104 protein-coding genes (1 of these 104 only partly in view) are annotated in these 115,343 nt (G+C 69.2%); 58 read left to right on the top strand and 46 right to left on the bottom strand.

Going from position 1 to position 115,343, the window contains the following annotated elements:
* Positions 1 to 116: 116 nt before the first annotated feature.
* The 7 genes from gltB (at position 117) to G4H71_RS09595 (ending at position 9,886) form a co-directional block, all read left to right on the top strand.
* Positions 117 to 4,715 (top strand): glutamate synthase large subunit, encoded by a 4,599-nt coding sequence (gene gltB, locus G4H71_RS09625; protein WP_072737524.1) that lies wholly within the window; start codon positions 117 to 119, stop codon positions 4,713 to 4,715.
* Positions 4,708 to 6,174: a glutamate synthase subunit beta gene (locus G4H71_RS09620; RefSeq protein WP_072737523.1), complete on the top strand. Its 1,467-nt coding sequence runs from the start codon at positions 4,708 to 4,710 to the stop codon at positions 6,172 to 6,174. Before gltB ends, G4H71_RS09620 begins: the two co-directional genes overlap by 8 nt.
* Before the next feature lie 219 nt (positions 6,175 to 6,393).
* Positions 6,394 to 7,038, top strand: coding sequence for a hypothetical protein (locus tag G4H71_RS09615; protein ID WP_139183224.1), 645 nt, complete (start codon positions 6,394 to 6,396; stop codon positions 7,036 to 7,038).
* A gap of 3 nt (positions 7,039 to 7,041) precedes the next feature.
* Positions 7,042 to 7,392: a hypothetical protein gene (locus tag G4H71_RS09610; RefSeq protein ID WP_072737522.1), complete on the top strand. Its 351-nt coding sequence runs from the start codon at positions 7,042 to 7,044 to the stop codon at positions 7,390 to 7,392.
* Positions 7,393 to 7,413: 21 nt separating this feature from the next.
* Entirely contained in the window at positions 7,414 to 8,199 is a 786-nt protein-coding gene (locus G4H71_RS09605; protein WP_139183225.1) for a phage tail family protein, read from the top strand.
* Positions 8,196 to 8,720, top strand: coding sequence for a hypothetical protein (locus G4H71_RS09600; protein WP_139183226.1), 525 nt, complete (start codon positions 8,196 to 8,198; stop codon positions 8,718 to 8,720). The genes G4H71_RS09605 and G4H71_RS09600 overlap by 4 nt, the downstream gene beginning before the upstream one ends.
* Positions 8,721 to 8,983: 263 nt before the next feature.
* Positions 8,984 to 9,886 (top strand): cutinase family protein, encoded by a 903-nt coding sequence (locus G4H71_RS09595; RefSeq protein WP_072737519.1) that lies wholly within the window; start codon positions 8,984 to 8,986, stop codon positions 9,884 to 9,886.
* Between the two features lie 13 nt (positions 9,887 to 9,899).
* Here the strand turns inward: G4H71_RS09595 and G4H71_RS09590 are convergent, their stop codons facing one another.
* On the bottom strand, positions 9,900 to 11,438 hold the full coding sequence (locus tag G4H71_RS09590; RefSeq protein ID WP_083343059.1) for a molybdopterin-dependent oxidoreductase: 1,539 nt from the start codon (positions 11,436 to 11,438) through the stop codon (positions 9,900 to 9,902).
* 211 nt (positions 11,439 to 11,649) lie between these two features.
* On the opposite strand from G4H71_RS09590, the gene G4H71_RS09585 reads away from it, so the two are divergent.
* Complete coding sequence (locus G4H71_RS09585; protein WP_072737517.1) at positions 11,650 to 12,066, top strand: acyl-CoA thioesterase; 417 nt, start codon at positions 11,650 to 11,652, stop codon at positions 12,064 to 12,066.
* Between the two features lie 2 nt (positions 12,067 to 12,068).
* On the opposite strand, the gene G4H71_RS09580 is transcribed toward G4H71_RS09585, so the two are convergent.
* Both G4H71_RS09580 and G4H71_RS09575 read right to left on the bottom strand, forming a co-directional pair.
* A complete protein-coding gene (locus G4H71_RS09580) occupies positions 12,069 to 12,974 on the bottom strand; it encodes an SDR family NAD(P)-dependent oxidoreductase (RefSeq protein WP_072737516.1) in 906 nt (301 codons plus the stop codon).
* 56 nt (positions 12,975 to 13,030) lie between these two features.
* Complete coding sequence (locus G4H71_RS09575; RefSeq protein WP_139183227.1) at positions 13,031 to 14,641, bottom strand: protein kinase family protein; 1,611 nt, start codon at positions 14,639 to 14,641, stop codon at positions 13,031 to 13,033.
* A 161-nt stretch (positions 14,642 to 14,802) separates the two neighbouring features.
* On the opposite strand from G4H71_RS09575, the gene G4H71_RS09570 reads away from it, so the two are divergent.
* Both G4H71_RS09570 and G4H71_RS09565 read left to right on the top strand, forming a co-directional pair.
* Entirely contained in the window at positions 14,803 to 15,333 is a 531-nt protein-coding gene (locus tag G4H71_RS09570; RefSeq protein ID WP_072737515.1) for a hypothetical protein, read from the top strand.
* A gap of 9 nt (positions 15,334 to 15,342) precedes the next feature.
* A complete protein-coding gene (locus tag G4H71_RS09565) occupies positions 15,343 to 16,776 on the top strand; it encodes an amidase (protein WP_072737514.1) in 1,434 nt (477 codons plus the stop codon).
* A 34-nt stretch (positions 16,777 to 16,810) separates the two neighbouring features.
* Here the strand turns inward: G4H71_RS09565 and G4H71_RS09560 are convergent, their stop codons facing one another.
* From G4H71_RS09560 to lysX, 4 genes are read right to left on the bottom strand one after another with little or no spacing between them, the layout of a single operon-like run.
* On the bottom strand, positions 16,811 to 17,410 hold the full coding sequence (locus tag G4H71_RS09560; protein WP_072737590.1) for a histidine phosphatase family protein: 600 nt from the start codon (positions 17,408 to 17,410) through the stop codon (positions 16,811 to 16,813).
* Between the two features lie 5 nt (positions 17,411 to 17,415).
* Positions 17,416 to 18,255 carry an alpha/beta fold hydrolase gene (locus G4H71_RS09555; RefSeq protein ID WP_246442322.1) on the bottom strand — a complete coding sequence of 280 codons (840 nt, stop codon included), beginning with the start codon at positions 18,253 to 18,255 and terminating at the stop codon, positions 17,416 to 17,418.
* Positions 18,252 to 18,905: a DUF998 domain-containing protein gene (locus tag G4H71_RS09550; protein ID WP_072737513.1), complete on the bottom strand. Its 654-nt coding sequence runs from the start codon at positions 18,903 to 18,905 to the stop codon at positions 18,252 to 18,254. The genes G4H71_RS09555 and G4H71_RS09550 overlap by 4 nt, the downstream gene beginning before the upstream one ends.
* Positions 18,902 to 22,303, bottom strand: coding sequence for a bifunctional lysylphosphatidylglycerol synthetase/lysine--tRNA ligase LysX (gene lysX / locus G4H71_RS09545; protein WP_072737512.1), 3,402 nt, complete (start codon positions 22,301 to 22,303; stop codon positions 18,902 to 18,904). The genes G4H71_RS09550 and lysX overlap by 4 nt, the downstream gene beginning before the upstream one ends.
* A gap of 99 nt (positions 22,304 to 22,402) precedes the next feature.
* Here lysX and G4H71_RS09540 point away from each other — a divergent pair, with 99 nt between their 5' ends.
* Positions 22,403 to 22,618 carry an RNA-binding S4 domain-containing protein gene (locus G4H71_RS09540; RefSeq protein WP_072737511.1) on the top strand — a complete coding sequence of 72 codons (216 nt, stop codon included), beginning with the start codon at positions 22,403 to 22,405 and terminating at the stop codon, positions 22,616 to 22,618.
* 17 nt (positions 22,619 to 22,635) lie between these two features.
* Here G4H71_RS09540 and G4H71_RS09535 read toward each other — a convergent pair whose 3' ends face one another.
* Both G4H71_RS09535 and G4H71_RS09530 read right to left on the bottom strand, forming a co-directional pair.
* The gene (locus tag G4H71_RS09535; protein WP_072737510.1) at positions 22,636 to 24,018 is read right to left on the bottom strand and encodes an alanine--tRNA ligase-related protein; all 1,383 of its coding nucleotides are present in this window, start codon (positions 24,016 to 24,018) and stop codon (positions 22,636 to 22,638) included.
* Between the two features lie 158 nt (positions 24,019 to 24,176).
* Entirely contained in the window at positions 24,177 to 25,097 is a 921-nt protein-coding gene (locus G4H71_RS09530; protein ID WP_072737509.1) for an NADP-dependent oxidoreductase, read from the bottom strand.
* Between the two features lie 124 nt (positions 25,098 to 25,221).
* On the opposite strand from G4H71_RS09530, the gene G4H71_RS09525 reads away from it, so the two are divergent.
* Positions 25,222 to 25,623 (top strand): winged helix-turn-helix transcriptional regulator, encoded by a 402-nt coding sequence (locus G4H71_RS09525; protein ID WP_072737508.1) that lies wholly within the window; start codon positions 25,222 to 25,224, stop codon positions 25,621 to 25,623.
* Positions 25,624 to 25,770: 147 nt separating this feature from the next.
* On the opposite strand, the gene G4H71_RS09520 is transcribed toward G4H71_RS09525, so the two are convergent.
* Together G4H71_RS09520 and rraA are read right to left on the bottom strand one after the other, a co-directional pair.
* Positions 25,771 to 26,925 (bottom strand): epoxide hydrolase family protein, encoded by a 1,155-nt coding sequence (locus tag G4H71_RS09520; protein WP_072737507.1) that lies wholly within the window; start codon positions 26,923 to 26,925, stop codon positions 25,771 to 25,773.
* Positions 26,926 to 27,021: 96 nt separating this feature from the next.
* Positions 27,022 to 27,492 carry a ribonuclease E activity regulator RraA gene (gene rraA, locus G4H71_RS09515; protein WP_072737506.1) on the bottom strand — a complete coding sequence of 157 codons (471 nt, stop codon included), beginning with the start codon at positions 27,490 to 27,492 and terminating at the stop codon, positions 27,022 to 27,024.
* 41 nt (positions 27,493 to 27,533) lie between these two features.
* Between rraA and G4H71_RS09510 the strand changes: the two genes are divergently transcribed.
* Positions 27,534 to 28,403 carry an NAD(P)H-binding protein gene (locus tag G4H71_RS09510; protein ID WP_072737505.1) on the top strand — a complete coding sequence of 290 codons (870 nt, stop codon included), beginning with the start codon at positions 27,534 to 27,536 and terminating at the stop codon, positions 28,401 to 28,403.
* Here G4H71_RS09510 and G4H71_RS09505 read toward each other — a convergent pair.
* The 5 genes from G4H71_RS09505 to G4H71_RS09485 form a co-directional block, all read right to left on the bottom strand.
* On the bottom strand, positions 28,358 to 29,395 hold the full coding sequence (locus G4H71_RS09505; RefSeq protein WP_083343024.1) for an NAD(P)H-dependent flavin oxidoreductase: 1,038 nt from the start codon (positions 29,393 to 29,395) through the stop codon (positions 28,358 to 28,360). The two genes, G4H71_RS09510 and G4H71_RS09505, sit on opposite strands and share 46 nt — an antisense overlap.
* Complete coding sequence (locus G4H71_RS09500; protein ID WP_072737504.1) at positions 29,392 to 30,246, bottom strand: enoyl-CoA hydratase/isomerase family protein; 855 nt, start codon at positions 30,244 to 30,246, stop codon at positions 29,392 to 29,394. The genes G4H71_RS09505 and G4H71_RS09500 overlap by 4 nt, the downstream gene beginning before the upstream one ends.
* Positions 30,247 to 30,400: 154 nt before the next feature.
* Positions 30,401 to 30,784 (bottom strand): DUF5313 family protein, encoded by a 384-nt coding sequence (locus G4H71_RS09495; protein WP_072737503.1) that lies wholly within the window; start codon positions 30,782 to 30,784, stop codon positions 30,401 to 30,403.
* Between the two features lie 23 nt (positions 30,785 to 30,807).
* Positions 30,808 to 32,040, bottom strand: coding sequence for a lipase family protein (locus G4H71_RS09490; protein WP_139183229.1), 1,233 nt, complete (start codon positions 32,038 to 32,040; stop codon positions 30,808 to 30,810).
* A 24-nt stretch (positions 32,041 to 32,064) separates the two neighbouring features.
* A complete protein-coding gene (locus G4H71_RS09485; RefSeq protein ID WP_072737502.1) occupies positions 32,065 to 33,612 on the bottom strand; it encodes an acyl-CoA carboxylase subunit beta in 1,548 nt (515 codons plus the stop codon).
* Positions 33,613 to 33,932: 320 nt separating this feature from the next.
* On the opposite strand from G4H71_RS09485, the gene G4H71_RS09480 reads away from it, so the two are divergent.
* A complete protein-coding gene (locus G4H71_RS09480) occupies positions 33,933 to 35,486 on the top strand; it encodes a succinic semialdehyde dehydrogenase (protein ID WP_072737501.1) in 1,554 nt (517 codons plus the stop codon).
* Positions 35,487 to 35,561: 75 nt separating this feature from the next.
* On the opposite strand, the gene G4H71_RS09475 is transcribed toward G4H71_RS09480, so the two are convergent.
* Complete coding sequence (locus G4H71_RS09475) at positions 35,562 to 36,179, bottom strand: response regulator (protein ID WP_072737500.1); 618 nt, start codon at positions 36,177 to 36,179, stop codon at positions 35,562 to 35,564.
* Positions 36,176 to 37,357, bottom strand: a complete 1,182-nt coding sequence (locus G4H71_RS09470) for a sensor histidine kinase (RefSeq protein ID WP_246442324.1) — start codon at positions 37,355 to 37,357, stop codon at positions 36,176 to 36,178. Before G4H71_RS09470 ends, G4H71_RS09475 begins: the two co-directional genes overlap by 4 nt.
* A gap of 191 nt (positions 37,358 to 37,548) precedes the next feature.
* Here G4H71_RS09470 and G4H71_RS09465 point away from each other — a divergent pair, with 191 nt between their 5' ends.
* Positions 37,549 to 38,595, top strand: coding sequence for an ABC transporter permease (locus G4H71_RS09465; RefSeq protein WP_072737498.1), 1,047 nt, complete (start codon positions 37,549 to 37,551; stop codon positions 38,593 to 38,595).
* Positions 38,592 to 39,326 carry an ABC transporter ATP-binding protein gene (locus G4H71_RS09460; protein WP_072737497.1) on the top strand — a complete coding sequence of 245 codons (735 nt, stop codon included), beginning with the start codon at positions 38,592 to 38,594 and terminating at the stop codon, positions 39,324 to 39,326. Before G4H71_RS09465 ends, G4H71_RS09460 begins: the two co-directional genes overlap by 4 nt.
* Here the strand turns inward: G4H71_RS09460 and G4H71_RS09455 are convergent, their stop codons facing one another.
* The 5 genes from G4H71_RS09455 to G4H71_RS09435 all read right to left on the bottom strand — a co-directional run bounded on the left by G4H71_RS09455 (position 39,327) and on the right by G4H71_RS09435 (position 42,745).
* Positions 39,327 to 40,265 (bottom strand): CopD family protein, encoded by a 939-nt coding sequence (locus tag G4H71_RS09455; RefSeq protein WP_072737496.1) that lies wholly within the window; start codon positions 40,263 to 40,265, stop codon positions 39,327 to 39,329.
* 2 nt (positions 40,266 to 40,267) lie between these two features.
* On the bottom strand, positions 40,268 to 40,753 hold the full coding sequence (locus G4H71_RS09450) for a copper resistance CopC family protein (protein ID WP_072737587.1): 486 nt from the start codon (positions 40,751 to 40,753) through the stop codon (positions 40,268 to 40,270).
* Between the two features lie 92 nt (positions 40,754 to 40,845).
* A complete protein-coding gene (locus G4H71_RS09445; protein WP_072737495.1) occupies positions 40,846 to 41,520 on the bottom strand; it encodes a YcnI family copper-binding membrane protein in 675 nt (224 codons plus the stop codon).
* Between the two features lie 45 nt (positions 41,521 to 41,565).
* Positions 41,566 to 42,081, bottom strand: coding sequence for a hypothetical protein (locus tag G4H71_RS09440; protein WP_072737494.1), 516 nt, complete (start codon positions 42,079 to 42,081; stop codon positions 41,566 to 41,568).
* Between the two features lie 10 nt (positions 42,082 to 42,091).
* Complete coding sequence (locus G4H71_RS09435; protein WP_072737493.1) at positions 42,092 to 42,745, bottom strand: DUF6474 family protein; 654 nt, start codon at positions 42,743 to 42,745, stop codon at positions 42,092 to 42,094.
* A gap of 88 nt (positions 42,746 to 42,833) precedes the next feature.
* Here G4H71_RS09435 and G4H71_RS09430 point away from each other — a divergent pair, with 88 nt between their 5' ends.
* Positions 42,834 to 44,450: a TM0106 family RecB-like putative nuclease gene (locus tag G4H71_RS09430; protein ID WP_072737492.1), complete on the top strand. Its 1,617-nt coding sequence runs from the start codon at positions 42,834 to 42,836 to the stop codon at positions 44,448 to 44,450.
* Between the two features lie 92 nt (positions 44,451 to 44,542).
* The gene (locus G4H71_RS09425; protein ID WP_072737586.1) at positions 44,543 to 44,980 is read left to right on the top strand and encodes a hypothetical protein; all 438 of its coding nucleotides are present in this window, start codon (positions 44,543 to 44,545) and stop codon (positions 44,978 to 44,980) included.
* A 27-nt stretch (positions 44,981 to 45,007) separates the two neighbouring features.
* Here the strand turns inward: G4H71_RS09425 and G4H71_RS09420 are convergent, their stop codons facing one another.
* Positions 45,008 to 45,727: a M24 family metallopeptidase gene (locus G4H71_RS09420; protein WP_072737585.1), complete on the bottom strand. Its 720-nt coding sequence runs from the start codon at positions 45,725 to 45,727 to the stop codon at positions 45,008 to 45,010.
* Between the two features lie 156 nt (positions 45,728 to 45,883).
* Entirely contained in the window at positions 45,884 to 46,651 is a 768-nt protein-coding gene (locus G4H71_RS09415; protein WP_072737584.1) for an SDR family NAD(P)-dependent oxidoreductase, read from the bottom strand.
* A gap of 156 nt (positions 46,652 to 46,807) precedes the next feature.
* On the opposite strand from G4H71_RS09415, the gene G4H71_RS09410 reads away from it, so the two are divergent.
* Complete coding sequence (locus G4H71_RS09410) at positions 46,808 to 49,081, top strand: serine/threonine-protein kinase (RefSeq protein WP_072737491.1); 2,274 nt, start codon at positions 46,808 to 46,810, stop codon at positions 49,079 to 49,081.
* 15 nt (positions 49,082 to 49,096) lie between these two features.
* On the opposite strand, the gene G4H71_RS09405 is transcribed toward G4H71_RS09410, so the two are convergent.
* Positions 49,097 to 49,363 carry a helix-turn-helix domain-containing protein gene (locus G4H71_RS09405; protein WP_072737490.1) on the bottom strand — a complete coding sequence of 89 codons (267 nt, stop codon included), beginning with the start codon at positions 49,361 to 49,363 and terminating at the stop codon, positions 49,097 to 49,099.
* A gap of 92 nt (positions 49,364 to 49,455) precedes the next feature.
* Here G4H71_RS09405 and map point away from each other — a divergent pair, with 92 nt between their 5' ends.
* A complete protein-coding gene (gene map / locus G4H71_RS09400; protein ID WP_072737583.1) occupies positions 49,456 to 50,256 on the top strand; it encodes a type I methionyl aminopeptidase in 801 nt (266 codons plus the stop codon).
* Positions 50,257 to 50,614: 358 nt separating this feature from the next.
* On the top strand, positions 50,615 to 52,054 hold the full coding sequence (locus G4H71_RS09395) for an HNH endonuclease signature motif containing protein (RefSeq protein ID WP_072737489.1): 1,440 nt from the start codon (positions 50,615 to 50,617) through the stop codon (positions 52,052 to 52,054).
* Positions 52,055 to 52,218: 164 nt separating this feature from the next.
* Here the strand turns inward: G4H71_RS09395 and G4H71_RS09390 are convergent, their stop codons facing one another.
* Together G4H71_RS09390 and G4H71_RS09385 are read right to left on the bottom strand one after the other, a co-directional pair.
* On the bottom strand, positions 52,219 to 53,148 hold the full coding sequence (locus G4H71_RS09390; RefSeq protein WP_246442331.1) for a diacylglycerol kinase: 930 nt from the start codon (positions 53,146 to 53,148) through the stop codon (positions 52,219 to 52,221).
* Entirely contained in the window at positions 53,145 to 54,725 is a 1,581-nt protein-coding gene (locus G4H71_RS09385) for an FAD-binding oxidoreductase (RefSeq protein WP_083343026.1), read from the bottom strand. The genes G4H71_RS09390 and G4H71_RS09385 overlap by 4 nt, the downstream gene beginning before the upstream one ends.
* A gap of 62 nt (positions 54,726 to 54,787) precedes the next feature.
* Here G4H71_RS09385 and G4H71_RS09380 point away from each other — a divergent pair, with 62 nt between their 5' ends.
* Entirely contained in the window at positions 54,788 to 55,369 is a 582-nt protein-coding gene (locus G4H71_RS09380; RefSeq protein ID WP_072737487.1) for a TetR/AcrR family transcriptional regulator, read from the top strand.
* Positions 55,366 to 56,913 carry a glycerol-3-phosphate dehydrogenase/oxidase gene (locus G4H71_RS09375; protein ID WP_072737486.1) on the top strand — a complete coding sequence of 516 codons (1,548 nt, stop codon included), beginning with the start codon at positions 55,366 to 55,368 and terminating at the stop codon, positions 56,911 to 56,913. Before G4H71_RS09380 ends, G4H71_RS09375 begins: the two co-directional genes overlap by 4 nt.
* 30 nt (positions 56,914 to 56,943) lie before the next feature.
* On the opposite strand, the gene G4H71_RS09370 is transcribed toward G4H71_RS09375, so the two are convergent.
* Together G4H71_RS09370 and G4H71_RS09365 are read right to left on the bottom strand one after the other, a co-directional pair.
* Positions 56,944 to 57,651 carry a TMEM165/GDT1 family protein gene (locus tag G4H71_RS09370; protein ID WP_072737581.1) on the bottom strand — a complete coding sequence of 236 codons (708 nt, stop codon included), beginning with the start codon at positions 57,649 to 57,651 and terminating at the stop codon, positions 56,944 to 56,946.
* A gap of 262 nt (positions 57,652 to 57,913) precedes the next feature.
* Positions 57,914 to 58,450: a peptidase gene (locus tag G4H71_RS09365; RefSeq protein ID WP_072737485.1), complete on the bottom strand. Its 537-nt coding sequence runs from the start codon at positions 58,448 to 58,450 to the stop codon at positions 57,914 to 57,916.
* Between the two features lie 238 nt (positions 58,451 to 58,688).
* Here G4H71_RS09365 and G4H71_RS09360 point away from each other — a divergent pair, with 238 nt between their 5' ends.
* Entirely contained in the window at positions 58,689 to 60,011 is a 1,323-nt protein-coding gene (locus G4H71_RS09360; RefSeq protein ID WP_072737484.1) for a YhgE/Pip domain-containing protein, read from the top strand.
* 31 nt (positions 60,012 to 60,042) lie between these two features.
* Here the strand turns inward: G4H71_RS09360 and G4H71_RS09355 are convergent, their stop codons facing one another.
* The gene (locus G4H71_RS09355; RefSeq protein WP_072737483.1) at positions 60,043 to 60,666 is read right to left on the bottom strand and encodes a superoxide dismutase; all 624 of its coding nucleotides are present in this window, start codon (positions 60,664 to 60,666) and stop codon (positions 60,043 to 60,045) included.
* 245 nt (positions 60,667 to 60,911) lie between these two features.
* On the opposite strand from G4H71_RS09355, the gene G4H71_RS09350 reads away from it, so the two are divergent.
* The 3 genes from G4H71_RS09350 to G4H71_RS09340 all read left to right on the top strand — a co-directional run bounded on the left by G4H71_RS09350 (position 60,912) and on the right by G4H71_RS09340 (position 63,596).
* Positions 60,912 to 62,126 (top strand): acyltransferase family protein, encoded by a 1,215-nt coding sequence (locus G4H71_RS09350; RefSeq protein ID WP_083343027.1) that lies wholly within the window; start codon positions 60,912 to 60,914, stop codon positions 62,124 to 62,126.
* Positions 62,123 to 62,833 (top strand): peptide-methionine (S)-S-oxide reductase MsrA, encoded by a 711-nt coding sequence (msrA, locus tag G4H71_RS09345; RefSeq protein WP_072737482.1) that lies wholly within the window; start codon positions 62,123 to 62,125, stop codon positions 62,831 to 62,833. Before G4H71_RS09350 ends, msrA begins: the two co-directional genes overlap by 4 nt.
* 202 nt (positions 62,834 to 63,035) lie before the next feature.
* On the top strand, positions 63,036 to 63,596 hold the full coding sequence (locus G4H71_RS09340; RefSeq protein WP_072737481.1) for an Rv1733c family protein: 561 nt from the start codon (positions 63,036 to 63,038) through the stop codon (positions 63,594 to 63,596).
* A gap of 27 nt (positions 63,597 to 63,623) precedes the next feature.
* Here the strand turns inward: G4H71_RS09340 and G4H71_RS09335 are convergent, their stop codons facing one another.
* Positions 63,624 to 64,553 (bottom strand): LLM class F420-dependent oxidoreductase, encoded by a 930-nt coding sequence (locus G4H71_RS09335; RefSeq protein WP_072737480.1) that lies wholly within the window; start codon positions 64,551 to 64,553, stop codon positions 63,624 to 63,626.
* 42 nt (positions 64,554 to 64,595) lie between these two features.
* Here G4H71_RS09335 and G4H71_RS09330 point away from each other — a divergent pair, with 42 nt between their 5' ends.
* The gene (locus tag G4H71_RS09330; protein ID WP_083343028.1) at positions 64,596 to 65,462 is read left to right on the top strand and encodes a S49 family peptidase; all 867 of its coding nucleotides are present in this window, start codon (positions 64,596 to 64,598) and stop codon (positions 65,460 to 65,462) included.
* Between the two features lie 110 nt (positions 65,463 to 65,572).
* Here the strand turns inward: G4H71_RS09330 and G4H71_RS09325 are convergent, their stop codons facing one another.
* On the bottom strand, positions 65,573 to 67,411 hold the full coding sequence (locus G4H71_RS09325) for a phosphatidylglycerol lysyltransferase domain-containing protein (RefSeq protein ID WP_072737479.1): 1,839 nt from the start codon (positions 67,409 to 67,411) through the stop codon (positions 65,573 to 65,575).
* Positions 67,412 to 68,039: 628 nt separating this feature from the next.
* Between G4H71_RS09325 and G4H71_RS09320 the strand changes: the two genes are divergently transcribed.
* Genes G4H71_RS09320 through G4H71_RS09310 form a run of 3 tightly spaced genes read left to right on the top strand, consistent with a single transcriptional unit; the run spans position 68,040 to position 70,807 of the window.
* Positions 68,040 to 69,107, top strand: coding sequence for a DUF4328 domain-containing protein (locus G4H71_RS09320; RefSeq protein ID WP_072737478.1), 1,068 nt, complete (start codon positions 68,040 to 68,042; stop codon positions 69,105 to 69,107).
* Positions 69,104 to 69,856, top strand: a complete 753-nt coding sequence (locus G4H71_RS09315; protein WP_072737477.1) for a glycerophosphodiester phosphodiesterase — start codon at positions 69,104 to 69,106, stop codon at positions 69,854 to 69,856. The genes G4H71_RS09320 and G4H71_RS09315 overlap by 4 nt, the downstream gene beginning before the upstream one ends.
* Before the next feature lie 33 nt (positions 69,857 to 69,889).
* On the top strand, positions 69,890 to 70,807 hold the full coding sequence (locus G4H71_RS09310; protein ID WP_072737476.1) for a DUF5926 family protein: 918 nt from the start codon (positions 69,890 to 69,892) through the stop codon (positions 70,805 to 70,807).
* Between the two features lie 47 nt (positions 70,808 to 70,854).
* Here G4H71_RS09310 and G4H71_RS09305 read toward each other — a convergent pair whose 3' ends face one another.
* The 4 genes from G4H71_RS09305 to G4H71_RS09290 form a co-directional block, all read right to left on the bottom strand.
* Positions 70,855 to 71,454, bottom strand: coding sequence for a ferritin (locus G4H71_RS09305; RefSeq protein WP_083343029.1), 600 nt, complete (start codon positions 71,452 to 71,454; stop codon positions 70,855 to 70,857).
* Positions 71,455 to 71,589: 135 nt separating this feature from the next.
* A complete protein-coding gene (locus G4H71_RS09300) occupies positions 71,590 to 72,960 on the bottom strand; it encodes an LCP family protein (protein ID WP_246442332.1) in 1,371 nt (456 codons plus the stop codon).
* Between the two features lie 98 nt (positions 72,961 to 73,058).
* Entirely contained in the window at positions 73,059 to 73,889 is an 831-nt protein-coding gene (locus G4H71_RS09295) for a CPBP family intramembrane glutamic endopeptidase (protein WP_072737475.1), read from the bottom strand.
* 36 nt (positions 73,890 to 73,925) lie between these two features.
* The gene (locus G4H71_RS09290) at positions 73,926 to 74,696 is read right to left on the bottom strand and encodes a DUF2470 domain-containing protein (protein ID WP_072737474.1); all 771 of its coding nucleotides are present in this window, start codon (positions 74,694 to 74,696) and stop codon (positions 73,926 to 73,928) included.
* Between the two features lie 98 nt (positions 74,697 to 74,794).
* On the opposite strand from G4H71_RS09290, the gene G4H71_RS09285 reads away from it, so the two are divergent.
* From G4H71_RS09285 to G4H71_RS09265, 5 genes are all read left to right on the top strand, one after another.
* Positions 74,795 to 75,535, top strand: a complete 741-nt coding sequence (locus tag G4H71_RS09285) for a hypothetical protein (protein WP_072737473.1) — start codon at positions 74,795 to 74,797, stop codon at positions 75,533 to 75,535.
* A 58-nt stretch (positions 75,536 to 75,593) separates the two neighbouring features.
* Positions 75,594 to 76,535 carry a prephenate dehydratase gene (gene pheA, locus G4H71_RS09280; protein WP_072737472.1) on the top strand — a complete coding sequence of 314 codons (942 nt, stop codon included), beginning with the start codon at positions 75,594 to 75,596 and terminating at the stop codon, positions 76,533 to 76,535.
* A gap of 61 nt (positions 76,536 to 76,596) precedes the next feature.
* Positions 76,597 to 77,268 carry a histidine phosphatase family protein gene (locus G4H71_RS09275; RefSeq protein WP_072737577.1) on the top strand — a complete coding sequence of 224 codons (672 nt, stop codon included), beginning with the start codon at positions 76,597 to 76,599 and terminating at the stop codon, positions 77,266 to 77,268.
* A 64-nt stretch (positions 77,269 to 77,332) separates the two neighbouring features.
* Positions 77,333 to 77,479, top strand: a complete 147-nt coding sequence (locus G4H71_RS09270) for a lipase maturation factor family protein (RefSeq protein ID WP_139183230.1) — start codon at positions 77,333 to 77,335, stop codon at positions 77,477 to 77,479.
* A gap of 93 nt (positions 77,480 to 77,572) precedes the next feature.
* Positions 77,573 to 80,635, top strand: a complete 3,063-nt coding sequence (locus G4H71_RS09265; RefSeq protein WP_083343031.1) for a UPF0182 family protein — start codon at positions 77,573 to 77,575, stop codon at positions 80,633 to 80,635.
* 8 nt (positions 80,636 to 80,643) lie between these two features.
* Here the strand turns inward: G4H71_RS09265 and G4H71_RS09260 are convergent, their stop codons facing one another.
* From G4H71_RS09260 to G4H71_RS09240, 5 genes are all read right to left on the bottom strand, one after another.
* Positions 80,644 to 81,642, bottom strand: coding sequence for an ESX secretion-associated protein EspG (locus tag G4H71_RS09260; protein ID WP_246442334.1), 999 nt, complete (start codon positions 81,640 to 81,642; stop codon positions 80,644 to 80,646).
* Complete coding sequence (locus G4H71_RS09255) at positions 81,639 to 82,805, bottom strand: PPE family protein (protein ID WP_072737471.1); 1,167 nt, start codon at positions 82,803 to 82,805, stop codon at positions 81,639 to 81,641. Before G4H71_RS09255 ends, G4H71_RS09260 begins: the two co-directional genes overlap by 4 nt.
* Before the next feature lie 34 nt (positions 82,806 to 82,839).
* Complete coding sequence (locus G4H71_RS09250) at positions 82,840 to 83,145, bottom strand: PE family protein (RefSeq protein ID WP_072737574.1); 306 nt, start codon at positions 83,143 to 83,145, stop codon at positions 82,840 to 82,842.
* 171 nt (positions 83,146 to 83,316) lie between these two features.
* Positions 83,317 to 83,667, bottom strand: coding sequence for a metallopeptidase family protein (locus tag G4H71_RS09245; RefSeq protein WP_072737470.1), 351 nt, complete (start codon positions 83,665 to 83,667; stop codon positions 83,317 to 83,319).
* A 1-nt stretch (position 83,668) separates the two neighbouring features.
* The gene (locus G4H71_RS09240; protein ID WP_169847140.1) at positions 83,669 to 84,757 is read right to left on the bottom strand and encodes a septum formation family protein; all 1,089 of its coding nucleotides are present in this window, start codon (positions 84,755 to 84,757) and stop codon (positions 83,669 to 83,671) included.
* A gap of 93 nt (positions 84,758 to 84,850) precedes the next feature.
* Between G4H71_RS09240 and G4H71_RS09235 the strand changes: the two genes are divergently transcribed.
* The 5 genes from G4H71_RS09235 to G4H71_RS09215 all read left to right on the top strand — a co-directional run bounded on the left by G4H71_RS09235 (position 84,851) and on the right by G4H71_RS09215 (position 88,928).
* On the top strand, positions 84,851 to 85,273 hold the full coding sequence (locus G4H71_RS09235) for an ankyrin repeat domain-containing protein (RefSeq protein ID WP_072737469.1): 423 nt from the start codon (positions 84,851 to 84,853) through the stop codon (positions 85,271 to 85,273).
* Between the two features lie 33 nt (positions 85,274 to 85,306).
* Complete coding sequence (serS, locus tag G4H71_RS09230) at positions 85,307 to 86,569, top strand: serine--tRNA ligase (RefSeq protein ID WP_072737468.1); 1,263 nt, start codon at positions 85,307 to 85,309, stop codon at positions 86,567 to 86,569.
* Between the two features lie 202 nt (positions 86,570 to 86,771).
* Positions 86,772 to 86,954, top strand: coding sequence for a (2Fe-2S)-binding protein (locus G4H71_RS09225; RefSeq protein WP_072737467.1), 183 nt, complete (start codon positions 86,772 to 86,774; stop codon positions 86,952 to 86,954).
* Positions 86,955 to 87,100: 146 nt separating this feature from the next.
* Entirely contained in the window at positions 87,101 to 87,586 is a 486-nt protein-coding gene (gene bfr / locus G4H71_RS09220; protein WP_072737466.1) for a bacterioferritin, read from the top strand.
* Between the two features lie 229 nt (positions 87,587 to 87,815).
* On the top strand, positions 87,816 to 88,928 hold the full coding sequence (locus G4H71_RS09215; RefSeq protein ID WP_246442341.1) for an MFS transporter: 1,113 nt from the start codon (positions 87,816 to 87,818) through the stop codon (positions 88,926 to 88,928).
* 89 nt (positions 88,929 to 89,017) lie between these two features.
* Here the strand turns inward: G4H71_RS09215 and G4H71_RS09210 are convergent, their stop codons facing one another.
* Together G4H71_RS09210 and G4H71_RS09205 are read right to left on the bottom strand one after the other, a co-directional pair.
* The gene (locus G4H71_RS09210) at positions 89,018 to 90,598 is read right to left on the bottom strand and encodes an MBL fold metallo-hydrolase (protein WP_072737464.1); all 1,581 of its coding nucleotides are present in this window, start codon (positions 90,596 to 90,598) and stop codon (positions 89,018 to 89,020) included.
* Between the two features lie 78 nt (positions 90,599 to 90,676).
* Positions 90,677 to 91,492 (bottom strand): hypothetical protein, encoded by an 816-nt coding sequence (locus G4H71_RS09205; protein ID WP_371842171.1) that lies wholly within the window; start codon positions 91,490 to 91,492, stop codon positions 90,677 to 90,679.
* A 199-nt stretch (positions 91,493 to 91,691) separates the two neighbouring features.
* Here G4H71_RS09205 and G4H71_RS09200 point away from each other — a divergent pair, with 199 nt between their 5' ends.
* The 3 genes from G4H71_RS09200 to G4H71_RS09190 are packed head-to-tail and all read left to right on the top strand — an operon-like array spanning position 91,692 to position 94,077.
* Complete coding sequence (locus G4H71_RS09200; RefSeq protein WP_072737462.1) at positions 91,692 to 92,441, top strand: lysophospholipid acyltransferase family protein; 750 nt, start codon at positions 91,692 to 91,694, stop codon at positions 92,439 to 92,441.
* A 1-nt stretch (position 92,442) separates the two neighbouring features.
* Complete coding sequence (locus G4H71_RS09195; RefSeq protein ID WP_072737461.1) at positions 92,443 to 93,207, top strand: lysophospholipid acyltransferase family protein; 765 nt, start codon at positions 92,443 to 92,445, stop codon at positions 93,205 to 93,207.
* Positions 93,208 to 93,255: 48 nt separating this feature from the next.
* On the top strand, positions 93,256 to 94,077 hold the full coding sequence (locus tag G4H71_RS09190; RefSeq protein ID WP_072737460.1) for a Cof-type HAD-IIB family hydrolase: 822 nt from the start codon (positions 93,256 to 93,258) through the stop codon (positions 94,075 to 94,077).
* Positions 94,078 to 94,108: 31 nt separating this feature from the next.
* Here G4H71_RS09190 and G4H71_RS09185 read toward each other — a convergent pair whose 3' ends face one another.
* Positions 94,109 to 96,238: an N-acetylmuramoyl-L-alanine amidase gene (locus tag G4H71_RS09185; protein WP_072737459.1), complete on the bottom strand. Its 2,130-nt coding sequence runs from the start codon at positions 96,236 to 96,238 to the stop codon at positions 94,109 to 94,111.
* A gap of 227 nt (positions 96,239 to 96,465) precedes the next feature.
* Here G4H71_RS09185 and G4H71_RS09180 point away from each other — a divergent pair, with 227 nt between their 5' ends.
* A complete protein-coding gene (locus G4H71_RS09180) occupies positions 96,466 to 98,028 on the top strand; it encodes a SpoIID/LytB domain-containing protein (protein WP_072737458.1) in 1,563 nt (520 codons plus the stop codon).
* 9 nt (positions 98,029 to 98,037) lie between these two features.
* On the opposite strand, the gene G4H71_RS09175 is transcribed toward G4H71_RS09180, so the two are convergent.
* On the bottom strand, positions 98,038 to 99,141 hold the full coding sequence (locus G4H71_RS09175; RefSeq protein ID WP_072737457.1) for a glycosyltransferase: 1,104 nt from the start codon (positions 99,139 to 99,141) through the stop codon (positions 98,038 to 98,040).
* A gap of 162 nt (positions 99,142 to 99,303) precedes the next feature.
* On the opposite strand from G4H71_RS09175, the gene G4H71_RS09170 reads away from it, so the two are divergent.
* From G4H71_RS09170 to fadD32, 13 genes are all read left to right on the top strand, one after another.
* On the top strand, positions 99,304 to 100,074 hold the full coding sequence (locus G4H71_RS09170) for a MerR family transcriptional regulator (protein ID WP_072737456.1): 771 nt from the start codon (positions 99,304 to 99,306) through the stop codon (positions 100,072 to 100,074).
* Between the two features lie 105 nt (positions 100,075 to 100,179).
* Positions 100,180 to 101,400, top strand: a complete 1,221-nt coding sequence (gene glf, locus G4H71_RS09165) for a UDP-galactopyranose mutase (protein ID WP_072737455.1) — start codon at positions 100,180 to 100,182, stop codon at positions 101,398 to 101,400.
* Positions 101,397 to 103,325, top strand: a complete 1,929-nt coding sequence (locus G4H71_RS09160) for a glycosyltransferase (protein WP_083343033.1) — start codon at positions 101,397 to 101,399, stop codon at positions 103,323 to 103,325. Before glf ends, G4H71_RS09160 begins: the two co-directional genes overlap by 4 nt.
* Before the next feature lie 31 nt (positions 103,326 to 103,356).
* Complete coding sequence (locus tag G4H71_RS09155) at positions 103,357 to 103,896, top strand: phosphatase PAP2 family protein (protein ID WP_072737454.1); 540 nt, start codon at positions 103,357 to 103,359, stop codon at positions 103,894 to 103,896.
* Positions 103,893 to 104,798 (top strand): decaprenyl-phosphate phosphoribosyltransferase, encoded by a 906-nt coding sequence (locus G4H71_RS09150; RefSeq protein WP_072737453.1) that lies wholly within the window; start codon positions 103,893 to 103,895, stop codon positions 104,796 to 104,798. The genes G4H71_RS09155 and G4H71_RS09150 overlap by 4 nt, the downstream gene beginning before the upstream one ends.
* Complete coding sequence (locus G4H71_RS09145; RefSeq protein ID WP_072737452.1) at positions 104,776 to 106,710, top strand: arabinofuranosyltransferase AftB family protein; 1,935 nt, start codon at positions 104,776 to 104,778, stop codon at positions 106,708 to 106,710. The genes G4H71_RS09150 and G4H71_RS09145 overlap by 23 nt, the downstream gene beginning before the upstream one ends.
* 305 nt (positions 106,711 to 107,015) lie before the next feature.
* A complete protein-coding gene (locus G4H71_RS09140; protein ID WP_072737451.1) occupies positions 107,016 to 108,011 on the top strand; it encodes an alpha/beta hydrolase in 996 nt (331 codons plus the stop codon).
* Positions 108,012 to 108,230: 219 nt separating this feature from the next.
* Positions 108,231 to 109,226, top strand: a complete 996-nt coding sequence (locus tag G4H71_RS09135) for an alpha/beta hydrolase (RefSeq protein ID WP_083343034.1) — start codon at positions 108,231 to 108,233, stop codon at positions 109,224 to 109,226.
* 195 nt (positions 109,227 to 109,421) lie between these two features.
* Complete coding sequence (locus tag G4H71_RS09130) at positions 109,422 to 111,254, top strand: alpha/beta hydrolase-fold protein (protein ID WP_246442354.1); 1,833 nt, start codon at positions 109,422 to 109,424, stop codon at positions 111,252 to 111,254.
* Positions 111,255 to 111,390: 136 nt separating this feature from the next.
* Entirely contained in the window at positions 111,391 to 111,939 is a 549-nt protein-coding gene (locus tag G4H71_RS09125; protein ID WP_072737450.1) for a DUF732 domain-containing protein, read from the top strand.
* A gap of 3 nt (positions 111,940 to 111,942) precedes the next feature.
* A complete protein-coding gene (locus G4H71_RS09120; RefSeq protein ID WP_072737449.1) occupies positions 111,943 to 112,929 on the top strand; it encodes a cutinase family protein in 987 nt (328 codons plus the stop codon).
* A 215-nt stretch (positions 112,930 to 113,144) separates the two neighbouring features.
* Positions 113,145 to 114,137 carry an LLM class F420-dependent oxidoreductase gene (locus tag G4H71_RS09115; protein WP_072737448.1) on the top strand — a complete coding sequence of 331 codons (993 nt, stop codon included), beginning with the start codon at positions 113,145 to 113,147 and terminating at the stop codon, positions 114,135 to 114,137.
* Between the two features lie 189 nt (positions 114,138 to 114,326).
* Positions 114,327 to 115,343: the 5' portion of a long-chain-fatty-acid--AMP ligase FadD32 gene (gene fadD32, locus G4H71_RS09110; RefSeq protein WP_072737447.1), read on the top strand. The gene runs 879 nt beyond the window's last position; the window shows 1,017 of its 1,896 coding nt (coding positions 1-1,017); its start codon is at positions 114,327 to 114,329; its stop codon lies beyond the right edge, outside the window.

Here is a 115,343-nt window from a genome sequence, read left to right as displayed (position 1 = left end):
GAGCGGGGGTAGATCGGAGGTGCCGAGCACACTGTCGTGCGGCACCCGTCATTGCAAGGTGATGACCATCAGCGCTGCTGGTCGTCGGTGCGTTCTTCGGCATACGAAGGCTAGGTATGAAGCAACTTCCAGGCCCTCAGGGGCTGTATCACCCCTCGAACGAGCACGATTCCTGTGGTGTCGCGTTCGTGGTGGACATGAAGGGCCGGCCCAGCCGGGACATCGTCGAGAAGGCGATCACCGCCCTGGTCAACCTCGAGCACCGCGGTGCCGCGGGTTCCGAGCCGAACACCGGTGACGGTGCCGGCATCCTCATCCAGGTCCCGGACAAGTTCTTCCGCGCGGTCGTCGACTTCCCGTTGCCCCCGGCAGGTGCCTACGCCACGGGTATCGCCTTCCTGCCCCAGGCCGTTACCGACGCCGACGCCGCAGCCGAGGGTTTCGACAAGATCGCCGAGGCCGAGGGCCTGAAGGTGCTCGGCTGGCGTGAGGTCGCCGTCGACGACTCGTCGCTGGGCACCCTCGCCCGCGACGCGATGCCCACCTTCCGTCAGGTCTTCGTCGGCACCGAGGACGGTTCCCTCACCGGTCTGGAACTCGAGCGCCGCGCCTACGTGGTCCGCAAGCGGGCCGAGCACGAGCTGGGCACCGCCGGCGCGGGCGAGGACGGCCCCGGCCACGAGAGCGTCTACTTCGCCAGTCTGTCGAGCCGCACCTTCGTCTACAAGGGCATGCTCACCACGCCGCAGCTCAAGGGGTTCTACCTCGACCTGCAGGACGAGCGCGTCGAGTCCGCGCTGGGCCTGGTGCACTCGCGCTTCTCCACCAACACGTTCCCGTCGTGGCCGCTGGCGCACCCGTTCCGCCGCGTCGCCCACAACGGCGAGATCAACACCGTCAACGGCAACGAGAACTGGATGCGGGCCCGCGAGGCGCTCATCGACTCGGACGTCTTCGGTGGGCGCGAGAACCTGCAGAAGATCTTCCCCGTCGTCACCAAGGGAGCCAGCGACACCGCGCGTTTCGACGAGGTGCTCGAGCTGCTGCACCTCGGTGGCCGCAGCCTGCCGCACGCCGTGCTCATGATGATCCCGGAGGCGTGGGAGCGGCACGAGACCATGAAGCCCGCGCACCGGGCGTTCTACCAGTACCACTCCTCGCTCATGGAGCCGTGGGACGGCCCCGCCTCGGTGTGCTTCACCGACGGCAGCGTCATCGGTGCCGTGCTCGACCGCAACGGGCTGCGTCCGTCGCGGCTGTGGATCACCGAGGACGGGCTCGTCGTCATGGCCTCGGAGGTCGGCGTGCTGCCGATCGACCCGGCCACCGTCGTGCGCAAGGTGCGTCTGCAGCCGGGCCGGATGTTCCTGGTGGACACCGAGCAGGGCCGCATCATCGACGACGTCGAGATCAAGGACGAGCTCGCCGCCGAGCACCCGTACCAGGAGTGGCTGGACGCCGGGCTCACCCACATGGACGATCTCCCGGACCGTCCGTACACGTACATGTCGCACGAGCGAGTGGTGTTGCGGCAGCAGATGTTCGGCTTCACGAACGAGGAAGTGAACCTGCTCGTCAAGCCGATGGCGGCCAGCGGTGCCGAGGCTCTCGGCTCGATGGGCACCGACACCCCGATCGCGGTCCTCTCGGCCCGGTCGCGGATGCTGTACGACTACTTCTCGCAGATGTTCGCCCAGGTGACGAACCCGCCGCTGGACGCCATCCGTGAAGAGGTCGTCACCAGCCTGGGCGGCACCATCGGCCCCGAGCACGACCTGCTGCACCCCACCGCCGAATCGTGCGAGCAGATCTTCCTGCCGCAGCCGATCCTGCACAACGACGACCTGTCGAAGCTCATCCACGTCAACGACGACGGGGACTTCCCGAACTTCCGCAGTGTCATCATCCGCGGTCTCTACCCGGTCGCCCAGGGCGGCGAGGGTCTGCGCAAGGCGCTCGAGGACGTGCGCTACCAGGTCTCCGAGGCCATCGCGGGCGGCGCGCGTCTGATCGTGCTGTCGGACCGCGAGTCCAACGAGGTCTACGCGCCGATCCCGTCGCTGTTGCTGACCTCCGCCGTGCACCACCACCTGGTGCGCGAGAAGACCCGTACCAAGGTCGGTCTCATCGTCGAGGCCGGCGACGCCCGCGAGGTGCACCACATGGCGCTCCTCGTCGGTTTCGGTGCGGCAGCGGTCAACCCGTACATGGCGTTCGAGACCGTGGACGAACTGGTCAACACCGGACAGCTCCCGGGCCTGACGCTGGACCAGGCGATCGCCAACTACATCAAGGCCGCGGGCAAGGGTGTGCTCAAGGTGATGTCCAAGATGGGCATCTCCACGCTCGCCTCGTACACCGGCGCGCAGCTGTTCCAGGTGATCGGCCTGTCGCAGGAACTGGTCGACGAGTACTTCTCCGGCCTCGTCTCGCACCTCGGCGGCATCGGCCTGGACGAGATCGCGGCCGAGGTCGCGGTCCGGCACCGGCTGGCCTACCTGGACAACCCCGGCGAGCGCGCGCACCGCGAGCTCGAGGTCGGCGGCGAGTACCAGTGGCGCCGCGAGGGCGAGTACCACCTGTTCAACCCGGACACCGTCTTCAAGCTCCAGCACTCCACCCGCACCGGGCAGTACAAGGTGTTCAAGGAGTACACGAAGCTCGTCGACGACCAGTCCGAGCGGCTGGCGGCTCTGCGTGGGCTGTTCGACTTCCGCAAGGGTGTGCGCCCGCCGGTGCCGCTCGAAGAGGTCGAGCCCGCCAGCGAGATCGTCAAGCGGTTCTCCACCGGCGCGATGAGCTACGGCTCCATCTCGGCGGAGGCACACGAGACGCTGGCGATCGCGATGAACCGGCTCGGTGGACGCTCGAACTCCGGTGAGGGCGGCGAGAACCCGGCGCGTTTCACGCCGGACGAGAACGGCGACTCGCGGCGGTCCGCGATCAAGCAGGTCGCGTCGGGCCGCTTCGGCGTCACCTCGCACTACCTGAGCAACTGCACCGACATCCAGATCAAGATGGCGCAGGGTGCCAAGCCCGGCGAGGGCGGCCAGCTGCCCGCACACAAGGTGTACCCGTGGGTCGCCGAGGTGCGGCACTCGACGCCCGGTGTCGGCCTCATCTCGCCGCCGCCGCACCACGACATCTATTCGATCGAGGATCTCGCCCAGCTGATCCACGACCTGAAGAACGCCAACCCGCAGGCCCGCGTCCACGTGAAGCTGGTCTCCGAGGTCGGCGTCGGCACGGTCGCCGCGGGTGTGTCCAAGGCGCACGCGGACGTCGTGCTCATCTCCGGGCACGACGGCGGCACCGGTGCGACCCCGCTGACGTCCGTCAAGCACGCGGGCGCACCGTGGGAGCTCGGACTCGCCGAGACCCAGCAGACGTTGCTGCTCAACGGACTTCGTGACCGCATCGTCGTGCAGGTGGACGGACAGCTCAAGACCGGCCGCGACGTCATGGTCGCCGCGCTGCTCGGTGGCGAGGAGTTCGGTTTCGCGACCGCTCCGCTCGTCGTCTCCGGCTGCATCATGATGCGCGTCTGCCACCTGGACACCTGCCCGGTGGGCGTCGCGACGCAGAACCCGGTGCTGCGCCAGCGATTCAGCGGCAAGCCCGAGTTCGTGGAGAACTTCTTCCTGTTCATCGCCGAGGAGGTGCGTGAGCTCATGGCCGAGCTCGGCTTCCGCACCCTGGACGAGGCAGTGGGCCGCGTCGACGCGCTCGACACGTCGAAGGCGCTCGAGCACTGGAAGGGCAGCAAGGCAGGCAATCTGGACCTGTCGCCGATCCTCACCGAGACCGAGTCCGTCTTCACCGACCAGGATCCGTACTGCACGAAGACGCAGGATCACGGCCTGGAGAAGGCGCTCGACCAGCAGCTCATCGCTCAGGCGCAGCCGGCGCTGGAGCAGGGCACGAAGGTCACCATCGACACGCACATCACCAACGTCAACCGCACGGTGGGCACCATGCTCGGCCACGAGTTGACCAAGGTGTACGGCGGCGAGGGACTGCCGGACGGCACCATCGACATCACGTTCACCGGCTCCGCCGGAAACAGCTTCGGCGCGTTCGTCCCTCGCGGCATGACGCTGCGGTTGCTCGGTGATGCCAACGACTTCGTCGGCAAGGGCCTGTCCGGTGGGCGCATCGTGGTGCGTCCGCCGCTCCAGACCGCCGAGGGATTCGTCGCCGAGGACAACATCATCGCCGGCAACGTCATCCTGTTCGGCGCCACCAGCGGTGAGGTACTGCTGCGCGGCGTCGCGGGAGAGCGCTTCGCCGTACGCAACTCGGGTGCCACCGCGGTGGTCGAGGGCGTCGGTGACCACGGGTGCGAGTACATGACCGGCGGCAAGGTGGTCATCCTCGGCAAGACCGGACGCAACTTCGGTGCCGGCATGTCCGGTGGCGTCGCGTTCGTCTACAACCCCGACCGCGACTTCGAGGCCAACCTCAACACCGAACTGGTCGACCTCGAGGATCTCGAGGGCGACGACTACACGTGGCTCAAGGGCGCCATCGAACGGCACCGCGACGAGACCGGCTCGGAGGTTGCCGCGCGCATCCTCGCCGACTGGTCGCAGCAGGTGGCGCACTTCGCGAAGGTGATGCCACGCGATTACAAGAAGGTACTGATGGCAATCAAGGACGCCGAGATTCGTGGCGCCAACGTCGACGAGGCGATCATGGAGGCAGCTCGTGGGTGATCCAAGCGGCTTCCTCAAGCACGGTTCGCGGGAGTTGCCGGTTCGCCGGCCCGTCCCGCTGCGTCTGCTCGACTGGAAAGAGGTCTACGAGGACTTCCCTCAGGACACTCTCCGTACCCAGGCGAGCCGGTGCATGGACTGTGGTATCCCGTTCTGCCACCAGGGATGTCCCCTCGGGAACCTGATTCCCGAGTGGAACGACCTGATCTACAAGGATCGGTGGCGCGACGCCATCGACCGGCTGCACGCGACGAACAACTTCCCGGAGTTCACCGGTCGGCTGTGCCCCGCACCCTGTGAGGCGTCGTGTGTTCTGGGGATCAACCAGGATCCGGTCACCATCAAGCAGGTCGAGGTCGAGATCATCGACCACGCCTTCGACGAGGGCTGGGTCACCCCGGTGCATGCCACCCACCCGACCGGCAAGAAGGTCGCCGTCGTCGGTTCCGGGCCGGCGGGTCTCGCTGCGGCACAGCAGCTCACGCGGGCCGGGCACTCGGTGACGGTGTTCGAACGTGCGGACCGCATCGGCGGCCTGCTGCGCTACGGCATTCCCGAGTTCAAGATGGAGAAGCGCCACATCGACCGTCGTCTGGCGCAGATGGAAGCGGAGGGCACCACCTTCCGGACCGGCGTGGACGTCGGCGTCGACATCACCGCCGCCGAACTGCGCGAGCAGTTCGACGCCGTGCTGCTGTCCGGCGGAGCGACGGTGGCCCGCGATCTGCCGATCCCGGGCCGCGAGCTCGACGGCATCCATCAGGCGATGGAGTTCCTGCCGCTGGCGAACCGGGTTCAGCTCGGCGACGACATCGTGGACGCCGACGGCCTGCCCCCGATCAATGCCAAGGGCAAGAAGGTCGTCATCATCGGTGGCGGCGATACCGGCGCGGACTGCCTGGGCACCTCGCACCGTCAGGGTGCGGAGATCGTGCACCAGTTCGAGATCATGCCCCGTCCGCCGGAGACTCGTGCCGAGCAGACCCCGTGGCCGACGTACCCGCTCATGTACCGCGTGTCCTCCGCCCACGAGGAGGGCGGCGAGCGCGTGTTCTCGGTCAACACCGAGGAGTTTGTCGGTGCGGACGGCAAGGTCACCGGTCTGAAGGCGCACGAGGTCGAGATGGTGAACGGGCGGTTCGAGAAGGTGGAGGGCTCGGACTTCGAGCTCGAGGCCGACCTCGTCCTCCTCGCTATGGGCTTCACCGGCGCGCAGAAGGAGGGCCTGCTCTCCGAGCTGGGCGTCGACTTCACCGACCGGGGCAATGTGGCCCGGACCGAGGACTGGGCGACCAACGTCGACGGCGTGTACGTGGCCGGCGACATGGGCCGCGGCCAGTCGCTCATCGTGTGGGCCATCGCCGAGGGCCGCGCCGCCGCGTCCGCGATCGACGAGTATCTCGAGGGCGCGTCCGCGCTGCCGCGTCCGGTGGTGCCCACCAGCGCGCCTCAGCGGTAGTTCGCGGAAGTCGCACCCCGTCCACTCACCACCCCCTTGCTGGCACAATGTCACATAGTTTCGATCTGACGAAACCGGTGTGACATTGTGCCGCAAGGGGGTTTTGGTGTTCCCGAGGCCGGGTGCGCGCGAAGGGTAGCGGTGGCCGGGTCGTACGACCAGCGAACGGCGACGGTGATATCTTTCCTGAATCGCTCACGAGCAAGGGGGAGGACTTCAGTGACCGAGTTCAACTTCGGACCGACTGATCCTGATGACGAATTCGGTGACTACGCCCGCGACGACACGGTGCGGGTGGCTCCGCCGGTGCCGTCGACCGGCGGGATCATGATGGACCTGGCAGCGGATCGGCTGCCCCAGGACATCTCGCTACTTCCACACTGGATCGAAAGTGTCGATCCGACGAAGGTGGGTGGGCTACTGCTGGGGTCCTACCACCAGGCTTTGGGTGAGCTCGGTCAACGGTACATCGATGCGGGTATGGCACCGCCGTCGGCAGTTCCACCGAGGCGGCATGTCATTCCCCATCTGTTGCGGACGGACAGCCTGGGGGAATATCGGGAAACTTCGAGTCGATTGTTGGGGTCGGCCACAACGGTCGGCTGCTCATCGGTGTTGGGTCGAGCGGACACCCCAGTCATTTCGGTTACCGCGGACAGGACGGGGATATCCGCGATCGCTGTCGACAGCGAATGGGTGTCAGGGACGCAGGAGATTTCTCTGCGATCCGAGTTCCTGTACGCGGTCGATGCCATCCGTCGACAGCGACCGGAACTGGTCGAGGAAGGCCGGTATGCCGAGACGAGTGACCAGGAGCTGGAAGATCTCAATGTCGAACATCTACGCCGACTGAACGGAGTCTGAGCCATGTCGAAATCCTTGGAAGTCTCGATCGAGCGCCTCTACGGTGCCGGCAACGGGTGGAACGCAGTGGGGACGGAGCTGTCCGTCGCCAGGGGAAAAGTGGAATCGGCGAAATACTCGCGGTTGCAATTCGGGCTCTTCCAGATCCCGTGGGACAAGTACACCGGCACTGCCCAGTACATCAACGATCGCCTCGGTGAAGGCGTGGTCGTCGCCGGCGAGATTGAGGGAACGTTGAAGAAGGCAGCCGACGACTACGCGACCGAAGAGGGAGTCTTCGTGGACAACCTGGAGAAGGTCGATCCTGAGAACACCGATCTGAAGAAGATGGAAACCGAAGTTCCGGGTCCGTAAATCAATTCTGGGGGTAAAACGGTGGCATCCAAAGATCAGTTGGACAAAGCTACTTCAGACTTCGAAGAAGCGCAGAAGGACTGGGAAGGCGTTCCCGATCGTCTGAACAGTGCGGTAAACAATCTCAAATGGGTAAGCCCCACGACCTGGGCTGCAGTGACTGGAACGCGCGACGACGCCCAAGCGAAATTGGCCGAACTGTTCGATAAGCTGAAAGAGGCTGCGGAGGGGATAGCCGCGCCGTTCACGTTCGTGGAACGCAAGGCGGAATGGAATTCCATCGCGGCCACTGTACGGTCCGCCCGCAATCATCAATCTCGGCCCGAGGTGAACCTGAACGGGTATTGGGAGGGTGTCGCGAAAGATCGATACAGCGCCGTCCAGGGATATCAGGATCAGGCCCTCGACACCCTCGAAACCATGTGCTCGAAGGTGAGTGACAGCTTCGAGAAGCTGTCGGATTCGGCTTTCGAATTCTATTCCAATGTCGTCACCGGTATTGTCGACTACTATTCGACCGTCGCGGCTGCAATCGCTAAAATCCCCACGATCGTCGGGGCGCCCTTCGCGGTCTCGGACATCGTGGATGCAGTGGGGGCGGCAGTCTCGCTGATGGTGAGACTCATCGCGGACCTGCTCAAGGTGGTCAAGGATCAGATGACTGTGGCAAACGACCTGAAGAACATCTCGGACAAGCCCTTCGGTTTCCCTGACGATCAATGGCCGAAGTCACTGTCCCACACGTACTCGGACGCTTCGTTGCAGGATGACACCCCTCACAAGCGGGATTGGGCGGCCGCCGGATGAGGACTGATGCCCGGTCGCTCGTCGCGCTGGTCCTCGTCCTCGGTGGAGCCGTCGGTGTAGCTGCGTGTTCGGGGGGATCCGGGGGTTCGTCATTGTCGGACGCGGAGTTCTGTGAGCGGTCCGGTGAGTTCCTCGAGGACGGATGGAATGTCGGCAATCCGGACGCGAAGGTCGAGGAGGGAACCGCTTCGGACGACGGTCGGGTAGGGACGTCCGTGCTGTGCGCTTTCACCGGTGACGACGACTTCGGTGGCACCCTGCTGGTGTCGAAGTCATCGCAACCGCTGACGATCGCGGGAGCTTCCGAGAGGGTATCGGTGGGAGCCGACGTCGTCGCCGTCGAGGATCGTGAGTCGTATCAGCCGCAGTTCGTCGTCAGAATCGACGACTGGAACGGCAAGATGACTCTCTCGTCCACCGAACCGAGTAGAACGCAACCGAGGGCCGATCCGCCCACCGATGCGCAGGTCCGCGCCGCGGCGCAGGCGTTGGTGGATGCCGTGCATGCGGTAGCGGGCTGACCCCTGCCCCGTCGTCCCCTGCGGTAACACCCGTCACATTGCACCCACCCCCTCGCGGCACGATGTCACATAGTTTCGATCTGACGAAACCGGTGTGACATTGTGCCGGAGGGGGTTTGGGGTATCTCGGGGTGGTGGGGGCAGACGACGGAGCGGGGTGGGGGAGCGCGTCGAGCGCACGGCGAGGGAGATCATTCCCTGGTAACTTCCGTGTGCCTGTTACGCAATATCCCGGACACGTATCGCTGAAAGCATCCACACACATGAAGAGAGTCGCCGCGCTGCTGTCCGCAGCGGTCGCCGCCACCGTGCTCCCCCTCGTCGCGGCTCCGGCCGTCCAGGCGGACCCGAGTTGTCCGAGCCTGCACGTCGTCGCGGTGCCGGGCACCTGGGAGACGTCGACGAAGCCGGACGCGCGGCCCGTTCCCGGCATGCTCTCGGCGGTGACCGGTGGCCTGCCGAAATCCGTGCGCGCCGACTACGTCACGTACGCAGCCACCGCCTTCCCCTGGGAGGGCGAGGTGTACGGCAGATCGAAGAAGCAGGCCGTCGACCACGCGCGCGGCATGATCGGCGACATGGCCGCGGCGTGCCCCGGTACCGACATGGCGCTCATCGGATACAGCCAGGGCGCCGACGCGGCAGGGGATCTGGCCGCGGAGATCGGCACCGGTCTCGGGGTGGTCCCGCCGGAGAAGCTCGTCGGGGTCGGGTTGATCTCGGATCCGCGGCGGGCCGAGAGCGACACCCTGATCGGACCGCACGTGCCCGGCAACGGCGCGTCCGGCCCGCGGATCGGCGGGTTCGGGTGGGTCGGCCACAACACTGTGACCTTCTGTGCCGCCGGCGACCTCTACTGCTCCACCGAAAAGGACGACTTCGTCACCCGGCTGGCCGGATTCATGGCACAGACGTCGGGCAGTCCCGCGGCCGCCGTCGGCGCATTCCGCGGCGATGCGCTGGCCCTGTGGGGAGACCTCGCGGCGGCCGGTGGTCTTCCTGCACTGATGATCCAGCTCGACGAGAACGCCAATCGCGAGCGAGTCGAACAGCTCCGTTCGTTCTACGGGTCTCAGGTGCACCAGGACTACTCGACGTACGTCGTCGATTCGTCCGGGAACACGGCACTCACGTGGTTGCGAGGGTGGTTGCGCGACAAGGCGTGACGGATCGGTGTGGTCAGCGGACCGTGACGGAGCTCGAATGCCAGCCCGTGGCCCCGTCCGGGATCGGCGGTACCCGATCCTCGGGCTGGGTGTCCCCGGTCCCGTCGGTGGCGCGCACCTCCAGCCGGTGCAGGCCCGGTGTCGCGTCCCACTCCCACGTCCACTGACGCCAGGTGTCGATCGAGTACTCCGGGGCCAGTGTCGCCTGTTGCCACGGTCCGCCGTCGACCCGCACCTCCACCGCCTCGACGCCACGCTGCTGCGCCCACGCGGTCCCGGCGACCGTCACCGGGCCGGCCGTCACGGGCGCGAACGCCGCGGGGACGTCGATCCGGGAGGCCGTCTTGATCGGCGCCCGCACGCCCCAGCCGCGCTTGGTCCAGTAGGCCTCGGCGCGGTCGAATCGGGTGAGCTCCCAGTCGACGACCCACTTCGTCGCCGACACGTATCCGTACAGGCCGGGTACCACCTGCCGCACCGGGTACCCGTGTTCGAGGGGCAGAGGTTCGCCGTTCATGGCCACCGCGAGGATCGCGTCCCGGCCGTCCCGTAGCGCTGCCACGGGGGTGCCGATGGTGAATCCGTCGACGCTCTTCGACAGCAGCATGTCGGCGTCGGCATGCACCCCGACCTCGTCGAGCAGGTCCTGGATGGGGTAGCCGATCCAGCGGGCGTTTCCCGCGAGTGGTCCACCGATCTCGTTGGACACACAGGTGAGGGTGATGATCCGTTCGACCGGCGTGCGGGCGGTGAGATCGTCCCAGTCGAGGGTGATCGGCCGGTCCACCAGGCCGTGGATCCGCAGCTGCCATTCGTCGGTGGTGAGTTGCGGGACCTGGAGCGCCGTGTCGATCCGGTAGAACTCGGCGTTGGGGGTCACGAACGGGGTGGCTCCGACCGGCGCCAGATCGGTGCCGACCGGGATCGGCGGTGCCGGAGCCGCCACCCGCGGGATGAGGAACAGCCGCCGGTTCTCCGCGACCGAGGCGATCCGTCGTCCGAGTTCACGACCCGCGACTCCCGCCGCCGCGGCCACCGTCGCGCCGGCGCCGAGCAACAGGATGAACTGCCGGCGCGGCAACCGGCGCACCTTCCCTCCCGGTGCGGGCCGCGAATGTTCCTCGCTGGTGGGTTCGGCGTCGAGGGTGTGTATCAGCAGTCGCAGGAGGACGATTCCCGCAACGACGCCCACGATCGTCGGGACGGCGTAGGTCCAGGTGGCGGTGGGGCGACTCAGGGCCGCGTAGACGCCCACCGCGCCGAGACCCGCGAGGACGAGACTGCCCACGGGGCGTCGGCGGCGCTCGAGCAGACCGGCCGCGATCGAGGCGACCACGATGAGCAGCGTCATCCCGATGAACAGGGCCGGCTTGTCGTTGGTCCCGAACGTGTCGATCGCGAACTCGCGTGCCCAGGCGGGACTGCGATCGACGGTGGTCGATCCGACCGCGTAGAACGGCGAGGCCGCCGGAGCCACGGCGACCGCGACCAGTTCCCCGACACCCAGGACGGTGGCAGCCGCGACCACTCCGCTCAGCGCACGGGCCACCAGCCGTCGACGAGGTCGGCCCGGCGTGGTTCCGGTGTCGTCGTCAGTGGCGGAGTCGACATCCACGGTGCAGTCCTCCCCGCGTCACGGACCTCGGCCCGGTGTGCCGGGGTCTCACTGACGATTCGGTGCCGACCGTTGCCCGGATGGGTACGCGCCCGCACGATGCGGCGACGATGTTGCACCTCGGGACCGCACCGGTCAGGATCGTCCGGTGATCGGATACGAAGCGACGGTGTCGGTGCGCTGGTCGGACATGGACGCGTTCCACCACATCAACCACGCACGCATGGTGACCCTCCTCGAGGAAGCCCGGATCGAGTGGCTGCTCGAGGCGGGTGGCGAGGAGAACGCCTCGTTGATCAAGAGCGCATTCATCGCGGACATCCATGTGAGGTACCGCGGGCAGTTGCGGCACGCGGACAGCCCGCTGCGAGTGACGATGTGGATTGCCAAGCACCGCGCCGTCGACTTCACCATCGCCTACGAGGTGCGCTCCGGCAAGGCCGCGCCGACCGATCCGCCCGCGGTCACCGCGACCACGCAGATGGCCGTCGCCGACGTCGAGGCCCAGCGCCTGCGCCGGCTCACCGCGGAGGAGAAGGCGTACCTGGAGACCTGGACGCGGTAGGGCTACTCCAGTCCGAACCTCGCGGCCACGCGGCTACCGCCCGGGGCGATCCGGTTCCACACGTACCCGAACCGCGCTTCCGGAGTGACCGGCAGGACCGACTTGCCGGACTTGACCGCCTTGACGATCTGCGCCGCCACCCGGTCGGGGGTGTAGTTGCGCTTGTCGTAGAAGCGATCGGTCTTCTTCTGCAGCTCCGCCTCCTTCTCGGCGGACACCCCGGCGAACCCGGTGGTCTTGACGATGTTGGTGTGCACGATGCCCGGACAGATCGTGGAGACGCCGATCCCGTGTGGAACGAGTTCTCCCCGAAGGCAATCCGAGAACATGTACACGGCTGCCTTGCTGGTCGCGTACGCGGTGAGCATCTTCTGCGGCGTGAAGGCGGCGGCCGACGACAGGTTGACGATCTGCCCCCCGGTGCCGCGTTCGATCATCATGGGCGCGAATGCGCGGCAGCCGTAGACGACACCCCAGAAGTTGACGTCCATGACCTTCTCGAAGGCGTCCTGCGGTGTCGCGGTGAAGGTTCCGGAATAGCCGATCCCCGCATTGTTGACCACGACATCGGGCACGCCGTGCTCGGCGCGGACCACCGACGCCAGCCGCTGCACCCGGTCCTCGTCCGCCACGTCGACCGCGTAGGCGTACGCGCCGCCACCGAACACGGCCGTCGCTCCCCGGTTCGCGGCGTGCTCGTCGACGAGAGCGACGGTCTGCTGGGCGGTCTCGAGGTCCCGGTCGGCCGCGACGACGATCGCGCCCTCGGCCGCGAACGCGAGCGCCGTCTCGCGCCCGATACCGCTCCCCGCGCCGGTGACGACCACGAGCGCCCCCTCGAGGTCCCGCAGGCGCCTCCTCTTCTTCGCGCCCGACCGCCAACTCCTGATCTCGCTCCACCGGCTCATGCGTACATCTTGGTGGAGTCGCGGCGTCGAGTCGAGAACTCGGCCGGCCGGCCTGCTCAGGGCCTCCCGGACAATCCGATCTCCGAGAATCCGGAACGGAAACCGCCCTCGGTGGGTGCCAGCGCGGTCACCCAGACGAGCAGGCGTGAATGAATCGCCGAATCGCCGCCGTCCAGCGGGACGTGGGTGATACCCGGCTGCGTGACCGCAGCACCCAGGACCTGGGTGGTGTCCAGCGCGCCGCCGTCCCGAGGCGCGGTGCGGATCTCGACGGACGTCCCCGGCGTGGGGGAATCGATCCAGACGTTCCTCACGTCCGCCGGGTCGGCGAACTCCACGACGAGCCCGACCCCCGGCTTGAACGCTGGGAACTGCTGGAAGTACCGGTCCGACGACCACGAGGTGGCCGGGTCCGCGTCCACCGCCAGGAAGGCGTCGTGCGCGTTGTCCGGGAACTGCACCGGCGAGTACACCACGGCACCGGACGGGAGCACCGCCACCTCCGACGGAGGTGGCGGCGGTGCGAGCACGGGGGCGGCGTCGGCGGATGCCACCGGCGCTCCCGGCGATGTCAGGCGAGCGCCGACCACCCACCCGAGGGCGCCCAGCCCCACGACCAGTGCGACGGCGGCGGTGAGAGCCCGCGCGGGCCGGGACGCGAAGCGTTCCAAGTGACCGGGTGCGGCCGGAACGGCGGTGGTCGTCGGCGTCGTCGGAGCCGCAGGGGTCGCGGCCGGACCGGGTTCCGGCGGGACGAGTGCGGCGAGGACACGATCGAGAGTGGTGACGACGTCCCGCGCGGTGCACCCGTCGGCCCCGGCCCGCAGCGCGGACATCGTGATATCCGACAATTCCCTGGGGAGTTCGGGCCGGAGCCGAACGGGCGCGAGGGTTCGGCCGTGGGAGTCGCGGGCTGCGGCGGGCAGCCCGGCGATCGTGCGGGACCGGCTCACCGAACCTTCGGCAGCAGAGAGCGGCCACGTGCCGACCAGCAGTGCGTAGAGCAGTGCACCGAGCCCGGCGACGTCGTCGGATTTCTCCGCGCTCGCCGGGGTGGACGGGAAGGCGAGGACGAGGAGGTGCTCCCGCGAGACCCGCAGCCGGGCCGGATCGGTGAGCGGAACGAACGCGCTGCGGTGGTGCGCGCGGGCAACTGCCGCGGCCAGCCTCCGGACAGTGCGGACTGTATCCACGATCTCGGGTGACGTACGCACCACGTCCCGAAACGTCCAGCCGGGGATCCATTCGGCGACGGTGACGACCCACCCGTCCGTCTCCGTCACGTCGTACACGCGCGAGACGTGCGGTTCTGCGGCGAACGCGGTGCCCGAGGTGCGACGCGCGTAGGAACGGAGCGGGTCCGGGCCCTTCTCGTCCGCCCGGAATCCCTCGTCCGCCCGGAACCTTTCGGGGGTGACGAGGCCGAGCGCCACCTCCCGGCACAGCGAGATGTCGTAGGCGTGCCACAGGGAGGAGCCGGGGGAGCCCGACAGATCCTCGTGCGGTGGAAGCCGCCGGATCAGCCGATAGCGTGAGCCCAGCATCGCTCCCGGAACCGGTGTGGGCCGAGCCGGGGCGGTAGGCGGCCGCGGCGACCGGACGACGATCTTCGACTTGGCCCGGCGTGCGGCACGCCTCAGCTTCTTCTGACGGCTCGCCCTCGTCATCACCCACCCCTGTGCAGTGCTCGCGGAAGTACGGCGGAGCAGACCCGGACCGGGTACGCGATCATCGAGCACCGCCTTTCGTGATTATCTCCAAATCCGACCCTCCGATTTTCCGAAATCGGAGAATTGCCGCATTTGCCGACGGGCGTACGGTCGACACCGTGGTGGTCTGGTACGTCAGCTACGGGTCGAACATGGCGTCGGCCCGATTGCGCTGCTATCTCGAGGGCGGACGTCCGCCGGGCGGCTCCCTCGCGCACCCCGGCGCGCGGGACGGGACACCGCCACGGGCATCCGTGCCGCTTCTGCTCCCGGGTGCGGTGTTCTTCGCGGGAGAGTCACGGGTGTGGACGGGCGGCCGTGCGTTCTACGACGCCGGCGCCGACGGCGAGGTCGCGGCCCGCGCATATCTGGTCACCGAGGACCAGTTCGCCGACATCCACGCGCAGGAGCCCGCCTGCTACGACCGGATCCTGGACGTCGGTGTGCGCGAGGGTGTCCCGATGCGGACGTTCACCACGCGGGCGCGGGCGGACGCGATCCGCCGCAGTGCCCCGGCGCCGGCCTACCTGGTGGCGATGGCGCAAGGGCTGCGAGAGTCCCACGGCTGGGACGAGGCGCGGATCGCGCGGTACCTGGGCGGGTGGCGTCCGGACGTGACGGACCTTTCCCGCGCGACGCACGTCACATAGTCTCCGAGGATGGATCAGACGACCGGCGCCGCACCCGTCCACACCTTCCGCGACGACGCGTTGGGGGAGTACGACGCCACCGGCACCGCCGAGGCGATCGCCGCGGGCAAGGTGTCCTCCCACGAGGTGGTGGAGGCCGCGATCGCCAGGGCCGAATCCGTGCGCGCCGTCCTGGACCCGATCGCCTACGAGGGGTTCGATCGAGCGCTCCGCGAATCGCACGCACCGCACAGCGGCGTGTTCGCCGGGGTCCCGACGATCCTCAAGGACAACGTCGATGCCGCCGGTCAGCCGACCGGGCAGGGCAGCGTCGCGTTCACGCCGCACCCCGCGGCCCGCGACAGCGCATTCGTCACCCAGTTCCGTAGTACCGGCGCGATCTCGCTGGGCAAGAGCCGGCTGCCGGAGTTCGGTTTCAACGCCACCACCGAGTACATGGTCGATCCTCCGGTCCGGAACCCGTGGAACACCGAACATTCGCCCGGCGCCTCCTCCGGCGGCTCGGCCGCGCTCGTCGCCGCAGGTGTCGTTCCCTTCGCCCACGCGAACGACGGTGGCGGCTCGATCCGTATCCCCGCGGCCGCGTGTGGGCTCGTCGGCCTCAAGCCCACCCGCGGCCGGCTGGTGGCCGACCAGATGGATCGGACCATGCCGATCCGCATCGTCGCGCAGGGCGTGGTCACCCGCAGCGTGCGGGACACGGCACGGTTCTTCGCCGAGGCCGAGAAGGCGTACCGCAACCCGAAGCTGCCTCCGGTCCGGCTGGTGTCGGGCCCGGCGAGCACCCGGCTGAGGGTCGGTGTCGTCACCGATTCGGTGACTGGCCTGCCGACCGACGACGAGACCCGCGCCGCGGTGGCCGCCACCGCCGACCTGCTCGACGGGCTCGGGCACCACGTCGAGGATGCGGCACTGCCGGTCGGCAAGGAGTTCGAGCACGACTTCTCGCTCTACTGGGCACTGTTGGCGTTCGCGATCACCAAGAGCGGTAGGAAGCTCGGTGCGGACTTCGATCCCGCCCGCACCGACACCCTCACCCGGGGCCTCGACGCGATGTACCGCAAGAACTACACGAAGACTCCCCAGGTGCTCTATCGCCTGGCCCGCACCCGGCAGCGGTACGCGGACATGTTCGCCCGCTACGACGTCGTGCTGTCCCCGGTCGTCGCCAACACGACGCCGCGGCTGGGGCACCTCTCGCCCGCGCAGGACTTCGAGCAGCTGTTCTCCCGCCTCGTCGCCCACGTGTCCTTCACGCCGTTGAACAACGCTGCCGGTGGGCCGGGCATCTCGCTGCCCCTGCACCAGGATTCGCGAGGACTTCCGCTCGCGGCGCACTTCTCGGCGGCGCACGGGGACGAGCGGACGCTGCTCGAGTTGGCGTTCGAACTCGAGCAGGCGGTGGGATGGCGACGCATCCAGGACGCCGCCGTCGCGAGGTGACCGGGCGATCGCCCGGGACTGGACTCCGGACTGTTCAGCGGCGCAACATGTCCCGGATGTGTCCGGTTTCGTTCACCGACGCCACCCGGCGTTGCCCGGTGCGCGAGACCAGGACCCGGGTGACCGAGACGTAGTCGAGCGGGAACACCAGCGGTCGGTCCAGCCCGAGCAGTTCCTGGAGATACACGTTGACGACACCGCCGTGCGCGAACACCGCGACCGTGTCCTGGTGCTCCGACTCGTCGACCACCTGGCCCAGCGCGTCGAGGACCCGCGCGCGGAACGCTTCGCCGTCGACGGACTTCGGGAACTCGCCCGCCCGGATCCGGGCGAACGCGTCCGGCGCCAGCTGCTGCGCCTCGTGGAACGGGATGTAGTGCGGCAGGTCGTAATCGTATTCGGCGAGACCGAGGTGTTCGGTGACGAGCAGGTCGCGCTCGGCGGCCACCGGGGCCGCGGTTTCCTTCGCTCGTCGCTGCGGGCTGGAGTAGATCCGCGCGATGCGGTACGGGGACAGGGCCTGCGGCAACCGGGCCGCCTGTTCCCGGCCCTCGGAGGTCAGCGCCGGATCGGCCCGGCCGCTCGCGTCGGTGACCTTCTCGGGAAGCGCGTGGCGGATCAGGAGCAGCTGCACGCAGGTCACGATGCCAGACCGGCGATCAGCGCGGCGACTCGGTCGGGCCGATCGATCATCGCGTGGTGCCGGGCCGGGGTCACGACGGTGAAGGCGGCGCCGAGGAAGCGGGCGAAACGGCGTTGCCGCCACATCCACACCGCAGCCCACGGTGTTCGATGACCCGTGTGGGCGGCGGCGACGACGGTGGACGTGGTCAGTGGACGGGCCGGGCGGAGGTCGGCCAGATCGCGCGCGAGCGCCGGGTACGCGGCGTTCTCCACCAGCGAGGTCTCGAGGTAGGTCGCGTCGCGGTAGACGGTGCGGATCCACGCGGACGTCTCGGCGGGGAGCCCGCCGGGTGGTGTGGACGGGTTGAGGAGGCGCCGCGCGGCCGGTGCGAGACTCCGCTGCACGGCGCTGCCGCCGAGCCCGCGACCGACCCGGTGCGCCGCCGCCACGTACGGCCGGGTCGGCAGGATCCGGTGCGGGTGGGTGGTGTCGGTGGCGTCGAGCAGCGGCACACCCCGCGTGCGGTCCGGGTGGATCCGGGCGAACCCCTCGACGTACACCGCGCCGAGGGAGTGCCCGACGACCACCGCAGGCGCGGTGATCTCGAGAGCGTCGAGGACGCGAGACATCCGGTCCACCTCGGTGGCCAGGTCCGGGTCGTGGCCGGGAGGTGGGCTCAGACCGTACCCGGGACGCTCGATGCGGACGACCCGCAGCCCGCGCCGGAGCAGCGCGGCGGCGGCGACGTTCCAATCGAACCAGTTGCCGCCGAGCCCGCCGCACAGCACGACCGGGGTGCCGGAGCCCTCGTCGATCACGTAGGCACCGGCGACCAGCTCGCCCGGACGTTTCACGTGGAACCGCGCACCCGCTGCCGGGCGCCCGGACCGACGACGCTGAGGCCGAGTGCGGTCAGCCACGCGCTCATCGCGAGCAACTGGGTGCGTTGGCCGACGCCGAGCCAGACGTCGTGCGTGTCCTGCAGTGCGGTGGCGACCAGCGTCCACGCCGTACCCGCGAGCAGGATCGTCACGGCCGCGATGCAAAATCCGCGCAGCCACCCGGGCCACCGCCGGCGCACCGCGAGCACCAGCAGCGCCACCATCGACACGACCCCACCCGTCGCGGCGAAGAAACTGCTCACGGCGTGCAGGTCCTGCGCGTCGCTCGCCGGGCACACTGCCCCGGCCGAGCAGTCGAGGGGCATCCGGGAATCGGCGACGGTGGCGAGGCCGAAGAGGATCGCCCCGACCCAGGCCACGGCGGAGATCCAGCCACGGGAGAGGCGCCACAGACCCACCGTTCCCGCGACGGCGACGAGAATGCCGGTGGCCAGATCGGCGGTGCGGAACACGACGCCGTGCGGCTGATCGAGGGCCGCCAGTTCACTGGCGAACCCTCGCAGCGTGTCGACGCCCGGGCTCAGCGCCGGTCCGAGGACCCACGACGAGTAGGCCACGGCACCGACGAACAGCAGCCCGGCGACGACGCGCCGGGTGGTCATTCCTCGCGCGGCTTCGCGAACGGGAAGGCCAGGGCCTGCCGGATGCTGCCGCCGGTGATGAGCATGACCAGCCGGTCCACGCCCATGCCGAGCCCACCGGTGGGGGGCATCGCGTACTCGAGCGCCTCGAGGAAGTCCTCGTCCAGTTCCATCGCCTCCTCGTCGCCGCCCGCCGCCAGCAGCGACTGTTCGGTGAGTCGTTTCCGCTGGTCGACCGGGTCGGTGAGCTCGCTGTAGGCGGTGCCGAGTTCGACCCCCCAGGCCACCAGGTCCCACTTGGCGGCGACTCCGGGGATCGTCGGGTGCGGCCGGGTCAGCGGCGACATCGAGGTGGGGAAGTTCGTGTAGAACGTGGGGAACTCGGTCTGGTCCTCGACCAGGGCCTCGTACATTTCCTGCGCGACGGCCCCCGCGTCCCCCTTGGCCGGGTACTCGATCTCGTGCTCGTCGCACAGTTGCCGCAGGTCCTCCAGCGGTGTCTCCGGGGTGATCTCCACCCCGATCTTCTCCGACACCGCCTCGTGCATCGTCTTCACCGGCCATTCGCCGGAGATGTCGATCTCGACCAGCTCGCCGTCCGGTCCCGGGCGGAGGATCACCTCGCGTCCGTGCGCGGCGCTCGCGGCGTTCTGGATCAGCTCCCGGCACAGCACCATCATCTTCTCGTAGTCGCTGTGGGCCTCGTAGGCCTCGAGGATCGTGAACTCCGGGTTGTGCTTGAAGTCGACGCCCTCGTTGCGGAAGACGCGGCCGATCTCGAACACCTTCTCCATCCCGGCCACACACAGCCGCTTGAGGAACAGTTCGGGCGCGATCCGCAGATACAGGTCGAGGTTGTAGGCGTTGATGTGGGTGGTGAACGGTGCCGCGTTGGCGCCGCCGTGGATGCGTTGCAGGATCGGCGTCTCGACCTCGAGGAACTGACGTCCCCCGAGGAAGTCCCGCAGCGACTTCACCACCGCGCTGCGGGCCTCGAGCAGTCGCCGTGAGTCCTCGTTGACGGCGAGGTCGACGTACCGCTGCCGCACCCGGGCCTCGGGATCGGACAGCCCCTTCCACTTGTCCGGCAGCGGATGCAGGCACTTGCCGATCAGACGCCAGTCGGTGACCAGCAACGACTGCTCGCCCCGGCGGCTGCGTCCCATCACACCACTGACCTCGATCAGGTCGCCGAGGTCGAACTCGGCCGCGAACGCGGCGGTGCGGTCCGCCCCGACCCGCTCGGCGTCGACGAGGATCTGCAGGTCCGCGGACCAGTCCCGGACGAGGCCGAAGACGACGCCGCCGTAATCGCGAATCCGCAACAGCCGACCGGCGATCCGGACGCGGGTGCCGTCCGGGAGCGAGGATGCGGAGCCCACCGTGTGCGTCGGCGGGTACGCCACCGGGTAGGGGTCGATGCCCTGCTCCTCGAGCATCGGCAGCTTGGCCATCCGCACCCGGACCTGCTCGGGCCTGCGGCGGACGGGAGCCTCGGGGACGAGGTCCACCTCCGGCGGGCTGCCGTCCGCGTTCAGCCCCTCGGCCGTGATCACCCGGGACGGCAGAACCTCGTGGGTTCCGGTGTGGGCAACCGCCTCTCGCGCGTGTCGGCGCCCGAACCGGGGCAGGGTCACGAAGCCCTCGGCCACGGCGGACGCGAATCCGACGCGCAACAGCTCCCGGTTGTCGTCGAAGCACAGGTACCGCGGTACCCAGTCCGGGTGGTACTTGACGTTGGACCGGTACAGCGCCTCGAGCTGCCACCATCGGGAGAAGAACAGCAGCGTCGACCGCCAGATCCGCAGGACCGGGCCCGCGCCGATCCGCGAACCCTCCTCGAACACGGACCGGAACACCGCGAAGTTCAACGACACCCGGGTGATCCCGAAATCCTCCGAGCGCGTGGCCAACTCGGTGACCATCAGTTCGACGACGCCGTTCGGGGCATGTGGATCCCGGCGCATCAGGTCGAGGGAGACTCCGTTCGCACCCCACGGAACCAGGGAGAGCAGCGCGACGACCCGGCCGTCTTCGCCCGCCTCGTCGGGTGTCACCGCCTCCACCAGCAGGCAGTCGCCGTCGAGCCGGTCACCGAGCCGTCCGAGCGCCATGGAGAAGCCGCGTTCGGTCTCGGTGTCGCGCCAGGCGTCGGCGAGCCGGACCGCCTCCGCCATCTCGGTTTCGGGTACCTCGTGGTGCCGGCGGATCCGCACCGTGACGCCCTGGCGCCGGACCCGGCTCACCGCCTGCCGGACCTGCCTCATGTCCCGGCCGCCGAGGCTGAAGTCGCGGGTCTGCAGTACCGCCTCGTCGCCGAGGTGCAGCACGGTCATTCCCGCCGCGTGGAAGGCGGCGGCGCCCTGCTCGCTCGCACCCATCACCGCAGTGGCCCACCCGTAGCCGGTCGCCAGCGTCTGCCACGCCTCGATCGCCTGAGGCCAGGATTCCGGATCGCCGATCGGATCGCCGCTGGCGAGGCACACCCCGATCTCGACGCGGTAGGTGACGGCGGCCTTGCCGTCCGGCGAGAACACCACCGCCTTGTCCCGGCGGGTGGCGAAGTAGCCCAGCGAATCGTCGGCGCCGAACTGACGCAACAGTCCTCGCAGCGCGGACTCGTCGTATCCGGTGAGTGCGTTCGAGGCACGCTGGGAGCGGAAGAGGGTGATGACGGCGGCGAGCAGTGCCATCGCGCCGAACAACCCGAGCAGCGTGTTGACGAAGCCGTGGGGGCGGCCGCCGAAGTCCTCGTTGTCGATGTAGACGAGTGCGGTGACCCGGTTCAGCGACCACAGGAACCGTTCCCCCGACGGCAGGGTGCCGGGGAACAACTCGACCAGCCCCCACCCGACCAGCGTGCCGATGGCGAGGCCCGCGAGGAGTACCCCGAGGGCACGCCAGACGGCGGCGCGGCGCACCCGCGTGTAGAACTCGTTGTACGAGGCGACCAGGACCCCGATCGCGCACACCTGGACGACCAGGCCGATGCCGGCGCTCACGTCGCGGTCGGCGACCATGACGACGGCGTTGAGGATCGCGAAGGCCGTGAGATAGATGGTGAGCAGCCACCACGCGATGCGCTTGCGGCTGGCGATCGCCGCGGCGAGCAAGCCGATCACCAGCGCGTAGGCGAGGCTGGTGTCGGGGGCGTCGAACAGGTAGTCGTCCACCCATTCACGGGGGGTGTGCACGAAGTGACGCAGCGTCGGCGACAGGCTCCACAGGAACACCACGACGGAGAAGATGCCCAGGATCAGCCCGGCGATGTGCGGAACCTGGTGCAGGCGAGTGCGTTCCTTCCTTCGCTTGCGGGCGAGCGCCGCGGCCCGGTGGGTCTCCGCGGGGACACCCGCGGGGGCGAGCTCCGGTGCACTGTCGGTCGTTTCGGGGGCGTCCGGTTCCGAGGGGGCAGACATCAGTTCCTTCCGATCCTTCCGGTGCGTCCGGCGCGGGCAGGGGTCTGATCCAGTGTGCTCGCCTCGCGCCGGTTTCGCGGGAAAGTGCAAGATAGGGACATGTCCGACACGCTGCACATCCGTGACGAGTCCATCCGTCTCGGCCAGTTCCTCAAGCTCGCGAACCTCATCGAATCCGGGGCCGAGGCCAAGGAGGTGATCGCCGACGGCCTGGTGAGCGTCAACGGTGAGGTGGAGACGCGCCGGGGCCGTCAACTGCGCGACGGCGACGTGGTGGAGCTGGGCGGGATCAGTGTGCAGGTCGCCTCGGGGTAGCCGGCCCCGGGCTCCCGCTATCGCCCTGCGCGGGAACGTTCGCGTTGCGCGGCCATGTCCGCGTCGAACTCCACCCGCCATTCGGCGGAGACGTCTGTTCCGCGCTGATGCGCCTCCTCGAGGCTCAGTTCGACGGGGAATCCGTACGTGTCGTGCAGGGTGAACAGGTCGTGGCCGTCAACGTGCGTCCCGAGTGAATCGAGGAGGGCGATGCCGCGCCGCACGGTCCGGCGGAAGCTGCGTTCCTCCTTCGCGAGCACCTCGATCGCCTCGTCTCGGTGGGCCGCGACCTCCGGATATCGGTCCTGGTAGACGCCCGCGACGGTGGGGACGATCTCGGCGAGGAAGCTCTCCTCCAGCCCGAGGCCCTGTGCGTATCTGATCGCCCGTCGCACGAGGCGACGCATGACGTACCCCTGCTCCTTGTTGCCGGGGCGCACCCCCTCGATCGCGAGGAACGTGGCACCTCGCAGATGGTCCGCCACCACCCGCAGCGCCTTGGTGTGCGTGTCGTACCGGGCGCCGGACAGCTGCTCGAGCTTCTCGACGATCGGCCACAGCAGGCTGATCCGGAACACGTCGGGGCTGTCGACCGCCGCCGCGGCGATCCGTTCCAGGCCGCCGCCGTAGTCGACGTTGCGGCGAGGCAGCTCGGCGAAACCCGACTCGGTGCGCGAGTACTGCATGAAGACACTGTTCCCGAGTTCGATGAAACGCCCACAGTCGCAGTTGTGGTGGCAGTGTTCGCCGTAGGCCGGGTCGTGCTCGACCTGGGGATACAGATAGAACACCTCCGAGTCCGGCCCGCCCGGTTCGCCGACCGGCATCGCGTCTGCGCTGCCCATCCGGCACCACCAGTTGTCCGGCCCGTAGAAGGCGATCCGTGCACCGCCCGTGCCCACCGCGGCGGCACGCTCGTCGGTGTCGAGATCGACGGCGTCCGAATCGATTCCCGCGGCGTCGAACAATTCCGCCCAGATGCCCGCGCTCTCGGTGTCCCGCGGGATCGCGTGCTCCGGGTCGCCGGCGAAACAGCTCACGTAGATGCGCGCCGGATCCAGGCCGACGACGCCGGTGAGGAACTCCCAGAACCACGGGATCTGCTCGGACTTGAAATAGTCACCGAGACTCCAGTTTCCGAGCATCTCGAAGAACGTGGTGTGCCGGTTGTCGCCCACCTCGGCGATATCCTGCGCACGCAGGCACGGCTGGCTGTCGGTGAGCCGGCTTCCCAGCGGGTGCGCCCGGCCCAGGAGGTACGGCACCAGTTGCTGCATACCGCTGCCGTTGAACAACGTCGTCGGGTCGTCGCGGGGGACGAGCGGGGCGCGCGGGATGACACGGTGCCCGCGATCGGTGAAGAAGCGCAGGTACGCGTCGCGGATGTCGTGAGCGTCCATACCCGAACCCTAGGGACGTGCGCCCGGCCCCGCACGCGGATTTCGTCGGAACGCCCGCGGGGCAGTCGGCACGATGTCACAGCAGTTCGATCTGAACGATCCGCTGTGACATCGTGCCGAAACCCCAGGTGGCGGGACGATGGTAGGGGGTGGCTGGTTCAGGGAACCAGCACGAGGCGGCCCCGTAGCCCGCCCTTCTCGGCGATCTCGTGGGCGCGGCGGACGTCCGCGAGCGGCACCACCTCGGCGACGCGAGCGGTCAGCCCGGATCGGGCGAGTTCGGCGAGCCGACGGCCGTCTGCGCGCACCTCCACCGTCGCCACATGGACACGGGGGGCGGTCGGCGCGAACGCGGGAAGCAGCCCGACGTAGGTGCCGTCCGGACGCAGCGAATCCACTGCGGGCGCAGCGATGTTCGCGGCATCGACGACCGCGTCCACGCCAGCGGGCCGTAGTGCGCGCACCGCTGCCGGCACGTCGATGTCGCGATCGAGCACGGCCCGCGCACCGAACTCCCGGAGGACGGGTTCGTCGGCGTCGGTCGCCAGGGCGATCACCTCGACACCCTGCCGCGCGGCGAGCTGGACGAGATATCCGCCGACCATGCCGCCGGCTCCGGTGACGAGCAGGGTCTCCCCGGCCCGTACACCCGAGGTCGTCAGCGCCTGGTCCGCGGTCAGGGCGCTGAGCGGCAGGGTGGCGGCGGCGGTGAGCTCCAGATCGTCCGGGAGCGTGGCGGCGGCGTCGGCACCCACCACCAGGTACTCGGCGTACCCGGCGAGCGGTGCCGACAGATCCGTCACGAGAGCGGCCACTCGGTCGCCCACCCGGAACGTGCCCACATCCGTGCCGACGGCGTCGACGGTGCCGGCGACCTCCCATCCCAACCCGACGGGCGTGCCCGGGGTGAGAACACCGAGGTCGTGGAAGAGACCTCGGCGGGTGGCGAGATCGACGGGGTTCACCCCGGCGGCCGCGACCGCGATCCGGATCTCGCCCCGCCCGGGTGTGGGTACCGGGACGTCCACGAGCTCGATGCTCTCGACACCACCGGGGGTGTGAACGACGGCTGCACGCATGGCTTCGGTCCTTTCGTCTCGGACGCGGCCCGGGTGGGCCGCTGTCGAGAAGAACACTGGCAGGGTTACTCTCTGTGGGATACCAGGTACCTTGAAGTGCGTAGGCAACCCGGAGGGATGTGACGTGGTCACGCAGTCGGCACAGCAGAGACGGGAACTCGAGCGGCAGGCGTACGACGCGTTCATGGCAGCATGCCCCAGTCGGATGCTGCTCGAACGGATCGGCGACAAATGGGTGGGGCTCGTCCTCTCCGCGCTCACCGACGGGCCGTTGCGTTACGGGGAACTGCGCCGCCACATCGCCGGAGTCAGTCAGAAGATGCTCACCCAGACCCTGCGCAACCTGGAGTCCGACGGTCTGGTCACGAGGACCGTGACCGCGGAGGTCCCGGTGCGCGTCGACTACGAGCTGACGCCGCTGGGCCGCAGCCTGCGGGATGTGCTCGCACAGGTCAAGCAGTGGGCCGAGGAGCACATTCCGGAGATTCTCGAATCACGGGAGCGGCACGCGAGCCGGACGGGATAGCCGCGGCCGGGGTCGGCCCCCGTCCGGGCCGCGAGGCGGCGTCGTCGCGCAGGAACGTCGCCTCCGCGACGGCGAGGTTCGCGATCTCGGTCGCGTCCACGCTCTCGTTCGGTGCGTGAACACTTCGGATCAATGGGCGCCGAACCGTCACCGGCGGAGATCGGCGAAGAACTCGCGAACGTCCGCCACCAGCAGATCGGGCGCCTCCATCGCCGCGAAATGGCCGCCGCGGTCGAAGTCCGTCCACCGCACCACGTTGTTCTGCTCGTCGGCGAGAGCGCGGACGGTCACGTCGCCCGGAAAGTTCGCGCACGCGGTCGGCACGCCGGACGACGCCGGTGTGGCGCCCCACTGCTCGCCCTCGGTGTAGAGCCGCATCGAGGAGCCGATCGTGCCGGTGAACCAGTAGATGCTCACGTTCGTGAGGAACGCGTCCTGGTCGACGGCCTCGTGGACGGCATCGACGGCGGGGTCGGTGAAGAGGTGGAAGATGTCGGCGAGCCAGCCGAGCAGTCCCACCGGGGAATCGGTCAGGCCGTAGGCGAGCGCCTGGGGGCGGGTCGACTGGATGGCGGCGTATCCGCCCGTGTCACTGCCCCATTCGCTCAGCTGCGCGACCTTCGCCCGGTCGGCTTCGCTGTACCCGGAGGTGTCCACGTCCCACGAGGGAATGGTGAGCAGCCCGTTGACGTGTACGCCGACAACCCGTCCGGGGTGCAGACGGCCGAGCTGTGGGCCGACGAACGAGCCGGCGTCGCCGCCCTGAGTGCCGTACCGCTCGTAGCCGAGCCGGTCCATCAGGGCGGCGATCAGCGCGGCGGCGCGCTCGGTGGCGGCCTGCCCGGTCACCTCCGTCGGCCCGGAGAATCCGAAGCCGGGCAGCGTCGGAACCACGACGTGGAACGCGTCCGCCGGGTCGCCGCCGTGGGCACGAGGATCGGTGAGAGCGTCGATGACGCCGGCGAACTCCACCGGCGAGCCGGGCCAGCCGTGCACCAGGACCAGCGGGAGGGCGTCGGGTTCGGGGGAGCGGATGTGCTCGAAGTGGACTCGGAGCCCGTCGATCTCGGTGACGAACTGTGGCCGGGCGTTGAGCAGTTCCTCCTGACGACGCCAATCGAAGGAGTGCCGCCAGTAGTCGGCGAGCTCACGGACGTGGTCCGTCGGCACGCCCCGCGTCCATCCGACGTCGGGGAGCTGATGGGGCCAGCGCGTGTGGTCCAGGCGTGCGTGCAGATCGTCGATCTGTGTCTGGGGAATGTCGATGCGGAAGGGGCGGACGGCGGTCTGATCGGTACTCATGCCGCCACGCTAGGAACTATCGAGGACAGCTACGGTCCGCTGACGGGCGCGACCGTCCCGAGACCGCCGGATCCCCGCCCCTTCCGCATCGCTGTCTCAGCGGACGACGACGCCGTCCGCGTCCGCGTAGACGATCTCGCCGGGATGGAAGGTGACGCCGCCGAAGCTCACCGGCACGTTCTTCTCCCCGGAGCCGGTCTGGGTGCTCTTGCGCGGGTTGGTGCCCAGGGCCTTCACGCCGATGTCGAGAGTCCTCAGGATCGACGAGTCGCGGACCGCGCCGTGGACGATCACGCCCGCCCAGCCGTTGTCGACGCCGCGCCCGGCAATGATGTCGCCGACGAGAGCGGTGTGGACACTCGCGTCTCCGTCGACGACGAGGACGCCACCGTTGCCGGGCTCGCTGAGGGTCTGCTTCACCAGCAGGTTGTCCTGGAAGCACTTGATGGTGGTGATCGGGCCGGCGAAGACTTCGCGTCCCCCGTACCGGGTGAACTGCGTATCGCAGCTACGGATGTCGGGGCCGATCTCGTCGGCGAGGTCTGCGGTTGCCACGGGTTCTGTCATAGGAAGCAGAATAGTGGCCGCCAGCTGGCAGTATCGCTGGCATGACCATTGCCGTGACGGGGGCCACCGGAACCATCGGCGGGTTGGTCCTGCGGAACATCGGGCACCGGTTGCCGGTGCGGCTCGTGGGCCGGGATCCGGCGGTGCTCGCCCCGCTCGCCGACGCGTACGACGCCACGTTCGCGGTGGCCACGTACGAGCAGGGCGGCGCGTTGGTGACCGCCTTCGACGACGTCGACACGGTGTTCTTCGTGTCCGGCCGGGAGAGCGCGCACCGCCGGGAGGAGCACCGCACCGTCGTGGAGTCCGCGCACCGGGCCGGCGTGCGCCGCATCGTCTACCTGTCGTTCCTCGGTGCCGCCGAGGACTGCACCTTCACGTTCGGCCGGGACCACCACTTCACCGAGCGGGACATCCGGGACAGCGGCCTGGCGTTCACGTTCCTGCGGGACAGCTGGTACCAGTCGATGCTCCCGGCGATGGTCGACGACACCGGCGTGATCCGAGGGCCCGCGGGTGAGGGTCGGGTCGGCGCCGTCGCACCGGACGATGTCGCCGCATCCGCGTCGGCCGTGCTCGCCTCCGCCGACGGGACGCACGACGGCGCCACCTACCGGATCACCGGTCCGGAGGCCTTCACGCTCACCGAGGCCGCCGAAGTACTCAGCCGCGTCACCGGCAGGCGGATCCGGTTCGTCGACGAAACCCTCGACGAGGCGTATGCCTCGCGCGCCCACTACGGTGCCCCCGCGTTCGAGGTGGACGGATGGGTGACGTCCTACGCTGCCGTCGCCGCGGGAGAACTGTCACCGGTCAGCGACGACGTGGCCAGGCTGACCGGCAACGCGCCGATCGGATTCGAGGACTACCTCGAGCGCCACCCGGACAGCTGGGCTCGGCTGCTGCTCTGAGTGGCCGTGCTCTCGGGGTCGGGGTGGCGTGCTCGACTCGCGACGAGCGCGGAGCGCGCCCGGTCGTATTCGGTGGCCATCCGCTCGATGACGGCGGCCGTCGGCCGGACCTCGTCGACCACGCCGATGCCCTGACCGCTTCCCCAGATGTCCCGCCACGCCTTGGGTTTCCGGTCGGACCCGAAGCTCATCGCCGAGGGGTCGGAGGTGGGCAGGTTGCGTGGGTCGAGACCGGCAGCGGAGATGGAACCGCCGAGGTAGTTGCCGTGTACCCCGGTGAACAGGTCGGAGTAGACGATGTCGGTGGCCGACGAATCGACGATCATCTGCTTGTAGCCGTCCGCCGCGTTCGCCTCGGTGGTGGCGATGAATGCCGAACCCACATAGGCGAGATCGGCCCCGGCGGCCTGTGCGGCGAGGATCGAGCGACCGTGCGCGATGGAGCCGGACAGCGCCAGGGGCCCCTCGAACCAGGTGCGGATCTCCTGCACGAGAGCGAAGGGAGACAGTCGGCCGGCGTGGCCCCCTGCACCGGCGGCCACTGCGATCAGGCCGTCCGCCCCCTTCTCGATCGCCTTGCGCGCGAAGATGTCGTCGATGACGTCGTGCAGCACGATGCCGCCGTACGAGTGCACGGCGTCGACGACCTCGGTCCTGGCGCCCAGGGAGGTGATGACGATCGGGACCCGGTGCTCGACGACGGTCGCGAGATCGGCGTCCAGCCGGTCGTTCGTACGGTGCACGATCAGATTGACCGCGAACGGCGCGGCCGGACGCTCCGGCTCCCGGGCGTCGTGGTCGGCGAGTTCCTCGCGAATTCGGTCCAGCCAGTCGCCGAGCATCGACGCGGGCCGGGCGTTCAGCGTCGGGAAGGAGCCGACGATGCCCGAGCGGCACTGGGCCAGCACCAGTTCCGGGCCGGAGACGAGGAACATCGGGGAGGCCACCACCGGAAGACGGAGCCGGTCGCGCAGGATCGGGGGCAGGGTCATCGCACGGTTCCCGTCATCGCGGCGTTCTCGCGGTCCGTGTTCTCGCGGTCCGGGGCCGTGCCGACCAGCCAGTCACCGGCGAACACCGGCATCTCCTTGGCGACGAATGCGGCGAGAGCAGCCGGCGCATCGGTCGCGAAGTTCACCGTCTGTGCCGCCGCTTCCCGGTCCAGCGCCTCCGCCAGCGACGACGTCGATCCGTGCTCGAGCAGTCGCGCGGACTGACCCAGCGCGACGGGTGCGCCCTGGGCCAGCCGGGTCGCGAGCGAGCGGGCCGTCGCGTCCAGGTCCTCCGGCTCGGTGAGCGTCGACACCAGGCCGAGGTCGTAGGCTTCGGCGGCGCCGACGGTCTCGGCGAGCAGGACCAGCCGCTTCGCGCGGTGCAGCCCGACCAGACGCGGCAGGATCCAGGACCCGCCGAAGTCGATGGACAACCCGCGGCGGGCGAAGATCTGGCTGAATTGCGCTGTCCGGGAGGCGACCACGAGGTCGCACAGCAGCGCCATGTTCCACCCGGCGCCGACGGCGTACCCCTCGACGGAGGCGATCACGGGCTTGGGGAACTCCGCGAGCGATATCACCGCCCGGTTGATCCGGCGCATCCGGTCGAGCGGGTGCTGCGCCTTGCGGGAGCCCAGATCGGAGCCGGTGCAGAAGTTCCCGCCCGCGCCGGTGAGGACGACGGTCCGGACGGCCGGGTCGTCGGCGAGGGAATCGAAGACCTCGCCCAGCTCGACGAACCCCTCCAACGTCAACGCGTTCTTGCGTTCGGGACGGTCGAGGGTGACGACCGCGACGCCGTCGTCACCCTGATCGTGGTCGTCGCCGCGCTCGACGAGAACGGAACCCATGCATGACTCCTTCGACTGGACCCGCCCGCAGCGAACGCTCCCGGGCACGTCTCATCCGACCACCCCGCCGGTGGACACCACAAAGACGTAGTGGCTCATGGGGCGTAAGGGTTCGCCTATGGAATGACGGCGGAACGGGGATGAGAGCGGGCACTCAGAGGGAACGGCCGTGTCTGCGCTCGTAATCGTCCCGAACCCGGTCCGCGCGGCGCTGGGCTCGCTCGCCGACGAGATCCGGGTCCAGGCCGTGCAACTGCAGCCGGTGCCGGCGATAGATGTTCATCAGCGCGATCGCGAAGTACGCCAGCGGCACCACCAGCAGCGCGATCATCGCCAGCGGGATCCAGATCGGCCCGGGGATGAGCAGGAACAACAGCAGGAGAAGGAACGACGGCAGGACGAAGCGGGCCAGGTACCGCGCCGTCGCACCCGGACCCACCAGATCGCGCCGCACCCAGCTCTGCATGCTCGGCGGCAGCGTGCGACCGAACAGGTACCCGATGTACTGGGTGAAGGTGGGGTGCGACCGGTCGGACATACCGTCCAGGATAGGACGACGGGTCAGCAGCGGGGCGCGGGCTTACCGGCGAATCGTGCGTCGAGGAAGTCCAGGGCACCGGGGAGGCCGATCACCGCGGCCGACATGTGATCCGGGCTCGGGACCGCGGCAGAGGTCACGGATACGCCCGCCGCGCAATAGCGCCGGTTCGTCTCCTCGATCGCCGGAACGGAGATGAGGAAGTCCGTCTGCGCGTGCCACTCGTACACGGGCGCGTTCGGCACGCTGTCGGTGTAGTGGACGAGGCTGTTCTCGTCGAGGACCCGGCGCGTCTCGGGGTCGTCGGCGAGGCTCAGTGACTTCGCGACCTGGCCGGCGCTGAGTCCGGCTCCGCCGCGGATGATCTCGTTGGTGCAGCCGTTCGCGATCTGGTCCCGCACGGCGAGCCCGCGGTCGTTGAGCTGTTCCGTGATCGGCATCCGGTCCGGGTACTCGCGTTCGAGTCCGAGCGCGGCGGCCATCGCGAGGCCGAACACCGGGTGGGAGTCGTAGCCGAGCGACTCCGCCATCCAGGTGAGATCCATCGGGGTACCGCCGTAGGCGCTGCCTGCGAGCTGGATGTCCGGGGCGTACACCGGTGCCAGGGCCGCTGCCCACGACGTGGCCATGGCCCCGCCCGAGTACCCGGCCGCGGCCACCGGGCTCTCCCCGGCCTGCAGGGGCTCGAAGTTCCGCACGGCCCGGATGCCGTCGAGCGTGATCTGCCCGCCGAGCCGAGCCGCGCCGTACGAGCTGTTGGGGCCGAGGTGGTCCGGCAGTGCGACCGACCAGCCTCGCTGCAGCGCGATGTGGAGCGCGGGTGCCTCACGGATCACGATGTCGGGATCGGAGGTGTACAGCGCCTGCGAGGGTGCACAGTGCAGGCCGAGCGCGTTGACGACGTGCTGGAACGACAGCACCGGCCGGTTCGGGGCGGCACCTCGGGGCGAGAGCACCGTGGTGACCGCCGCCAGCGGCTTTCCCTCCGAATTGGTCGTCCGGAACTTCAGCTGCACCGCGTCGGTGTCGAGGAACAGCGGCGGGGCCGGCATCACGCGGGAGTCCAGGACGTCGCCCGGCCGCGCGTCGGCGAGATTCGGCGGCTGGCTGTAGAAGGCGTCGGGGAGCGCGACCGGGTACACGGGTGCAGCGTGCGCGGGGACGGCACCGAGCGCCGCACCGGCGGTGACGGCGCAGGTGATCGCGAGGAGTCGGAGTGGGCGGAGGGGGCGCAGGAGGCGAGACGGCGAACGCATCGTGAAAGCTCTCTGTCGGGCGAATCAGATCGGCAGAAGGTGGTGCTTGTGGAATCCGGGCGTTGCTGATTTGTTGCGGAGGATCTTCAGTGCTCGGCGGATTTCCAGACGGGTGGTCGACGGCTCGATCACCGCGTCGATGTAGCCGCGCTCGGCGGCTGCGTACGGCGTTGCGACGTTCTCGTTATACGTGTCGACCAGTTCTTTCCGCAACTTTTCGCCGTGCTCGCCGGCCGATTCGATCTCCCGCCGATACAGCATTCCCACTGCGGCATCAGCGCCCATGACCGCGATTCGAGCAGTCGGCCACACGAAGTTGACGTCGGATCCCAGTTGTTTGCTGCCCATCACCGCGTAGCCGCCGCCGTACGACTTTCGCACCACGACGGTGACCTTCGGGACGGTCGCCGCGGCGAAGGCGAGCAGGAACCGGCCACCGCTGCGGAGCACGCCGTTGCGCTCCTGCTCCACGCCGGGAAGGAATCCCGGAGTGTCCACCACGAACACGATCGGCAACTCGTACGCGTCGCACAGCCGGACGAAGCGGGCCGCCTTGTCTGCGCTCGCCTGATCGAGCGCGCCACTGAGCACGAGCGGCTGATTCGCGACGACGCCCACCGGGCGGCCGTCGACGCGCGTGAACCCGGTGATGATGTTGTTCGCGGTCTGTGCGGCGAGTTCGTGGAAGTCGCCGTCGTCGAAGATGTTCACCAACAGGTCGTGCATGTCGTACGACGCGTTGTCCGAGTCCGGCATGAACGTGTCGAGTTTCCGGTCGTTGTCGGTGATTTCGGGTTCGAGGCCGGGATTGACGATCGGCGGGACGTCGTGCCGGTTGGACGGCAGGAAGCTCAGGTAGTGCCGCACCCATTCGAAGGCGGCCTCCTCAGTGGGGGCGACGTGGTGGACGTTGCCGTTCGCGGCCTGGGCCCGTGCTCCGCCGAGGTCGTCGATGCTCACCTCCTCGCCGGTGACGGCCTTGATGACTCCCGGGCCGGTCACGAACATGTAGGCCTGCTCGTCCACGGCGACGACGACGTCGGTGTTGATCGCCCCGTACGCCGCGCCCCCGGCGCACTTGCCGAGCATGATCGACACCTGGGGGCACACACCGAGCAGGGGAACCTGGCGTCGGCCCATCTCCGCGTACCAGGCGAGCGAGGTGACGGCGTCCTGGATCCGGGCTCCACCCGAGTCGTTGATGCCGATGCACGGGCAGCCGACCCGCGCCGCGAACTCGGTGACGGCCGCGACCTTGCGGCCGAACATCTCGCCGACGCTGCCGCCGAACACCGTCTGATCGTGCGAATAGACGGCGACCGGCCGCCCGTCGATCAGCCCGTGACCGGTCACTACCCCGTCCCCGTAGGGATTGCCGGGGTTGCCGGGGTTCTTGGCGAGTTGGCCGGTCTCCATGAACGTCCCCGGATCGAGCAGCATCTCGATCCGGCGGCGGGGTGACAGCAGGCCCTTCTCGTCCCTGCGGGCGATGGCGGAGGGGCTTCCGGGCTCGAGGGACTGCTCGAGTCGTTCCTCCAGTTCAGCGAGTAGGGCGGCGGTGCTCTTCGCCATCGTGTGGATCCTCTCTCAGTGCATTCGGCCGCCGGATCCGCGGGGGATCGGCGCGGCGACCGGGTGAACTCTAGGGAGGATTTCGTGACCCGGAGAAGGGGTGACCGACAATGCTGGACCCAGTCGCAAACCCCTGTCGAACAGGTTGGTGACCAGTCACAGCGGTCCGGTTGCAGCGGCGCGCGGCCACCGTCCTCGGGGGCTTGCGGGGCGCGGTGTCGGGGCTTTCGGAACCGGTCGGAGGATGCCCCTGTGAGACGCGCCACGAACCAGGTAGGTTTGGTGTAACTCGAAGAACTACTCACCAGTAGGGGTACGACATGCCAGCTCCCACCGCCGCGACGTTCTCGCGGCTCGCCGCCCTTGCCGCCATCCCGGACGCTGCGGACCGGCCCACGCGCCCCGTCGTCGAGGCGTTCACCGGCACCCAGCTCGCCACGATCCCGATCGGCACCGCGGCCGACGCGATCGATGCGGTGGAGCGGGCCCGGGCGGCGCAGAAGGAGTGGGCACGTCGGCCGGTCGCCGAGCGCGCCGCGATCTTCCACCGCTACCGGGACCTGGTGCTGAAGCACCGGGACGAGCTGATGGACATGGCGCAGGCAGAGAGCGGCAAGTCCCGCGCGTCCGCGCAGGAAGAGGTACTCGACATCGCGATGACCGCGCGCCACTACGCGCGTGCGGCGGAGAAGCTGCTGAAGCCGAAGCGGGTGCAGGGCATGCTGCCGCTTCTCACCAAGACGGTGGTGCGCTACCACCCGAAGGGCGTCGTCGGCGTCATCTCGCCGTGGAACTACCCGATGACGCTGGCCGTGTCCGACGGCATCGCGGCGCTGCTCGCGGGTAACGCCGTGGTCCTCAAGCCGGACAGCCAGACCCCGTACTGTGCGCTCGCGTGCGTCGAGCTCATGTACGAGGCGGGCCTGCCGCGCGACCTGTTCGCCGTCGTCCCCGGACCGGGATCCGTGGTCGGCACCGCACTGGTGGAGAACACCGACTACCTCATGTTCACCGGATCGTCCGCGACCGGTGCCCTGCTCGCCGAGCAGGCCGGTCGCCGACTGATCGGCTTCTCCGCCGAACTCGGTGGCAAGAACCCGATGATCGTGACCGCCGGTGCCAACCTGCGTGAGGTCACCGACGCCGCGGTGCGCGCGTGCTACTCGAACTCGGGCCAACTCTGCATCTCCGTCGAGCGCATCTACGTCGAGCAGTCCGTCGCGGCCGAGTTCACCCGTCTGTTCGGTGAGCGAGTGCGCAACATGAAGGTGGGCCCGGGCTACGAGTTCGGCATCGAGATGGGCAGCCTCGTCTCCGAGGACCAGGTCAAGACGGTGTCCGGTCACATCGACGATGCCGTCGTCAAGGGGGCCACCGTCGTCGCGGGCGGCAAGGCGCGTCCCGACCTGGGCCCGCTGTTCTTCGAGCCGACCGTCCTCACGGACGTTCCCGAGGACGCCGAGGTCTACCGCAGCGAGACCTTCGGACCGCTGGTGTCGATCTACCCCGTTCCCGACGTCGACGCAGCGGTCGCCGCGGCCAACGACACCGAGTACGGCCTCAACGCGTCGGTCTGGGCCCGTACCAAGGCCGAGGGTGAGGCCATCGCCGCCCGCATCCTCGCCGGCACGGTCAACGTCGACGAGGGCTACGCCCCGGCTTGGGGTTCCACCGGCGCACCGATGGGCGGCATGGGCATTTCCGGCGTCGGCCGCAGGCACGGACCGGACGGACTGCTCAAGTACTGCGAGTCGCAGACCGTCGCCACCACCCGCGTGCTCAACCTCGGGGGCCCGCGCGGACTCCCGCCGAAGATCTGGGCCAAGATCCTGCCGCCGTTCGTGAAGGCGCTGCAGTACCTCCCGGGCCGCTAGGGCCCCTCTCACCTGGGACGATGTCACACCGGTTCGTTCAGATCGAACCGGTGTGACATTGTGCCCGGGCGCGGGTCAGATGGAGCCGAGCTCGCGGGCTCGGGCGACGGCGGACGTGCGGGAACGGACGCCGAGCTTGCCGAAGATGTGCACGAGGTGCGATTTCACCGTCGTCTCGGACAGGAACAGTTCCTTGCCGATCTCCCGGTTGGAATGACCGGCTGCGACCAGCCGCAGCACCTCGATCTCGCGCGGCGTCAGACTCGTCTCCGGTCGCCGGACCCGGGACATCAGCTTCGACGCCACCGTCGGTGACAGCACGCTCTCACCCGCGGACGCGGCCCGCACCGCGGTGAGGAGTTCGGCGGGCGGGGTGTCCTTGAGCAGATAGCCGGCGGCTCCGGCCTCGACGGCGCCGAGGATGTCGGCGTCGGTGTCGTAGTTCGTCACCACCAGCACCTCGGGCGGCCGGGGGAGTGCGCGCAGCGCCCGGGTGGCGTCGACCCCCGAGCGGCCGGGGCCGAAACGCAGATCCATGAGCACCAGATCCACCTCCTCGGTGGCGCAGAAGGCGACGGCGGCGTCCGCCGTGGGCGCCTCCCCGACCACCGTGATGTCGCCCTCGCCGTCGAGCAGGGCCCGCAGCCCGGCACGCACGATCGCGTGGTCGTCGGCGAGCAGGAGCCGAATCACGATTCCTCCCCGATCGGGAAGGAGACCGCCACGGCGGTCAGCCCCGGCTCGGATTCGACGCTCATGGTGCCGTGCAGCGCCTCGACGCGTCGGCGCGTCGAGGCGAGGCCGAACGACACCGACGTGGGGCCGGCGGGCTCCTCGGGGCAGCGGCCGATCACGTCGACGTCGAACCCGATCCCGTCGTCCACGACGTCGAGGGTCACGGTGTCGACCGAATAGGTGAGGGTGACGGCCATCCGGGCGGCGCCGGCGTGGCGGACGACGTTGGACACCGCCCCCTGGGCGATCCGCACCAGTGCGGCCTCGACGGGCATCGGCAGCCGCACCGCGGCACCCTCGACGACGAAAGCGGTGTCCAGGGTCTCCGTCGCGGCCTGTCTGCAGATCCGCTCGAGTGCGTCCGCGAGGGACTGTCCGTCGAGAGCCGCGGGGGTCAGATCGCCGATGAGCTGCCGGGTTTCGTCGAGTGACTGGGCGGCGGTCTCGCGAGCGAGCCGGATCCGTTCCAGCGCAGGATGGTCGGGCGCTGCTCGCTCTGCGGCATGCAGTAGCAGCTGGATGCTCGACAGGCCCTGTGCCACCGTGTCGTGGATGTCACCGGCGAGCCGTTCGCGCTCGGCAGCGGTCCCGGCGGCTCGTTCGCGCGCGGCGAGCTCGGCCCGGGTGCGCATCAGTTCCTCGATCAGTTGCTGGCGCTCGGCGGCTTCCCGGAACAGCGCCTGATACCCGGCGGCGATGCCGACGGCGACGAGGGCGCCGATCACCGGGCCGACGATCCCGGCCACCGACCATCCGTTGTGCATCGCCGCGCCGACCACCGCGACCGTCGTCGAGGCCGCCACGGCGAGCAGGCCCCACAAGCGGGGAAGCAGATGCAGGTACAGGAAGAACAGGCCGAACACGATGTAGGCGGAGTCACCGGCGAGGAAGGTGAGTCCCACCCACAGCGCGGTGAGCAGCGCGAGCCACCACCACACACCCGGCCGGGACACCGGCTGCGAGGCACCGGCCAGATAGACCGCCACGAACAGGATCGACAGCGCTGCGATCACCGGCATGTACTGCGCGTCCTGCACGATCGCGCGGACGAACACGATGCCGGCGAGCGTCACGACCAGGAGGTGAAGGCTGGTCCGGATACCGGCGAAGACGGGATCGAGAGCGGGGCGGTGCACTCCATCCAGGCTATCTCCGTCCGCCGGGGCGGCATCCATCGAAAGTCGGAGACGCCCGCCCTTCCTTCGTCGGGCGGCGTCCCCCTCCGAGGTGCGATGGAACGGTCCGGTCACAGCGCCAAGGTAGAGGAAGGGAAGGCGCCGGACGGTGCTCTTTCCGAGAATCCACCCTTCCCGGAAAGGACGTCGACGTGTTCGTCGCACTCAGGGACCTACGCGCAGCCAAGGGCCGCTTCGCACTGATCGCGGTCGTGGTCGTGCTGGTCGCGCTACTGGTGAGCTTCCTCAGCGGTCTGACCGCGGGGTTGCGTCATCAGAACATCTCCGCGATCCAGTCGATCTCGGCGGATCGGCTGGTGTTCGCCGACACCGGATCCGGGCCGTCGTTCGACGAGTCCACCGTGACACCGGACCAGGTGGACGCGTGGAGCCTGGCGGCCGAATCGGTCGAGCCGATCGGAATCAGCCGCGGCAAGGCCGGCGTGGGCGAGGGTCCGCAGACCACCGTCTCGTTGTTCGGTGCGGACGGCGCGACGGGAGCGCAGCGACTTCCCGCGCCGGGCACCGTCGTTCTCAGCGACGGGGCCGCAGAGGAACTCGGTGCGGCTGCCGGACAGACGGTGTCGATCGGCGACACCCGGTTCACGGTGGCTGCGGTAGACGGGGACACCTGGTACAGCCACCTTCCGGCCGTGTGGATGTCGCTGTCGGACTGGCGGATCGAGAACCCCCGCGGCGGCGAGGCAACCGTCCTCGCGGTGTCCGGGGTGGACGACGCGGGGGCGGCGGACGCAGCCGCGGGAACTCTCTCGGCGTCCGTCGCCGAATCCTACGAGGCGATCAGCTCGTACAAATCGGAGAATGCCTCACTGACCATGATGACGTCGATGCTGTTCGCGATCTCCGCACTGGTCATCGGGGCCTTCTTCACCGTGTGGACGATTCAGCGGACGCCCGACATCGCCACCTTGAAGGCCCTGGGCGCCACCACCGGATCACTGGCCCGAGATGCGCTCGGCCAGGCCCTGATCCTGTCGGTCGCCGGCGTCGGGATCGGTATCGGTCTGACCGCGGCAATGGGAACCGTTCTGGGTGATGCCGTCCCGTTCGTTCTCGACGTGTCCACCACCCTGATTCCCGGAGCGGCCCTCGTCGGGCTGGGACTGCTCGGTGCGGCCTTCGCGCTGCGATTCCTGTCCACCACCGATCCACTCACCGCACTCGGGAGCGCACGATGACCACCACCGAACCTCTCCTCCGCCTCGACGACGTCACGCTGACCTTCCCCGACGGGGACAGCCGGATCACCGCCCTCGACCGGGTGTCCCTCGGGCTCGCGCGGGGCGAGATCGCCGCTGTCACCGGCCCGTCGGGTTCGGGCAAGTCGACCCTGCTTGCGGTGGCGTCGACCCTGATCCGCCCGGACTCGGGCCACGTCTGGTTCCGCGGAGACCGTGTGGTCGACCTGGCGAGGCTCGGTCGCCGGGAGGCGACGCGGGTGCGCCGGGAGAACATCGGCATGGTGTTCCAGCAGTCGAACCTGCTCTCCTCGCTCACCGCGATCGAACAGCTCGAGGTGACGGCACACCTCGGTCAGCGGCTCGTCGTTCCTCCCGCGACCCGACGGGCGGTGCGTGACAAGGCTCGGGAGCTGCTCGAGGCGGTCGGGCTCGCCGACCACGCGGGCAAGACGGCAGGACAGTTGTCCGGCGGGCAGCGTCAACGCGTGAACCTCGCCCGCGCACTGATGAACGACCCGAGGCTGCTGGTGGTGGACGAGCCGACGAGCGCACTCGATCAGGAGCGCGGCGCCGCGATCATGGACCTCATTCTCTCGGTGGTGCGCGAACGGGACACAGCGACCCTGCTCGTCACTCACGACCGCAGCCACCTGCACCGCACGGACATCGTCTATCGAGTCGTGGACGGACGTATCGAGATCGACGAGACCGCCACCGCGGCAGCCTGATCAGCCCGTGGTGGCCAGTGCGGCCGCGAGGCCGAGTACGACGGCCATGAGGACGACCTCGACGGTCGCGCGCCGCGCGGACACCTCCGCCGATATGCGGTGACTCTCCGCGTCCGGAAGCCACGATCGCCGCCACCACCAGCCGAGCGCCAGCAGGGCAGCGAGGGCGAGGATCTTGGCGGAGACGATGCGGCCGTATCCGGTATCCCAGAACGGGCTCACCCCACCGAGTTTGACGACTGCGTCGATCACGCCGGTGACCGTCAGCACCCAGACGCTGCGCCAGGCGAGGGTGGAGTAGCGCGGCAGCCACACCGACCACGCTCCGCGGGAGCGGACGGTGAGTGCGAGCGCCGTGAGACCGCCGAACCACAGTGCCGCCGCGAGCACGTGGACCGCGTCCAGCGCCGAACCGAGAAACTGCTGCGACATGTGTCCGGTGATGGGGCGCACCACGAGAGCGAGCGCGCCGAGCACGAGCACGGGTACGACGGACGGTGCCGACTCCCGCCGGTACGTCACGGCCGATGCGACGGAGATCGCGACGACGAGCACGACGACGAGCACGCCGACCCGGCCGGTACTGCTGTGCGTGACGTACTCGGAGAACTGGGCGACGGACAAGCCCGACACCGCGCCGGCTCGGGCATCCGCCGCGCCCAGGCCCAGCAACACGATCTCGGTGACGGCCCAGGCACCGGACAGTGCCGCCGTCAGTTGCCACAGCCGTGCGGGTTCGACGAGCGGTCGGCGGTCGCCCCGCCCGATCCAGGCGAGAGCGGTGAGCCCGAGCACGGTCGAGCCCAGGCCCACGGCGAGCACCCGGACCACGCTGGCGGGTGCCGGTCCGGCCGGATGCGCGAGCAGCCAGGCCAGACCGACCCCGATCAGTGACGTGGGTACGGCGAGCAGCAGTCTCCGCGCCGTCGCCGCACCCACGGTCAGTTCTCGTCTCGCGGCTTGCGCAGCGCGAACCACAGGCCACCGACGACGACCACGACGCCGACGGCGATGAACGGCCACACCGGGAGTCCGCTCGATCCTTCGGCATCGCCCGCGGCGTCACCGGCGGCGGGCGCTCCCGGCGTGCCGGAGCCTTCCGCGGTGAGCGTGAACGTGATGGTGCCGTTCACCGGGTGCCCGTCCGCGGACGTCACGCGATAGGCGATGGTGTAGTCGCCGACGGGGCCGAGTTCGCCCAGTTCCGCGCTGACGGTCGCCCCTTCGACCGACGGCTCGCTTCTTGTCCACAGGTTGCCGTCCGGCCCCACCACCGTCAACGCGGGGAAGGTTTCCTGCAGCGCCTCGTTGAACGTGACGCTCACCCGGTCGGGGCCGGCCGAGATCTGTTCGCCTTCGGCGGGATTGGAACCGGTCACCACGGAGTGCGCCGAGGCCGTGCCGACGCCGAGCGTGGTGGCGATCATGGTGAACAGTCCGACGAGGACGACCCGGAGGCGGACGCCGACCGGTACGGCCCGGAGGTGCACGCCGACCGGTACGGCCCGCAGGCGCGCGCTCATGACCGTCGTCCCCTGAGGACGGCGCCGAGGCCGAGTGCGGCACCCAGCGCACCGAGCACCAGGCCGATGCCGCCGAGCCAGCGGGCGGTGGAATCGGTGGCGTCGGCTGTGGTCTCGGCTGCGGAGTGGTCCGCCGACGAGTCCGTGCCGACCCCGTGGCCGTGTCCGTCGCCGCTCGAGGCGGCCAGAGCGAGCGTCGGTGCCGGCTTGTCCGGCTCGGAGCCGTCGTCGCCGATCGGCTGATCCCACGCCACGACCTCGCCGTCGCTGTACGTCTGGACGGCGGGGAACGACACCTCGTCGGTGTCGGGCAGCGGGCCGGCGGAGAGGAGGAACTGCTGGAACTGGCCCGGCTCGACGCCGACACCGGGATCGGCGGTCCAGGTCACCGAGGTGGCGGCCTGCGACGTGGGGTCCTTCTCGATCACCGAGGTCCATCCGGGGACCGGTTCGGTACGAGCGGATTTCAGCTCGGGAAGCTCCACCCGGACGGAGGTGGTGGAGGCCGTGTCGGATTCGGTCGGGACGCGGAAGGTGAGGACGGAGTATCCGCCCTGTTCGGCGCCCGGGGCGACGACCGTGACGTGAGCGGATGCGACGCCGGCGCCGAGGAGCAGCGCGCTCGCCGCCGCACCGGCGGTGACGAGGGCACGCGAGGAGAGAGACTTCATGACGAGGTTCCTGCCTGAGGGGTGAAGTGAGGTGTGGGAGAGAGATCAGGCGGGAATCGGTGGGCCGCGTCGCGAAATGCTCGCGCGTAGCAGTGCGACGACGGGGAGGTGATGATCGGACGTCGGGGGGACGTGTCGGGGCGCCGTCACCGGGTAAGGCCGGGTCGCGAAGACGGCGCGCCACACCGCGACGATCGGGCCGTAGAGCTGCTCGACGGTGGACACGGCGATCGCGCACACCACGGTCGCCGCGGCATGCGCGGAGAGCATCACCGCGCCGGGGAGCAGTGCGTGGCCGGGGGTCTCGACCGCGAGAACGAGGTGCCCGAGGGACTGGCCGGCGACGAGGGCGACGGCGGTGGCCGGCGCGCCCCGCGCCGAGTACTGGGCGACCAGGACGCCGAGACCGACGCAGGCCGCGGCCAGCAGGGTCAGGGAGGACGACTGCGGCAGTCCACCGCCGCCGGCACCGTGCGCGGCGACGGCCAGGGCCGCGGAGAGCGCACCCACCGCCGCGCCGCGGAAGGCGGCAGGCGGACGAACGGGTGCGCGGTGGTTCATGGGAGCAGGATCAGCGGACGCCCAGGCGGGCCAGCAGGTCGGCCTCGACGCCGTCCAGCTCGGCGGCGATCGCGTGGTGCGCGGCGCGGCGACGGCTCTGCGGCATCTGTTCGGCGGCGCGGATCGCGGTGTTCAGGTCGCCGAGCCGTTCCCGGATCGCGGCGGCGAAACGCTGGGTCTCGGCGTCGTCGGGCTTGCGGGAGAGGATCTCGGTGACGGAGGTCTCCGCACCGGCGACGCGAGCACTGAGCTTGGCACCGTGGCCGGTGAAGTCGCCCAGCTGGTCCACCGACACGCCCATGGTGGCGGCGCGGCGGGCGTCGAGCTGCCCGCGCAGCGCCGTCGCCGCCCGGTACGCGATCGGCAGCAGCACCGGTGCCAGCAGGCGGGCGACACCGAGATACTTGCGGACGGAGGCGACGGTGAGCCCCTTCTGCGCGGCGGCCTTCTTCTGGGCCTCGAGCGTCTCGAGCTGCGCCTTCTCGACCTTCTTCTGGGACTTCAGTTCCGCAGCCTCCAGCCGCTTCTGCGACTTGATCTGAGCGCGGTCGAGCTTGCGCTGGCTCTTCGCGCCGAGCTTCGCCTCGACCTCGGCCTTGCGCTGGAGCGCCTTGGCTTCGGCCTTGCGGGTAGCTCGAGACTTACGCTTCGTGAACAACCCCATAGAAAGGACCCCTTATCCTGGTGTTTCCGCGTCGCTCAGGCTATCAACTCGCGGCCGCTGCTTCGGGGCCAGCCTAGGGGAGCACATAATGTTCGGCATCGTGTCCTCCAATATCGGCCCGCATCTCCAGCCGCCCCCGGCGAAGGTCCTCCTCGACGCCGGGGCATTGACCCGTTGCCGCCACCGGGTACACCTGGACACCGCCCATCCGGAACAGGTCGCGGGGATCCGCGAGGACTCCGGGGTGCGCCAGCGGCAGGAGGCGGCGGCGGCCAAGCGCGAGGCAGTGCGCGAGATGCTGATGGCGACCGAGCCGGACCGGTGGGTGCGGGTGAATCCGGATCGATCGCTGCGGGTCCAGTCCGAGGAAACCCTCGCGGCGTGTGCGGCGGGGGTCGAACGGATCTGGGGTGCGGTCCTGCCGGTGGAGCTCGATACCGGCCGCAAGGGGCGTTCGGAGATCCTGCTCCGCGACCCCGAAGGCGAGGGTTACATTCCCGTCATCGTCGTCAACCACAAGGTCACCGACCCGGGACGCGGGGCGATCGTCTCCGACCTGCACGCCTGGGCGCCGCGTGAGGACGATGCGCGCAAGCCCCGCAGCCAGGTGCGGGACCAGATGCGTCTGGCGCAGATCCACCGCATGCTCGAACGGAACGGGCTCGCCGGGTCGTCGCTGCTCGCCGGTGCGATCGGGTACGCCGCAGACTGCATCTACGTGCACGATCTGTCCGGCATCCTGGCCGAGTACGACGACCGGTTCGCCGACCGCCTCGCGGTCGCGCGCGGAGAACTCCCCACCGTGCCTTCCCAGATCGGGGAGTGCCGATCCTGCCCGTGGTGGCCCGGATGCAAGGAGCAGCTGACGGCAGTGCACGACGTGTCGCTGGTGGCGTCCGGTTCCCGTGCCGAATTGCTGCGCGCCCGGGAGATCCGCACGGTCGACGCCCTCGCCGCGTACGAGGGGGAGCCGCCGGAGGAGTGGGTGGGTCCGCCCTTCGCGGACGCCGTCGTCACGGCGAAGGCCTGGCTCGCCGGGGTTCCGCTGGTCCGTCGGTTCGAGGAACTGCGGGTACCGCGGGCCGACGTCGAGGTCGACGTCGACATGGAGAGCTATCAGGAGCACGGGGCGTATCTCTGGGGGACGCTGCTCAACACGGACGGCGTGTCGATGTACCGGCCGTTCGTCACCTGGGATCCGCTGCCCACCCGCGACGAGGCGCGCTCCTTCGCGGAGTTCTGGCAGTGGCTCGTCGCCGAGCGGGACGCCGCCGCTGCGTCCGGGAAGACGTTTGCCGCCTACTGCTATTCGCGGTCGGCGGAGGATCGTTGGCTGCTGGGTTCGGCCACCCGGTTCGCCGGCGAGCCGGGCATCCCCACGGTGGCGGAGATCCGTGCCTTCATCGACAGCCCGCAGTGGGTGGATATCTATCAGGTGGTGAGCGATCAGTTCATCAGCCCGAACGGCAAGGGACTCAAGAAGATCGCTCCCGTCGCCGGGTTCTCGTGGCGAGACGAGGAGGCGAGCGGGGAGGCCTCGATGAGCTGGTACCGGCAAGCCGTCGGTTACGACGACGAGCCCGACCTCTCCCAGCGTGCGCGTCTGCTCGAGTACAACGAGGACGACGTGATCGCGACCAAGGTGCTCCGCGAGTGGATCAGCGACCGCGCCGTGCACGAGGTGCCGCTCGCGTCCGAGCTGTAGCGCGCACCCGACCGCGCGGCTGCCGGAAGACACGGCCCTGTTCGGGAGGAACTTCCGGATTGTCGGGCTATTGTCGTCCGGTGAACGACGACATGGACTGGTCGGACGTCCTGGGTGTGGACACCACGTTGACCCTGCTCGCCGCGGGGCTGATCTTCCTCGCGGCTCTCGTGCTGGGTGTGTGGAAGTACCACGGGATGGCGACGTCACCGACGCACCTGGCCCATCCGTACGTCGACATCGCCCACCGGGCCGCGCTGATGTACGCGTTCGCCACTCTGCTGGTGGCGGTGTTCGTCGAACTCAGTGCGTGGCCGACGGTGGTCAACCTCATCGCGGCGGCGGTCCTGATCTTCTTCTTCGTCGCGGCCATCGTCACCTATGTGGTGCACGGCGCGAAGCAGGACACCGACAACCAGTTCGAGCACCCTGTCCGGGGCACGGTCCCGTTCATGGTGGCGCTGATCGCCGGGGAGGTCGGCGGTTTCGCCGTCCTGCTCGCCGGATTCCTGGTCGGCTGGCTGGGTTGAGACCGGCTGACGCTCAGGGGATGTCGCTCAGGGGATGTCGAGGAGCTGCTCGAAGAACGCCCCGATCCCACGGCCCCGGTCCACGAGATGGATTTCCAGGATCCAGTGGCACGGCCGCCCCTGCCCGTCGGTGCGGCGCATCGGGAGGTCGCTGCCGGGGGTGATGTAGTTCGTCACGGAATCGCCGCGGATCTTCTCGTGCGGGAACTCGCCGACCAGGTGTCCGGCGATCTCCGCCCCGAACTCCAGGCCCCGTTCGGCGGCCACCCGGACGACATGGTCGTAGAGCCTCGCGCCGGTCACGTCCGGCTCCGACTCGAAGAACCGGCGGCCTTCGAGCCACACCGGTTCCAGCGCGTCCCGCAGCGCGATCTTCGCGGGGTCGTCGCCCAGGACGTAGGTTCTCCCGAAATCGGCCTCCCACTCCTCGAAGATGGGGCCGAAATCGAGGAAGGCGATGTCGTCCTCGCCGATCACCCGATCGGGCGGATTCGACTTGTAGGGCTCGAGCGTGTTGACGCCGGCGCGCACGATCCGCTTGTGCCAGTACTTGCGGGTCCCGAACAGCTCGACCGAGAGATCGCGGATGTCGTCGCTGACGGCCGATTCGGTACGGCCGGGCGCGAGCAGGCCGCGCGCGACGACCTCGTCGAAGAGGTGGACGGCCTTGGTTTCCGCATCGCGGAGCGATGCCGTGCGTTCCGCATCGCGGAGCGATGCCGTGCGGGAGGTGTCGTCGGAGCTCACGGTTCTCCAGGGTAGGGCGAGTCCGGGGCGGACGGGGCTGTCCGCCTCGGGCGCGAACTCGGCATCCGAGGGCTTCGCCGGATACCGCAACGGCCCCGCCGCCCGAGACGACTCGGGCGGCGGGGCCGTTGCGGTGCCGACGTGGAGGTGCCGGGATCAGCGCGGCGCCATGCGCAGGGCGCCGTCCATGCGGATGGTCTCGCCGTTGAGGTAGTCGTGCTCGGCGATCATCTGCACGAGCTGGGCGTACTCGTCCGGGCGGCCCAGTCGCGACGGGAACGGGACGCCGGCCTCGAGGCCCTTGCGGTACTCGTCGGTGACGCCCGCGAGCATCGGGGTGTCGATGATGCCGGGGGCGATGGTGTTGACGCGAATGCCGAACTGGGCGAGATCGCGAGCGGCCGGCACGGTCATGCCCGCGACGCCGCCCTTGGACGCCGAGTACGCGATCTGGCCGATCTGGCCCTCGAACGCCGCGACGGACGCCGTGTTCACCACGACACCACGCTGGCCCGTCTCGTCGACCGGCTCGGTCTTCGAGATGGCGTCCGCGGCGAGGCGCATCACGTTGAACGTGCCCAGCAGGTTCACCGTGACGACGGTGCGGAACAGTTCCAGGTCGTGCGGTCCGTTCTTGGACAGGATGCGTCCGGCCCAGCCGACCCCGGCACAGTTGACGACGATGCGCAGCGGAACCCCGGACTCGACGATCTTGCTCACGGCGGCCTGCACCTCGTCGGCGCTGGTGACGTCCGTCGGGATCAAGGTGACTCCCGCGGGGACGCTGTCGCCGGCCCGTTCGATCGACTGCGGCAGGTCCAGCCCGAAGACGGTGGCCCCGGCGTCCGCGAGGCGCTTGGCCGTCGCGGCTCCGAGACCGGAGGCACCACCTGTGACCAGTGCAGCAGTTCCCTGAATTTCCACGGTGTGATCCTTCGCTCTCCCGGCCGACCCGGTGTGGTCCGCCGCTGTGTTCTGCACCATAACGCGGCATGCCCGCAGGGATTGACGCGAGCCCGCCCGAGCGCTCGTTCGCCCGCGATATCCTCAGGTGGCGGGTGCACGACGGAAGAAGTGCCGATGGCCGACAGGGATCCGATGGCGACGCGGCAGGTCCGGGAACCGGACTTCGCGGCGGAACTCACGGCGGCCGGTTTCGCCGAACCCGTCGAGGTGGGGCGCGGGGGGTTCGGCGTCGTGTATCGCTGTGAACAACCCGAACTCGATCGGGTGGTCGCGGTCAAGGTGCTCACCGCCGACCTCGACGACGACAATCTCGAGCGGTTCCTGCGGGAACAGCGTGCGATGGGGCGCCTGTCCGGCCACCCCAACATCGTCACGGTCCTGCATGTCGGGACCATCGGGTCGGGCCGGCCCTTCCTGGTGATGCCCTTCCATGCCCGCGGATCCCTCGAACAGCAGATCCGGCAGGGTGGCCCACTCGACTGGAGCGAGGCCATCCGTGTCGGCGTCTCGATGGCCGGTGCCCTCGCCACCGCGCACGGGGTGGGGGTGCTGCATCGTGATGTGAAACCGGCGAACATCCTGCTCACCGACTACGGCGAACCCCAGCTGACGGACTTCGGTATCGCGCGCATCGCCGGTGGCTTCGAAACCGAGGCGGGAGTGCTCACCGGCTCGCCCGCCTTCACCGCGCCGGAGGTGCTCGAGGGCGGCGAGCCCACCATCGCCTCCGACGTGTACAGCCTCGGTGCGACGTTGTTCTGTGCGGTGACCGGGCACGCCGCCTTCGAGCGGCGCAGCGGCGAGCAGGTCGTGGCGCAGTTCCTGCGGATCACGTCGGCATCGACCCCGCGGCTCAGCGACGAGGACATACCCGTCTCGGTGTCCGCGGTGGTCGCCGACGCGATGGCGGTGGAGCCCGAACGGCGGATTCCTGATGCGAGGGAACTGGGCGAGCGGCTTCGAGAGGCGCAGCGAGTCGAGGGGCTGTCGGTGCATCCGTTGCCGATCCCGGACGGGGCCACCGTCCGTCCGTCCGAGATCACCGGCCGTCACCCCCTCGCGCCCTCGACGGCTCCGCCCACGCCCGGCACGCGCTTCCGCCCCCGGCGTCGGGTCGGTGGGACGGTGCGCCGTCGGCGTCTTCTCGAGATACTCGATGCCGAACCGCCCCGGTTGCTCACTCTCGTGCACGGCCCCGCCGGATACGGAAAATCCACGTTGGCGGCGCAGTGGCGAGAAGTCCTGGGGACGAGGGGAGTCCCGGTGAGCTGGTTCGTCGTCGACCGGGACGACGCCAACCCGCGATGGTTCGCCGAACACGTCCTCGAGGCGGTGCGTCGCCGGCTACCCGATCTGGTCGAATCCGTGACGGTGCAGTCTCCGGGAGACGACGACGCTGCCGCCCGCGACACCCTCACGGCGCTGATCGACGCAGTGCACGACGGAGACGAGATGCTCGTGCTCGTCATCGACGACTGGCACCGTGCGGCGCAGACGTCCACGGCGGAGGCGCTGAAGTTCTTGCTCGACAACGCATGCCGCCATCTCCGGGTCGTCGTCTGCAGCCGGGTGCGTACGGGTCTGCCGATCAGCCGGATGCGGGTCCGCGACGAGATCCTCGACATCGACAGCGAGGTACTGCGATTCGACGAACAGGAGACGAAGGAATTCCTCGTGGACGTCGCGGGGCTGGATGTCGACGACAGCGATGCCGTGGCGTTGCACCACTACACCGATGGCTGGCCCGCTGCGGTGCAACTGATCTCGCAGACGCTGTCGGGCGTGGAACCGGGCACCGGAGTGGGCGAACTGACCGGCCGGCGCCACATCGTCGACTCCTTCCTGTCCGACGCCGTTCTCGATCCCCTCGAACCCGAGTTGGTGGAGTTCATGGAGTCCACCTCGATCACGAAGAGGACGTGTGCCGAACTCGCGTCCGCGGTGACCGGGCAGGCCCGTGCCCAGGATCTCCTCGAGGAGGTGGAGCGGCGCGATCTGTTCCTGCGGCGCGTGGACGAGGAGGGCCGATGGTTTCGATACCACCCCATGTTCCGGGAGTACCTGCGTCTCCGGCTCGCCCGTGACCACCCGGAGCAGGTGACCGAACTGCACGAGCATGCCTCGGAGTGGTTCGCCGAGCACGGATATCCCGCCGATGCGGTGGCGCAGGCGCTCGCTGCCGGAGAACAACAGCGCGCGGCGGCCCTGGTCGAGCGATTCGGAGCGGGGTTGCTGGAGAAGTCGCAGGTGGGTGCGCTGCTCGATCTGGCCGGGCAGTTGCCGCCCGCGCTGGTGCGGGCGAGTCCGCCGCTGCAGGGTTTGGTGGGTCGGGCGAACTCGCTGCTGCGGCGGGGGCGGGGCCGGACGAACGGCGAGCCCGACGAGTGAGGATCGCTCCGTGAGTCAGGAGATGGTGTCGAGAGCGTCCGCGTCGCGCCACGCGTCGGCGAGCGCCTGGAGCGGGACGTCGAGGGCCGCACCGAGGCCGACCACGGTGCCGAAGGCGGGCGAGGGCAGCCGACCGGTCTCGATCTTGCGCAACGTCTCCGGAGAGATCCCCGCCTGCCCGGCCACGTCGTCCAGCGTGCGGGGGCCGCGCGCCTGACGCAACAGCGCTCCGAGCCTCTTGCCTGCAGCGATCTGGGCGGAAGTGAGCGGGTGACGGACCATGACGCCCATCGTAGCTTGGTATTTCTATACCGTCATGCGTACGCTGGTATAGAAATACCGGATCGAGGTAGTCGCCCGCGAATGGAGTGTCCGTGATCGAGTTGAAATCCCCTGCCGAGATCGAGCGAATGCGTGTCACCGGGCGCTTCGTCGCGGACGTCCTCACCGATCTGGGCGAGCGCGCCGACGTCGGCGTCAATCTCCTCGATCTGGAACACCGTGCCCGCGACCTGGTCGCCCGACGAGGCGCGACGTCCTGCTACTGGGACTACGAGCCGTCGTTCGGCAAGGGTCCGTTCCGGAACATGATCTGTCTCTCCGTCAACGATGCAGTCCTGCATGGACTTCCATTCGACTACGTCCTCAGCGACGGCGATGTTCTCACCATGGATTTCGCGGTCTCGGTCGACGGGTGGGTCGCCGATTCTGCGCGAACGATCGTCGTCGGCACGGCGCGGGAGGAGGACCTACGCCTGATTCGTGCGAGCGAGGAGGCGTTGGAAGCCGGAATCGAAGCGGCGCAATCCGGCTCGCGTCTGGGGGATGTCTCCGCCGCGATCGGCGCCGTCGCCGCCGAGTACGGGTATCCCGTCAACACGCAGTTCGGGGGGCACGGCCTGGGACGGACGATGCACGAGGATCCGCACGTGTCCAACAGTGGCAGGGCGGGCAGGGGAATGGTGCTTCGTCCGGGCACGACCCTCGCGCTCGAGCCGTGGTTCGCCGCGACGACGGACCGCATCGTCTACGACCCGGACGGCTGGACCATCCGATCTGCGGACGGTTCGCGTACGACCCACTCCGAGCACACCGTTGCCGTCACCGAGGAGGGGCCGCTCGTCCTGACGCGGCGGGTGGACGAGGTGGTTCACGCCGGGAATGATCCTCGATGATCACTTCGCCGGCGTCGTCGAGGACCGCGAGACGATGGCGCACGGCCTCGCATCGGTCAGCCACGAATGCCTCGACGTCAAACGCCTCTCCGCTGCACTCGGTCTCGTTCGTGTGTCTGCATCCAACTCGACGATGTGGAGAAGCTCCGAGCACTGGCCGCGGAACACGAATCGACCTGTCCGAGTTCGCGCGCAAGTAGGCGAATCCGGGCGAAATGCTATGAGCAGCAAGGGTAGTCGGTATCCTCTGTCATCACTTTCGGTGACCCCGGCATCGTCGAGCCCTGAGCTCAGCGATCGGAAAGTTCAACGCATGCGAGGTCTTGCTTCGAACATTCTTTCGAGGTAATGTTCGTGTATGGGGTATCAGGGGGATCGTTTCCGGGAGCGGACCAGTCGTGAGTTGTTGTGTGACGCTGTCGCGTTGAGCGCCCGGATCGCGGTGTGGGAGGCGCAGCGGGTGGCTGTGGTCGCCGAGGTCGAGCGCCGGTGTACGCGGGAGGATCACGGGTTCGCGTCGACGAAGGGGTGGTTGTCGTCGGTGACGGTGGTGTCGCCGGGTGCGGCGGGGCGGATCGTGGAACTCGGTGCCGGGTTGGCCGAGCATCCCGCGGTGGCGGAGGCGTTCGATGCGGGGCGGATCGCGTTCGAGCATGCGTTGCTGATCGTCCGGTTCTGCACGAAGCCCCCGAAAGGGATGCCCGCGGAGGCACTACCGGGGTGTGTGGCGGCGTTGCTGGCGGCGGCGGACGGGCCGTTGGCGCGTACCGACGGAGTCCGGGCGGCGATGGCGAAGTTGGAGGCGATCTTCGAATCCGATGACCAGCCCGCGTCGGAGGACACCGACCGTAACGAGCTGTACGTGTCGAAGACGTTGAATGGTCGGGTCGCGATTCGTGGTGACGTGGACGCGGTGACCGGGGAGATGCTGCTGACCGCCCTGTCGAAATACTCGGCACCACACCCGGCAGCGGACGGGACACGTGACCCGCGCACGCCGTCCCGACGCCGCGCGGACGGGCTCGCCCAGTTGTTGTCGATGCTGCTCGCGTTCGGTGATCTGGGGGTCGAGGGTGGGGAGCGTCCGCATCTGTCGGTGCACGTGCATGCGCGGGATCTGGGCCAGGATCGGCGGGAAGAATATGCCCGCCGACATGCCGGCGCGGGTGCCACGGCGAACACGCGGCCCCCGCAGGACCCCCACCACCCGGACAACGCGAACGGCTCGTACGGCTCGGACAGCACGGACGGCTCGGATGACACGGACGACCTGACTGATCTCGCGGATCGGCGGGGTATCGCGTGGTCGCCGTGGATGGGACCCCTCATGGTCAACACCGCACGCTTGTTGGGGTGTGACGCACAGGTGACCGCGATCGTCCTCGACCAGCACGGTGCCCCGTTGAGTGTGGGACGCACCCACCGCACCGTCACCAGGGCCCAACGCACAGCGCTCGCCGCCCGAGACGGTGGCTGCGCCTTCCCGGGCTGCGGAGCCACCGCAGCCTGGTGCGAGGGCCACCACATCACGCATTGGGCGGACGGCGGACCCACCGACCTCGACAACCTCGTGTTGCTCTGCGGCACCCACCACCGGCTACTCCACACCACCGACTGGGAAGTGACGATCGGCAAGACCAGGCACCCGGTGTTCACCCCACCGACGAGCGTCGACCCGGCACGAGAACCGATTCCCGGAAGCCGACGCAATCCGGGATGCGGAACGTCGCGGCACAGATATACCCGGGATCGGGAGCATGCACGGAACAGGGACACTGTGCCCAAACTCGCGTTCTGACTACATCTTCGACAATGGCACGAGGCTCCCGGGCCCGGCGCAGAGAAGGCGCCGGGCCGGCAGTCGTGCGCGCGTGGGGCAGTGCCTGTGAAGAGCAGTGCCCTTGAAGAACAGTGTCTGTCAAGAGCAGTGCCTGTGAAGAGCAGTGCCAGTGCCCGAAGTGCTTACTCCTTCGGGACCAGGATTCGCAGAGCGTTCGGCACGGCACTGACGGTGACGGGCAAGTCGCTCGCATACTCGCCGTCGGCGTACGCGGTGATTCCGGGGGACTCCACCGTCACCGACCTCGCCCGGTAGGTGTGTACGTCGGGGAGTTTCACGTGGGTGCCCTTGAACACGGTGGGGAAGAGCCGGATCAACCGGTTCCGTGGACCCGCGGACACCAACGTGATGTCCAGGAAGCCGTCGCTGCGATCGGCATCGGGTGTGATGAGCATGCCCCCGCCGTAGCTGCGAGTGTTCCCGAATGCCACCAGGGTGACGTCCTGCTCGATCACGGTGTCCCCGTCGAGAACCAGCCGGAACGGGAGCGCCTTCAGGTTGAAGAATTCGGCCACGATCGCCAGGTTGTAGCGCATTCGGCCGTGCGGCCACGTCATCCGGTTGGTGCGATCGCTGACGAGCGAGTCGAAACCCGACGCCATCACCGTTCCGAACCACTTCTCGCTACCGTCCGGCCGCACGATGTGGCCCAGATCGACCTCCTCGCTCCACCCGTCCACGACGACGTCGGTCGCGGCCTCCGGTGCAGCGGTCGGCAGCCCGTACTCGCGGGCATGGTCGTTTCCGGTCCCCGCGGGAATGATGCCGAGCGGAACGTCACCGCCGGCCAGCGCCTGCAACGCGATCGAGATGACGCCGTCGCCCCCGACCACCACGAACGCGTCCGTACCGCGGTCGAGGGTCTCCCGGGACAGTCGAAGCGCATCCTCGGCATCCACACCGACGATCTGGATGCACTCCACCCCCCGCTTCTGGAAGTGTGCGATGGCGCGTTCCGCGGCATGGGGCGCATTGCCGTGCCCCGCAGCCGGATTGGTGAGGATGGTGACGCTGCGGACCTCGTGCCGCCGCAGCTCCGGCCGAGACGTCACGGGATCAACTTGCCGGGATTGAGGATTCCGGCGGGATCGACGGTGTTCTTCACGGCTCGCAGGATAGCGGTTCCGAGTTCGCCGACCTCGCTGTCCATCCACGGCCGGTGATCGGTACCCACCGCGTGATGGTGGGTGATCGTGCCGCCGTGGGCGACGATGGCGTCCGACGCCCGCTGCTTCGCCGCGCGCCACTGCTCGATCACGTCACCGCGTTGCCCGGCCACGACGGTGAAGTACAGGGACGCCCCGGTGGGGTAGACGTGCGAAATATGGCACATGACCAGGGCCGGGGTGCCCGACTCGCCCAGTGCCGACGTGAGCGCCTCGGTGACCGCGGCCTTGAGGGTCCCGAGGTTGCTCCAGGTCGTCGCGGTCTCCAGGGTCTCGCACAGCGCTCCCGCCGTGAGTAGCGAATCCCTCAGGTAGGGCGCGCCGAAACGCCCTTGCTCCCACAGCTTTGCGGGCTCCTCGCCGAGGGAGGTGGCGCCGTGCGCGAGCAGGACGGCGCGGGTCTCCTCGTGCCGACTGCGGGTGTGCTCGTCGGAGCCCTCGAACAGGGTGACCGCGAGACAGCCGCCGGTGATCTGGTCCGCGCCGATCTTGTCGGTGGTCGCGAGGTTGATGCCGGTTTCGGCTTCGTCGGACAGCCGGATCACGGTCGGCCCCGTGCCGGTCTGCTCGACGGCGCGCAGCGCGGCGGCCCCGGTCGCGAAATCGGGAAACGACCAGCCCTCGTACCGGGTGACGGCGGGCTCGGCGTGAACGCGCAGGCGTACCCGGGTGATGACGCCGAACGTGCCCTCGGAACCCGCGAACAGCTCGACCAGATCCGGGCCGGCCGCCGACGCAGGCGCCTTTCCGAGGTCGAGCACGCCGGCCGGTGTCACGACCCGCATCCCGCGGATCATCTCGTCGAATCGGCCGTATCCCGCCGAGTCCTGGCCGGACGAGCGGGTGGCGGCGAACCCGCCGATGGTCGCGTACTGGAAGCTCTGCGGGAAGTGCCCCAGGGAGAAGCCCTGTGCGCGGAGAAGTTCCTCGGCGCGCGGCCCGGTCACCCCGGCACCGAGAACGGCCTCCCCGGAGACCTCGTCGAGCGAGACGAGAGTGTCGAACCGCCGCAGATCCAGGGAAATCGACGCGGAGAAGTGTCCCCGCACCGGGTCGACACCGCCGACGACGCTGGTTCCGCCACCGAACGGCACGACGGCCAGCCCTTCCTGGGCGGCGAACTCGAGGATCGCGGCGATCTCGTCCTCGGTCCCGGGGATCACGACCGCATCGGGCGCGTCCTGCTCACCGCGGGAGCGGCGACGCAACAGGTCGAGTGTGGATTTGCCGCCCGCACGCGGAAGCCGATCGCCGTCGTCGGTGCTCACCTGCTCCTTGCCGACGATGGTTGCGAGGCCGGTGCGGTGCGGCTCGGTCAACGCCGACGGCCGCACCGCCACCTCGCTCGGGTCGAGCGAGTGGTTCTGATCAGGATCGACGCCCAATGCCTGCTCGAGCAGGCTGCGAATGCCGTCGGACAGCGGCTTGGCCGCGGCCGGGTCACCCCAGGCGTCCCATTTCATCGGTGGCAGAGGAAGGCGGTGCGGCAGAGCAGGTGAGGCAGTCATGCGTTACAGTATTACAGATGTTGTCAACCAGTAACGCGACCTTCTCGCCGGTCGAGGATCGGATCCTCGACGCGGCGGTCAGTTGTGTCGTCGACTTCGGGGTCGAGCGAGTGATGCTCGCCGAGATCGCCCGGCGGGCGGGCGTGAGCCGGCCGACGATCTACCGTCGCTGGCCGGACGCCCAGTCCGTCCTCGCGGCCGCGCTCACCCGGGAGATCACCGGGGTGCTCACCCGGGTCCCCTCTCGTGGCGAAGGTCGCGAAGCGCTGGTCGAACGCATCGTCCGGGTGGCACGGGAACTGCACGCGAGCCGATTCGTCGATGCGATCCTCGACTCCGGACCCAAGCTCGTGATGACCTACGTGACCGAGCGTCTCGGCACCAGCCAGTACATCCTCATCGAGGCCCTGGCCGGCGAACTTGCTCGGGCGCAGGCCGAGGGCACCGTGCGTCCCGGCGACCCCACTCAGCTCGCCACGATGGTCCTGCTCACCGCACAGTCGACCATTCAGTCCGCGCACATGGTCGAGCCGATCCTCGGGGGCGAGGACCTGGCCCGCGAACTGACCTACTCGTTGAACGGATACCTGAAGCCATGACGCCTTCCCATCCCGCCGCGCTCCACCGATCTCGTCGCGCCTCCGAGCTGACCGCCCTCGCCGACGCCACCACCCCGGTCGACGTCGTGGTGATCGGTGGCGGAATCACCGGTGCCGGTATCGCGTTGGACGCCGCCACCCGCGGCCTGCACACCGTGCTGGTGGAATCGCGCGATCTCGCCTTCGGCACCAGCCGGTGGAGCTCGAAACTCGTCCACGGCGGTTTGCGATACCTGGCCACCGGAAACGTCGGCATCGCCCGCCGCAGCTCGGTCGAACGCGGAATCCTCATGACCCGCACGGCTCCCCACCTGGTGCGTGCCCTCCCGCAGCTGGTCCCGCTCTTGCCGTCGATGGGCCGGTTCGAGCGGGGACTCGTCCGGACCGGGTTCCTCGCCGGTGACGCGTTGCGCATCGCGGCGCGGACGCCGTCGACGGTGCTGCCGCGCTCGCGGCGAGTGGACGCGGCCACTGTCGCCGACATGTCGCCCACCGTGCGCCGGGACGGGCTCGACGGTGGATATCTCGCGCACGACGGGCAACTCGTCGACGACGCCCGGCTGGTGGTCGCGGTGGCTCGGACCGCCGCCCGGTACGGCGCGAAGATCCTCACCCGGGTGCGGGCCTCGGATGCCACCGGCACGTCCGTGCGGCTCACCGACGAACTTTCCGGCGAATCGTTCGAGCTCGGCGCTCGCACGGTGATCAACGCGACCGGGGTGTGGGCGGGAGAGGTCGACGAGTCGATTTCGCTGCGTCCGAGTCGCGGCACCCACCTGGTGTTCGACGCCGCCACGTTCGGCAATCCCACGGCCGCGCTGACCGTGCCGATTCCGGGTGAGACGAACCGCTTCGTGTTCGTGATGCCCGAGCAGCTGGGCCGGGTCTACCTGGGGCTCACCGACGAGGAGGCACCGGGGCCGGTCCCCGACGTGCCGACGCCGACGGACTCAGAGATCGGATTTCTGCTCGACACCATCAACACTGCCCTGGCAACGGAGGTCACCCGTGCCGACGTCACCGGGGCGTTCGCCGGGTTGCGTCCCCTCATCGACACCGGGGAGGGCCACACGGCGGACGTCTCGCGGGACCATGCCGTTCTCGAGGCGCCGTCGGGGCTGATCAGCGTGGTCGGAGGCAAACTCACCGAGTACCGCTACATGGCCGAGGACACGCTCGACCGGGCGATCGCGTTGCGCGGCCTGGATGCGCGCGCCTGCCGCACACGCAGCCTGCCGCTCGTGGGGGCGCCGGCTCATGCCGCCGAGGCCCGCTCGCTCGCGGGTCTGCCCGCCTCACTCGTCGCCCGCTACGGGACCGAGGCCCGCACCGTCCTGGAATCGGCGACGTGCGAGCGCCCGGACGAGCGGGTGGCCGACGGAATCGACGTCACCAGGGCAGAGTTCGAGTTCGCTGTCACGGACGAGGGGGCGCTGGACGCGTCGGACATTCTCGACCGCCGCACCCGGATCGGCCTCGTGGCCGCAGACCGTGCCCGGGCCGAAGAGGTGGCCGCGGAATTCGTCGCGGCGTCCCCGCGGTAGGGCACCCGGCTGGGCGTCCCACGGCACGGTTCAGCGCAGGACGTCCGCCGGTTCCGGCTGCTCGTCGGCCGCGTCGGGCGCGCGCCGCCGTGTGCGGCTCCACCAGGTGGCGGCGGCTGTGCCCGTCACCAGGGTGATCGCCGCACCGACGAGGCCTGCGGGGGTGCCGGGCAGGAGGGCGTCGAGCAGCAGCCAGACGCCGAAGACGAAGAACAGCACGGAGGCGCCGAGACGGATGGCGTCCTCGGGGAGGTGCTTGCCGAGGACTGCACCCAGCACGATGGCCAGGGCGTCGGCGGCGACCATGCCGACGGTCGACCCGATCCACACCCCGATCGGGTCGTGGTCGGTGGCGAGGGTGACCGTGGCGAGCATCGTCTTGTCGCCGAGCTCGGCGAGGACGAACGCCGCGGTCACCGCCATGAAGGCGGAGCGGGTCACGCGTCCGGCGCGGACCGTCTCGGCCTCCGACAGCGAGTCGCCGCGCAGCGTCCACAGCCCGAAGACCAGGAAGGCGACACCGCCGACGATCGCGATCAGGGTCGTGGGAAGCGCGACGCCGAGTACGTGCCCGAGCCCGACGGAGAGCAGGTGCACCCCGGTGGTGGCCGCAGCGATGGCGGAGATGACCACCCACCAGCGGTAGCGCAGGGCGAACGTCATGGCCATGAGCTGGGACTTGTCGCCGAGTTCGGCGACGAAGATGACGGCGAAGCTGACCGCGAGGGCTGCGAGCACCGGATGTTCCTCCTTCCGAGTGGTCGGAGGATGACAGGGATCGCCTCCGGACCGCGCGGACGCAGGGTGCGTCCACCGGCCGAAGGTCTCGCCCACCGGAAGGACCCGGTTCGCCGTGCCGGGCCCGGTCCGCGGGCCAGTATGTCGACATCGGCGATTGGGGGCTACTCCCCTTCGATGAGGAATACGCTAGCCGACTGTTTTCGAAATCGCAAAGGGCACAATAAGTTTGGTGCATCGAATCGAAAAGTTTCGGTGACCCTCACGCAGTGAGCAGCATGGCCAGAACCGCGGTGTCGGGGTGGCTGATCGGGTCGACGCCCACCCGGCTGACCATCGACGTCACGGTGCCCTCGAGATCTGCCTCCACCCATGCCGCACGGTGCTCGAGGCCCAGGTGAGGGACCCCGGGCAGCAGTACGCAGCCCGATGCCGCGCCGGCACATTCGGGCAGCGTCGGTGTCGTCTCCGCGGGTGGATGCAGGACGAACAACGCGGGCGGCTGATGGTCCGCGAAGGCCCCGGGGGCCACCGCCTCGTCCCCGAGTACGGGCCCCTCGGCCAATACGATCCCGACTGTTCCGGGAGCGGGATCGTCGGGCAACTCCTCCCGGACCCCGAACACCGTCGAGGTGTGCAGCAGCCCGGGCATCGCCCCTACCCGCACGGCGAGTGCGAGCAGCTGGGCCCACTCCTTGGTGGAATCGGGCCAGCGGCCCGAGATGACGAAACCTTGAAGCGAGCCCGCCGCGTGGAAGGGCGAGACACCGACTCGGGTGCTGGGATCGACCGCACTCATCACAAAACCTCCTCGGGGTGGACACGCGTCGGGAACGTCCGAAACGCTGCACGTCCGAAACGCTGCACACCTCGTTGGGTGTCCACAGCATGCGCCCGACACCCACTGGCACACAAGAGGGTTCGAGTGCCAGTTGTACGTCCGTACCAGCGCGTGGCGGCCCGCGCCGGAGGCGGTCTCAGAGTTCTCACATTCGCGTCACAGGGCGGCGCCACCCCGCACACCTATCCTCACGCCCATGACGACCCTGTTGCTGCTGCTCCGTCGCCGATGGCCGCTCCTCGTGGCGCTCCTCGCCGCGCTCGTCGCGGTGGTGGCCGTCGCCCTCGTCTGGGACCGCCCGGCCGACGCCCGCACCGTGGCGATCGTCGACCGGGACGACGGATGGGAACTCGACGGCGAAACGTTGCGTGCGGGAGAAGCGCTGGTGGCGAGCCTCGCCGAGGACGAGACCTCGGGGTGGACCGTCGTCCCGGCGGGCGACGACGCGTCGGCGACGGTCACCGTTCCCGCGGACTTCAGCGAATCGGTGGCCTCGTTGTGGGGGCCCGAACCGCGCCAGGCGCGCCTGGACCTGCAACTGCACACCGACGACGCGGGGGCGGCCGGGGAACTGTCGAGCCTGCTCTCGTCCCGGATCGGGGCAGACGGGATCGGTGACCTGCTCACCGACACCGCCACGGCCCGCACCAGGTTCCAGCAGGCAGGTGCCACGGCCGGTCTGCTCACGGCGGGCACCAAGGCGGCGGCGGATGCCGCCGGCGATCTCACGGGCAGCGCGGACGAACTGCTCCCGCTGCTCGAGACGGCCCGATCCGGTGCGACCGAACTGCTCGACGTGTCCCGGACCGTCTCCGGGGCGGTCGGCCAGGCCTCCGGGCCCGCGGAGGATGCCGCCGCGCGGCTCGACACGCTGGGGCTCACCCTCGGCGACGTCACCGAGGGCGCCGACCGGGCGGCCCTCACCCTCGACCGACTCCTGCCCGTCGTGGAGCCACTCGCACCCGAGGCAGCCGAGTCACTCGGCCAGGCGAGCGCCGACCTCACGGCCGTCTCCACCCAGCTCGCAGCGCTTCCGGGCATGCTGGGCGGATCGGTGGATCAGACGTCCGAACTCGGGGAACTCGTGCGAGTGGCCCTCGGGCAGGTGTCCGACGCGAGCGCCCAGCTGAGTTCGGCTGCGCAGCAGCTCGACGCGGGGATCGGCCCGCTCGCGGAACAAGCGCCGACAATGCTGGCCGAGGTGACCGGCCAGATCACGGCCGGGTTCGATCAGCTCAACGCACTCTCCGGCCAGGTGTCCTCGGGGATCGGGCAGGGAATGGAAGGGCTCCCGGTGCGTTCGCCCGCCCAGCAGGAACAGTTGTCGACGGTGCTCGCCGCGCCGGTCGAGCTGGCCGCGACGAGCCCGGAGCCGCTGCTGACCCCGCAACGGACCACCGCAGTCCTCGCCGGGACCACGATCGTGCTGGCCGCCGTGGTCGGCTGGATGGGGCTGCAGCTGCGGCGCCGGGACGGCTCCGGAGACAGCACGACGCCCGCGAACCCAGCCGTGAGCTGAATTCGCGGGCGCCGCGGGTGTCGGGGCCGGTTCAGCCCAGGATGCCGTTGCCCTGGCTGCGGGCGCGGTCGAAGCGCTGACCGGCGTCCTCCCAGTTGACGATGTTCCACCACGCCTTGACGTAGTCCGGCTTGACGTTCTGGTAGTCGAGGTAGAAGGCGTGCTCCCACATGTCGAGCAGGACGACCGGGATGATCGCGGCCGAGATGTTGCCGTGCTGGTCGGTGAGCTGCTCGATGACCAGGCGCTGCCCGATCGTGTCGTAGCCGAGGACGGCCCATCCGGAACCCTGCAGGGTCAGCGCGACGGCGGTGAAGTGCGCCTGGAACTTGTCGAACGACCCGAACTGGTCGTTGATGGCCGCACCCAGCTCACCCTCGGGGCTGCCACCACCGTTGGGGGACAGGTTCTGCCAGAAGATCGAGTGGTTGGTGTGGCCACCGAGGTGGAATGCGAGGTTGCGCGAGAGCAGCGGAGCCTTGGCGCCGATGGTGCCGTCCTCCCGAGCCTCGGCAAGCTGCTCGAGCGCCTGGTTCGCGCCGGCCACGTAGGTCGCGTGGTGCTTGTCGTGGTGCAGCTCCATGATCTTGCCGGAGATGTGCGGTTCGAGGGCTGCATAGTCGTAGGGGAGTTCCGGCAGCGTGTAAACAGACACGAGGGTCCCTTCTGTTCGAGCCTGTCGGCCCTGGTTTGCGTGCGTCTTCGATGCGATTGTTCGATGCAATTGTCCGGATGGTCGGTCGGACCGGGCCCGGATTCTCCGAACCCCGGCACCGGGTATTCACCCGAGTACATCAGGTATCCACCCAAGTACATTGGTACACCGTCCGCAACAGTGGCTGCTCACCTGGGGGAGGCCGCAATTCGGCTCACAGGTGAACAAAACCTTAAGCTTGGCCGGTGCCTCCACTCGTACCGGTCACCGATTCGCGTGCAGCCGCGCCGCGTGTCGAGCTGACCGGCGCGGATCTACTGCGGTTCCTCGCCGTTATCACGGTGCTCTACTCGCACATCTCGTTCTACGTCATCGACGACCTGGGTACCGGCTGGTGGGGGATCGACCTCGTCCACGAGGTGTTCGTCGTGCACGGAGGACTCAACCAGCATCTCTCCTTCCTCGGCGTCGCGGTGTTCATGATGCTGACCGGGGCACTGATTACCCGCTCGGCGGTACGCCAAACCCCGGGAAAGTTCCTCTACCACCGGCTCGCCCGGATTCTTCCCGCATTCTGGGTGGCCGTTCTGGCCGCGGTGCTGTTGGTCAAATTCGGGATCAACGGCATGTTCAGCGGCCACGAGACGATCTCCAACGGCGAGGCCGCGCTGAGCATGTTCTTCGGCGGGTTCTTCCTCAAGCCGCAGGTGGTCGTCCTCGGCGTCACCTGGACGCTGGTCGTGCAGATCGCGTTCTACCTGCTGTGCGTCGCGTCCCGGCCGATCCTGCGGACCGCTCCGGTCGCGATGCCCATCGCGGGCGCGGCGCTGTGTTCGCTGATCCTGTTCTACAACCTCTACATCTCGCAGCCGTACTCGGTGCCGATGCTGTCCCGCGTCGCGGCGACGCTGCCCGTGGTGTTCCTCGGCCAGATCATCTATCTCGGATTCGCGGGGCTGGCGGAACGCCGCTGGCTCGTCGTCGCCGGTCTCGCCCAGGTCGGGGTGATCGTCCTGGCCACCGACTATCGCGTGTACTGGGCTGGGGAGAGCTACCTCTGGACGATCGCCGTCGTCGCTGCCGCCGTGGTGCTCATCGGCCGCTATCAGGGACCGGCGTCGCGGTGGGCGCTGGTGCGGTGGACGTCGCAACGCAGCTTCGCGATCTATCTCATCCACACCCTGGTCCTGTATCGGGTCTACGAGAACACGGTGGGATTCGTCGGGCCGACCGGCGCCGTCGTCGCCTTCCTGCTGGTGACCGCGGTGGTCGCGGACGTGATGTATCGGTGGGTCGAGGTTCCCGCGACGCGATGGCTCTCGGCCCGCGGACCGGGCTCACGCAGGCGAGCCGCCCCTCCCGGCACCACGGTGAGTGAAAGCGGCACCGCTGTGAGCGAGGGCGGCACCGCTGTGAGCGAGGGCGGCACCGCCGCGGGCGCGCGTAGCATCGAGGCATGAGTTGGTACGACGAGCTTCTGGGACGGACAGCGGCTGGGTCGGACATGGTGACGGCCGATCGGGCGCTGCCGGGACGCGAGCAGACGATGCCGGTCCCCGAGAGTCACTACGTCAACGGTCATCCCCTCGTCCCACCGTTTCCCGAGGGAATGCAGCGTGCCGTCGTCGGGATGGGGTGTTTCTGGGGCGCGGAGAAGGAGTTCTGGCAGCTCGACGGCGTCTACTCCACCGCCGTCGGATATGCCGGTGGCTACACGCCGAACCCCACGTACGAGGAGGTGTGCTCGGGCCTGACCGGCCACACCGAGGCCGTCCTCGTGGTGTTCGACCCGTCGAAGATCTCGTACGAGCAGCTCCTCCGCCAATTCTGGGAGAACCACGACCCCACGCAGGGCATGCGTCAGGGCAACGACCAGGGCACCCAGTACCGCTCCGCGATCTACACGTTCGACGAGAGCCAGATCGAGGCGGCGGAAGCCACCGCGGAGGCCTTCGGCGCGCGACTCGCCGAGGCCGGGTACGGCGCGGTGACCACGGAAATCGCGCCACTCACCGAGTTCTACTACGCCGAGGGCTATCACCAGCAGTACCTGGCGAAGAACCCCGGCGGATACTGCCCCGTGCACGCGACCGGGGTCAGCTGCCCCGTCGGCCTGCTGAAGCAGGACGAGGTGCCGGCTCAGACGGACATCCTCCCGCCGAACTGATCGCCCCCACCGCCGAACTGATCGCCCCCATCCGGGTGGGAAGGGGTTGGTAGCGCGGGTGGGTGGGGCGGTGGTGCGCGGCGGCCACGACGGGTGCGTGCGCAACGACACAGAGTCGTAGGGCTACCCGGACTTGAAATCGTGCTGGTGACAGACGAATGTGGGAGCTGGAGCACTGCCGGGGTGGGAAGGACCTGATCAGATGTCCAGCCGCAGAGGCAACACGTTGAAGAGAGGTTCGGACCGGCTCGAGTCGGCGTTGAAAGCCACTCTGGCCCTCGTGTCGGTGGCGTTGATCCCGCTGTCGATCTGGGTGGGATTCGCGGTCGGCGCGGCGCAGTCCGCACTCGCCGACGAACAGGCGGAACGGTCGACGGCGGTCACCGCCACCACCACCGGAGCCTCCGAGCGGCACAGCACGACACCCGCGGAGTACGTCACCGCAGGCTCCTTCGACACCGCGCCCGCGACGTGGACCTGGAACGGAACCGTGCACCGCGACGACCTCGCCGTCGCCCCCGACACCGCGGCGGGCACGTCCGTGGAGATCTGGGTCGATCGGGACGGCGCGGCGACGGCTCCTCCGCTCAGCAGCGGAGCCGTCACGACGGCCGCTGTCGTGAGCGGCATGTTCACCTGGTTCGCCGCCACCTCGCTGATGGTCTGCGCCTTCCTGGTGGCGAGGGCGTCGATCGACCGGCACCGAGACCGGCAGTGGGAGCGGGAACTCCGGCTGTTCCTCGGTGAGGCCAGTCGCAGCTGAGCCCCGCATCCCCGCCGAGCTCCCGGGTCATCCCAACTGCGGTATGACCTCGCTCGCGACCAGTTCCAGGTGGTCGATGTCCGACAGGTCCAGCGTCTGGAGGTAGATACGTTCGCTGCCCACCTCCGAGTAGCGGCCGATCTTGTCCACCAGTTCCGCAGGCATTCCGGCCAGGCCGTTCTCGCGGAGTTCCGCCACGTCGCGGCCGATGGCGTCGGCCCGGCGTGCGATCTCCTCCTCGGTGCGGCCACAGCACAGGACGAGGGCGTTGGAGTAGACGAGCTCGCCGGAATCGCGGCCGGTGTCGGCGCAGGCGGCGCGCACGCGGCCGAACATGGCCTCCGTGTCGGCGAGAGACATGAACGGTGCGTTGAATTCGCTCGCGAACCGCGCGGCCAGCGCCGGCGTGCGCTTCTTGCCGGCACCGCCGATCAGCACCGGCGGACCGGGCCGCTGGACGGGCTTGGGCAGGGCCGGTGAGTCGACGAGTGTGTAGTGCTCGCCGTCGAAGGAGAACGTCTCGCCTTCCGGGGTCGCCCACAAACCGGTGACGACGGAGAGCGCCTCCTCGAACCGGTCGAACCGCGCCTTCGTCGCCGGGAAGGGGATGCCGTACGCCTGGTGTTCCTCGACGAACCAGCCTGCACCGAATCCGAAGTCGACGCGTCCGCCGCTCATCTGGTCCACCTGGGCGACCGAGACGGCGAGCGGCCCGGGGTAGCGGAACGTGGCAGAGGTGACGAGCGTCCCGAGACGGATCGTCGAGGTCTCCCGCGCGAGCCCGGCCAGCGTGATCCACGCGTCCGTCGGCCCGGGGAGCCCCTCGGTGTTCATCGCCAGGTAGTGGTCGGAACGGAAGAACGCCCCGTAGCCGAGCTGTTCCGCGGCCTGCGCGACGCGCAGGAGATCGTCGTACGTGGCGCCCTGCTGAGGTTCGGTGAAGATACGCAACTCCATGCGGACCACTCTGCCGCACGCACCGTCGGTACGCTCATTTTCATGGCGAAGCTCCCACTGAAGATGCCCGACGCCGTCACCGGCAAGCTGCCCGCTTCCCTCGGCGGCGAGGAATCCGGTGTGGTTCCGGTGGTGCGGATCGAGGGCGTGATCGCCTCCGGTGGAACGGGTCTGGGCCGCTCGACCGTCAATGTCGACACGGTGGAGCACCCACTGCACCGGGCATTCACGACGAAGGGGGCGAAAGCGGTTGCCCTGTCGATCAACAGCCCGGGCGGCTCGCCCACCCAGTGCGAGTACCTCGCCGCCCGGATCCGCCAGCTCGCCGACGAACACGAGGTCCCCGTGCTCGCGTTCTGCGAGGACGTCGCGGCGTCCGGCGGCTACTGGCTCGCCTGCGCCGCGGACGAGATCTATGCCACCGCAACGTCGATGGTCGGCTCGATCGGGGTGGTGTCCGCCGGGTTCGGGTTCACCGACCTGCTGGGCAATCTGGGGGTGGAACGGCGCCTCTACACCGCGGGTGACGCCAAGGCGAGACTGGATCCGTTCGTACCGGAGAACCCCGACGACATCGCCTGGCTCACCGACGTGCAATCGGGGATCCACGCGGAATTCCGCGACTGGGTGATCGCACGACGGCCCGCGATCTCCGCCGCCGACACCGATCTGTTCACCGGCGATCTCTGGCTCGGCCGCGAGGCGCACCGGCGCGGGCTGATCGACGGCATCGGCACCCTGCGGGCGGTGGTCGAAGAGAAGTACCCCGGCGCGAAGGTGGCGGTCACCGGCCCGCGCCGGTCGCTGTTCGCCCGGCTCGGCCTGCCGTCGGCGGGCGTCGACGGCGTCGTCGAATCGATCGTCGGGGCCGCGCACACGCGGATGGCATGGGCCCGCTACGGCAGGTGACCGGCCTCGCGCTCGGGTGAGTGGCGCTGCCCAGTTCTGTGCCGGATCGCCCAGTTCTGTGCCGGATCGCCCAGTTCTGTGTCGGATCGCCCGGTTCCGCTTCGGTGGTTTCAGTTCTGCTTCGGTGCGGGCGGGCCCACCGGACCGGAAGCCAGGCACAGCGTCAGTCCCGGAGTCACCGGCCGGATCCGGAGGCTGTCGCCGCCGCCGATCAGCTTGACGTACACGGTCCCCAGGCCGGCGGTGACCGGGACGCGGACCGGGTCGCCCTCGGCGAGGGACACCTCGATCTCCCCGTCGTCGCCGACCAGGTAGTTCAGCTGCGCCACCCACTCCCAGCCGACGAGCGGCCCGTTGAGCGGCACGGTCGTCCACTCCGAGCCCTCGATGCGGTGCCCGCAGCCGGGTGCGGTGCCCTCCTCGATGCCGCGGGTCCACAGCACCTCGGCGTCCACGAGGTGGCCCTCGCCGTCGAGGAGCCGCAGTTCGGTCGTGCTGTCGGCGAATTCGCCCCGCTCGCGGAACGGGGCGAGCATGGTGCTGAGCTTGTTGTGCGGGTAGGTGACCGGCATGAGGATGAAGATCGACGCCTGTTGGTCGAGCAGCGGGACGTCGCTGTGCTCGGCCAGTGACTGCCGCGCGTTCTCCAGGTACTGCGGCGTCGGGCCCTCCTGCCAGCTGCGCACGTACGTCACCGTCGAGACGAGTGAGCTGACGACGAACAGGACACCGACGACCGAGGCGGCGGCGACGCGACGCGACGCGGTGAGGACCGGGGCCCGTTTGAGGTAGCGGGTGGGAGTGTCACCGGTGGGGGCGTAGCGGGTGGGAGTGTCACGGGTGGGGGCGCGGAACACCAGTGCCACCGCGATCGCCAGGACCACCGCGGTGTCGGTGAAGTACCGCAACGTCTGGGCCAGTTCGTACGCGGTGTCGTCGCCCCAGCGGGCCAGGATCATCGCCGCGACCGACCCGAGGTAGTAGACGGCCAGTGCCGACCAGACCCAGCCGACGCGCCGCTTCCACAGCACCGTCGCGGTCACCGCGGCGATCACCACGATCCAGGAGACCACCACCAGGAGGGTGGGCGGTGTCGCCCACGGTGGGCTGGGCAGCCACCGCGTCCACGACCACGGCCCGCCGAGCAGGGTCGGAACGATCCCGTAGGACGTGCCGTGGTGCAGCAGCCCGAAGGCGCGCCGGGGAGACGCCCACTGGATGTGGGTCTCGCCGATCGACAGATAGGCGACCAGCCAGATCGCGAGGGTGGCCAGGGCGCCGATCCACAGGGCCCGGCAGCGCTGCCACGTGGCGCGCAGCGGCGCGGGTGTCCCGTCCACGTGCAGCAGCAGCGCGACGGTCGCGAACGCGACGAACGGGACGGCGACCGACTTCTCGAAGAACAGCAGACCGGCGACGGTGACCGCGATTCCGGACACGGCGTATCGCACGCGTCCCGTCCGATACAGCCGGATGGCGTCCCCGGCGACCCAGGCGAGCGCGATCTGCATCGGCAGGGTGTTGAGCGCGGCCGCCCACCACGTGAATGCAGGCACCGTCAGCGGCACGAACAGGTAGAGCGTGAGCGGCACCAGCAGGGCAGGACGCCGGCCGAGAATCAGCGTCAACAGCCGCAGGACGGCGAGGGAGGCCAGCAGCTGGCCCACGATCAGCGTCAGTGCGGGAAGTGCCCACTCGTACGGTGCGAGCTTCGTCGTCACCGCCGCCACCCAGAACGCCGCGGGCATGAGGTGGCCGTCGTGGGAGTACACCAGCAGGTCCGACGACCACAGGGGCAGTGTCCCGCCGCGGCCGGTGAGGATGAGGTCGTCCCAGTAGTAGCCGCTGTTCGCCGCGATCCAGGTACGCGTGAGTGTCTGCAGGACCACCAGTGCCGCGGCGACGTAGGCGACCGTGCGGGCGGTGGTGAGGGGAGCGAATGCGGGCATCGCCCCGAGACGTTACCGCTGCCGCCGCGCGCGGCGACCGGCCCCGTGTGTGCCGTGAAGTGGGATCGGAAAGTTTTCCGGACGAGGAGGGAACCGGATCGTCCCGGGCAACGTCTGAGTAATCGTGAGGTCGGCTCGTCCGGGGTGGGACCGGACCGGAGTTCAGGAGGGGGGATTCCGGCTCGGTCCCACCGGTGTCCGCAGCGACGGGCACCGGCGGGATGCTCGTCGTCCCGGGTAGCTGCCCGCAGTGCCCGATCGGTCCACGTGTTGTGGACCGCGCGGTGCACAGGATGGTGGACCGACGCCGAACCACGGCGCCTGACCTGTGCACACCGTCCCGAAAACATCCCCAAATCTGGGGATGAACCTGTGGATACTGTGGATAAGCTCCGAAAATCGATGACGTGGGTCACACAATTAACACGTCGTTCACCCGGATTCTCCCGTGGAGGAGTGTCGGCGACATCGGCTTGGTGTGCGGGGCGGGGCGTCTCCCATTCGTCTGATTCCCCGGCTTCCGGTCGCGGATCCGTGAGTGCGTCCGGGAAGCCGGATGCCTGCCGCATCGCTCGGGACGTGACAGAATCGGCGCCGTGACTCGGTCGGGGACGAAGGGGACACCTGGATGATCAACATCCAGGTGTGCGCACGGTGCGCCACGCGGTGGCAGAACCAGGGCCGTCCCATGCAGTGGTGCCCGAAATGTCACGGTGTCCTGCTCGCGCCGTTCCGGGCGGACCGGCCCCAGGGGCGATCGTTCCGTTGGATCGCCCGGCCACCGTCGCTGCGTGCGAAGCCGCGGGGCACCGGAAGCCGTGGCCCCTCCCCGACACCGCGCTACACCGAGATTCCGCGGTGGGGCCTCCAGGACCACGTCGCTGCGGCTCCGGCCCGTCGCGACTGGGCGGCCGCCGCCGCGGAGAACGCCGCCGTCTTCGCCCTGTGGACCGCGGGGGCTTATCTGCTCGCGGCCGTGGCGGAACTCGCGCGGTACGGGATCCTCGTCCGCAACCGCACTCGGCTCGTCGACCCGATGCTGCTCGCCGCGTCCGACGCTGCCGTCATCGTGGCCGGGGCGGCAGGGGTCCTGCTGGCCGTCGCCACCGGTGTCTGCTGTGTGTGCTGGCTGCTGCGCGCGCGGCGCCGGACGTTCGCGGCGGAGGGCGTCCGTGACCCGAGATCGACGGGTGCCGTCGTGCTCGGCTGCGCGGTGCCCGGCCTCAACCTGGTGATGCCCGCCGTCTACCTGCTCGAGATCGTGCGGCGTGATCCCCGCGCGCTGCTCCTCGTCCGAGTGTGGTGGGCGACGTGGGTGCTCGGGGGCCTGCTCCTCGTCGTCAACTGGGTGTGGCGATTCCGCACGTCTCTGCAGGCGATGGCGGACGGAGTGCTGCTCGCCGCCTTCACGGCGTTGGTCGCCGCGGCCACCGCGACGGTCACCGCCGCGATGATCCACCGGATCGAACGCCGCACCTGGCGCGGGAGCGAGGCGCGGCCCACCCGCTGGGTGCAGGCGCCTCCCGGCGTGCGGGAAGCGGTCACGGAAACGAGCGGCGAAGACACCGCGTCCAGCGGCGAAGACACCGCGTCCAGCGGCGAAGACACCGCGGCCGGCGGCGAAGACACCGCGGCCGGCGGCGAAGACACCGCGGCCGGCGGCGACGCCCGCTCACGTGACGGAGCCGCCGCGTGAGGGAACCGCTCGTCGTCGCCCACCGTGGGGCGTCCGCCGCCCTGCCGGAGCACACCCTGGCCGCATACGAGCTGGCCCTGCGGGAAGGCGCGGACGGGCTCGAATGCGACGTCCGGCTCACCAGGGACGGCCACCTCGTGTGCGTACACGACCGCACCGTGGACCGGACGTCCGACGGGTCGGGTGTGGTCAGCGAGTCGACGCTCGCCGAGCTCCGCGAGTTCAACTACGGCACCCCGGACGTCCCGGCGGAGCTGCTCACCCTGGACACGCTCGTCGAGCTCGCCCTCTCCTGGACCGAGCGCCCGGTGAAACTGTTCGTCGAGACCAAGCATCCGGTGCGGTTCGGTTCGCTCGTCGAGAGCAAGGTGCTCGCGGCGCTCGCCCGGTTCGGCATCTCCACGCCGGCGTCGGCTGCCCATGCCCGGGCCGTCGTGATGTCGTTCTCGGCTGCCGCGGTATGGCGTGTGCGGCGGTCGGCGCCGCTGTTGCCGACGGTGCTGCTCGGTGAGTCCGCCCGCTATCTCGGCGGCAGCGCGGCCACCACCGTCGGGGCCACCGCGGTCGGGCCGTCGGTCAAGACCCTGCGTGAGCACCCCGACACCGTGGACAAGGCCGCGGCCGCCGGACGGGCCACCTACTGCTGGACCGTCGACGACCGCGCCGACGTCGAACTGTGCCGCGAACTGGGCGTCGGCTGGGTCGCCACCAATCACCCGGGCCGCACCAAGAACTGGCTGGCTTCCTGACGCGGCCGACCCCGGCGTGTAGGTTTCGGACTCGTGGGAAAGAAGAGCAAGAGAAACAGTGGTCCGAGGTTCGGGAGCGAACGCGCCGAGAAGCTGGCTCGCCGCGAAGCCGAGCGCGAGCTCGCCGCCACGGCGGTGACCAGGCCTTTCGCGGGAATCGCTGCGGAGTGCGATCTGGTGGCGATGCGCGAGTTCGTGCCGTCGGCGACGGCGGTGCTCCCGCTGCGTGACCCGGCCCGTTCGGTCACGGTGGCCACGGTGCTTCCCGGTGCCGTCGCGGCCCTGGTGCGTGAGGTGGGTGACGATCCGGAAGGTTTCGTCGGCGTCCAGGTCCAGGTGTACTCGGACGATCTCGGTGGCGACCTCGCCGCCTCGATCGCGTGGGCGCAGACCGCGGAGGCCGGTGAGTCCCTGCAGGCCGCGCAGCCCGGCGACGAGACACCGGCGCTGGCCGACCTGATCGACCCCGATGCGCAGCTGGACATCACCGTGCACCAGAACTTCGACTGGTGGATTCCGGAAGGCGTCGAGCCGGCCGCCGACGTGGCGGCGACCGTGCAGCACGCGAACGAGGCGATCATGCCCTCCGCGCGGGTGCAGGGAGACGGCGTCGTGGCGGCCTGGTGGGTCGATGCCGGCGAGAAGGCCCACATCCGTTGGGTCCGGCCGGAGGACGAGGACGAGTTGATGCTCGCGCTCGCCCGTGTCCACGCCACCGGCGACCTGCATCTCGGTGAGGGTTCCCGCTTCGCGGGATCGTTCCGTACCCAGGGCCTGCTGGTTCCGGTGTTCGATCTCGACCGCGAGAAGCACCCCGACGAGTGGGCGCCGGGGCTGATCGCCCTCGCCCGACGGCTCGAGGAGGCCCTCGCCGTGGACGCGCCGCTGACGAGTGCCGAGCGGCGCGCCCGCGACGGCCTACGCGGCCGTCAGGTCACCCTGGTGCGGTAGCACCGATCGGGCGGCGGCGCGGTAGCACCGGGTGGCGCCGCGGCACGTCAGAGTGAGCCGCCGGCGGTCTCCGGGGCACCCGGGGTGCCGTCGGCGGCCTTCATCTCGCGCGCGACGAAGTCCTCGATGTGGAACAGGTCGCGGCCGGCGCGGTCGGCGATGGTCAGCAGGGTGGTCATGCTCGAGACCTCCTCGACCTGCTCCTTGAGGAACCACTGCATGAACTGCTCACCGATGTAGTCGCCCTCGTCGCGGGCGGTGCGGGCGAGGCGGATCATCTGCTCGGTGACGGCCTTCTCCTGCTCGAGTGCCAGTGAGATCGCCTCGCGGGGAACCTCGAATCCGGAGACGGCCGGGTCCACGCCCCCGAGGTCGACGGCGATACCGCGGTCGAGGAAGTACTGCACGATCATCATCGCGTGGTTGCGCTCTTCGACGGCCTGCTTGTAGAAGAACTTCGCCAGCTGCGGCAGGTCCTCGTTGTCGAACCACACGGCCGTCGCGACGTACTGGTGCGAGGCGTTGAACTCGTTGCGGATCTGTTCCTGCAGCAGCGACAGGAATGTCGAGCTCGGTGCGATGACGCTGACGTCGGGGACGGGTGCACCGGAATCGTGGGTGTGCTGTGCGGTTGCTTCGATGCTCATGGAAGCCAACCTAGGCGACCGGAAAAACGCCCTCGAGCTCAGTTTCGCCTTATTGTGCTTAGGCTTTCACAAGAATGCATCCGAGTCGCTGGTCGATCGCCCCCGTGGTAGTCGGTGACCGCCGTGGTTTCTCGGTCACTGCCCCGTGGTGATCAATTCCGGAGGCAGCGGGCGGTCGTCGGCGAGTGTGTCGAAGAACTCGATGGCACGTTCGCGATCCCACAGCACGACGTTGCCGGAGCCGTTGTCGGTGAAGCCGCCGATCGGCACGGTTGTCGTGACGACCTCTCCCCGCATGGCCCACGCGAGCCGTGCCAGGTGCCAGATGTGGTCGCCCTGGTCCACCTTCAGAGACGCGACGGTGTCGAAGGCGAGGGGAAACATCCGGAACGGGTTGAGCAGGGTGGTGGGGCTCGTCGCCTTCGACAGCAGGGCGGACATGAACATCCTCTGGTTGTTCATCCGGTCGATGTCGGCGAGGGCGGTCGCCCGGGTGCGCACGAATCCCAATGCCTGCGGGCCGTCCAGCTTCTGGCACCCGGCGGGCAGGTCGATCCCCGCGAGGGGGTCGACGATCGGCTGTTCGAGGCACATCTCGACCCCACCCACGGCGTCGACCATCCCGGCGAACCCGCCGAAGCCGATCTCGGCGTAGTGGTCGATGTGCAGGCCGGTCGCCTGCTCGACGGTCTGCACCAGCAATTGTGGACCACCGATGGCGAAGGACGCATTGATCTTGTCCTGGCCGTATCCGGGAATCGACACGTAGGAGTCCCGGGGCAGGCTCACCATCGTCGTCGGGCCGCCGCTGCTGGGGACGTGGATCACGATGATCGTGTCGGTGCGGTCCGGACCCGTCTCGCCGCCGGTGGCGAGGGCCGCCTCCTGCTCGGGGGTCAGGCCGGCGCGGGAGTCGGAGCCGACGAGCAGCCAGTTGGTGCCGGGGGTGTCGCCGATCCGGTCGGGGTAGTCGGCGAGGGCATCGATCCGGTTCAGTGACCGGTCCAGGTAGACGACGGTGCCCACCAACACGACGGCGAGAGCCAGCGCCAGGACGCCGAGACGTCGACCCCAGCGGGGACGGCGCCTGGGCCGGGGAGGTGCCGGTGGCGCCGGGGGTGCGGCAGGCGGCGGACGGCGGTAGTCGTCCGGCGTGCGCCGGTACGGCCGTTCGCGGGGTGGTTCGGGGCGGCGGTACGGCTGGTCCCGGCGTGGCGGGGTGCGGTACGGGTCGGCCGGCCCCGGCCGATCCGGGTTCGGGGCGTAGCGCGGCGGCGGGGCCTGCGACCACGCCTGTTGCGGCGGTGGCGGCGGTGGGCCTCCGGCGCGGCCGTCGCGCCGGATGACCTGCGTGCCCTCGGGCGGTGATGGCGGGGGTGCCCCGCGCCTCGGCGGTACCCGGCCGGGCGGGGGAGCGTGTGGTGGAGGTGGCGGCGTGCGCCTGCCGTCCCGCGCGTCACGACCGCGCGGATCGCGCGGCGGCTGGTAGGGGCGGTCTCCGGTCACGTCACGACTGTACTGTCCCGTGCCCGGCTGCCCTGTGCCCGCGGACGGTGCGCCGGGAACACCGCACATCGATACTCGTCGGGAACGTCACCGGCCGGTCAGGGGATCCAGCCGACGCGTCCGCGCAGCGCCGCATAGCCGACGAAGGCGACGGCGTCGATGAGAGCGTGCGCGATCACCAGCGGCCACAGCCGGTTCGTCTTCTGCCAGTACCGGCCGAAGACCAGGCCCATGACGACGTTGCCGACTCCACCGCCGAAGCCCTGGTAGAGGTGGTAGCTGCCGCGCAGCAGCGCGGACGCGAGCAGCGAGGAGTTCTCGCCCCAGCCGAGCCGGCGCAGGCGGGAGAGCAGGTACGCGACGACGAGGATCTCCTCGGCCCCGGAGTTGGCAATCGCCCACAGCACGAGCACGGGCAGCCGCCACCAGTGGTCGTCGATCGTGCTCGGTGCGACGGTGAGGTTCGCGCCGACGGCCTGCGCGGCGAGGTACAGGGCGAGTCCGGGAATCCCGATGAGCGCGGCGAGCCCGACGCCCTGGGTCACGTCCGGGCGCACGACGGGGCGGCCGAAGCCGATGGCTCGGGGACCGAGACCGCTGCGCCACAGCAGGTACAGCCCGAGCGCGCCCCAGGCGAGCAGGCGGACCACACCGAGGAGCTGCCGTGCCAGGTCGAGCAGGGGATGTGACGCGCGCGGGACGTTGAGTGCGACGGTCTGCTCGGCGAGGCTGCCGGGCGTCAGGAGCGATTCGGCGAGGGACAGCAGCCCGGACAGGCCGCTGAGGCCGAAGGTGATCAGCAGAACGATCGTGATCTCGACCCACAGGGCGCGGCGCTGCGGTGCGGTGAGCGCCGGATCGGTACGCGGGGGCGGCGCCGGGCGCAGCCATGCGGACACTGCTGCCGGGATCGCAGGGCGAGAGATCACCTGAGGAACGCTAGTCGCGTTCGGGCGGGCCGTACGTCAGGGGCGGGCGCGCAGGCCGTTCACGAACGGGCAGCCGACGAGGGTGCGCAGCGCGCGGCTCAGGCCGGTGGCGTCGGAGACCGGCATCGAGAACGGCATCCACACGTCGCGGTCGCCGCCGACGGTCGCGGAATCGTCCTCGACGCGCAGGCGTAGCCCGTACCGGGTGATCGCCAGCGGGCGTACGTGACCGCGCCGCAGGTGCGGCGGCAGCTTGCGGGAGAGCAGGTCGATCAGGGCCCGGTGATCGGTGTCGAGATGCTGCAGCCAGGCCGTCTCGACTTCCCAGAACGGGTCCGGCTCGGCGGCGAGCAGGTCGTCGACCGACACCGGCTCGGCCCCGCTGGCGTCGGCGACGACGGCGGACGAGACCCGCAGGATCAGCAGCACCGTGGAGTGGCCGAGTTCCAGCAGTGCTCCGCTGGGGAACTCCGAGGCGACCTCGTCGGCGATCTCGCGGGTGTGCGACGCGCAGACGCGGTGCAGCGTGCCGCGCAGCCAGACCAGGGACCGGACCGGTTCGCGCAGTTCCAGTGGCGAGCGGTCGGTGACCTCGAGGACGGCGGGGAGGCCGCCGGTCACCCGGGTGATCATGTCGGCGGCCGAGCGATGCGGTACCGCGATGGCGACGTCGCCGTTCGACTGCAGGTGGTGCAGCGAGATGGGGGTGGGATCGGTGCCGTCGATCGCGAGGACGGCGTCCTGATTGACGGCACACGCGCTGCGGACCCGCTCTGCGGTGGACGGTGCGATGGTCGTCGCGGTCATGCTGCCCCCTCGGGTCGTCGTTAAGGTAAACCTAACCTAAGGGTATGAAGTGGTTCCCGCAACACTCGAGCGCGAATTTCCCGACTACGGTGAAGCGAGTGGCTACCCCTCCCGTCCCGCTCACCCTCGGTCTGCCGCCACGTGAGCCGCGTCCGCTGACCGCCGGATTGCTCGCCGTACCTGCGGCGATCGGTGCCGGGAGGGTGCGCGACGTACTGCCGGTGCTGTCTGCCACGGAGCTCGTCGGTGGTGGGGGTGGTGGTGTGGATGCGGGTCGCGTCATAGGGGTGGATGCGGGTCGCGTCGTAGGGGCCGATGCGGGTCGCGTCGTCGTCCGCCTGGACACCGATCCCGCTCGGCTGCGGGCCGCGCATCCCGCCCGCTACGAGGCGGTGCGATTCGACCTCGACTGCGAGGAAGCCGATCTGGCGGAAGCGCTCGCGGTGCGCGTGCCGGCGCCGCTCGCGGTGTTCGTCGGCGATGTCGCGCCGGCTGCCGCCGCCGAACGGATCGTTGCCGCGGGCCGCATCCCGGGGCTCCCGGCCGCGACGTCGCCCGCCGAGATCTCGGATTTCCTGTCCGTCCTCGCGCACAGCGACGTCGGCTACGTCGCCCGGGCCCGTGGGCCGCAGGACGTCCTCGCGTTGCTGTGCGGCACCGTCGCCGCGTTGCGCGGGGACGACACGCGGCAGGCGCTCGACTCGCCCGATCCCACCGTCCTGACCGCGTTGAGTCCCGAGGCCGGCGGTGCCGTGCGCGAGGTGCTGACCGGGGTCGAGGTACCGGATGCCGAACCCGTACTGGCGATGTTCGACGAGCTGGGACTCGGGGCGCCCTGAGTCGTCGATCGCACGCGATTGCACCGGCCGCGGGACCGGCGATGCGTAATCTCGTAGCGTGCCCCGCATCGCCTACTTCGGACCCTCCGGAACATTCACCGAGATGGCCCTCGCGCGCCTCGAGTCGCTCGGCATTCTCGCCGCCGGCGCTCCCGACACCGGCACGGGCGGTGTCGAGCGGGTCTCGTGTGCCAGCCCGCCTGCCGCGCTCGCCGAGGTGCGCGCCGGAACGGTGGAGGGCGCCGTGGTGCCGATCGAGAGTTCCGTCGAGGGAGGCGTCGTTCCGACACTCGATGCGCTCGCCGCGGGTGACCGGTTGCAGATCGTCGCCGAGACCGAACTGGACGTGAGCTTCTCCATCCTCGCGCGGGAGGGAATCACCGATCTCGGCCAGGTTCGGACGGTGCGCGCGTACCCGGTGGCCGGCGCGCAGGTGCGGCAGTGGCTCGAGGAGAACTGCCCTGCTGCCCGGATCGAGAATGCGTCGTCGAACGCGGGCGCCGCGGAAGACGTCGCCGCGGGCGCGGCCGATGCCGCCGTGTCGACGGCACTGGCCGGGCAGCTGTTCGGCCTGCACAGCCTCGCGGACGACGTCGCCGACGTCCGGGGAGCCCGAACCCGGTTCGTCCTGGTCACCCGCCCGGCCCCCGTGCCCGAGCGCACCGGCGGCGACCGCACGTCGGTGGTGCTCGAACCCCACAACACTCCGGGTTCGCTCGTCGCGGTGCTCTCTGAATTCGCTCTCCGCGGAATCGACCTGACCCGGATCGAGTCGCGACCCACCCGCACCGATTTCGGCACGTACCGCTTCTTCGTCGACTGCGTCGGGCACATCGACGATCCGCTGGTCGCCGAGGCGTTCCGGGCACTGCATCGCAAGTCGCGGGTGCGCTTCCTCGGTTCGTGGCCGGCGACGGCGCCGAGCGGACCGCCACCGGAATCGGACGACGACGCGCGGCGTTGGGTTGAGCAGATGAGGTCCGGAGGCGCAGAGTCGTGACAGCGGGGTGGTCACCGAGACCGTCGGTCGGGTCAGGGAACGGAAAGGCGGGATACGAGTCGTGAGTGGAAGGCTGATCCTGGTCCGGCACGGCCAGACCGAGGCGAACGTGGCGCGTCGCCTGGACACCCGGTTGCCGGGTGCCCGCCTCACCGAGGAGGGCCTCGAGCAGGCGCGGCGTCTGGGAGTGAGCCTGGCGGAGCGGGCATCGGCGGCCGCCCTCGTCTCGTCCCGGGCGCTGCGCGCCCGCCAGACGGCGCAGCCCGTCGAGACAGCGGCGGGCCTCGAGGCTCAGGTGCGGGAGGGGCTGCACGAGGCGCAGGCGGGCGATCTCGAGGATCGCAGCGACGAGGAATCGCACCAGCTGTTCATGAAGACCTATCACCTGTGGCACACGGGCGAACTGGGTGCGCGTGTTCCGGGCGGCGAATCGGCGCTCGACATCCTCGACCGTTTCGTCCCCGTCGTCGACTCGCTCCGGGAGGAGTACCTCGAGGACCCGGCGGCCTCCGGCGACGTGGTGGTGGTCAGCCACGGGGCCGCGATCCGGCTCGTGGCCGCCCGACTGGGCCGGGTGCCCGGACTGTTCGCGGCCAACAATCACCTCGCCAACACCGAGTCGATCGAGCTCGCCCCCGCCGCCGACGGCGGTTGGCAGTGCGTGCGATGGGGCCGCATCGGCCCGCCGTTCGAGCACCGGGTGATTCCGGGTGCCGACGATCCGATGGGCTGACGCACTGCGCGGCTCATCCTCCTGACGAGGTGCTTCGGCCGGTTCCTGCAGCGTCTCGACGAGGGTGATTCGCAGACTCTTCGGCTGTTCGGACGAACCCCCTGCCGCCCGGCCACCGGCCCACGTGCGCGCCCGGATGTACCGGTACCGCTTCTCCACCCGACGCGAACGCCGGGAGGCCGGCGCGTGGTGGGTCCGGTTCGAGCTGTGACGATGCCGGGTCGTGTGTGCCCCGTCACATCGACACGTAGAATCGGGCGAAACAGGCGCGGCAGAGCCTCCCCCCGTCCGAACGGAGAAGGGCATGCAGGGCACCGAGGGACCGAGGGGCCCCAGGCGGCTGGGCCCGGGTGAGGGTCCGCCCGAACTGACGCGGGGTCGCCGCCGGATCGTCGTGGTACTGGTGGCCCTCGTCGCGGCCCTGCTGATCGTGCCCCGCTTCGTCGCGGTGTACACCGACTGGTTGTGGTTCGGCGAAGTGGGCTTCCGCCAGGTGTGGGGCACCGTCCTCGTCACGCGACTACTGCTCTTCGTCGTGGTCACCGGACTCGTCGCCGGGCCGATCTTCCTCGCCGTGATGCTCGCCTACCGGGCGCGCCCGATCTTCGCCCCGCGGGCCTCGCAGGACGATCCCGTCGCGTCCGCCCGGACCACGGCGATGCGGCGCCCCAAGACGTATGCGGCCGGAGTCGCCCTGTTGCTGGGCATCCCGGTCGGTCTCGCCGCACAGGCCAACTGGACGATGGTCCATCTGTTCCTGCACGGTGGTTCCTTCGGTGCCACCGACGCCGAGTTCGGCCACGACATCGGGTTCTACGTCTTCGACCTGCCGTTCTACCGCTCCGTCCTCAACTGGCTGTTCCTCGCGGTCTTCTTCGCGTTCTGCGCGTCCCTCGCGACACACGCCCTCTTCGGTGGCGTCCGCCTGCCGGCCAACCTGGGGCGGTCCGGAGACCGCTCCCGCGAGCGCTCGTTCCCCTTCACCCGCGCCGCCGGCATCCAGCTCACCGCCATCGCGGGCACCTTCATCCTGCTCAAGGCAGTTGCCTACTGGCTGGACCGATATTCGCTGTTGTGGAGCGGTCGCAAGGAACCCACCTTCACCGGCGCCGGGTTCACCGACATCACCGCGGTGCTGCCCGCGCGCACCATCATGTTCGCCATCGCCGTGCTCTGTGCGCTCGCGTTCTTCGCCACCCTGATCGTCCGGGACCTGCGCCTGCCCGCGATGGCACTGTCACTGCTGGTGCTCTCGTCCGTACTGGTGGGCGGGGTGTGGCCGCTCACCGTCGAACAGTTCTCGGTACGGCCCAACGCCGCCGACCGGGAGAGCCCGTACATCGAACGCAACATCGAGGCGACGCGGCAGGCCTACCGGATCGGGGACGATCGCGTCCACACCGTGGACTATCCGGGCATCGGCACCCGGCCACCCCGCGAGGTGCCCGCGGACGCCACGACCCTTGCGAACGTGCGCATCCTCGATCCCACGGTGCTGTCGCGGACATTCACCCAGCAGCAGCAGCTCAAGAACTTCTACGGATTCACCCCGACCCTCGACGTCGATCGGTACGAGGTGAACGGCGAACTCCGTGACTACGTCGTCGCCGTCCGCGAGCTGTCACCGGGAAGCCTCAGCGGCAACCAGACTCAGTGGGTCAACCGCCATTCGGTGTACACCCACGGCAACGGATTCGTCGCGGCACCGGCGAACCGGGTGAACGCGGCCGTGCGGGACGCCACCGACGGCGGTGCGGGCAGTGACAGCGGGTATCCGATCTACGCGGTGAGCGACATCGCGTCCCAGGCCACCGGGCGGCAGTTGATCCCCGTCGAACAGCCGCGGGTCTACTACGGCGAGCTGATCGCCGGCGGTGAGGCCGACTACGCGATCGTCGGCGGGGAGCCGGGGGAGCCGCCGCGCGAGTACGACACGGACACCTCCCAGTACACCTACACGGGTTCGGGTGGCGTGCCGGTCGGGAACTGGCTGAACCGGCTCGCGTTCGCCGCCAGGTACACCGAACGCAACATCCTGTTCTCCGGCGTGATCGGCTCCGAATCGAAGATCATCTTCAACCGGGACCCCCGCCAACGGGTCGAGATGGTGGCGCCGTGGCTCACCACCGACGGCAACCCGTACCCGGCCGTCGTCGACGGGCGGATCGTGTGGATCGTCGACGGATACACGACCCTCGACCACTATCCGTACGCACAGCGGTCGGTGCTCACCGAACCGGCGGATCCCGTGGCGGGCACCCGCACCGCCGTGCGCGAGGTGTCCTACGTACGCAACTCCGTGAAGGCCACCGTCGACGCCTACGACGGGACGGTGACGCTGTACCAGAACGACACCGAGGATCCCGTCCTCGACGCGTGGATGAAGGCCTTCCCGGGAACCGTGCAACCGGAGGACACCGTGTCCGACGAACTGCGGGCGCACTTCCGTTATCCGGAGGACGTGTTCCGGGTCCAGCGGCAGCTGCTCGCCAAGTACCACGTCGACGACCCGCGGGAGTTCTTCACCAACAACGCGTTCTGGTCCGTTCCCAGCGACCCGACCGTCGAGGCCAATCCCACTCAGCCGCCGTACTACGTGCTCCTCGGCGACCGGGAGACGACGGAACCCTCGTTCCGGCTGGTGAGCGCGATGGTCGGCTTCAACCGCGAATTCCTGTCCGCCTACCTCTCGGTGGAGTCCGATCCGGAGAACTACGGGCGGATCGAGGCGCTGAGGCTGCCGACCGACACGCAGACGCAGGGTCCGCAGCAGACGCAGAATTCGATGATCTCCGACACCCGCGTCGCCTCCGAGCGGACCCTGCTCGAGCGGTCCAACCGGATCCACTACGGCAATCTGCTCACGCTGCCGATCTCCGACGGCGGCATCCTGTACGTCGAACCGCTGTACACCGAGCGACTGTCCGCGGCCACCAACGGCTCGACCTTCCCGCAGCTGTCCCGGATGCTCGTGAGCTATCGCGAGCCGGGAACCGGCGGCGTGCGGGTCGGCTACGCCCCGACTCTCGCCGAGGCGCTGGACCAGGTGTTCGGCGGGGGAACGGGACGGATGGCCACACCGCCCGGCGGAGACGCCGCGCCGCAGCGCGAGTTGCCGGCCGAGGCGATGGAGGAGGCGGCTCCGGACGCGGCGAGTCCCCAGGACGGGACGGAGGCTCCCACGGACGGGGTCGGCCCGCCCGTCCCCGCGGCACCGACCACCGAACTGGCCGCCGCAGCCCGTGAACTCGAAACGGCGATGGCGAGCGCCCGCGATGCACAGCACCGGGGCGACTTCACCGCATACGGAATCGCGCTCGACCGCCTGCAACGGGCGATCGACGCCTACCTCGATGCGGGCGGGTGAGAGAGCGGTCAGACCAGGCGGTCGACGAGCCCCTCGAGCGCCTGACGTAGCCGGGCAGGGGTACCGGGACTCAGCGAGGACCACGCGACACCGTGCGCGGACGTGCTCGACGTCCCGACGATGCGACCGAGTTCGGTGTCGAACACGGTGACCGGTCCGTCGAGAGGGTCGTACTTGCCGTCGCCGTAGACGATGCCGACGATCTCCGCGAACGTGCTGCACCCGACCATCGCGCGGGCCACCGCCGCGGCGTCGTCCGGCCCTGCGCCGAGCGTGCCGAGCCGGTTGGTGAGTGACTGGGGCGTAGCGGCCTCGTCGAACGCCTCGGACAGCTGGGCCGTGGGCGCGTTGATCGCTCCGAACTGCATGGGCGGCTGCGACCCGATCGCACCCGCCACTGCTCCGAGAGGATCCGCGCCCGGATCCTGGACGACCAGGGAATCGCCGGCCCGGAGCGTGAGCACCGAGTAGTCGTCGCCGCGCGACAGACACAGTCGGGAGACGACGCCGTCGACGTGCCAGCGCAGCGCGATCTCCCAACGGGGTCGGGCGACGACGCGGAGCCATTCGGCCAGTTCCGGTAGCGGCGTGCCGTACCGGGCGAGGCCACGGGAATCCAGCGATGCCGCCGCGGCCCGATGCGCGTCGTCGCGCTCGTCCACCGTGTCGAAACGGCCGAGGACGTCGAGGACGACCGGCAGCTGATCCAGATCGAGCTTGTCGACCAGATAGTTCGCCTCGTCGAGGGAGAGCGTCACCGCCGACATCGACGGCGCCCCGCCCGTGCCGAGATCAATTCCCGCAACGCGGGTGGGATCAATTCCCGCAACGCGGGTGGGATCGACCGTGCCGTACGTGGGTGCAGGGCCGTCGATCCCGGGCTCGGCCCGAGGCTGCTCCCGTGCCGGTGCGCTCTGTTCCTGCGTCGGCTCGGGTACGGGCGCTGCCGGGACGGTCTCGCGGCGGGTGGTGTGGACGGCGGGATGCCCCGTTCCCAGGTCGATCACCGCGAGCCCCGCTGGTCCGGCGTGCCGCCGATCACCGAGGGGATCACGGTGCGGCCGTCGGCGAAGTGCTCGAAGTTCTTCAGGTAGTCCGGGGTGTCGCGTTCGTCGCCGTCGTCCGAGGAGCCGTGGGCTCCCACGGGCCGCGCGGGCATCATGCTGCCGCCGGCCGCGGGACGGGTGCCTGCTGCATCGGTGCGCATCTCGCCGCCGAGCACCCCGGGGGCACCCCCGGCCGGTCCGCGAGCGCCCTGTGTGCCGTCGACCTTGCCCCAGCCCTCGGGCAGGGCCGCGCCGCCGATCGCACCGACAGCACCGACGCCGCCGCGATGGGACATGGCGGATGTCGATGCCGCGCCGTTTCCGGCGCCGCCGAGACCACCGAGCATGGGAGCGCCCGGCATCATCGACTGCGAGGACTGCGAGGCGCTGTACGCGGCGCCGCCGATGTTGCCGACCGCGGACGTCGCGGTCGAGGCCGCCGAGGTCGCGACGCTGCCCGCCTGGGACGCCGCGGTGGTGAGTGCCGGGTTCTGTCCTGCTGCGGCGAGCGCGGCGAGGCCGGCGCCGACGGGGTCGCGCTCCCAGTCACCGGCGTCGTCGAACTTGGAACTCTCCGCATCCGCGGAGGTGACGATCCTCGGCGGCTGACGGAACGAGCGCTTGAGTGCCAGCACGTTGGAAGCCGCCTCGTACGTCTCCATCACGATGCCCGCGCGGATGTCCATGGCACGATCTGCGGCCTCCGCCACGGCCGCGGTGCCGTTGAGTGCGCCACCGGTGCTGTACGCCGTGGTCTTCGCGGTCTTGACCGCGACGATCTCCGGGATGCTCGGCATCACGAGAGCCGCGGTCGTGTACGCGCCGGCCTGGAAACCGGCCTTCGCGGCGGTGTCCGCCGCGAGCTCGATGCACTCCGCCGTCCAGATCGTGAACGGGGTGATCTTGGCGATCGCGGCGACGGATGCGGTGCCCTGCCATCCGGCGGCCAGCTCGGCGGTGACCCGGAGCAACGTGGTGTGTGCGTCGGTGAAGGCCCCCGCCAACGCACCCCACGCCGCGGATGCCGTGCTCAGCGGCACCGGCCCCGCGCCGCTGATCAGCGTCGTCGAGTTGACGGTGGCTCCGCGCGGCAGCCAGATGACGCCGGTGAGTCCCAAAGTCATGATGCGTTCCCCCTGGTATTCGTGACCGACACGGTCACATGATCGACGAGATCGAGCCGCCGTGCGTCAGATCCTGGGCGACGTAGTTGGCGGCCTGTTGCTTGAGAGTAGCGGCGGTGGCCCGCAGTTCCGCGATGCCCTGCGCGATGGCGGGCGTGAAGGAATTGGCGACCGTGTGGAAGTAGCCGGTCGCGTGGAGCGAGACCTCTTCGCTCCCGGACGGCAACGGGCGCAGCGCGGGGCTCGCCCCGGCGACGGCCGTCTCCAGACGGGCCGCGAGTGTGTCCAGCTCGACGGCTGCTGCGATGAGAGCTTCGGGTGAGACCTGCAAGAGCGCCATGCGTCGGAACCCCTTCTGCACCTCGTACGGTGCGGTACGTCGTGCGTGCTGTACCTCGACGATGCGGAAGGTGTTCCCCCCGCGAAACGACCGGTGTCCCCCGGCCTCCACATCATTGGACGCCGGCGGTTGCTCGTCGGTTCCCCCCGATTCCGGATCACCCGGAAACCGTCATCCCCAGCCGAGCTCGTGTAGGCGATCTTCGTCTATCCCGAAGTAGTGCGCAACTTCGTGAATGACGGTGATCGCCACCTCTTCCACGACCTCCTCCTCGGATCCGCACATGTCGAGCAGTGCGTCGCGGTAGACGGTGATGGTATCCGGCAGCGATCCGCCGTAGTGACTGTCCCGCTCGGTGAGGGCGACCCCCTGGTAGAGCCCCAGAAGGTGGGGGTCGTCCTCGTTGCGTGCCTCCACCAGGACCACGACGTTGTCGATGGCCGACGCCAGAGCGGAGGGAATGAGATCGAGTGCCTCGCCGACCAACTCGTCGAAGCGGTCGGTCGTCATCGTGACTGCCATGTCAGTTCCCCGGTGCGGGGGCGCCGGGCAGCGGCGTGGGCAGCGAACGGCCCTCGGGCACGGGCGGCGGCGGGACCGGCGGCTGCCCGTTGATGAGGATGTCGCCGCGGGCTGTCCCGGTGACGGTGGCGAACCCGCCGGTGTCGAGTTCCTTGCCCACGGAGCAGTTCACCCGTCGGCTCCCGGCGAGCCAGCTCTCCACGTCGACGTTGTCCCAGAACAGGGTGAGCGTCTTGTCGCGCAGTGCGTCGGCCGACCCCAGGTACTCGTTGGACGCCTGCGTGCAGACCCCCTCGAGATAGCGGTCCTGATCCTCCACGGACGGGAGCGCGCCGGGGAACTGGGTGCTGAGGTCGACGACCGAGATGACCTCGTACGCGTGGGGTTCGGCGCAGTCCACCGGATCGCTCGGCACGTTCTGGTTGATGCCGATGCAGGTACCCGGCTCCCAGATGTTCGACTGGTCCTGGTCTGCGACGCGGCCGGTGAAGGGCAGCAGGGTGCCCGCCGTGCTCGAGTACTGCAGTCCGCAGCGCATCGCGCGGTCGCCCTCGCCCCACGCCGCCTCGCTCGGAAACATCAGGCCGATGCTGAACTTGCCGTACGGATCGAACCCGGAGCCCAGGTAGGAGTCGACGGCCGCGACGCAGTGCTCGTCGCGCAGGCTCGCGAAGCGGAGCGCCCCGGGATACCGGGCGCCGGGCCCGAATTCCGCTCCCGGGTAGTTCGCCAGGTCGAGCGGGGCGACGACCTCGAAACGGTGCTCGCTGCCGCACTCGACGATCGCCACGTCCTGGCGGTCCTGCTGTGGATCGTCCGAGGGGGTCCAGTTCAGGCAGTCACCCGCCTCGGCCTGGGCGAACGCGCTGTCACCGGTCGCGGCGGATCGCTGCCCGTTGTCGCTGGGGCGCAGGTTCTCGCCGCTGTTGAAGCCGCCGGCGATGGCGATGGTCGCGACGGCGGCGACCACGGCACCTACCGCGACGGCGATCAGTGCACGACGAGTGGTGGTCGCCGACATGGTGCGGGGCGGCTTGGCGGCGGCGCGGCGCGACCGCTTCTCGGGCTGCTCTTCGGACATCGACTCCATCATGCCTGTTCACTTCGCGATCCACGACAGTCGGCGCGGGTCGCGGCCCGAACCGGCATCCGGGGACCGCCCCGGCGCGTACCTTCGGAACCTGTGAGCGACACACCCGAGCAGGCCGGCGCCGAACCGGTCGACCCGAAGATCCAGGAACTGGCCGGACGCGTGTTCGACGCCGCCCGTGCCGGTGACGCCGCCACCCTCGTCACCTATGTCGACGCCGGCGTGCCGGTCGACCTGACCAACGAGAAGGGCGACACGCTCGTCATGCTCGCCGCGTACCACGGGCATCCGACCGCGGTGGCTGCGCTGGTCGAGCGCGGCGCCGACGTGGACCGCCTCAACGACCGCGGGCAGTCGCCGCTGGCGGGCGCCCTGTTCAAGGGGGAGGACGACGTGGTCCGGGTGCTGGTCGCCGCCGGCGCCGACCCGGACGCCGGGCATCCCACGCCGGTGGACACGGCCCGGATGTTCGGTCGGGAGGATCTGCTCGAGCTGCTCGAGTCCCGGTCGGACTGAGCCGGGATCGTCGGCCGAGTAGGGTTTGACATCGTGATTGACCTGAAGTTCCTTCGTGAGAATCCCGAGGCCGTCCGGCAGTCCCAGCGCACCCGTGGTGAGGATCCGGCGCTGGTCGACGCCCTGCTCGCGGCCGATTCCTCCCGCCGAGCCGCGGTGCTGGCGGGGGACAATCTGCGCGCCGAGCAGAAGGCTTTCGGCAAGAAGGTCGGGCAGGCGTCCCCGGAGGAGCGGCCCGCGTTGCTCGAGGGATCCAAGGAGCTCGCCGCCAAGGTCAAGGAAGCCGAGGCCGCGCAGCACGAGGCACAGGCGGCGCTGGACGAGGCGCACCGGGCGATCTCCAACGTCGTCCAGGAAGGCGCACCCGCCGGCGGCGAGGACGACTTCGTCACGCTCGAGACCGTCGGCACCGTGCCGGAGTTCGACTTCACCCCGAAGGATCACCTCGAGCTGGGTGAGTCGCTCGGGCTGATCGACATGGAGCGCGGAGCCAAGGTCTCCGGCGCCCGCTTCTACTTCCTCACCGGCTACGGCGCGCTGTTGCAGCTCGGCATGTTGCAGTTGGCTGCGCAGAAGGCGGTCGCCAACGGCTTCACCATGATGATCCCGCCGGTGCTGGTGCGGCCGGAGATCATGGCGGGAACGGGATTCCTCGGGTCGCACGCGGACGAGGTGTATCACCTCGCGGACGACGACCTGTACCTCGTGGGGACGTCGGAGGTGCCGCTCGCCGGCTACCACTCGGGCGAGATCCTCGATCTCGGCAAGGGTGCGAAACGCTACGCCGGGTGGTCGTCGTGTTTCCGCCGGGAAGCCGGCAGTTACGGCAAGGACACCCGCGGCATCATCCGGGTGCACCAGTTCGACAAGGTCGAGATGTTCACCTACTGCAGGCCCGAGGACGCCGACGCCGAGCATCAGCGTCTGCTGACCTGGGAGCGTGACATGCTCGCCGCGATCGACGTCCCGTACCGGGTCATCGACGTGGCCGGTGGCGATCTCGGATCGTCCGCGGCGCGCAAGTTCGACTGTGAGGCGTGGATTCCCACGCAGCAGGCGTATCGCGAGCTGACGTCGACGTCGAACTGCACCACGTACCAGGCGCGCAGGCTCGCGGTCCGCTACCGGGACGAGAGCGGCAAGCCGCAGATCGCGGCGACCCTCAACGGGACATTGGCGACGACGCGCTGGCTGGTCGCCATCCTCGAGAACCATCAGCAGGCGGACGGCACCGTGCGCGTGCCGGAGGCGCTGGTGCCGTTCGTCGGGACCGAGGTCCTCACGCCCCCCGAGTAATCTGCCTGCGCAGTGTGCCGCCGGGATCCCCGGCGGAGTCCCTGCTCGGCGCGGTCCGCCCGGCCCGGACGCGTTCTCCATCCCCGGTGTGCTGGGGAAAATTGTCCGCTTCCTCGGGAATTTCGGTAAGGCAACCCTTGCGCCCACGTTCGAATGATGTAACCCTTACCTAATCTGCTGAGTTGGTGAGGAGTCCGGTCCGATGTTCGTGTGTATCTGCAAGGCGATAACCGAGGCAGAGGTTCACGAGCACCTGGACGACGGTGCCGACACGGCAGACGCCATCGGAGAACGCTGTGGAGCTGGATGGGGGTGTGGAACCTGCGTCGATCGCCTCAACGAGTTGTTGGTGCAACGCTCGGCCGTCGGCCGTACTGCCGCCTGAGGGCCGCATGATCGCCCGACGAACAATCACCTGACGGCAACGAACGCCGGACGGTGGACACAGTCTGACAACCGAATACGTCGATCTGCTGCGAGGGCACATCGACAGTGTTACGGTCGCTCCAAGCGGGCGATCGGAGGTTTGTCATGCGTGGCGACGATGAGGTCATAGCTCTACTCAACGAACAGCTCACCAGTGAGCTGACAGCGATCAATCAGTACTTCCTGCACTCGAAGATGCAGGCGGACTGGGGTCTGACGAAGGTCGCGGAGAAGACGCGGGCGGAGTCCATCGAGGAGATGCAGCATGCGGAGGTCCTCACGGACCGCATCCTGTTCCTCGAGGCCCTCCCCAACTATCAGAAGCTGCTCCCACTGCGCATCGGGCAGAACCTGCGCGAGCAGTTCCACTCCGATCTCGCCATCGAGATCGAGGTCGTCGAGCGGCTCCGGCCCGGCATCAAGATGTGCCGCGAGAAGGGCGACATCACGTCGGCCAAACTTCTCGAGGAGATCCTCAAGGACGAGGAGCATCACATCGACTACCTCGAGACCCAGATCGCTCTCATGGACACTCTGGGCGAGCAGCTCTACCTCGCCCAGACGGTGGACACTCCACCGACCGTCGGATAGCTGTCCTCGCCGCGACGTCGGGTGCTCGGATCGAGGCCCCCGGCGTCGCTGCGGTGTCCGGCGTCGTCGCTGGTCGAGGCGCCCGACGTGTCGTGACAATCCCGGTGGCCCGTTCCATACTGGAGCGGTGAGATACCCCGCCGCCCAACCTTGACGCCGTTCGGTCCGCGCGACAGCGACCATTGCGGTCGCCTACTTCTCCACCCGTGAGCTGATTCCGCTCTACGGGGTGTATGCCCTGCTCTTCGAGGACTACGGGCTGAGCACGGCGCAGATCTCCTCCCTCTTCGTGATCTGGTCGGTGACCTCGTTCGTCTCCGAGATCCCGTCCGGCGCCTGGGCGGACACCGTGTCCCGTCGCGGGCTCCTGGGCGGCAGCGCCGTCCTGTATTCCGCCGGTTTCGCGGTGTGGATGCTCGCCCCCTCGTACGCGGGATTCGCGGTGGGCTTCGTGCTGTGGGGGGTGAGCGGATCGCTGCAGTCGGGCACGTTCGAGGCTCTGCTGTACGACGAGTTGACGGCACGGGGCGGTTCCGACCGCTACGCCGCGATCATGGGCTACGCGAACTCGGGCTCGCAGGTCTGTGTGTTGGTGGCGACGCTGGCAGCCGCGCCGTTGTTCGCGCTCGGCGGCTATCCGCTGGTGGGATGGATCAGCGTCGCGATCACCGTCGGCAACGGCCTGCTCGTCGCCGCCCTCCCGTCGGCTCCGCGCCGGGCCGAGACGTCGGAGTTCGGTCCCGCGCACGGCGTCCTGTCCCGGTACACCCGGATGCTGCGCGAGGGCGCGGGCGAGGTGTTCGGCGATCGACTGGTGCGCCGGGCCGTCGTTCTCACCGCGCTGCTCACGGGATTCCTGGCTTACGACGAGTACTTCACCCTCGTCGCTCGTGACGGTGGTGCGGAGACGTCCGAGGTGCCGGTGCTCGTGGCGATCACGGTCGTCGGTCAGGTCGTCGGTACCGCCCTGGCCGGCCGTACCGCCCGGATGCGTGGGGCGACCATGGCCGTCGCGGTCACGGTGGGCGCGGCGGCGCTCGGAGCGGGCGCGCTGCTCGGCGGAGTGTGGGGGTTCGCCGCTCTCGGCGCCGGGTACGGCATCGTCGCCAACGCGATGATCGTGTCGGAGGCGCGGCTGCAGGACTCGATCCGCGGATCCGCTCGTGCCACGGTGACGTCGGCCGCGGGGTTCCTCAGTGAGGTCTCCGCGGTCGTGATCTATGCCCTCTTCGCGCTCGGGTCGACGTGGTACTCGACCGCCGTGCTGGTGGCCGCCCTGTCGGTGCCGCTGCTGGGAACGGCCCTGCTGTCCCGCCGATGGCTCCCCACCCTCCCGGGGTGAAGGGACCATTCGACTCGTCTGATCGGCCGAAGGCCACCTTCACCCAGGGAGGTGGGCGGGTGGGTGGGGAGGGTGGGAACAGGCCCGGGTCAGAGCTTGCGGGTCCGCAGTTCGTGGCCCTTCGACGTCTTGCACCGTCCGGAGTCGAGGTCCCACTGCCAGCCGTGCAGGTTGCAGGTGAGGTTGGTGCCCTCGACGACACCGAACTTGCCGAGGTCTGCCTTCAGGTGCGGGCAGCGGCGCTGGATCTCGTATCCGCCCAGTTCGATCGACGCACTGTCGTCGTGGGCCTCGGAGAACCAGCCGTCCGCATAGGCGATCCGCTCGTCGGTGAGGCACTTGAAGAACGTGTACAGGAACTCGTTGTAGCCGCCGATGCGCCACGCCTCGAAACGGGTCGACAGGAAGATGGTGTTGACCCAGTCCGGCTCGTCGTCCCGGAGCACCGTGCGCACCAGTTCGGGCGCGATGCGGAAGCCGTAGCGGTACTTGCCTTCCCCCTCCTTCGGCTCGCGCACGATCCGGTTCGGGAAGTCGAGGACGACGGTCTCGTCGCCCATGACCAGTCCGACGGGATAGCCGATGCCGTCGCAGATCAGGTCCGACTGACGCATGATCGGCTCGAACTTCGCGCGGATCCCGTCGATCAGCGGTTCCCCCTCGGCCGGGGCCCACGACGCCTTCTCGGCGGCGAGCACGGGCGCCATCCGCTGCGCCATGTCCTCGATGTACGCGGCCTTGTCGGTGAAGATCCGTTCCACCTCGGTGTCCGGGACCGGGTGGGTCAGCGTCATCGACTCGCTGCCCCGCACGTCCACCACCGAGCCCGGGATCATCAGCAATCCGCCGTCGTTGCCGTGGATGCGCATCTGTTCGAGGAACACGATCTGGTCGGGGAAGATGTTGCCCTCGTCGCCGTGGTCGTCGTTGAGGTAGCGCAACTGCTCGTCGAGGAACACCGGCGGCCCTGCCGACGGCACCACCCAGGTGGCGCCGACCTGGTCGATGTAGCTGCGGCAGCGGTCCATGCCGCGCTGACGCTTCTGCTTCCCGAAGTTGGCCTTCGTCTTCTTCGGGATGTCGTACACCATCGGGTACCAGATCGCGCCCGAGTACTGGAGCAGGTGCACGTCGATGTGCCCGAACTCCTTCAGGACGTCCATGTCGACGGGGCGGGCGTCGTTCATGTTGAAGACGGTCGATTCCCCGTCGGAGACGACCAGGCCGGAGTCGCCGATCGGGCCGTCGGCGGGCGCGCGCAGGGCGATGATCATCACGTCGAGTTCGCCGGGCGCGGGCGGAGTCGCCGGGGCGACGGTCATCTCACCGCCGCTGATGCGGTGTTTCACCGAGTCCTGGGTGGCGAAGAACTTCGTGAAACCGAGGGCCCGCAGCTCCCGCTCCAGATCCGGTACGGGGTAGTCCGGCAGCAGCACGGTCGCGTTCTTGTCGACGTGCGCGGCGAGGTTCTCCGGATCGAAGTGGTCCTTGTGCAGGTGCGAGACGTAGAGGTAGTCGCAGGCGCCGAGGGTGTCCCAGTCCAGCTGGGTGTTGTCCGGGAACGGGAACCAGGAACCGAAGTAGGCGGGATTGACCCACGGATCGCACAGGATGGACCCTGCCTCGGTCTGAATGTGGAACCCGGCGTGTCCTACGCTGGTGACCTGCACTTTTCGCCTCCTGAGCCTGCACTGCAACGTATCCAGGGTAGGCCGGGTGCACGGGTGCCGGTCCGCAGGCCTGCCGTGTCAGTCCTCGACCTCGCCGAGGCAGTAGCCGTCCGGTCCGACCGCGAGCAGAATCTGCCTGGTCAACTCGTCGCCGTCGACGGTGACCGGTGCGGTGACCGTCACATATCCGCTCGCGAGCCGGGTTGCCCGCAGCCGGTCCGGAGCGAAGTCGGAGACGTCGTCCAGGGCGGACGCGTCGAGCTTGAGTGGGGGTTGCCCGCCGGCCCCGGTGCCGCGCGGATCCCACGGGCTGTTTCCCGGGCAGATCAGGGGATACGCGGCCTCGCGATCGGCCCGGTCCACCGGGTCGCCCACCGCGCGGGCCAGGAACCGCCGCGCCGCGTACTCGGCGTCGTCGAGGGTGTAGTAGTCGACGGTGCCCTCCGGATGGACGTGTGGGCACGCGTAGCCGGAGGCGATCTCGCTGCGTTTCGCCGACACCCGGGTGGTGCCGTCGGTCCAACTCACCGCGTACTGACCGTCCATCCCCGGGCGGGCGACGACCGCGGCCACGGACTCGGGATCGGCGTACATCGTGCGGACCAGCGACGGTGCCAGCGTCCAGCAGGTCTCGATCATCGACTCGATGTCGGTGCTCACGAGGTCGTCGGCCCAGGCCTGCAACGCCGCCGCGGCGGCGGGATTTCCCGGTACCTCACCGACGTCGACGGGCGCGGCGCGGCGCGTCGTCGTGGGTGGGGTCGTCGAGGGCCTGGTCGTGGTGGGCTCGGTCGTGGTGGTCTCCTCGGTGGCGGGCGGATCGGTGGGTATGCCCGACTGTCCGTCGCCCTCACATCCGGCGACCAGCAGCGCCAGCGCCGCCGCCACACTCACCACGCCGATTCGGTCTGTCGCCGTCCTCGACTTCCTCCGCACCTGACTGCCTCCGCAGGTTCCGCGTGCCTCGCCTCCCGAGCGCACGACGTCCATGTCCCGGGCCACGCTAGCGCAGACACACTGTGTGTGACCCGGCGTGACGTCATCCGTGTCGAAGGGCGACCGAAGTGCGCATTCCCGACTAGTGTTGCGGACTGTGGAACCCGTCTACCGCACCATCATCGGCATCGCCCGCACCGTCTTCGCAGTCCAGGGCCTGAAATTCACGGTCACGGGGGACGAGCACGTTCCCGCGACCGGTGGCGCGGTGATCGCCGTCAACCACACCGGCTACATGGACTTCACCTACGCGGGCCTTCCGGTCCGTTCGGTCAAGCGGTACGTCCGCTTCATGGCCAAGAAGGAAGTGTTCGACAACAAGATCTCCGGGCCGATCATGCGTTCGCTCAAGCACATCCCGGTGGACCGGACCGCAGGCGCGGAGTCGTACCGGGCCGCCGTCGAGGATCTCCGCAAGGGCGAGCTCGTCGGCGTGTATCCCGAGGCGACGATCAGCCGCAGCTTCGAGATCAAGGGGTTCAAGTCGGGTGCGGCCCGGATGGCGATCGAGGCCGGGGTGCCGATCGTCCCGGTGGTGATCTGGGGTGCCCAGCGGGTGTGGACCAAGGGCCACCCGAAACGGCTCGGCCGCACCAACACGCCGATCTCGATCGCGGTCGGCGAGCCGATCGCGCCGTTCGAGCCCGCGGAGGAGCTGACCGCGAAGCTCCGCACGACGATGCAGGAACTGCTCGCCGGGCTGCAGGAGAACTACGAGCACCCGGCCGGCGAGTACTGGGTGCCGGCGCGGCTGGGCGGTAGCGCACCCACCCTCGAGGAGGCCGACAAGCTGGACGCCGAGGAGGCAGAGGCGAGGGCGCGACGTAAGAGCACCGGCGAGGGCTGACATGGCCGTCGAGCCCGTCTACACGTTCACGGAATACCTGGCACGCGGGATTTCCGCGGCGCAGGGGCTGCGCGTGACACGGACCGGGCTCGACCGCATTCCCCGCAGCGGCGGGGCCGTCGTCGCCGTCAATCACACCGCCTATCTCGACTTCGTCCCGCTGGGTGTGGCCGTGGGCGATTCCGGGCGCCGGCTGCGGATCATGGCGAAAGCCGAACTGGCCCGGAACCCGGTGCTGCGTTTCCTCATGCGCGGATGCGGAGTCATTCCGGTGGATCGCACCGAAGGGGCCGATTCGTATGCCCGCGCCGTCGACGCGCTGCGCGCCGGGGAACTGGTCGGTGTGTACCCCGAGGCGACGATCAGCCGCAGCTTCGAGATCAAGGGGTTCAAGTCCGGCGCCGCCCGGATGGCACTCGAGGCGCAGGTGCCGGTGATCCCCGTGATCGTGTGGGGTGCGCATCGGGTGGCGACGAAGGGACAGCCCCGCAGCCTGGGACGGCACCGGTTCCCGGTGCGAGTCGCCGTCGGTGAGCCGCTCCCGCCGCGAGGGTCGCCGGACGCGTTGACCGCGACGCTGCGGGAGCGGATGCAGCAGATGCTCGCGGACGTCCAGGAGGACTTCGACCACCCCGCGGGCGCCTGGTGGGTGCCGCGGCGCCTCGGCGGCAGCGCGCCGACTCTCGAGGAGGCGACCGCGTTGGACGAGGCGGAGGCCCGCGAGCGGCGGGAGAAGCGGGAGCGGCGGGACAACCGGGAGGGGTGAGGAGTCGGGCACACGTCACCCGTCCCGGGTGCAGGGCACAATGGGCGAGTGAACATCGATCGCCCCAGTCTTGTCGCGTCCGACGTGGACGGCACGCTCATCGACCACGAGGAGCGGGTCAGCGCGCGCACGCGTGAGGCGGTGTCGTCGGTGATCGCGTCGGGTACCCCGTTCGTACTGGCGACGGGCCGGCCACCCCGGTGGATCCATCCCGTCGTCGAGGGGCTGCGCTATGCGCCGCTCGCGGTGTGCGCGAACGGCGCGGTCATCTACGACAGTGCGTCCGACCGGGTGCTGAGCGCCACCACTCTCGACGTGGACGTCCTCGCGTGGCTGGCCGAGTTGGCGACGGATCTGCTTCCCGGCGCCGGTCTGGCTGCCGAGCGGGTGGGTGCGAGTGCGCACGACGCGGCCACCGCACAGTTCGTCAGTTCTCCCGGGTACGAGCACGCGTGGCTCAATCCCGACAACACCGAGATGTCCGACGAGGAGGTCATCGCGACGCCCGCGGTGAAGCTGCTCGTCCGATTGCCGGGAGCCACCAGCCAGTCCATGGTCGACGCGTTGGCCCCGCACGTGGCGGGCAAGGCCGATCTCACGTACTCGACGAACAACGGGCTGGTCGAGCTGGCTGCTCCGGGTGTCACGAAGGCGACCGGGCTGGTTACCGTCGCGGAACTGCTCGGCGTCCCCTCCACGGGGATCGCGGCGTTCGGTGACATGCCGAACGACATTCCCATGCTCACGTTCGCCGGTCACGGCGTCGCGGTGGACAACGCTCATCCGCACACCAAGGCGGCGGCCGACGAGATCACCGCCAGCCATGCCGAGGACGGGGTCGCGAAAGTACTCGAGCGGTGGTGGTCCTAGGACCACCACCGCTCGAGTCGGGGGTACGGGGTCAGCCGACCGGCGCCACCTCGGGTGCCGGTTCGGGCGCGGGTGCCGGCTCCACCGGTGCCGCGGCGGGGTTCTCCGCCATCTGCTCGGCGTAGGTGTCGTTGTAGGCCTTGAGGATCTTCGTGACGGCGCCGGTGATCTCGTTGAAGATCAGCGAGCCCTGTTCGAAGTCCGTCCGCATACCGCCGGGGATCGGGTACTCGTCACTGGTCGGGAGTCCCAGTTCGCCGCCGTCGGCACCGAGCGAGCTCCACGTCCGGAAGATCTCGCCGAGCACCGTCCAGACACCGCCGTTCGGTGAGGTGTAGATCGCGCCGTTGACGAACTGCGCTCCGGTGAACCCGGCCTTCGCCGGCAGGAGCCCGGTCAGTGCCGCACCGAGACGGCCGGTGTCGCCGCCCTCGGCGACCCACTTCTGGGCGACCGGGGAACTGTCGGTCAGGCGGAGGATCTCGCCGACGAGTGCCGGGAGGTTCTCGCCGGGCGTGACGCTGGCATCCGAGCGGGGGACCGCCGGGTTGCTCGCACCGGGATTCGCGGCTTCCGGTCCCGACGCGAGGATCGACGAGCCGGACGTGTTCGCCGCGGCGATCTGGCGGATCTGGTTCATCTGGGCGTAGGCGCCGTCACCGGGGCAACTGGTGTTGCCGACGTCGCGGTGCGCGAAGATGATCGGCAGGTCCACGGCCGCTCCCTGCGGGTACGGCGTGAACTCGGTGCCCTCGGAGTACATCGTGGTGGTGCCGAGCGGGTCGAGTCCCGCCTGGGCGAGCCGCCAGCCGAGGAACTTGCCCACCGAGTCGATGGCCGCCTGCGGGGCTCCCTGCGAGGAGAAGTCGCCCATCATGGCGATGCCCGTCGTGTTCTCGTTGAATCCGCCGGCGTGGGCGCCCTGGACGGGGCGGTCCAGACCGCCGGCGCGGCCCTCGAAGATCTGGCCGTACTTGTCGACGAGCACGTTGTATCCGACGTCGCACCAGCCGAGAGTCTGTGCGTGGTAGGCGTAGATCGCGCGGACGATGCCTGCGGACTCGGCCTTGGTGTAGTCGTTGCTGCCGGCCGTGTGGTGCACGGTCGCTCCGCCGATGAAGTCGTCGTACGTGGGTGATCCGCACCGGATCGATTCGTCGGCGCCCCACTGGGACCGGGTGATCACATTCGGGCCGGTGGATCCGGAGATCGGGGTGGCGATGTCCGACAGGGTGCCGTCGGCAGGGCCGGTGCCGGGGTCGATCAGGATCGCGGTGACGTCCTCGGCGCCGGTGAGCGCCGGCTGGGCGCGCAGCGGACGTTGGGACGAGGCGGGGACGTAGCCGAGCGACTCCTCCGGTGCCGGTGCCGCCTCGGGTGCGGGCTCGGGTGCCGGTTCCGCCGCCGGCTCGGGTGCGGTGACCTCGGTGCCCGGCAGTTCGATCGTCTGGTCCGCCGACACGGTCGGGGTCATGACCTGGACGGCCTTGGTGAGACCGACGAACACGGGATCCGTCGCGGTCCGGCCGTCGGGGAGCGTGCCGTCGGGACGGTCGCCGTCGATCGCGTCGACCGAGAACCAGGGCCCCCAGGACCCGTCCTCGTTCTGTGCCCGCACCTTCGACAGCGCCGAGGAGACGGTGTCGGAGGTCAGGGCGATCATGCTGAACGGGGTGTCGCGGGTCAGTTCCTTCACGACGGCGCCGGCAGCCTCGGCCTCGGCTTGTCCGGCTTCGTGACCGGGGACCTGCTGTTCGGGAGCCGCCTCCTCGAGGGGAGCGGCGGTGTCGACGGGGAGCGGGCCGAGCGGGATCCGCAGGTCGGACACCGAGAGCCCGCCGGGAAGCTCGAGGTCGGACGGAATGGTGATCGACGAGGGCAGGGGGATCGACGAGGGCAGGGGAATGCTCCGCAGGATTCCGAGGTTCACGTCCGGCAGGTCCAGCCCGGTCAGTTCCTTGACCGGGATGACGATATCGGGGACCTGGGACAACGCGACTTGCGCGATCTCGGTGGAGACCTCGCCACCGGACGTCTGGTTCGTCGACTGGATGTCGGAATCGGACGAGCCGGCGATGCCGTAGGCGGCAAGGGGACCTGCAACAGCCACGGCGGCTACGGCCCCGAGGATCATCGAGGGCTTCGGTCGACGGTGTGGCAAGAGAATCTCTCCTCGGTCGTGGGTGCTCCCCGGCAGAAACCTCCAGGAAGCGTGTGACGCGTGTGACTCGTGTGACGGTTGTTGCCATCTCTGAGCACTCTTGCCACACTAGCCACAGCAGAGCATAACGCTCAACCTTAGATTGAGACTTTATAGGCTTCGAAACGGTCACGGTTGTCCCAAGCGCGGGCAAACCCGGCCACCGGTAGTCGAGCGAGGAAGTGCACATGGCCAGGACACCGATCTTCAGGAAGCCCTCGGGGCCGGTACTCGTGCGTGGTCCTCGCGGCCGCACCGGGTGGCGGCGACTGGCGCAGCGCGGCGTGATCGTCGGGATCGCGCCCGCCCTCGTCGCCGGCGTGACCGCCGTCGGAGTGGTCTCGTTGCGTCAGACCGGCCCGGCGGTGGAGAGCGTCGTCGCGTCCGACACCCCCTTCACCATCTCCGGGCGCGGCCACGGGCACGGCCGGGGAATGGGCCAGTGGGGTGCTTACGGGTACGCCAGGGATCACGGATGGGGCGCCGAGCGCATCCTCGCCCACTACTACGGCGGAACCACCCTCGGCGCCCTCGCCGACGGCCAGATCAGTGTGCGGCTCACCGCATTCGACGACCAGTCGCTCTCCGTCCACTCCGACGTCGGTGCGTCCGTCGCGGGCAAGCCCGTCGGTCCCGGCGAGGCGGTGCACCTGACTCCGACGTCCGACGGCGGCGCAGGCGTGGTGGTGACGCGGGGCTGCGGCGGTGAGGTGCTCTGGCAGGACGCCACCGATCATCCCTGGGTGGATCCGGTGGACCTCGCACCCGACCGTCCGGTCGAGGAGCATCTGAGGACCTGCACCGGGGACGTCGCCTACCGCGGTTCACTCGGTGTGGCGCTCGACGGGGATGCGCCTCGGGTGGTGAACGTCCTCGACATGGACGACTATCTCCTCGGTGTCGTGCCCGCGGAGTCGAGGGCCGAGTGGGCCGATCAGGGTGGCGCCGAGGCGCTTCGCGCCCAGGCGGTGGCTGCCCGCTCGTACGCGGCCGCCGAAGATCGCAGCGAGTACGCCCGCACGTGCGACACCCAGAGCTGCCAGGTGTACGGGGGCTCCGCCAAGGAGGATCCGCGTACCACCGAGGCGGTGCGGTCCACCGCGGGGATGGTGCTGGTCCAGGGCGGCAAGCCCGTGGCCACCGAGTTCTCGGCCTCCACGGGAGGTTTCAGCGCCGGTGGGGTGTTCCCGGCGGTCGAGGATCTCGGCGACTCCATCTCTCCGCACCACCTGTGGACCCAGACCGTGACCGCGGGGGACATCGCACGGGCGTTCGGGGTGGGCGAACTCCACTCGGTGGACGTCCTCGCGCGCAACAACTTCGGTGTCGACGGCGGCCGGGTCACGACGCTGAAGGTGACCGGGTCGGACGGCGTCGCCGAGGTCACCGGCACCGAGGCGAGGTCGAGGCTGAAGCTGAAGTCGGACTGGTTCACGGTGACGGAGGGGATCGTGCCCGGTCCGGACCCGGCGCCCGCCGAGACCGAAACGGTCACGCCGGGAACCGAACCCGAACGGGAGGTCGCCGAGCAGGTGTCGGAATCCCTCATCGACCGGCGGTACCGGGAACTCGGTGGACGCGGCGGTGCGCTCGGCTCGCCCATCGGCCCGGAGCTGATGCTGCCCGACGAGTCCGGCAAGTTCCGGCTCTACACCGGGGGCACGATCATCTGGACCGAACGACTCGGTGTCCAGGTGGTGGATGCGAGCATCCTGCGTGAATGGCTGCCCGGGACGGCCAGCTCCCGCTGAGCGCGCAGCTCACCCGTCGAGGGTCGTGAGCATGCCGTCCACCGATCGCGCCCAGCCGAACTGCTCCGCGCGCCGACGAGCGTGACCGGAGCGCAGGCCACGCGGGACGGCGAGCATCGCATGGGTGGCCCGCGCGAAGCCGGCGCCGGCGTCCTGGGCCAGTGCTCCGCAGTCGGTGGTGAGGATCTCGCCCAGCGCGGACGAGCGTGAGGCGACGACGGGCGTTCCGGCGGCGAGGGATTCGAGTGCCGACAGGCAGAACGTCTCGTGCGGGCCGGGGGCCAGCGTGACGTCCGCGGTGGCGAAGAGCGCGGCCAGCCGCGCCCGGTCGTCGACGTATCCGGTGAAGGTGACGGGGAGATCCCGCGCACGTCGGCGCAACGTGTCCAGGCGGGGGCCGTCCCCGGCGACGACGAGCCGGGCATCGACGCCGCGGTCCCGCAGATCCCGCAGTGCGTCGATGCTCCGATCGGCGCGCTTCTCCGGGGACAGGCGGCCGCAGTGCAACAGCAGCGGCTGCTCCGGGCGAGCGTAGATCCGGCGCAGGGTGTCGTCGCGGTGATCGGGGTGGAATGCGGCGAGATCGACCCCGAGGGGCACGCGCACCAGATTGGGCGCACCGATCCGGTCGAACTCCGTGGCCGCGAACGCCGTGGTGCAGACGACGGCGTCGAACTGCTCTGCCATCCGGCGATTCGCCAGATCGGCGAGCGCGCGGGCGGCACGGGACGGGGTGAGGATGCCGAGCAACCGGTCCAGTCGTTCGTGCGAGACGACGACGCTGCGGATCCCGCGGCGGCTCGCCCACCTGCCGAATCCGCGCAACGTGATCCGGTCGGACACCTCGAGCACGTCCGGTCGGAGGCCGGCGACGACATCCTCGACCGAACGGGGCGCGACGAGCCGGTAGCCGCCGGTTCCCGGAATCTGCGGCGCGGTCCGGGTGATGCGCAGGACGCCGCCCGGCATGACCTTCTCGTCGGCGCGCGGCCCGGGCACGATCACCGTCACCTCGTGCCCGCGCGCGACGTAGCCGCGTCCCCACTGGTCGATGGCCGTCCGAAGCCCACCGGACCGGGGTCCGTAGAAGTTCGCCAGCTGAACGATGCGCATCTCCCCTTGGTCGCCCGCCGGAGCGTCGCCACGGCCAACCGATCCCGGCGCGGGCGTGAACGTCGCGAGAACATTCCTCGCGCCCTGCCCGCGCCGCCGACGCTCGACCGCCGCCGACGTGACGTTTGACATTGACGCGACGTCAACTTGCATCCTGGACGTGTGGGTACGACGAGACAGGAATGGTCGATCGCCGCACTGGCGAGGGCAGCCGGGACGACGAGCAGGACACTGCGGCACTACGACGACGTCGGCCTGTTGCCGCCGAGTCGTGTCGGCGCCAACGGCTACCGCTACTACGACGCCGACGCCCTGATGCGGTTGCAGCGAATCCTGCTGCTGCGGGAACTCGGTCTCGGGTTGCCGGCGATCCGCGACGTACTCGGCGGCCAGACCGACGCCATCGCGGCCCTGTCCACCCACCTCGAGCTCCTCGAACAGGAGCAGGTGCGCCTGAGCCGTCGGATCGCGTCGGTGCGCACCACCATTCGCAAGACGAGAGAAGGTGAACCGCTGATGGCGGAAGAAGTGTTCGACGGGTTCGACCACACCCGGTACGAGAGCGAGGTGGTCGAACGCTGGGGTGCCGAGGCCTACGAGAGCGGCGACCGGTGGTGGCGCGGTCTCGGCGACGCTGAGCGGCGTACCTGGAAACAGCAGGTGGAGGAGCTGAATGCGGAGTGGGCCGCGGCGGCACGTTCCGGGGTGGCGCCGGACGGCGCCGAGGCCACGGAGCTGGCCCGGCGGCACGTCGCGTGGCTCCGGTCGGTCCCGGGTACGCCCGGCCACGACGGGGCGCCGGTGACGGAATACCTCCTCGGGCTGGCCGAGATGTACGTCGCCGACGACAGGTTCGCCGCCAACTACGGGGGAACCGAGGGTGCGTCGTTCGTCCGGGATGCGCTCACCGCGTATGCGAGCACCCACCTCTGACCGGGACGATGTCACACCGGTTCGTTCAGATCGAACCGGTGTGACATCGGGCCGCGGGCAGCCGGAGCAGCGGTACCGGATCGCGGTCCCTTACCCTGGTTCACCGTGACCGCTGCATCCCCAGAGACCACCGCACCCGGCCGGTACGACCTGATCGTGGTCGGCTCCGGCTTCTTCGGACTGACCATCGCCGAGCGAGCGGCCTCCCAGCTGGGTAAGCGCGTCCTGGTCCTGGACCGGCGCCACCATCTGGGTGGCAACGCCTACTCCGAGGCCGAGCCGGAAACCGGCATCGAGATCCACAAGTACGGCGCGCACCTGTTCCACACCTCGAACAAGCGGGTGTGGGACTACGTCAACCAGTTCACCGACTTCACCGGCTACCAGCACCGCGTCTACGCGATGCACGACGGGCAGGCCTACCAGTTCCCGATGGGTCTGGGTCTGGTGTCGCAGTTCTTCGGCCGATACTTCAGCCCCGAGGAGGCCCGCGCTCTCATCGCCGAGCAGGCCGCCGAGATCGATGCGAAGCAGGCCCAGAATCTCGAGGAGAAGGCGATCTCGCTGATCGGCCGCCCGCTGTACGAGGCGTTCGTGCGCGACTACACGGCCAAGCAGTGGCAGACGGACCCCAAGGAACTGCCCGCCGGGAACATCACGCGGCTCCCGGTCCGGTACACGTTCGACAACCGCTACTTCAACGACACCTACGAGGGTTTGCCCGTCGACGGCTACACCGCGTGGCTCGAGAACATGGCGAAGCACCCGAACATCGAGGTACGCCTCGACACGGACTGGTTCGAGGTGCGCGAGGAACTGCGCGCGGAGAGCCCGGCCGCCCCGGTGGTGTACACCGGGCCGCTGGACCGGTACTTCGACTACTCCGAGGGCAAGCTCGGTTGGCGCACCCTCGACTTCGAGACCGAGGTGTTGCGAGACCGCGGTGATTTCCAGGGCACCCCCGTCATGAACTACAACGACGGCGACGTCCCGTACACCCGGATCCACGAGTTCCGGCACTTCCACCCGGAGCGGGACTACCCGACCGACAAGACGGTCATCATGCGCGAGTTCTCCCGGTTCGCCGGGGACGACGACGAGCCGTACTACCCGATCAACACCCCCGAGGACCGCGAGAAGCTGGCCGCCTACCGGCGCCGCGCCAAGGAGGAGACGGCAGCCGCGAAGGTGCTGTTCGGCGGCCGCTTGGGTACCTATCAGTATCTGGACATGCACATGGCGATCGCGAGCGCACTGTCGATGTACGACAACGTGCTGGCCCCGCATCTCGAATCCGGCACCGACCTGGTGGGGGACGACGCGTGAGCGGCCGGCACCTGCTCGCGGGAACCGGCGAGGACGGCACCGAGACCGGTGCGTACCCGGAGTTCCGCGGAAAATCGTTGCTGCAGCGGGTGATTCTCGCCCGCGCGGGCGAGCCGCTGGACGTGCGGACGCTGTACGTCGAGGAGTCGCGGACGAACGGGCGCCGGGCGCATTCGCTCTCGCGTACCTCGCTGTCGATCGGCGCCGAGTCCGAGGTCTCGTTCGGCAGCTACTTCAACGCCTTCCCGGCCAGCTACTGGCGTCGGTGGACGACGCTCGAGTCGGTGGTGCTGCGACTGGCGCTCACCGGTCACTGCCGGGTCGACGTCTACCGCTCGAAGGCGGACGGATCGCGCATCCACGTCGAGGGCCGCGAGTTCGAGGACGGCGACATCGACCTCGAGTTCGAGGTCGACCTCGGGCCGTTCGAGGACGGCGGCTGGATCTGGTTCGACATCACCACCGACTCCGAGGTGGTACTCGAGAGTGCGGGCTGGTACGCGCCGACCGCGGCTCCCGGCGAGGGCCGGGTGGCGATCGGTATCCCGACGTTCAACCGCCCCGCCGACGCCGTCAAGGCGCTCACGGCGCTGGCCTCGGATCCGCTGGTCCTCGACGTCATCGACGCGGTGATCATGCCGGACCAGGGCACCAGGAAAGTGCGGGGCGAGGCCGGTTTCGCGGACGCCGCGAACGCACTCGGTGATCGTCTCGCCATCCACGACCAGCCGAACCTCGGCGGGTCCGGTGGGTACAGCCGGATCATGTACGAGGCGCTGAAGACCACCGACAGCCCCTACATCCTCTACATGGACGACGACATCGAGATCGAGCCCGACTCGATCCTGCGGGCTCTCGCGATGTCGCGGTTCGCGAAGACCCCGATGCTCGTCGGTGGCCAGATGCTCAACCTCCAGGAGCGCAGCCACCTGCACACGATGGGTGAGGTCGTCGACCGTTCCGTCGTGATGTGGACCGGGGCCCCGAACGCGGAGTACGACCACGACTTCTCGAAGTACCCGCTCGGTGACCGGGAGAACTCGAAGAACCTGCACCGTCGCATCGACGTCGACGGCAACGGCTGGTGGATGTGCATGATCCCGCGGGTGTGCGCGGAGCAGATCGGCCTGCCCATGCCGCTGTTCATCAAGTGGGACGACTGGGAGTTCGCGCTGCGGGCCCGCGATGCCGGATTCCCGACGGCGACCGTGCCCGGTATCGCGATCTGGCACATGGCGTGGACCGACAAGGACGACGCCATCGACTGGCAGGCGTACTTCCACCTGCGCAACCGCCTGGTGGTCGCATCGCTGCACTTCCCCGGCAGCGCCCGCGGACTGGTCGTCAGCAGTGTCAAGGCCACCCTCAAGCACCTGCTGTGCCTCGAGTACTCGACCGTCGCGATCCAGAACAAGGCGATCGAGGACTTCCTGGCGGGTCCGGAGCACATCGCCGAACAGCTCGGCACCGCGCTCGGAGACGTGCACGCGATGCGCCGGGAGTTCCCGGATGCCGTGGTCGTCCCGTCGTCGACGGAACTGCCGTTGCCGTCGGGTGCCGGCGTCGGCGCGGTCGGCGAACCGACGAACCCGGTCGCGAAGGTCGCCCGGCTCGTGAAGGGGCTGGTCCACAACGCGAAGCCGGCGCAGGAGGACCACCACGAGCGGCCGCAGCTCAACGTCCCCACCCTGGATGCGCGCTGGTACCTGCTGTCGCAGGTCGACGGGGTCACCGTCACCACGGCGGACGGTCGCGGCGTCGTCTACCGCAAGCGCAACCCGAAGCAGGCGCTGGCACTGCTGAAACGGGCGATGGAACTGCGCCGGGAACTGCTGCGCCGGTTCCCCGAGCTGACCCGCGAATACCAGGCCGCGGCACCGGAACTGACCAGCAAGGAGAGGTGGGAACGTGTCTTCGGGATCTGACTCGGCAGGATCCGGCGGGGCGGGGACGACGGTGTCGCCCGAGGTCCGGGCACTGCAGGTGGTGCAGGCGACGATCGGCGCGCGGCCCGGTGCGATCACGGCAGCGCGGGGACTCTCGCACTTCGGTGAGCACGCCCTCGGCTGGATGGCGATCTCCGGCATCGGTGCCGCGCTCGACAAGCCTCGCCGCAGACAGTGGCTCGGGGTCGGTGTCGGCGCCGTCGGTGCCCACGCCGCCTCGATCGTGATCAAGCGTGTCGTGCGCAGGCCCCGGCCCAACGACCCGTCGATCCAGGTCAACGTGTCGACGCCCAGCAAGCTCAGCTTCCCGTCGTCGCACGCCACGTCGACCACGGCGGCTGCCGTGCTGCTCGGTCGGCTCACCGGGCTACCCTTGCCTGCGTTGTTGGTACCGCCCATGTTGCTGTCCCGGCTGGTGCTGGGAGTGCACTACCCGACCGACGTGCTCGCCGGGTCGGCACTGGGAGCCGCGGCGGCGGCAATCGTGTCCCGGCGAGCCGCGGCAGCGGCACCTGTGTCCCGGCCCGAGCGAAAGTGTGGAGACGTATGAGCGAGGAAGCGGCCGAGGTCAGCGGGCCTCCCAAGAATCTGGCGAGCGGCATCGTCAAGGCGATGCGCCCCCGCCAGTGGGTCAAGAACGTCCTGGTCCTGGCCGCTCCGCTCGCCGCGGGTACCGCGACGCAGTCCGACGTGCTGCTGCCCGTCGCTCTCGCCTTCGTCGTCTTCTGTATGGCGGCGTCGGGCATCTACCTGGTCAACGACGCCAGGGACGTCGAGGCCGATCGCGCGCACCCCACCAAGCGCTTCCGTCCCATCGCCGCCGGAGTCCTCCCCGTCAACCTGGCGTACGCGATGGCGGTCGTGCTGCTGGCCGGTTCGATCGGATTGTCGTTCATCGCGAACTGGCAGCTCGCGGTCGTCATGGCCGTCTACATCGCGGTGCAGCTCGCCTACTGCTTCGGGCTCAAGAACCAGGCCGTACTCGACATCTGCATCGTCTCCTCGGGCTTCCTGCTGCGTGCGATCGCCGGAGGCGCGGCCGCGGGGATCGACCTGTCGCAGTGGTTCCTGCTGATCATGGCGTTCGGCTCGCTGTTCATGGCGGCCGGCAAGCGGTACGCGGAGCTGCAGCTCGCGGAGCGGACGGGCGCGAAGATCCGCAAGTCGCTGCAGAACTACACCACCACCTACCTGCGGTTCGTGTGGACGCTCAGCGCCACCGCCGTCGTGATCTGCTACGGGCTGTGGGCCTTCCAACAGGACGAGCTCGAGTCCACCAACTGGTACGCGATCTCCATGGTTCCGTTCACCATCGCGATCCTGCGGTACGCGGTGGACGTCGACGGCGGCGAGGCCGGCGAGCCGGAGGAGATCGCTCTGGGCGACCGAGTGCTCCAACTTCTCGCGGTCGTGTGGATCGGAGTCGTCGGTGTCGCTGTCTACATCGTCTGAGGTCCGGCGCCGCGGCGGCGACCTCGACGAGCCGCGGGAGCGCGACACGGCGTCGCCGGTCTGGTCGAGGTGGGTGTTCGCCGGTGGCGTGGTCGTCGCCGGCGCACTGATGTTCCTCGGTGCCTGGGAGCGCCGCTGGATCGCGGACGACGGGCTCATCGTCCTGCGGACGGTGCGCAATCTGCTGGCAGGTAACGGCCCGGTCTTCAACGAGGGCGAGCGGGTCGAGGCCAACACCAGCACGGTGTGGACGTACCTCGTGTACGCGTTCGGCTGGCTCACCCAGGCACGGCTCGAGTACGTCGTGCTCGGAATCGCCCTGTTCCTGTCCACCGCGGCGATCGTCGTGATGATGCTCGGTACCGCGCGGCTGTATCGCGGTAGCGCGTTCGCGGCGGGCGGGACGCTGCTGCTGTTGCCCGCGGGCGCACTCGTCTACATCGCGGTACCACCGGCCCGCGACTTCGCCACGTCCGGCCTCGAGACCTGCCTGGTCTTGTTCTGGCTGGCGCTGCTCTGGTGGCTGCTGGTGCGGTGGAGTCAGGCGAGGGTGCCGTCCACCGGATCGGTACTGGTGTTGGCGTTCCTCGCGGGGCTCGGGCCGCTGGTCCGGCCGGAGATGGCGATCGTCGCACTCATCGCCCTGGCGATGGTCTTCCTGGCGCCGGGCAGCAGCTGGCAGCTCCGCACGGCGATGGTCGTCGTCGCCGCGCTCGTGCCGGTCGGCTACCAGATCTGGCGGATGGGGTACTACGCGCTGCCGTACCCGAACACCGCGGTCGCCAAGGATGCGGGCGGTGCCAAGTGGGGGCAGGGCTTCTCCTACCTGGCCAACCTGGTCGGACCGTACCTGCTCTGGTTGCCGTTGCTGCTGCTCACGGTCGCGGTCGTGGCCCTGTGGACGGGCCACCGTGGGCGTACCGCGGAGGCGTCCGACGCCGACGCTGGGCCGGAGCCGGTGTGGCAGCGGTTGCGGCGATTCCTGCACACGCCCACCGCGGTGGTGCTCTTCGCGCTCGGCAGCGGGGTGCTGCTGTGCCTGTACTCGCTGCGCGTCGGTGGCGACTTCATGCACGGGCGCGTGCTGCTGCCGCCGCTGTTCCTGCTGCTCACTCCGGTGGCGGTTCTGCCGATCCGCCTTCCCGAACGCTGGCGGCCGGGCCGCGCGCTGTGGGTGTTCGCCGGTACCGGCCTGATGTGGGTCGGCACCGTCGTCTGGGCCTTCTTCGCATCGAACACCACGGGCATGCCGGAGGGCGCGGTCGTCGGAAAGTCGGGAATTGTCGACGAGCGGGCCTTCTACGTCCTCAACACCGGTCGCGATCACCCGATCCGCGCGGAGGACTATCTGGATTACCCGCGGATGCGGGCGATGGTCGAGACCATCTCGTCGACCCCCGACGGCGGTCTGTTGCTGCCGTCGGCGGACTACACGTTCTGGTTCGTGGTGCCCCCGCCGCTTCCGATCCCGGAGGAGGGCGTCGGCCACACGGTGTACTTCCTCAACCTGGGCATGACCAGCATGAACGTCGGCCTGAACGTGCGGGTCATCGACCAGATGGGACTGGCGTACCCGCTGGCGTCGCACACCGAGCGGCTCGACGACGGCCGGATCGGACACGACAAGAACCTGTACCCGGACTGGGTGGTTGCCGATACCGGGATGGTCGACCGGCATCCGTGGATGCCGTTCTTCCTCGACGAGAAATGGGTCACCGAGGCGAATATCGCCATCAATTGCCCGCAGACGCAGGAACTGTTGACCTCTTACCGTTCGGAATTGACCTGGGCCAGGTTCAAACAGAACTTCCGGCAGGCGTTCGAATTCGCGGATTACCGTTTCGACCGGGTTCCGAAATACGAAATCCAGCGGTGTGGATTGACGTCACCCTTTACCGAGCCAGGTAACTGAACTATCTCGGAGCGTGCGGAATCTTCCGGACGTGTGGCGCCGCGATCTGGCCATACGGCCGGTGAGAGGCGCCACAGGCGGGGCGTGGATCACATCACGGTTGTGTAACGCGGGCGGGGTCGCCGGAGATATGTTCGGCAGATCGCTTCGGTGCGACGTACCGCCGCCTGTCCGATTCGTGCGTTTGTCACGACCGGACGCGTGACATACGCTCCACCGAGCGCGAACACCGCAGCACACTCGGTTATCGGCCGGAGCCACCGCTCGTGTGGAGGCTGCAGACGACAAGAGAGAGAGCAGTATTCATGCGTTTCGCACAACGCCTCAAACGGCGCGCGATGGCGATCGGCGCGGCTGCGCTGGTTCTTCCGCTCGCAGCCGGGATCGCCGGTGGTTCGGTCGCCGCAGCAGCACCCGACCGGTCCGGTCCGGTCCGCACCGTCCCCGCGGGCGGCTACGACGAGCTGTGGGTCCCGTCGTCGATGGGTCCGATCAAGGTCCAGGTCCAGTGGGCCAAGCGCGGCGGCAACGCGGCGCTGTACCTGCTCGACGGCCTGCGTGCCCGCGACGACCGCAACGCCTGGTCGTTCGAGACCAACGCGCTCGCACAGTTCGGCAACGACAACGTCACCCTCGTGATGCCGGTCGGCGGCGAGTCCAGCTTCTACTCGGACTGGTACTCACCGAGCAACTTCAACGGCCAGGAGATCACCTACAAGTGGGAGACGTTCCTGACGCAGGAACTGCCCAACTTCCTCGCCGGCTACGGAGTGTCCCGCTCGAACAACGCCGTCCTCGGCCTGTCGATGGGCGGCAGCGCCGCACTGACCCTGGCCGCGTACCACCGCGATCAGTTCAAGTTCGCCGGTTCGCTGTCCGGCTACCTGAACATCTCGGCTCCCGGCATGCGTGAGGCGATCCGGGTCGCGATGATCGACGCCGGCCGCTACAACGTGGACGCGATGTGGGGCCCGCCGTGGAACCCGGCCTGGCTGCGTAACGACCCGTTCGTCTTCGCGCCGCAGTTGCAGGGTCTGTCGATGTACATCTCCGCGGCGAGTGGCCTGCCCGGCGAGCACGATCGTCCGGTTGCGCCGATCGACTACTACAACACGGCCAACGGCATGGGGCTCGAGGCGCTCGCGCTGATCAACACCCGCGCCTTCCAGGTCCGCCTGGCCACCCTGGGCATCCCTGCCAACTTCAGCTTCCCGCCCAACGGCACCCACTCGTGGCCGTACTGGGAGGCGGAGCTGTGGAAGGCCCGCGGACAGATCCTCGACACGCTGAACGCCTGGTGAGGACGCTCGACAGTAGGTAGAACTCCACAATTTGGACGCCGGTATGCCATCTGGGCCCGAGTATCAGTAAGGTAACCCCGTCACGACGACGCCACCCGCACAGCGTGAACTGTGCGGGTGGCGTCGTGTACTGAGATTTTGCGTCGCGCCCGGGTGACTCCCGAGGCGCGACCTGCCGCGGCCGCGGCGAGAGGCATCGACCGGAGGGAAGACGGGTTCATGAGAGTTGGAGGTTCGGCTGGTAGACGCGGCTGGATTCGGCGCATCGCCGGGGCCGTCGCGCTGGCTGTGGCGCTGCCGCTGGGTGTGACTGTCGTCGGGGGCGGCGCGACCGCGTCCGCGGCGTTCGACCCCGCCGCGCAGGATTTCTGGGTCGATTCGGACATGGGTCCGATCAAGAGCCGGATCTGGCGTGCGCACGACGGCAACACGCAGCGTGTCGTCTACCTCCTGGACGGCCTGCGTGCACGGGACGACCTCAACGGCTGGGAGATCGACACCAACGTCGGCGGGTTCCTGGCGAGCCAGAACATCAACGTCGTCATGCCGGTCGGTGGCGAGTCCAGCTTCTACTCGGACTGGATTTCCACGTCCAACCTGAACGGACAGACCACGCCGTACAAGTGGGAGACGTTCCTGACGAGCAACCTCCCCAACGCGCTGCGCAACCAGCTCGGTTTCTCGTCCACCCGCAACGGCATCATCGGCATCTCGATGGGTGGCAGTGCCGCACTGACCCTGGCCGCGTACCACCCGAACCAGTTCAACTACGCCGGCTCGCTGTCCGGCTACCTGAACATCTCGGCTCCCGGTATGCGTGAGGCGATCCGGGTCGCGATGCTCGACGCCGGCCGGTTCAACGTGGACGCGATGTGGGGACCGCCGTGGAACCCGGCGTGGCTGCGTAACGACCCGTTCGTCTTCGCGGACCGCCTGCGCGACAACAACACGCGCGTCTGGGTGTCGGCAGGTAGCGGCATTCCCGCCCCGGGCGGCCCGAGCCGGCACAGCCCGATCGACGTGTTCAACACGGGCACCGGCTCGGCTCTCGAGGTGTTGGCCGTGACGAACTCCCGCGCGTTCCAGGTGAAGATGGCCGCCATCGGCGCGCACAACGTCACCTACAACTTCGAGCCCCGCGGTGTCCACACGTGGCGCTACTGGGAGAAGCAGATCCACGATCTGACTCCCGATCTCAGCGCCACCATCGGCTGAGTCGGTTAGCTCGTAAGTAACAATTGCAACAGCTGCAACAGCGCGGCACCCCCACTTTCGGCATCTTTCCGTGTAGAAAGAACCCGATGCGAGGCCGATCGGGCCTCGGGCGCACTCGGTTGGACGCGCAGAAAGTGAGTGGGTTTCATGCAGGCATCGGGTCCCCGGCGAACTTCGGGTCTTCGACGAGTGCTGATGGCCGCGCTGTTGGTGTTGCCGGTGGCGGTCGGGGCAACCACGGCCGCCACCGCGAGCGCCGACCCGGTCTCCGCACGCGCGCCGCTGTCGGCCTCACCCGGTCCCGCTCACACGCAGGCGCCGTCCGGCGTCACCGTGGACCGGGTCGACTGGCTCACCGACCGGCGGGTCGCCCTGTGGATCTCGTCTCCGTCCATGGGCACGCCGATCCAGGTGCAGTTGCTGCTCGCGCGTGACTGGAACGCCGACCCGAAGGCGTCGTTCCCCGCGGTCTTCATGCTCGACGGACTGCGGGCGCAGGACAACGAGAACGGCTGGACCCTCGAGACGGACGCCGAGGCGTTCTTCGCCGACAAGAACGTCAACGTCGTTCTCCCGGTCGGCGGCCAGTCCAGCTTCTACTCCGACTGGGTCGCCCAGGACAACGGGCAGAACTACCAGTGGGAGACGTTCCTCACGAAGGAACTGCCGCCGATCCTCGAGGGGGAGTGGCGGACCACCCAGACGCGCGGCGTCGTCGGCCTGTCGATGGGTGGGACGTCGGCGATGTTCCTCGCCGCCCGCAACGAGGGCTTCTTCGATTTCGCGGCATCCCTGTCGGGCATGCTGACCACCACCTCGCTGGGAATGCCGCAGGCGATCCAGTACGCGATGATCGACGCCGGCGGATTCGATTCGCGGGCCATGTGGGGCCCGCCGAGCGCGCCCGCCTGGGCCGAGCACGATCCGTACCTGCTCGCGGACAGGTTGAAGGGCGTCAGCCTCTACATCTCCAGCGGCAGCGGAACCACCGGACCGTACGACCAGCCGTCCGGTATCCCCGGTGTCTCCACCAACTACGCCGGGATGGGTCTCGAGATCCTGTCCCGCCTCACGTCGCAGGCCTTCGCCACCAAGCTGAACACTCTCGGGATCCCGGCGCAGGTCGTGTACCGGCCGTCCGGCACCCACTCCTGGCCGTACTGGCAGTTCGAGTTGCACCAGCTGTGGCCGCAGCTCGCCACGGCGCTCGGTGTCCCGGCCGACAAGCCGGCGTGCTCGGCGTCCGGCGCCATCGGCGGTGCCGCCGCGGCCGCGCCGTGGATCGGCGACTGCCTCACCCCGGAGTACAACGTGGGTAACGGTGTCGCGCAGGACTTCCGGTTCGGCCGGATCTTCCATTCGGGCGAGACCGGCGCGCAGCCGGTGGCCGGAGCGATCGGCGGCAGCTACCAGGCTGTGGGCGGGCCGGCGGGTGCCCTCGGCTTCCCGACGACCCCGGAACTCGTCACCCCGGACGGTCGTGGGAGGTTCACCCACTTCCAGCACGGATCGGTGTACTGGACCCCGCAGACCGGCGCGCACGCCGTCAAGGGCGCGATCCGCGACGAGTGGGCGCGTCAGGGCTGGGAGGGCGGCCCACTCGGCTATCCCGTCGCGGCCGAGGTGCCGACGCCGGGCAAGCCGGGAGCGGTCCAGGGCTTCGAGATCGGCGCGATGTACTCGGCAGCCGACACCGGCACCCATGCGGTGCAGGGAATGATCATGGGCAAGTACGCGGAGACCGGGTACGAGGGTGGCTGGCTCGGCTTCCCGAAGACCAGTGAGATTCCCGTCAGGGACGGTGGCCGCTTCAACGAGTTCGAGGGCGGCAACATCTACTGGAGTCCGCTGTCGGGAGCGTGGGCGGTCGAGAACGGGCCGATCTTCGAGGCGTGGAAGAGCGTCGACTACGAGGCGGGCCGGATCGGGTACCCGATCAGCGACAAGTTCGCGATTCCCGGTGGTGTCCAGCAGAACTTCCAGTTCGGGTACGTCACGGTGATCGACGGCACCGCCGAAGTGCACTGATTCCGCAGCAGCGGCTCGTCTGTACCCTGTGGAGATACAGCGACCTGGACTGCTGACCGGGTCGGTCCGTGGACAGGTGACCGGATCGGTCGGGGCCCGGTCAGGGAAGACGAGAGAGTTGAGGACGAGAGTAAACATGCCGCACGCCAGACGTTTCCGGACTTCCGTTGCCCGTGCCCTCGCGGTCGGCGCCGTCGCCGTCGCGGGCGGCGGACTGCTGGTCGGCTGCGGCAGTGACGACTCCACCGCCACCTCGACGCCCACCGCCACCACGACGGCCGCGGCGACGACGGAGGACGCGGAGGAGTCCGGCGAGCCCACGACGTCGGCCCCCGTGACCAACCCCGGCGAGGCGGCCACCGCACCGCCGTCGGAGCCGGAGCCGGTGCCGGACGACTACCCCGGCCCCGCCGAGGTTCCGGTGAGCGAGGACGGCAAGCGGTTCCTGGATGCCCTGCGCGCCGCGGGGATCACCCCGGCCGGGGACGGCTCGATCGCGGTGAGTACGGCCGACTACATCTGCCAGGCGCAGCGTGAGGGCCTCACCGACGCCGACACCATGATCTTCGTGACCGCGATGGTCGGTACCGAGGCCAGCGCCTCGGGCACCGAACTCGGCCCGGACCAGGCCGCGGCCCAGGCGCGCACCTACGTCGACGTCGCGCACGCCGACTACTGCAGGTAAGCGATGTCGAGGAGAGGTACCCGCGGCCGCCGCGTGTCCCGCGGCCGGCGCCTGGGCAGGTGGGTGCTGGTGGCGGTCGCGGTGTTCGTCGTGGTCGTCCTCGCGATCATCGCACTGTGGTATCTGCTCGCCGGGAGGGTGCCGCCGCCGATTCCGACGCCGCCCCCACCGGACCGGCCCCAGTCGCAGCCGGCGAGCTGTCCGGACGTGCAGGTGGTGGCCATCCCCGGCACCTGGGAGTCCAGTGCGGTCGACGATCCGTACAACCCGACGGCCAACCCGCTGTCGCTGATGCTCAACATCACCCGGCCGCTGCAGGAGCGGTTCGATTCGTCGCGCGCGGATGTCTACACCGTCCCGTACGTGGCGCAGTTCTCCAATCCGGTCGCGTTGCCGCCGGACGGGCAGCAGTCGTACAACAACAGCCGGGGCGAGGGCACCGCCCGGGCCACCGAGTTCATCGCCGCGCGGCACGCGGAATGCCCGCTGACGACGTTCGCGCTCACCGGCTTCTCCCAGGGCGCGGTCATCGCCGGTGACCTGGCCGCGCGGATCGGCAGCGGCGACGGCCCGATCCCGGCCGACCAGGTGCTGGGGGTCGGCCTGATCGCGGACGGACGCCGCGACCCGGCGCACGGACTCCAGGTCGGTCCGCCGGTCGCCGGAGTGGGAGCAGAGCTGTCGCTGGCGGGACTCGAGGTTCCCGGCATCACGATGACCGGCCCCCGGCCGGGAGGTTTCGGCGAACTCGACGACCGCACCGCGACGATCTGCGCGCCCTCGGACGGCATCTGCGATGCTCCGCCGCAGGCGTTCCGTCCGGGCAACTGGATCTCCAGCGCGGCCCGGCTGCTCGAGTACAACAACAACCCGGTCCACGCCCTGTACAACACCTTCGTGGTGGACGACTCGGGCGCGACGTCGACGCAGTGGACCGCGTCCTGGCTCGGCGACAAGATCGACGCCGCGCCGCACCCCCCGCATTCGTGATCCCCGAATTCGTCATCCGGGACACGGCGCGGCCGCGGGCGCTGTGTAACCTCCCAACGCCGGGCGCCGGGGTACTACCGGTCAGTACGTGGCCGGTAGTGTGCGTTCTTCGTCACCGGTAAAGTGCTGCAGGGTCCGGAACGGACGGCAGGGCGCGCACGCGCCCCGACGGCCACCGGTGTGACGGACGTTTCCACCACCACGAGAGGCGATAGATGACAGCGTCGGACGGCCGCGCGCTTCGCAAGTTCCGGTTTGCGGCCGGAGGCGAGGGCAATGCAGACGAGGGCGGCGCCCGCCGCTTCGTGAAGCTCGCCCAGAAGGCCGAGGAACTCGGCTTCGACAGCTTCATGATCCCGGACCACCTGGGCAACCAGGTCGGCCCGATCGCCGCGCTGGGAGCGCTCGCGGTCGCCACGGACAAGATCCGGCTCGGCACCGCCGTCCTGGCCAACGGCTTCCGGCATCCGGCGATCCTCGCCAAGGACGCCGCGACCATCGACGTCCTCTCCGGTGGCCGACTCGAGCTGGGTATCGGCGCCGGCTGGATGAAGGAAGAGTTCGACAAGGGCGGCATCGAGTACGAGCGCCCCGGAGTACGGATCGCGAAGCTCGAGGAGTCGTTGCAGATCCTCGACACCCTGCTGCGTGGGCAGGAGTGCAACTTCGAGGGCAAGTACTACCAGATCAGGGGCCTGACCGGCAGCCCCCGGCCCCGGCAGGGTCCGCGCCCGCCGATCGCGGTCGGTGGCGGCGGCCCGAAGATGCTCGCCCTCGCGGCGAAGTACGCGGACATCATCTCGGTGGCCACGCCGACCAGCCGCGACGGCAAGCTCCTGCTCTCGGGCGTGACGATCGAGAAGACCCTCGAGCGGGTCGAGCAGATCCGTGAGGCCGCCGGCGACCGGTTCGCCGACATCGAGCTGAACTGGACCATCACCACCATCGTCATCACCGACGACCGCGAGCAGACGGCGGAGATGGCGCTGGCCGCGCTCGATCAGGGATTCCCCCCGAACATCGAGGTGGACACCAAGCTGTCCGTCGAGGACATCCTGAACTCGCCGTACCTGGCCATCGGCTCCTTCGAGGAGATCGCGGACCAGATCCGGATGGTGCGGGAGAAGACGACCATGTCCTACGTGGGTGTCTTCCCGACTCAGATGGACGCGTTCGCCCCGATCATCGCCCAGTTGAAGGGCGAGTGACGTCGGGCACGTGGGCGATCCGTTCGATGCGAATCTGTAACATGACGACTGTTCGATAGCGATAGGCGTATTCGGGCAAGTGGTATTTGGAGCCGCGCCCACCAGTGGCGAAGATCCGATTCAGCGAAGGAAGTCTGGGGCGCAGGCGTGCCGGAAGTACGCCTGTGTGATCGCTTCGGAGGAGAAGGAATGAACGCGAAGTTCGATGATTTCATCGACGAGAAGGGGCACATCCGGCTGGAGCCGGGCAACACCCTGATCGATTACGTCCAGCGGCACACCCGGGACAATTCGGACGAGCTGGCGTATCGCTACATCGATTATTCGCGTGACCGTGACGGCGAAGTCCACGAGTTGACCTGGGAGCAGTTCGGCGTCCGGCTGCGGGCGGTCGCCGCTCGGCTGCAGCAGGTCACCCAGCCCGGCGACCGCGTGGCCGTCCTCGCCCCGCAGGGCCTGGACTACGTCATCTCCTTCTTCGCCGCGATCCACGCCGGCACCATCTCGGTACCGCTGTTCGACCCCGACGAGCCGGGCCATACCGACCGGCTGCACGCCGTCCTCGGCGACTGCAAGCCGTCCGCGATCCTCACCGCCACGTCCTCCGCCGCGGGCGTACGCCAGTTCTTCCGTGCGCTGCCCGCCGCCGAGCGGCCCCGCGTGATCGCCGTCGACGCGATCCCGGACAGCGTCGGCGAGACCTGGGTGCGCCCGGATGCGGACCTCGACGACATCGCGTACCTGCAGTACACCTCGGGTTCGACCCGGGTTCCCGCCGGCGTGGAGATCACCCATCGCGCCGTCGGCACCAACGCGCTGCAGATGGTCGATTCGATCGAGCTCACCGAGAACTCCCGCGGTGTCACCTGGCTGCCGCTGTTCCACGACATGGGTCTGCTCACGGTGATCCTGCCTGCCCTCGGAGGCAAGTACATCACCATCATGAGCCCGCGTGCGTTCGTGCAGCGCCCGTACCGGTGGATCAAGGAACTCGCGGCCGTGTCGGACGGCGCGGGCACCTTCGCCGCGGCGCCGAACTTCGCGTTCGAGCACGCCGCCGCCCGCGGACTACCCAAGGACGGCGAGAGCCTGGACCTGTCCAACGTGATCGGGCTGATCAACGGCTCCGAGCCGGTCACCACGTCGTCGATGCGCAAGTTCAACGAGGCGTTCGCCCCGTACGGGCTGCCGAAGACCGCGATCAAG

This window comes from Rhodococcus triatomae (assembly GCF_014217785.1).
Classification (GTDB): domain Bacteria; phylum Actinomycetota; class Actinomycetes; order Mycobacteriales; family Mycobacteriaceae; genus Rhodococcus_F; species Rhodococcus_F triatomae.
The sequence above is the reverse complement of the archived record's forward strand: the minus strand, read 5'-3'. Positions and strand labels throughout refer to the sequence as shown.

Bases quoted from the DNA above. Each gene is read 5' to 3' on its own strand.
- G4H71_RS09305 (WP_083343029.1), bottom strand. From the start codon at position 71,454: ATGAGCATCGAAGCAACCGCACAGCACACCCACGATTCCGGTGCACCC.
- G4H71_RS09500 (WP_072737504.1), bottom strand. From the start codon at position 30,246: ATGGGTTCCGTTCTCGTCGAGCGCGGCGACGACCACGATCAGGGTGAC.
- G4H71_RS09120 (WP_072737449.1), top strand. From the start codon at position 111,943: ATGTCGAGGAGAGGTACCCGCGGCCGCCGCGTGTCCCGCGGCCGGCGC.
- G4H71_RS09445 (WP_072737495.1), bottom strand. From the start codon at position 41,520: ATGAAGTCTCTCTCCTCGCGTGCCCTCGTCACCGCCGGTGCGGCGGCG.
- G4H71_RS09440 (WP_072737494.1), bottom strand. From the start codon at position 42,081: ATGAACCACCGCGCACCCGTTCGTCCGCCTGCCGCCTTCCGCGGCGCG.
- G4H71_RS09135 (WP_083343034.1), top strand. From the start codon at position 108,231: ATGAGAGTTGGAGGTTCGGCTGGTAGACGCGGCTGGATTCGGCGCATC.
- G4H71_RS09335 (WP_072737480.1), bottom strand. From the start codon at position 64,553: ATGGAGTTGCGTATCTTCACCGAACCTCAGCAGGGCGCCACGTACGAC.
- G4H71_RS09550 (WP_072737513.1), bottom strand. From the start codon at position 18,905: ATGACCACCCGGCGCGTCGTCGCCGGGCTGCTGTTCGTCGGTGCCGTG.
- G4H71_RS09535 (WP_072737510.1), bottom strand. From the start codon at position 24,018: ATGGACGCTCACGACATCCGCGACGCGTACCTGCGCTTCTTCACCGAT.
- G4H71_RS09405 (WP_072737490.1), bottom strand. From the start codon at position 49,363: ATGGTCCGTCACCCGCTCACTTCCGCCCAGATCGCTGCAGGCAAGAGG.
- G4H71_RS09325 (WP_072737479.1), bottom strand. From the start codon at position 67,411: ATGCCCGCATTCGCTCCCCTCACCACCGCCCGCACGGTCGCCTACGTC.
- G4H71_RS09360 (WP_072737484.1), top strand. From the start codon at position 58,689: ATGACGACCCTGTTGCTGCTGCTCCGTCGCCGATGGCCGCTCCTCGTG.
- G4H71_RS09395 (WP_072737489.1), top strand. From the start codon at position 50,615: ATGGGGTATCAGGGGGATCGTTTCCGGGAGCGGACCAGTCGTGAGTTG.
- G4H71_RS09580 (WP_072737516.1), bottom strand. From the start codon at position 12,974: ATGAGCCGGTGGAGCGAGATCAGGAGTTGGCGGTCGGGCGCGAAGAAG.
- G4H71_RS09240 (WP_169847140.1), bottom strand. From the start codon at position 84,757: ATGGAGTCGATGTCCGAAGAGCAGCCCGAGAAGCGGTCGCGCCGCGCC.
- G4H71_RS09195 (WP_072737461.1), top strand. From the start codon at position 92,443: ATGGCCGTCGAGCCCGTCTACACGTTCACGGAATACCTGGCACGCGGG.
- G4H71_RS09595 (WP_072737519.1), top strand. From the start codon at position 8,984: ATGAAGAGAGTCGCCGCGCTGCTGTCCGCAGCGGTCGCCGCCACCGTG.
- bfr (WP_072737466.1), top strand. From the start codon at position 87,101: ATGCGTGGCGACGATGAGGTCATAGCTCTACTCAACGAACAGCTCACC.
- G4H71_RS09450 (WP_072737587.1), bottom strand. From the start codon at position 40,753: ATGATCGCCACCACGCTCGGCGTCGGCACGGCCTCGGCGCACTCCGTG.
- G4H71_RS09510 (WP_072737505.1), top strand. From the start codon at position 27,534: ATGACCATTGCCGTGACGGGGGCCACCGGAACCATCGGCGGGTTGGTC.
- lysX (WP_072737512.1), bottom strand. From the start codon at position 22,303: ATGTCTGCCCCCTCGGAACCGGACGCCCCCGAAACGACCGACAGTGCA.
- G4H71_RS09490 (WP_139183229.1), bottom strand. From the start codon at position 32,040: ATGCGTTCGCCGTCTCGCCTCCTGCGCCCCCTCCGCCCACTCCGACTC.
- G4H71_RS09575 (WP_139183227.1), bottom strand. From the start codon at position 14,641: ATGACGAGGGCGAGCCGTCAGAAGAAGCTGAGGCGTGCCGCACGCCGG.
- G4H71_RS09435 (WP_072737493.1), bottom strand. From the start codon at position 42,745: ATGGGGTTGTTCACGAAGCGTAAGTCTCGAGCTACCCGCAAGGCCGAA.
- G4H71_RS09150 (WP_072737453.1), top strand. From the start codon at position 103,893: ATGAGCGAGGAAGCGGCCGAGGTCAGCGGGCCTCCCAAGAATCTGGCG.
- G4H71_RS09610 (WP_072737522.1), top strand. From the start codon at position 7,042: ATGTCGAAATCCTTGGAAGTCTCGATCGAGCGCCTCTACGGTGCCGGC.
- G4H71_RS09225 (WP_072737467.1), top strand. From the start codon at position 86,772: ATGTTCGTGTGTATCTGCAAGGCGATAACCGAGGCAGAGGTTCACGAG.
- G4H71_RS09460 (WP_072737497.1), top strand. From the start codon at position 38,592: ATGACCACCACCGAACCTCTCCTCCGCCTCGACGACGTCACGCTGACC.
- msrA (WP_072737482.1), top strand. From the start codon at position 62,123: ATGAGTTGGTACGACGAGCTTCTGGGACGGACAGCGGCTGGGTCGGAC.
- G4H71_RS09480 (WP_072737501.1), top strand. From the start codon at position 33,933: ATGCCAGCTCCCACCGCCGCGACGTTCTCGCGGCTCGCCGCCCTTGCC.
- G4H71_RS09565 (WP_072737514.1), top strand. From the start codon at position 15,343: ATGGATCAGACGACCGGCGCCGCACCCGTCCACACCTTCCGCGACGAC.
- G4H71_RS09290 (WP_072737474.1), bottom strand. From the start codon at position 74,696: ATGACCGCGACGACCATCGCACCGTCCACCGCAGAGCGGGTCCGCAGC.
- G4H71_RS09175 (WP_072737457.1), bottom strand. From the start codon at position 99,141: ATGCGCATCGTTCAGCTGGCGAACTTCTACGGACCCCGGTCCGGTGGG.
- G4H71_RS09540 (WP_072737511.1), top strand. From the start codon at position 22,403: ATGTCCGACACGCTGCACATCCGTGACGAGTCCATCCGTCTCGGCCAG.
- G4H71_RS09505 (WP_083343024.1), bottom strand. From the start codon at position 29,395: ATGACCCTGCCCCCGATCCTGCGCGACCGGCTCCGTCTTCCGGTGGTG.
- G4H71_RS09265 (WP_083343031.1), top strand. From the start codon at position 77,573: ATGCAGGGCACCGAGGGACCGAGGGGCCCCAGGCGGCTGGGCCCGGGT.
- G4H71_RS09425 (WP_072737586.1), top strand. From the start codon at position 44,543: ATGGACTGGTCGGACGTCCTGGGTGTGGACACCACGTTGACCCTGCTC.
- G4H71_RS09365 (WP_072737485.1), bottom strand. From the start codon at position 58,450: ATGAGTGCGGTCGATCCCAGCACCCGAGTCGGTGTCTCGCCCTTCCAC.
- G4H71_RS09340 (WP_072737481.1), top strand. From the start codon at position 63,036: ATGTCCAGCCGCAGAGGCAACACGTTGAAGAGAGGTTCGGACCGGCTC.
- G4H71_RS09410 (WP_072737491.1), top strand. From the start codon at position 46,808: ATGGCCGACAGGGATCCGATGGCGACGCGGCAGGTCCGGGAACCGGAC.
- gltB (WP_072737524.1), top strand. From the start codon at position 117: ATGAAGCAACTTCCAGGCCCTCAGGGGCTGTATCACCCCTCGAACGAG.
- G4H71_RS09140 (WP_072737451.1), top strand. From the start codon at position 107,016: ATGCGTTTCGCACAACGCCTCAAACGGCGCGCGATGGCGATCGGCGCG.
- G4H71_RS09125 (WP_072737450.1), top strand. From the start codon at position 111,391: ATGCCGCACGCCAGACGTTTCCGGACTTCCGTTGCCCGTGCCCTCGCG.
- G4H71_RS09130 (WP_246442354.1), top strand. From the start codon at position 109,422: ATGGCCGCGCTGTTGGTGTTGCCGGTGGCGGTCGGGGCAACCACGGCC.
- G4H71_RS09520 (WP_072737507.1), bottom strand. From the start codon at position 26,925: ATGAGTACCGATCAGACCGCCGTCCGCCCCTTCCGCATCGACATTCCC.
- G4H71_RS09250 (WP_072737574.1), bottom strand. From the start codon at position 83,145: ATGGCGCTCTTGCAGGTCTCACCCGAAGCTCTCATCGCAGCAGCCGTC.
- G4H71_RS09115 (WP_072737448.1), top strand. From the start codon at position 113,145: ATGACAGCGTCGGACGGCCGCGCGCTTCGCAAGTTCCGGTTTGCGGCC.
- G4H71_RS09385 (WP_083343026.1), bottom strand. From the start codon at position 54,725: ATGAAATGGGACGCCTGGGGTGACCCGGCCGCGGCCAAGCCGCTGTCC.
- G4H71_RS09430 (WP_072737492.1), top strand. From the start codon at position 42,834: ATGTTCGGCATCGTGTCCTCCAATATCGGCCCGCATCTCCAGCCGCCC.
- rraA (WP_072737506.1), bottom strand. From the start codon at position 27,492: ATGACAGAACCCGTGGCAACCGCAGACCTCGCCGACGAGATCGGCCCC.
- G4H71_RS09380 (WP_072737487.1), top strand. From the start codon at position 54,788: ATGTTGTCAACCAGTAACGCGACCTTCTCGCCGGTCGAGGATCGGATC.
- G4H71_RS09375 (WP_072737486.1), top strand. From the start codon at position 55,366: ATGACGCCTTCCCATCCCGCCGCGCTCCACCGATCTCGTCGCGCCTCC.
- G4H71_RS09495 (WP_072737503.1), bottom strand. From the start codon at position 30,784: ATGTCCGACCGGTCGCACCCCACCTTCACCCAGTACATCGGGTACCTG.
- G4H71_RS09600 (WP_139183226.1), top strand. From the start codon at position 8,196: ATGAGGACTGATGCCCGGTCGCTCGTCGCGCTGGTCCTCGTCCTCGGT.
- G4H71_RS09245 (WP_072737470.1), bottom strand. From the start codon at position 83,667: ATGGCAGTCACGATGACGACCGACCGCTTCGACGAGTTGGTCGGCGAG.
- G4H71_RS09320 (WP_072737478.1), top strand. From the start codon at position 68,040: ATGATCAACATCCAGGTGTGCGCACGGTGCGCCACGCGGTGGCAGAAC.
- G4H71_RS09255 (WP_072737471.1), bottom strand. From the start codon at position 82,805: ATGACTTTGGGACTCACCGGCGTCATCTGGCTGCCGCGCGGAGCCACC.
- G4H71_RS09330 (WP_083343028.1), top strand. From the start codon at position 64,596: ATGGCGAAGCTCCCACTGAAGATGCCCGACGCCGTCACCGGCAAGCTG.
- G4H71_RS09530 (WP_072737509.1), bottom strand. From the start codon at position 25,097: ATGCGTGCAGCCGTCGTTCACACCCCCGGTGGTGTCGAGAGCATCGAG.
- G4H71_RS09180 (WP_072737458.1), top strand. From the start codon at position 96,466: ATGGCCAGGACACCGATCTTCAGGAAGCCCTCGGGGCCGGTACTCGTG.
- G4H71_RS09485 (WP_072737502.1), bottom strand. From the start codon at position 33,612: ATGGCGAAGAGCACCGCCGCCCTACTCGCTGAACTGGAGGAACGACTC.